The 114,467-nt window shown below is 56.4% G+C and carries 106 protein-coding genes, 1 tRNA gene and 2 pseudogenes (2 of these 109 cut by a window edge); 57 read left to right on the top strand and 52 right to left on the bottom strand.

What is annotated here, in order from left to right:
- Both PK28_RS12370 and PK28_RS12365 read right to left on the bottom strand, forming a co-directional pair.
- On the bottom strand, positions 1–230 hold the beginning of the coding sequence (locus PK28_RS12370; protein ID WP_044514265.1) for an ion transporter. It extends 601 nt beyond the left edge of the window; the window shows 230 of its 831 coding nt (coding positions 1–230); it begins with the start codon at positions 228–230; the stop codon falls past the left edge of the window.
- 206 nt (positions 231–436) lie between these two features.
- Positions 437–1,153, bottom strand: a complete 717-nt coding sequence (locus PK28_RS12365; protein ID WP_044514263.1) for a 3-ketoacyl-ACP reductase — start codon at positions 1,151–1,153, stop codon at positions 437–439.
- 250 nt (positions 1,154–1,403) lie between these two features.
- Between PK28_RS12365 and PK28_RS12360 the strand changes: the two genes are divergently transcribed.
- The 7 genes from PK28_RS12360 to PK28_RS12330 all read left to right on the top strand — a co-directional run bounded on the left by PK28_RS12360 (position 1,404) and on the right by PK28_RS12330 (position 6,597).
- Positions 1,404–1,832, top strand: coding sequence for a hypothetical protein (locus PK28_RS12360; protein ID WP_044514261.1), 429 nt, complete (start codon positions 1,404–1,406; stop codon positions 1,830–1,832).
- Between the two features lie 204 nt (positions 1,833–2,036).
- Positions 2,037–2,465, top strand: a complete 429-nt coding sequence (locus PK28_RS12355; RefSeq protein ID WP_048825968.1) for a BLUF domain-containing protein — start codon at positions 2,037–2,039, stop codon at positions 2,463–2,465.
- 403 nt (positions 2,466–2,868) lie between these two features.
- Positions 2,869–3,060, top strand: coding sequence for a cold-shock protein (locus PK28_RS12350; RefSeq protein ID WP_044514260.1), 192 nt, complete (start codon positions 2,869–2,871; stop codon positions 3,058–3,060).
- Between the two features lie 183 nt (positions 3,061–3,243).
- The gene (locus PK28_RS12345; RefSeq protein WP_044514259.1) at positions 3,244–4,077 is read left to right on the top strand and encodes a phosphatase PAP2 family protein; all 834 of its coding nucleotides are present in this window, start codon (positions 3,244–3,246) and stop codon (positions 4,075–4,077) included.
- A 78-nt stretch (positions 4,078–4,155) separates the two neighbouring features.
- The gene (gene ctlX, locus PK28_RS12340) at positions 4,156–5,091 is read left to right on the top strand and encodes a citrulline utilization hydrolase CtlX (RefSeq protein WP_044514258.1); all 936 of its coding nucleotides are present in this window, start codon (positions 4,156–4,158) and stop codon (positions 5,089–5,091) included.
- A 182-nt stretch (positions 5,092–5,273) separates the two neighbouring features.
- Positions 5,274–5,936: a dienelactone hydrolase family protein gene (locus PK28_RS12335; protein WP_044514257.1), complete on the top strand. Its 663-nt coding sequence runs from the start codon at positions 5,274–5,276 to the stop codon at positions 5,934–5,936.
- Between the two features lie 10 nt (positions 5,937–5,946).
- On the top strand, positions 5,947–6,597 hold the full coding sequence (locus PK28_RS12330; protein WP_044514255.1) for a phosphoribosyltransferase: 651 nt from the start codon (positions 5,947–5,949) through the stop codon (positions 6,595–6,597).
- A gap of 24 nt (positions 6,598–6,621) precedes the next feature.
- Here PK28_RS12330 and PK28_RS12325 read toward each other — a convergent pair whose 3' ends face one another.
- The 3 genes from PK28_RS12325 to pncA all read right to left on the bottom strand — a co-directional run bounded on the left by PK28_RS12325 (position 6,622) and on the right by pncA (position 9,397).
- Positions 6,622–8,142 (bottom strand): malate:quinone oxidoreductase, encoded by a 1,521-nt coding sequence (locus PK28_RS12325; protein WP_044514253.1) that lies wholly within the window; start codon positions 8,140–8,142, stop codon positions 6,622–6,624.
- Positions 8,143–8,232: 90 nt separating this feature from the next.
- Positions 8,233–8,769, bottom strand: coding sequence for a 2'-5' RNA ligase family protein (locus tag PK28_RS12320; RefSeq protein WP_044514251.1), 537 nt, complete (start codon positions 8,767–8,769; stop codon positions 8,233–8,235).
- A 1-nt stretch (position 8,770) separates the two neighbouring features.
- Positions 8,771–9,397: a bifunctional nicotinamidase/pyrazinamidase gene (gene pncA / locus PK28_RS12315; RefSeq protein WP_044514250.1), complete on the bottom strand. Its 627-nt coding sequence runs from the start codon at positions 9,395–9,397 to the stop codon at positions 8,771–8,773.
- Positions 9,398–9,687: 290 nt separating this feature from the next.
- Here pncA and PK28_RS12310 point away from each other — a divergent pair, with 290 nt between their 5' ends.
- Both PK28_RS12310 and PK28_RS12305 read left to right on the top strand, forming a co-directional pair.
- Positions 9,688–10,230, top strand: coding sequence for a cupin domain-containing protein (locus tag PK28_RS12310; protein WP_044514248.1), 543 nt, complete (start codon positions 9,688–9,690; stop codon positions 10,228–10,230).
- A 97-nt stretch (positions 10,231–10,327) separates the two neighbouring features.
- Entirely contained in the window at positions 10,328–10,726 is a 399-nt protein-coding gene (locus tag PK28_RS12305) for a YkvA family protein (RefSeq protein ID WP_044514247.1), read from the top strand.
- Here PK28_RS12305 and PK28_RS12300 read toward each other — a convergent pair.
- Positions 10,723–12,252, bottom strand: coding sequence for a T9SS type A sorting domain-containing protein (locus tag PK28_RS12300; RefSeq protein WP_044514245.1), 1,530 nt, complete (start codon positions 12,250–12,252; stop codon positions 10,723–10,725). The genes PK28_RS12305 and PK28_RS12300 overlap by 4 nt on opposite strands.
- 162 nt (positions 12,253–12,414) lie before the next feature.
- On the opposite strand from PK28_RS12300, the gene hutI reads away from it, so the two are divergent.
- Entirely contained in the window at positions 12,415–13,677 is a 1,263-nt protein-coding gene (gene hutI / locus PK28_RS12295) for an imidazolonepropionase (protein ID WP_044514242.1), read from the top strand.
- Between the two features lie 9 nt (positions 13,678–13,686).
- On the opposite strand, the gene PK28_RS12290 is transcribed toward hutI, so the two are convergent.
- From PK28_RS12290 to PK28_RS12270, 5 genes are all read right to left on the bottom strand, one after another.
- Positions 13,687–14,064, bottom strand: coding sequence for a DUF423 domain-containing protein (locus PK28_RS12290; protein WP_044514240.1), 378 nt, complete (start codon positions 14,062–14,064; stop codon positions 13,687–13,689).
- 94 nt (positions 14,065–14,158) lie between these two features.
- Positions 14,159–14,827, bottom strand: coding sequence for a YggS family pyridoxal phosphate-dependent enzyme (locus PK28_RS12285; protein ID WP_044514238.1), 669 nt, complete (start codon positions 14,825–14,827; stop codon positions 14,159–14,161).
- Positions 14,828–14,915: 88 nt separating this feature from the next.
- Positions 14,916–15,941: a vWA domain-containing protein gene (locus PK28_RS12280; RefSeq protein ID WP_044514235.1), complete on the bottom strand. Its 1,026-nt coding sequence runs from the start codon at positions 15,939–15,941 to the stop codon at positions 14,916–14,918.
- A gap of 123 nt (positions 15,942–16,064) precedes the next feature.
- Positions 16,065–16,940 carry a hypothetical protein gene (locus tag PK28_RS12275; protein WP_044514232.1) on the bottom strand — a complete coding sequence of 292 codons (876 nt, stop codon included), beginning with the start codon at positions 16,938–16,940 and terminating at the stop codon, positions 16,065–16,067.
- A gap of 25 nt (positions 16,941–16,965) precedes the next feature.
- On the bottom strand, positions 16,966–17,868 hold the full coding sequence (locus PK28_RS12270) for a DUF58 domain-containing protein (protein WP_044514230.1): 903 nt from the start codon (positions 17,866–17,868) through the stop codon (positions 16,966–16,968).
- Positions 17,869–17,904: 36 nt separating this feature from the next.
- Here PK28_RS12270 and PK28_RS12265 point away from each other — a divergent pair, with 36 nt between their 5' ends.
- Positions 17,905–18,306, top strand: coding sequence for a DUF4296 domain-containing protein (locus tag PK28_RS12265; RefSeq protein WP_082017091.1), 402 nt, complete (start codon positions 17,905–17,907; stop codon positions 18,304–18,306).
- Here PK28_RS12265 and PK28_RS12260 read toward each other — a convergent pair.
- From PK28_RS12260 to egtB, 6 genes are all read right to left on the bottom strand, one after another.
- Positions 18,263–18,610: a tRNA-binding protein gene (locus PK28_RS12260; RefSeq protein WP_044514225.1), complete on the bottom strand. Its 348-nt coding sequence runs from the start codon at positions 18,608–18,610 to the stop codon at positions 18,263–18,265. The two genes, PK28_RS12265 and PK28_RS12260, sit on opposite strands and share 44 nt — an antisense overlap.
- Before the next feature lie 104 nt (positions 18,611–18,714).
- The gene (locus tag PK28_RS12255) at positions 18,715–19,248 is read right to left on the bottom strand and encodes a DUF922 domain-containing protein (protein WP_197070411.1); all 534 of its coding nucleotides are present in this window, start codon (positions 19,246–19,248) and stop codon (positions 18,715–18,717) included.
- A gap of 47 nt (positions 19,249–19,295) precedes the next feature.
- Entirely contained in the window at positions 19,296–20,660 is a 1,365-nt protein-coding gene (locus PK28_RS12250) for an MATE family efflux transporter (RefSeq protein ID WP_044514222.1), read from the bottom strand.
- A 71-nt stretch (positions 20,661–20,731) separates the two neighbouring features.
- Positions 20,732–21,829, bottom strand: coding sequence for a pyridoxal phosphate-dependent aminotransferase (locus PK28_RS12245; protein WP_044514219.1), 1,098 nt, complete (start codon positions 21,827–21,829; stop codon positions 20,732–20,734).
- A gap of 12 nt (positions 21,830–21,841) precedes the next feature.
- On the bottom strand, positions 21,842–22,831 hold the full coding sequence (egtD, locus tag PK28_RS12240; protein WP_044514217.1) for an L-histidine N(alpha)-methyltransferase: 990 nt from the start codon (positions 22,829–22,831) through the stop codon (positions 21,842–21,844).
- Between the two features lie 45 nt (positions 22,832–22,876).
- Positions 22,877–24,169, bottom strand: coding sequence for an ergothioneine biosynthesis protein EgtB (egtB, locus tag PK28_RS12235; RefSeq protein ID WP_044514214.1), 1,293 nt, complete (start codon positions 24,167–24,169; stop codon positions 22,877–22,879).
- Positions 24,170–24,356: 187 nt separating this feature from the next.
- Between egtB and PK28_RS12230 the strand changes: the two genes are divergently transcribed.
- From PK28_RS12230 to PK28_RS12200, 7 genes are all read left to right on the top strand, one after another.
- Positions 24,357–25,430 (top strand): o-succinylbenzoate synthase, encoded by a 1,074-nt coding sequence (locus tag PK28_RS12230; RefSeq protein ID WP_044514212.1) that lies wholly within the window; start codon positions 24,357–24,359, stop codon positions 25,428–25,430.
- A gap of 66 nt (positions 25,431–25,496) precedes the next feature.
- Entirely contained in the window at positions 25,497–26,780 is a 1,284-nt protein-coding gene (locus tag PK28_RS12225; protein WP_048825964.1) for an aspartyl protease family protein, read from the top strand.
- A 59-nt stretch (positions 26,781–26,839) separates the two neighbouring features.
- Complete coding sequence (locus tag PK28_RS12220) at positions 26,840–27,994, top strand: lysophospholipid acyltransferase family protein (protein ID WP_044514210.1); 1,155 nt, start codon at positions 26,840–26,842, stop codon at positions 27,992–27,994.
- A gap of 153 nt (positions 27,995–28,147) precedes the next feature.
- Positions 28,148–29,140 carry an alpha/beta hydrolase gene (locus PK28_RS12215; RefSeq protein WP_082017090.1) on the top strand — a complete coding sequence of 331 codons (993 nt, stop codon included), beginning with the start codon at positions 28,148–28,150 and terminating at the stop codon, positions 29,138–29,140.
- Between the two features lie 187 nt (positions 29,141–29,327).
- On the top strand, positions 29,328–29,837 hold the full coding sequence (locus PK28_RS19095; protein WP_048825960.1) for a phasin family protein: 510 nt from the start codon (positions 29,328–29,330) through the stop codon (positions 29,835–29,837).
- 90 nt (positions 29,838–29,927) lie between these two features.
- On the top strand, positions 29,928–31,655 hold the full coding sequence (locus PK28_RS12205) for an ABC1 kinase family protein (protein WP_231576149.1): 1,728 nt from the start codon (positions 29,928–29,930) through the stop codon (positions 31,653–31,655).
- A 164-nt stretch (positions 31,656–31,819) separates the two neighbouring features.
- Complete coding sequence (locus PK28_RS12200; protein WP_044514209.1) at positions 31,820–32,047, top strand: hypothetical protein; 228 nt, start codon at positions 31,820–31,822, stop codon at positions 32,045–32,047.
- 83 nt (positions 32,048–32,130) lie between these two features.
- Here the strand turns inward: PK28_RS12200 and PK28_RS12195 are convergent, their stop codons facing one another.
- Both PK28_RS12195 and hppD read right to left on the bottom strand, forming a co-directional pair.
- On the bottom strand, positions 32,131–33,867 hold the full coding sequence (locus PK28_RS12195; protein ID WP_044514206.1) for a phospho-sugar mutase: 1,737 nt from the start codon (positions 33,865–33,867) through the stop codon (positions 32,131–32,133).
- 161 nt (positions 33,868–34,028) lie between these two features.
- Positions 34,029–35,162, bottom strand: coding sequence for a 4-hydroxyphenylpyruvate dioxygenase (gene hppD / locus PK28_RS12190; RefSeq protein ID WP_082017089.1), 1,134 nt, complete (start codon positions 35,160–35,162; stop codon positions 34,029–34,031).
- 187 nt (positions 35,163–35,349) lie between these two features.
- Between hppD and PK28_RS12185 the strand changes: the two genes are divergently transcribed.
- Both PK28_RS12185 and PK28_RS12180 read left to right on the top strand, forming a co-directional pair.
- Positions 35,350–35,748, top strand: a complete 399-nt coding sequence (locus tag PK28_RS12185) for a hypothetical protein (RefSeq protein ID WP_044516997.1) — start codon at positions 35,350–35,352, stop codon at positions 35,746–35,748.
- A gap of 5 nt (positions 35,749–35,753) precedes the next feature.
- On the top strand, positions 35,754–36,107 hold the full coding sequence (locus PK28_RS12180; protein ID WP_044514204.1) for a DUF952 domain-containing protein: 354 nt from the start codon (positions 35,754–35,756) through the stop codon (positions 36,105–36,107).
- Between the two features lie 215 nt (positions 36,108–36,322).
- On the opposite strand, the gene PK28_RS12175 is transcribed toward PK28_RS12180, so the two are convergent.
- Entirely contained in the window at positions 36,323–38,227 is a 1,905-nt protein-coding gene (locus PK28_RS12175) for an ATP-binding cassette domain-containing protein (RefSeq protein ID WP_044514202.1), read from the bottom strand.
- A gap of 123 nt (positions 38,228–38,350) precedes the next feature.
- Entirely contained in the window at positions 38,351–38,584 is a 234-nt protein-coding gene (locus PK28_RS12170; protein ID WP_044514200.1) for a hypothetical protein, read from the bottom strand.
- Positions 38,585–38,699: 115 nt separating this feature from the next.
- Between PK28_RS12170 and murI the strand changes: the two genes are divergently transcribed.
- Positions 38,700–39,530, top strand: coding sequence for a glutamate racemase (murI, locus tag PK28_RS12165; protein WP_044514198.1), 831 nt, complete (start codon positions 38,700–38,702; stop codon positions 39,528–39,530).
- 88 nt (positions 39,531–39,618) lie between these two features.
- Here murI and PK28_RS12160 read toward each other — a convergent pair whose 3' ends face one another.
- Positions 39,619–40,872: a hypothetical protein gene (locus PK28_RS12160; RefSeq protein ID WP_156126370.1), complete on the bottom strand. Its 1,254-nt coding sequence runs from the start codon at positions 40,870–40,872 to the stop codon at positions 39,619–39,621.
- A 643-nt stretch (positions 40,873–41,515) separates the two neighbouring features.
- Between PK28_RS12160 and PK28_RS12155 the strand changes: the two genes are divergently transcribed.
- From PK28_RS12155 to PK28_RS21335, 10 genes and pseudogenes are all read left to right on the top strand, one after another.
- Entirely contained in the window at positions 41,516–42,064 is a 549-nt protein-coding gene (locus PK28_RS12155) for a CsgE family curli-type amyloid fiber assembly protein (RefSeq protein WP_082017088.1), read from the top strand.
- A gap of 33 nt (positions 42,065–42,097) precedes the next feature.
- Positions 42,098–42,529 (top strand): curli production assembly/transport component CsgF, encoded by a 432-nt coding sequence (locus PK28_RS12150; RefSeq protein ID WP_044514193.1) that lies wholly within the window; start codon positions 42,098–42,100, stop codon positions 42,527–42,529.
- A 22-nt stretch (positions 42,530–42,551) separates the two neighbouring features.
- Positions 42,552–43,991 carry a CsgG/HfaB family protein gene (locus PK28_RS12145; protein WP_156126369.1) on the top strand — a complete coding sequence of 480 codons (1,440 nt, stop codon included), beginning with the start codon at positions 42,552–42,554 and terminating at the stop codon, positions 43,989–43,991.
- 148 nt (positions 43,992–44,139) lie between these two features.
- Positions 44,140–44,274: pseudogene (locus PK28_RS21340) on the top strand (hypothetical protein); the annotation flags it as partial.
- A gap of 108 nt (positions 44,275–44,382) precedes the next feature.
- Positions 44,383–45,030 carry a hypothetical protein gene (locus PK28_RS12140; protein WP_048825956.1) on the top strand — a complete coding sequence of 216 codons (648 nt, stop codon included), beginning with the start codon at positions 44,383–44,385 and terminating at the stop codon, positions 45,028–45,030.
- A 557-nt stretch (positions 45,031–45,587) separates the two neighbouring features.
- Positions 45,588–46,163 carry a hypothetical protein gene (locus PK28_RS19085; protein WP_156126368.1) on the top strand — a complete coding sequence of 192 codons (576 nt, stop codon included), beginning with the start codon at positions 45,588–45,590 and terminating at the stop codon, positions 46,161–46,163.
- An 84-nt stretch (positions 46,164–46,247) separates the two neighbouring features.
- The gene (gene csgH / locus PK28_RS12125) at positions 46,248–46,664 is read left to right on the top strand and encodes a curli-like amyloid fiber formation chaperone CsgH (protein ID WP_156126367.1); all 417 of its coding nucleotides are present in this window, start codon (positions 46,248–46,250) and stop codon (positions 46,662–46,664) included.
- A gap of 54 nt (positions 46,665–46,718) precedes the next feature.
- Positions 46,719–48,224: a carboxypeptidase-like regulatory domain-containing protein gene (locus tag PK28_RS12120; protein ID WP_197070409.1), complete on the top strand. Its 1,506-nt coding sequence runs from the start codon at positions 46,719–46,721 to the stop codon at positions 48,222–48,224.
- Positions 48,225–48,862: 638 nt separating this feature from the next.
- Positions 48,863–51,751, top strand: a complete 2,889-nt coding sequence (locus PK28_RS20150; RefSeq protein WP_082017086.1) for a T9SS type A sorting domain-containing protein — start codon at positions 48,863–48,865, stop codon at positions 51,749–51,751.
- Positions 51,752–51,922: 171 nt separating this feature from the next.
- Positions 51,923–52,354: pseudogene (locus PK28_RS21335) on the top strand (lamin tail domain-containing protein); the annotation flags it as partial.
- Here PK28_RS21335 and PK28_RS20965 read toward each other — a convergent pair.
- The gene (locus PK28_RS20965; protein ID WP_231576148.1) at positions 52,249–52,596 is read right to left on the bottom strand and encodes a hypothetical protein; all 348 of its coding nucleotides are present in this window, start codon (positions 52,594–52,596) and stop codon (positions 52,249–52,251) included. The pseudogene PK28_RS21335 and the gene PK28_RS20965 overlap by 106 nt on opposite strands.
- Before the next feature lie 607 nt (positions 52,597–53,203).
- Here PK28_RS20965 and PK28_RS19075 point away from each other — a divergent pair.
- Positions 53,204–55,900 carry a T9SS type A sorting domain-containing protein gene (locus tag PK28_RS19075; RefSeq protein WP_048825950.1) on the top strand — a complete coding sequence of 899 codons (2,697 nt, stop codon included), beginning with the start codon at positions 53,204–53,206 and terminating at the stop codon, positions 55,898–55,900.
- Between the two features lie 193 nt (positions 55,901–56,093).
- A complete protein-coding gene (locus PK28_RS12100; protein ID WP_044516984.1) occupies positions 56,094–57,698 on the top strand; it encodes a protein adenylyltransferase SelO in 1,605 nt (534 codons plus the stop codon).
- Positions 57,699–57,735: 37 nt separating this feature from the next.
- Here PK28_RS12100 and PK28_RS12095 read toward each other — a convergent pair whose 3' ends face one another.
- From PK28_RS12095 to PK28_RS12075, 5 genes are all read right to left on the bottom strand, one after another.
- On the bottom strand, positions 57,736–58,554 hold the full coding sequence (locus PK28_RS12095; protein WP_316931936.1) for an oxygenase MpaB family protein: 819 nt from the start codon (positions 58,552–58,554) through the stop codon (positions 57,736–57,738).
- 199 nt (positions 58,555–58,753) lie between these two features.
- Positions 58,754–59,080 carry a HesB/IscA family protein gene (locus tag PK28_RS12090; RefSeq protein ID WP_044514182.1) on the bottom strand — a complete coding sequence of 109 codons (327 nt, stop codon included), beginning with the start codon at positions 59,078–59,080 and terminating at the stop codon, positions 58,754–58,756.
- 98 nt (positions 59,081–59,178) lie between these two features.
- Positions 59,179–59,586, bottom strand: a complete 408-nt coding sequence (locus PK28_RS12085) for a hypothetical protein (RefSeq protein WP_044514180.1) — start codon at positions 59,584–59,586, stop codon at positions 59,179–59,181.
- A 101-nt stretch (positions 59,587–59,687) separates the two neighbouring features.
- Positions 59,688–60,104: a Fe-S cluster assembly scaffold IscU gene (gene iscU, locus PK28_RS12080; protein WP_044514179.1), complete on the bottom strand. Its 417-nt coding sequence runs from the start codon at positions 60,102–60,104 to the stop codon at positions 59,688–59,690.
- A 112-nt stretch (positions 60,105–60,216) separates the two neighbouring features.
- Entirely contained in the window at positions 60,217–61,431 is a 1,215-nt protein-coding gene (locus PK28_RS12075) for an IscS subfamily cysteine desulfurase (protein ID WP_044514177.1), read from the bottom strand.
- 133 nt (positions 61,432–61,564) lie between these two features.
- Between PK28_RS12075 and mce the strand changes: the two genes are divergently transcribed.
- The 3 genes from mce (at position 61,565) to PK28_RS12060 (ending at position 64,139) form a co-directional block, all read left to right on the top strand.
- A complete protein-coding gene (gene mce, locus PK28_RS12070) occupies positions 61,565–61,987 on the top strand; it encodes a methylmalonyl-CoA epimerase (RefSeq protein ID WP_044514176.1) in 423 nt (140 codons plus the stop codon).
- A 67-nt stretch (positions 61,988–62,054) separates the two neighbouring features.
- Positions 62,055–62,633 (top strand): L-threonylcarbamoyladenylate synthase, encoded by a 579-nt coding sequence (locus tag PK28_RS12065; RefSeq protein ID WP_044514175.1) that lies wholly within the window; start codon positions 62,055–62,057, stop codon positions 62,631–62,633.
- Positions 62,634–62,708: 75 nt separating this feature from the next.
- Positions 62,709–64,139: a CCA tRNA nucleotidyltransferase gene (locus PK28_RS12060; protein WP_044514174.1), complete on the top strand. Its 1,431-nt coding sequence runs from the start codon at positions 62,709–62,711 to the stop codon at positions 64,137–64,139.
- Between the two features lie 163 nt (positions 64,140–64,302).
- Here PK28_RS12060 and PK28_RS12055 read toward each other — a convergent pair whose 3' ends face one another.
- A complete protein-coding gene (locus PK28_RS12055) occupies positions 64,303–66,876 on the bottom strand; it encodes a PspC domain-containing protein (protein ID WP_044514173.1) in 2,574 nt (857 codons plus the stop codon).
- A gap of 43 nt (positions 66,877–66,919) precedes the next feature.
- Entirely contained in the window at positions 66,920–67,267 is a 348-nt protein-coding gene (locus PK28_RS12050; protein ID WP_044514172.1) for a PadR family transcriptional regulator, read from the bottom strand.
- Positions 67,268–67,601: 334 nt separating this feature from the next.
- Here PK28_RS12050 and PK28_RS12045 point away from each other — a divergent pair, with 334 nt between their 5' ends.
- The 3 genes from PK28_RS12045 to PK28_RS12030 are packed head-to-tail and all read left to right on the top strand — an operon-like array spanning position 67,602 to position 73,841.
- On the top strand, positions 67,602–68,708 hold the full coding sequence (locus PK28_RS12045) for a putative type IX sorting system protein PorV2 (protein WP_082017084.1): 1,107 nt from the start codon (positions 67,602–67,604) through the stop codon (positions 68,706–68,708).
- Positions 68,709–68,763: 55 nt separating this feature from the next.
- Positions 68,764–72,066, top strand: coding sequence for a putative type IX secretion system sortase PorU2 (gene porU2 / locus PK28_RS20145; protein WP_082017083.1), 3,303 nt, complete (start codon positions 68,764–68,766; stop codon positions 72,064–72,066).
- Positions 71,994–73,841, top strand: a complete 1,848-nt coding sequence (locus tag PK28_RS12030) for an interleukin-like EMT inducer domain-containing protein (protein ID WP_082017082.1) — start codon at positions 71,994–71,996, stop codon at positions 73,839–73,841. Before porU2 ends, PK28_RS12030 begins: the two co-directional genes overlap by 73 nt.
- Positions 73,842–73,995: 154 nt before the next feature.
- Here PK28_RS12030 and PK28_RS12025 read toward each other — a convergent pair whose 3' ends face one another.
- Genes PK28_RS12025 through PK28_RS12015 form a run of 3 tightly spaced genes read right to left on the bottom strand, consistent with a single transcriptional unit; the run spans position 73,996 to position 76,754 of the window.
- Complete coding sequence (locus PK28_RS12025; protein ID WP_044514165.1) at positions 73,996–74,481, bottom strand: dihydrofolate reductase; 486 nt, start codon at positions 74,479–74,481, stop codon at positions 73,996–73,998.
- A complete protein-coding gene (fmt, locus tag PK28_RS12020; protein ID WP_044514163.1) occupies positions 74,478–75,449 on the bottom strand; it encodes a methionyl-tRNA formyltransferase in 972 nt (323 codons plus the stop codon). The genes PK28_RS12025 and fmt overlap by 4 nt, the downstream gene beginning before the upstream one ends.
- 57 nt (positions 75,450–75,506) lie before the next feature.
- Positions 75,507–76,754, bottom strand: a complete 1,248-nt coding sequence (locus PK28_RS12015) for an exo-beta-N-acetylmuramidase NamZ family protein (protein WP_082017081.1) — start codon at positions 76,752–76,754, stop codon at positions 75,507–75,509.
- A 116-nt stretch (positions 76,755–76,870) separates the two neighbouring features.
- On the opposite strand from PK28_RS12015, the gene PK28_RS12010 reads away from it, so the two are divergent.
- Positions 76,871–78,019: an ABC transporter permease gene (locus PK28_RS12010; RefSeq protein WP_231576147.1), complete on the top strand. Its 1,149-nt coding sequence runs from the start codon at positions 76,871–76,873 to the stop codon at positions 78,017–78,019.
- 100 nt (positions 78,020–78,119) lie between these two features.
- Here the strand turns inward: PK28_RS12010 and PK28_RS12005 are convergent, their stop codons facing one another.
- On the bottom strand, positions 78,120–78,809 hold the full coding sequence (locus PK28_RS12005) for a peptidoglycan DD-metalloendopeptidase family protein (protein WP_044514159.1): 690 nt from the start codon (positions 78,807–78,809) through the stop codon (positions 78,120–78,122).
- Positions 78,810–78,983: 174 nt separating this feature from the next.
- Between PK28_RS12005 and PK28_RS12000 the strand changes: the two genes are divergently transcribed.
- Positions 78,984–80,093, top strand: a complete 1,110-nt coding sequence (locus tag PK28_RS12000) for a ferredoxin--NADP reductase (protein WP_044514157.1) — start codon at positions 78,984–78,986, stop codon at positions 80,091–80,093.
- Between the two features lie 39 nt (positions 80,094–80,132).
- Complete coding sequence (locus PK28_RS11995) at positions 80,133–81,869, top strand: M3 family oligoendopeptidase (RefSeq protein ID WP_044514155.1); 1,737 nt, start codon at positions 80,133–80,135, stop codon at positions 81,867–81,869.
- An 81-nt stretch (positions 81,870–81,950) separates the two neighbouring features.
- On the opposite strand, the gene PK28_RS11990 is transcribed toward PK28_RS11995, so the two are convergent.
- The 7 genes from PK28_RS11990 to PK28_RS11960 all read right to left on the bottom strand — a co-directional run bounded on the left by PK28_RS11990 (position 81,951) and on the right by PK28_RS11960 (position 86,948).
- Positions 81,951–82,280, bottom strand: a complete 330-nt coding sequence (locus PK28_RS11990; RefSeq protein ID WP_044514153.1) for a hypothetical protein — start codon at positions 82,278–82,280, stop codon at positions 81,951–81,953.
- Positions 82,281–82,407: 127 nt separating this feature from the next.
- Complete coding sequence (locus tag PK28_RS11985) at positions 82,408–82,995, bottom strand: hypothetical protein (protein WP_044514151.1); 588 nt, start codon at positions 82,993–82,995, stop codon at positions 82,408–82,410.
- Between the two features lie 51 nt (positions 82,996–83,046).
- On the bottom strand, positions 83,047–83,526 hold the full coding sequence (paaD, locus tag PK28_RS11980; RefSeq protein ID WP_044514149.1) for a 1,2-phenylacetyl-CoA epoxidase subunit PaaD: 480 nt from the start codon (positions 83,524–83,526) through the stop codon (positions 83,047–83,049).
- Positions 83,527–83,779: 253 nt separating this feature from the next.
- Entirely contained in the window at positions 83,780–84,535 is a 756-nt protein-coding gene (gene paaC, locus PK28_RS11975) for a 1,2-phenylacetyl-CoA epoxidase subunit PaaC (RefSeq protein WP_044514147.1), read from the bottom strand.
- Positions 84,536–84,540: 5 nt separating this feature from the next.
- Entirely contained in the window at positions 84,541–85,224 is a 684-nt protein-coding gene (locus tag PK28_RS11970; RefSeq protein WP_044514145.1) for a phenylacetic acid degradation b, read from the bottom strand.
- 113 nt (positions 85,225–85,337) lie between these two features.
- Entirely contained in the window at positions 85,338–86,327 is a 990-nt protein-coding gene (paaA, locus tag PK28_RS11965) for a 1,2-phenylacetyl-CoA epoxidase subunit PaaA (protein WP_044514143.1), read from the bottom strand.
- Positions 86,328–86,357: 30 nt separating this feature from the next.
- Complete coding sequence (locus tag PK28_RS11960) at positions 86,358–86,948, bottom strand: TetR/AcrR family transcriptional regulator (RefSeq protein ID WP_044514142.1); 591 nt, start codon at positions 86,946–86,948, stop codon at positions 86,358–86,360.
- A gap of 393 nt (positions 86,949–87,341) precedes the next feature.
- Here PK28_RS11960 and thiL point away from each other — a divergent pair, with 393 nt between their 5' ends.
- Positions 87,342–88,370: a thiamine-phosphate kinase gene (gene thiL / locus PK28_RS11955; protein ID WP_044516968.1), complete on the top strand. Its 1,029-nt coding sequence runs from the start codon at positions 87,342–87,344 to the stop codon at positions 88,368–88,370.
- A gap of 173 nt (positions 88,371–88,543) precedes the next feature.
- Here thiL and PK28_RS11950 read toward each other — a convergent pair whose 3' ends face one another.
- From PK28_RS11950 to rlmD, 3 genes are read right to left on the bottom strand one after another with little or no spacing between them, the layout of a single operon-like run.
- Positions 88,544–88,948, bottom strand: coding sequence for a hypothetical protein (locus tag PK28_RS11950; RefSeq protein WP_410471228.1), 405 nt, complete (start codon positions 88,946–88,948; stop codon positions 88,544–88,546).
- Positions 88,930–89,295 carry a hypothetical protein gene (locus PK28_RS11945; protein WP_044514139.1) on the bottom strand — a complete coding sequence of 122 codons (366 nt, stop codon included), beginning with the start codon at positions 89,293–89,295 and terminating at the stop codon, positions 88,930–88,932. Before PK28_RS11945 ends, PK28_RS11950 begins: the two co-directional genes overlap by 19 nt.
- A gap of 7 nt (positions 89,296–89,302) precedes the next feature.
- On the bottom strand, positions 89,303–90,712 hold the full coding sequence (gene rlmD / locus PK28_RS11940) for a 23S rRNA (uracil(1939)-C(5))-methyltransferase RlmD (protein WP_044516965.1): 1,410 nt from the start codon (positions 90,710–90,712) through the stop codon (positions 89,303–89,305).
- Positions 90,713–90,857: 145 nt separating this feature from the next.
- Here rlmD and PK28_RS11935 point away from each other — a divergent pair, with 145 nt between their 5' ends.
- Positions 90,858–91,664, top strand: a complete 807-nt coding sequence (locus PK28_RS11935) for an SDR family oxidoreductase (RefSeq protein WP_044514137.1) — start codon at positions 90,858–90,860, stop codon at positions 91,662–91,664.
- A gap of 169 nt (positions 91,665–91,833) precedes the next feature.
- On the opposite strand, the gene PK28_RS11930 is transcribed toward PK28_RS11935, so the two are convergent.
- A complete protein-coding gene (locus PK28_RS11930; protein ID WP_044514135.1) occupies positions 91,834–92,559 on the bottom strand; it encodes a hypothetical protein in 726 nt (241 codons plus the stop codon).
- A 78-nt stretch (positions 92,560–92,637) separates the two neighbouring features.
- On the opposite strand from PK28_RS11930, the gene PK28_RS11925 reads away from it, so the two are divergent.
- A tRNA-Lys gene (locus PK28_RS11925) sits at positions 92,638–92,710 on the top strand.
- 452 nt (positions 92,711–93,162) lie between these two features.
- Positions 93,163–93,486: a hypothetical protein gene (locus PK28_RS11915; protein ID WP_044514131.1), complete on the top strand. Its 324-nt coding sequence runs from the start codon at positions 93,163–93,165 to the stop codon at positions 93,484–93,486.
- A 10-nt stretch (positions 93,487–93,496) separates the two neighbouring features.
- Here PK28_RS11915 and carB read toward each other — a convergent pair whose 3' ends face one another.
- The 6 genes from carB to PK28_RS11885 form a co-directional block, all read right to left on the bottom strand.
- Complete coding sequence (carB, locus tag PK28_RS11910) at positions 93,497–96,733, bottom strand: carbamoyl-phosphate synthase (glutamine-hydrolyzing) large subunit (protein WP_044514128.1); 3,237 nt, start codon at positions 96,731–96,733, stop codon at positions 93,497–93,499.
- A 115-nt stretch (positions 96,734–96,848) separates the two neighbouring features.
- Positions 96,849–97,931: a glutamine-hydrolyzing carbamoyl-phosphate synthase small subunit gene (gene carA, locus PK28_RS11905; protein WP_044514127.1), complete on the bottom strand. Its 1,083-nt coding sequence runs from the start codon at positions 97,929–97,931 to the stop codon at positions 96,849–96,851.
- Positions 97,932–98,033: 102 nt separating this feature from the next.
- On the bottom strand, positions 98,034–99,284 hold the full coding sequence (locus PK28_RS11900) for a 5-(carboxyamino)imidazole ribonucleotide synthase (RefSeq protein WP_082017080.1): 1,251 nt from the start codon (positions 99,282–99,284) through the stop codon (positions 98,034–98,036).
- Complete coding sequence (gene purE / locus PK28_RS11895; RefSeq protein ID WP_044514124.1) at positions 99,281–99,811, bottom strand: 5-(carboxyamino)imidazole ribonucleotide mutase; 531 nt, start codon at positions 99,809–99,811, stop codon at positions 99,281–99,283. Before purE ends, PK28_RS11900 begins: the two co-directional genes overlap by 4 nt.
- An 88-nt stretch (positions 99,812–99,899) precedes the next feature.
- On the bottom strand, positions 99,900–101,177 hold the full coding sequence (locus PK28_RS11890; protein WP_044514122.1) for a dihydroorotase: 1,278 nt from the start codon (positions 101,175–101,177) through the stop codon (positions 99,900–99,902).
- 97 nt (positions 101,178–101,274) lie between these two features.
- On the bottom strand, positions 101,275–102,255 hold the full coding sequence (locus PK28_RS11885) for an aspartate carbamoyltransferase catalytic subunit (RefSeq protein ID WP_044514120.1): 981 nt from the start codon (positions 102,253–102,255) through the stop codon (positions 101,275–101,277).
- A 1,146-nt stretch (positions 102,256–103,401) separates the two neighbouring features.
- On the opposite strand from PK28_RS11885, the gene PK28_RS11875 reads away from it, so the two are divergent.
- From PK28_RS11875 to PK28_RS11855, 5 genes are all read left to right on the top strand, one after another.
- Positions 103,402–104,055: a hypothetical protein gene (locus tag PK28_RS11875; protein WP_044514116.1), complete on the top strand. Its 654-nt coding sequence runs from the start codon at positions 103,402–103,404 to the stop codon at positions 104,053–104,055.
- On the top strand, positions 104,052–104,351 hold the full coding sequence (locus PK28_RS11870) for a winged helix-turn-helix domain-containing protein (protein ID WP_044514114.1): 300 nt from the start codon (positions 104,052–104,054) through the stop codon (positions 104,349–104,351). The genes PK28_RS11875 and PK28_RS11870 overlap by 4 nt, the downstream gene beginning before the upstream one ends.
- A 67-nt stretch (positions 104,352–104,418) precedes the next feature.
- Complete coding sequence (locus PK28_RS11865; RefSeq protein ID WP_197070408.1) at positions 104,419–106,077, top strand: DUF4153 domain-containing protein; 1,659 nt, start codon at positions 104,419–104,421, stop codon at positions 106,075–106,077.
- Entirely contained in the window at positions 106,055–106,294 is a 240-nt protein-coding gene (locus tag PK28_RS11860; RefSeq protein ID WP_044514111.1) for a hypothetical protein, read from the top strand. The genes PK28_RS11865 and PK28_RS11860 overlap by 23 nt, the downstream gene beginning before the upstream one ends.
- A gap of 7 nt (positions 106,295–106,301) precedes the next feature.
- The gene (locus PK28_RS11855) at positions 106,302–106,673 is read left to right on the top strand and encodes a hypothetical protein (RefSeq protein ID WP_044514109.1); all 372 of its coding nucleotides are present in this window, start codon (positions 106,302–106,304) and stop codon (positions 106,671–106,673) included.
- 10 nt (positions 106,674–106,683) lie between these two features.
- Here PK28_RS11855 and PK28_RS19565 read toward each other — a convergent pair whose 3' ends face one another.
- The gene (locus PK28_RS19565) at positions 106,684–108,651 is read right to left on the bottom strand and encodes an OmpA family protein (RefSeq protein WP_082017078.1); all 1,968 of its coding nucleotides are present in this window, start codon (positions 108,649–108,651) and stop codon (positions 106,684–106,686) included.
- Positions 108,652–108,820: 169 nt separating this feature from the next.
- Here PK28_RS19565 and PK28_RS11845 point away from each other — a divergent pair, with 169 nt between their 5' ends.
- The 6 genes from PK28_RS11845 to PK28_RS11820 all read left to right on the top strand — a co-directional run.
- On the top strand, positions 108,821–109,429 hold the full coding sequence (locus tag PK28_RS11845) for a TMEM175 family protein (RefSeq protein ID WP_044514108.1): 609 nt from the start codon (positions 108,821–108,823) through the stop codon (positions 109,427–109,429).
- A gap of 130 nt (positions 109,430–109,559) precedes the next feature.
- Positions 109,560–112,106, top strand: a complete 2,547-nt coding sequence (gene uvrA / locus PK28_RS11840; RefSeq protein ID WP_044514106.1) for an excinuclease ABC subunit UvrA — start codon at positions 109,560–109,562, stop codon at positions 112,104–112,106.
- 107 nt (positions 112,107–112,213) lie between these two features.
- Positions 112,214–112,783: a class I SAM-dependent methyltransferase gene (locus tag PK28_RS11835; RefSeq protein ID WP_044514104.1), complete on the top strand. Its 570-nt coding sequence runs from the start codon at positions 112,214–112,216 to the stop codon at positions 112,781–112,783.
- A 54-nt stretch (positions 112,784–112,837) separates the two neighbouring features.
- Positions 112,838–113,824 (top strand): ABC transporter ATP-binding protein, encoded by a 987-nt coding sequence (locus tag PK28_RS11830; protein WP_044514103.1) that lies wholly within the window; start codon positions 112,838–112,840, stop codon positions 113,822–113,824.
- Between the two features lie 250 nt (positions 113,825–114,074).
- Positions 114,075–114,344, top strand: a complete 270-nt coding sequence (locus PK28_RS11825) for a hypothetical protein (protein WP_044514101.1) — start codon at positions 114,075–114,077, stop codon at positions 114,342–114,344.
- An 18-nt stretch (positions 114,345–114,362) separates the two neighbouring features.
- Positions 114,363–114,467: the start of a hypothetical protein gene (locus PK28_RS11820; RefSeq protein WP_044514100.1), read on the top strand. Its footprint extends 237 nt past the window's final position; 105 of the gene's 342 nt are visible here — the first part of the coding sequence; it begins with the start codon at positions 114,363–114,365; its stop codon lies beyond the right edge, outside the window.

Here is a 114,467-nt window from a genome sequence, read left to right as displayed (position 1 = left end):
TACTCTACGAGAAACAGCGCCGTAAAAAACCACTCCACGGCCTGCAGATAACCTCCGTAGCGGGCGGCAATGCTCGCTACGCTTTCCAGCATCACGGCCAGCACACTCAGCACAATGGCCAGCAGCAGGATAATATCGAAAGTTCGGCCAGCCGTTGTATCCGATTCAAAGATGACGTGGAAAGCGTTTTGCTGCCACTTAGCGGCTTTTTCGCGCGGGCGGATGTCCATAACAGTGCAGGAGTGTGCTACGCAATGCCGTAGCTATTCAGGAGTCCTAACTTACACAACAAGCTTGTTTCGCGGCGTAGCCTTTCGCGGCCGTACTCTTTTATCAGGAGCGGTGCCCAGGTCAATAAAGCCCCCTTGAAACACAAAAGCCGGCCCCCGTCACGCAGACAGGGGCCGGCTTTTGCAGCATAGGTTTCTACGGGTTTCTACGGATTGGTAGACCACATGCCGGCTTCTTTAATAAAGATGCGCCGGTTGAGCTTTAGCTGGGCAATCATGAATTCAGCCAGGTCTTCGGGCTGCATTACTTTCTCAGGGTTGCCATCGGTAAGCTTGTTGCTGATGGCCAGCTCCGTAGCCACGGTGCTGGGCGTGAGGGCCGATACCCTGATGTTCTGCTTGCGCACTTCCTGCATCAGGGACTCCGTGAGGCCCAGAATGGCAAATTTGGAGGCACTGTAGGCGCTGGTAGTGGCTGCCCCGCGCTGCCCGGCCGTGGAGGCTATATTAATGATGTCGCCGGTTTCGCGGGCTATCATATCCGGCAGCACGGCGCGGGTGGCGTAGTAGGTGCCCATCAGGTTTACCTGCACAATATGCTCCCACTCGGCGGGCGGCATATCTACCAGCCTGGCAAACGTGCCAATGCCGGCATTATTGATGAGAATATCAATGGGCCCCAGCTGGGCTTTCACCTGCGCTACTGCGGCTTCCACGGCCTCGCGGTTAGCTACGTCGGCGGTTACCACGGCCGTTTTCACGCCCAGGGCCTCTATTTCCTTGGCTACTTCTCTGAGTTGGCTTTCGGTGCGGGCCAGCAGGCCCACGTGTACGCCTTCCTGCGCCAGCGCCAGGGCCACGGCCCGGCCAATGCCTTTGCCCGCGCCCGTAACCAGGGCTACTTTCCCTTTAAGTGATTCCATGTAGTGTGGCGATAAATGAATGTTAGAAGTGTATAACCAGGGCCGGCCGCCAGGGTTGCTTCCGGCGCCGGTTTCTTTGCCCGGGGCCGCGCCGTGGCCTACGGTTAGTTGAAAATCAGGCAGAAAAAAGCGCCGGCAGAATAAGCTGCGGCAAACCGGTAAATGGCGTCTGTATGCTTACTTTGAGCCCGCGCCTGCCGGCTGCCCCCTGCATTGCTGGCTGATTCGCGCATTACCTGGCTAACCCCACATGAAAAAGCTGCTCTCTGAGCGTGCCGCTACCTTCTGCTTGTTGCTTATTCTGGCCCTGCTGGTGGTAATGCATCTGCTGATACTGGCCGGTATTATTCCCTTTGCCCTGGTGTGGGGCGGCCGGCTGCAGAACCAAGCGCAGATGCTGCGTTTCGAAACCGTATCGGTGCTGGTGAATATGCTCCTGCTGGCCGTAGTAGCGCTGCGGGCGGGGCTGCTACGGGTACGTTTGCATCCCATAGCCGGCCGAATTCTGCTGGGGCTGATGGCCGGGCTTTTCCTGCTGAACACCGTAGGAAACCTGCTATCCGCCCACCCTTTTGAGCAAATGGTTTTCACGCCCTTAACGCTGGTGCTTTTTCTATTAAGCCTGCGGCTGGCATGGTATGCCCCCGGAAATAATTCGTTCCCGGCAAACCCATTGTAAGCTTGTTAGTTATACCGAAAAAATGGCAGAGTTTGTTGGGGATTGAAACCGCCGGGAAGATAGAACGGCCTGGAAGGGTTGAAGCAGTTTCTCTAGGTTTTTCGCCGTTGGGTTGATATCTTATAAGAGGCAACCCGGCTGACTAATGAGGTTCGGAAACCACGCCGGCTGCCTGCTGCACCACCCAGGAAAAGGTAAAGGATTATGCACCACATTGTTTATAACAGTTGCGCCGTGGGGCAGCAAACCACCGCCGACCTCACCTTTCTGCTGCAGCAGGCCCGTACCAACAACGCCCAGCTGGGCATTACGGGGTTGCTGCTGTATGGCAATGGCAGCTTTGTGCAGGTGCTGGAAGGGGAGGAGGCCGCCGTGCGGCACATATACGGCGTTATTCAGGAGGACTACCGGCATACCCGCGTGCTCACGCTTTCCGACGGGCCTATTCAGAGGCGCACTTTCCAGAACTGGACCATGGGGTTTCAGCCGCTCTCAGGAGAAAACTTTGAGCGTATCTCCGGCTACATCAATCCCTACCGCTCCAATTTTCTGGACGCCCACCTGCCCGTGATTGATGAGGGCATGCTGGAGCTGCTCAAATCCTTTGTGGAGGATGAAAGTAGCCAGATATAAACCAGCCGCCCTGCGTTGCCGGCTTTATTAACCGGCACTGCCCAAAGTATTTAGTCCAGGCGTCGCGCTGTCTGAGCTAAGTAATTGCGAAGCCTTCAGGCTTACAACGGGATGCATATAATATATTAATAATCAGAAAGATATAATGAAAGCCATGCCCGGCTCGGTAGGTAATTATGCTATATATTATCGGTAATATGAACCTATTGGCGGCCTTGCCCGTTACCCCCATGTCATTCGACGCTGGCTTCCAAAGCTGCCTTTTAAACCGGGCAGAACAAAAAAAAGCGTACGTTTACATTGTTAAAGGCAAAATGCCTCGTGTCACTACCATTCCTTCCGTGTTGAAAAATAGTAGAGTTCCGTTGCCAGTTGCTTCATTTTCACCACTTTCCTAAGCATCATGTCAACAGGAACCGTAAAATTCTTCAATGAAACCAAAGGCTTTGGTTTCATCAACGACGCCGCTACCGGCCAAGACGTATTTGTCCACGTAACGGGCCTCATCGACGAAATTCGTGACAACGATAAAGTTGAATTCGAAGTGGAAGAAGGCCGTAAAGGTCTGAGCGCTGTTAAAGTGCGTCGCGCTTAATTACCGCGAACTTCCTATGAAGTTAAGAAGCATGTCCTTGGGCATGCTTCTTTTTTTGTGCCCCGCCGGCGCGCAAAAGCCCATTGGCGATGAGGAATATGCAGTTGGTACTTGCTTGATAGTGAGCGTGTCAACCCCGCCGGATGCTTCCCCGTTTTAACTTCAGCGCTAATTCCTACAGCTATGAAGTTACTCGCTACGCTCTTCCTCTGCGGCTCCTTGCAGCTGGCGGTGAGTCCCTCCGTCATTGCCCAGCAGGCCCCGTCTCCGTATCATACCCGCTTTGCGGTAGATGCACCCATCACGGCAGGTCTGGGCGCGGTAAGTGGCCTGGGGCTCTATCTGATTTCCCAAAAGCATGGCCCCTCCGATGAGGAGCTGGCCGGCTTAGACAGGAACGCTTTGCCCCGAATGGACCGGTTTGCCGCCGGTAAATACAGCGAGGATGCTATCCTGGTAAGTAATATCCTGTGCTACGGCTCCTTAGCCATGGCGCCGGGCTTGCTGGCCCTAAACTCCGACATGCGGGGCCGTTACGGGCAGGTGGCGGGATTATATCTGGAATCAATGAGTGCCACGGCGGCGTTGTTTACCATGTCGGCCGGCACGGTATACCGCAACCGCCCGTTCCTGTACGGAACCGAGGGACCGGCCAATAAGCGCAAGAGCCGCATTGCCACCAATTCCTTTTTTGCCGGCCACACGGCCCATGCGGCCACCGCCACCTTTTTTGCCGCCAAAGTATTTCATGATTTCCACCCCGACTCCCCGGTCGAGCCATTTGTATGGGGTGCTGCGGCTATCATTCCCGCGGCGGTAGGCTACGCCCGTATCGAAGCCGGCAAGCACTTCCTGACGGATAATCTGGTGGGCTATGCCGTGGGGGCCACCATGGGCATTGTAGTGCCGCAGCTGCACAAAACTGCCGGCCGCACCGGCCTTTCTGTTATGCCTATTCAGGGGCTGAATGCGAATGGCTATTCCTACGGGGGCCTGCTACTAACCCAACGGCTATAATGCAGGCGCGAAGCGAGTAGACGGGTTTTGTGCGGGAAGCTACTTTCTTTGTGACCTAACATCTGGCCAAGCTCCCCCATGCAGTCTGCCCGCACCGTTTTCCTTGTTCGGCCCACCCGTTTTGCCTTCAACCCGGAAACGGCCGCCTCCAACTACTTCCAGCAGACCATGGCGGGCCTGAGTGCCGGGGAAATACAGGAAAAGGCCTTTGCTGAGTTCGATGCTATGGTGGCCGCCTTGCGCGCCCACGGCATGCAGGTACTGGTGTTTGAGGATACCGCCGAGCCGCACAAGCCCGATGCCGTATTTCCCAACAACTGGCTTACCCTGCACCCCGATGGCCGCGTGCTACTCTACCCCATGTGCGCCCCCAACCGCCGCCTGGAGCGCCGCCCCGATATCCTGGAAGCCTTAGGCCAGCAGTTTGCCATCCAGGAAATTATCGACTTCTCAGCCCACGAGCAGGAGGGCCGTTTCCTGGAAGGTACCGGCAGCATCATTTTCGACCATGTGCACCGCCGGGCCTACGCCTGCCTCTCGCCCCGCACCCATGCCGGCTTGCTGCAGGAAGTATGCGCCCGCCTGGGGTACCAGCCGGTGGCCTTTCATGCCTATGATGCGCAGCAGCAGGAAATCTACCACACCAACGTAATGATGTGCATTGGCGCCAGGTTTGCCGTGGTGTGTCTGGAAAGTATTGCCGATATCCAGGAGCGCGCGTCAGTCGTTGATTCTCTTACCGAAACCGGCCATGAAGTGGTGCCTATTTCGCTGGCGCAGGTAGCCAGCTTTGCCGGCAACATGCTTACGCTGCAGCCGGCGGCCGGCCCGGAGCTGCTGGCTATGTCGCAGCGGGCTTTTGATGCGCTCCTGCCCGCCCAGCGGCAGGCCCTGAGCCAGTATTGCCAGCTGCTGCCGCTACCCATTCCTACCATTGAAACCATAGGGGGCGGCAGTGCCCGGTGCATGCTGGCCGAAGTATATCTGCCCGCTTTGCCGGCTCCTGTAGCCTAGCCTGATTTCTTCTTGGCCGGTTAAATTAGAAAAGCAGTTACCCCTGAGCAGGGGCGCTGGCTTATGATACGGCTATCCTTTTAGGTGTCAGGAGTTTTCGGTAACTTATATACGGTGCGGCACGCAAACAGGCAGGGAAGAAGGAGCCGCCAATTCCGGATATACGCAGGCCAAAAACGGACATGACGTACGATTTTCATAAGCTGGTGGAAGTGCCGGTAAACGGGCCCTGGCTGACAGGGGAGCTGATTCTGCCAACCAATGCCCGGGCCCTGGTGATATTCTCTCATGGCAGTGGCAGCAGCCGGCTGAGCTCGCGCAATAACTTTGTGGCCACCGTATTGCACCAGCGCGGCATCGGCACCTTCCTCTTCGATTTGCTCACCAAAATTGAAGACACGATTTATGCTAACCGGTTTGATATTCCGCTGCTGACCCAACGGCTGGTAGCTGCTACCGAATTTCTGGATACGCTGCCATCGGCCGCTGGCCTGCCCTTTGGCTATTTTGGGGCCAGCACCGGCGCGGCTTCCGCGCTGGGCGCGGCGGCACTGCTGCCCAACCGCATCAGCGCGGTAGTCTCACGCGGCGGCCGCCCCGATATTACCGGCCCCGGCCTGGCCCATGTGCAGGCTGCCACCCTCCTCATTGTGGGCAGCCTGGATGCGGAGGTGCTGGCCCTGAATGAAGAAGCCCTGGCCGTGCTACCCGGTACCAAGCGGCTGGCCATTATTCCCAGCGCCACGCACCTGTTTGAGGAACCCGGCGCTCTGAACCAGGTGGCGGAGCTGGCCGCCGACTGGTTCAGCACCTACCTGCTCGCCGTGCCCCAACTCACCAATTAACCTACCTGCCATGTTCCTGAACCGCCAAGATGCTGCCATTCAGCTGGCTGCACAGCTCACCAAGTACCGCGGGCAGGATGGCATTGTGCTGGCTATTCCCCGCGGTGGTGTGCCCCTGGGCTATATTATTGCGCAACGGTTGGGCTTTCCGCTGGAGGTAGCGCTTTCCAAAAAAATAGGCCACCCCAGCAACCCGGAATACGCCATTGGCTCCGTTACCCTGGATAGCGCCGTCGTGAATGAAAATGCAGCCGGGGTGCCGATGCGCTATATTGAGGAAGAAACGGCCCGCCTCCAGGCTAAGCTGCGCGAGAATTTCCGGCTGTTTATGGGCGGCCATACACCCACCAATCTCAAAGGCAAAACAGTGATTGTGGTAGATGATGGCATTGCCACCGGGCACACCATGGTCAGCATGGTGCAGGCAATTCGCAAAAGTCAGCCCGGGAAGCTGGTGGTAGCCGTGCCGGTGGCGCCGCCGCATGCTGCCCACCAGCTCCGGCCGCTGGTAGATGAGTATGTCTGTCTGTCGCAGCCGGAGGGGTTTATGGCGGTAGGGCAGTTTTACGTCGATTTTGAACAGGTGAGCGACGAAGAAGTCATAGCACTATTACACCAAAATGCCGCCTCGGCAACCAACCGGGGCGGCATTGTGCTGTAGCAACGCGCCGAAGCCGGCTGACGCTTACTGCACCGCGGCAGGCATTTGGTTCAGGCCCAGCACGGCGCTGGTATGCGCCCGTAACTCTTCTACCAGCTGAGGGTTGTCGTTCAGCTCCTGCCCGAAAGAAGGAATCATCTCGCGCATTTTAGCCTGCCATTCCGGCGTGGCGGCCTGTTGCGGAAAGCACCGCTGCGTAAGGTTTATCATGATGCTGACGGCCGTAGAGGCCCCCGGCGAAGCACCCAGCAAAGCCGCAATGGAGCCATCGGAGGCGGCTACCACTTCGGTGCCGAATTCCAGTACACCGCCTTCTTTCGCGTCTTTCTTAATAACCTGCACGCGCTGGCCGGCTATTTCTAGCTCCCAGTCGGGGCCCTGGGCGGTGGGCATGTACTCCTGCAGCGCTTCCAGCCGGTCTTCCGGCGACTGACGCACCTGGTCAATCAGGTACTTGGTCAGCGACATATTCTTGAGGCCCGCAATAATCATGGGCCGCATATTACTGAGCTTCACTGAAAGGGGTAAATCCAGATAGGAGCCCTGCTTCAGGAACTTGGTGCTGAAGCCCGCATAGGGGCCAAACAGCAGCTCCTGCTTGCCATTAATAACGCGCGTGTCCAGGTGCGGCACCGACATCGGCGGCGAGCCCACGGACGCTTTACCATATACTTTGGCGTGGTGGCGGGCTATTACCTCGGGGTTCACGCACTTCAGCCACTGCCCGCTTACCGGAAAACCGCCAAAGCCTGCCCCTTCCGGAATGCCCGATTTGATAAGCAGCGGCAAGGAACCGCCCCCGGCCCCAATAAACACAAACGGTGCCCTGATTTTCACTTCGGCATCAGAAGCCAGGTTCTTGGCTTTGATGCGCCAGAGGCCGTCTTCCTTCTGCTTCAGCTTTTCCACCTCGTGGTGGAAGAAGAAGGATACGCCTGGCTTGGCCTGCAGCAGCGTAAACATGCCCCGCGTGAGGGAGCCAAAGTTTACGTCGGTACCCAGGTCCATGCGGGTGGCAGCTACGGGCTGCTGCGGATCGCGGCCTTCCATAATCAGCGGCATCCACTGCATCAGCTCGTCGCGGTTTTCCGAGTACAGCATGCCCTGAAATAGCGGCGACTGTACCAGCGCTGCGTGGCGCTTGCGCAGGAAATCCACGTTTTTATCGCCCCACACAAAGCTCATGTGCGGAATGTGGTTGATAAAGCGGGTGAGCTCTTTTACCTGATATTTCTCGGCCAGGTAGGCCCAGAATTGCTTGGACTGCTCAAACTGCTCGGCAATTTTTATGGCTTTGGATATATCAATGCTGCCATCGGCCTTCTCCGGGGTGTAGTTCAGCTCGCAAAAGGCGGAGTGGCCGGTGCCGGCATTGTTCCAGGCATCGGAGCTTTCGGCGGCGGCCACATCCAGACGCTCAAAAATGGCAATGGTCAGCTCAGGGCGCAATTCCTTGAGCATCATGCCCAAAGTAGCGCTCATAATGCCCGCCCCAATCAATACAATATCGGCGGTGAGCGGTGCGGAGGTGTCTGTAGTACTCATAAGGAAATATCGATGCGTACAGGTTACGGCGAAAGCCGGCAAAGGGGTTGCGGTTATTTAGGCATATACTGCTGCCTGCCCCGGCCGGGCTCAATGGGCTGCAGTAGCATCTGCTTGAAAATCAAAAGAATGTAGCAGTTCCCAGGGCCCGCCCCGGTAGGCCCACAAACGCAGCCCGGTGCCGGTGGCTTCAAAAGGAGTAAACTGACTTTGCAGCTGCTCAAACAGGGCGCGGGCGGTGGCGGGTACCACTTTATTCTGAATGGTAACGTGCGGGCGGCGCCGCTGCATATCCTGCGCCGTGAGGGAGCCTTGCCAATGCTGCTGCAGGCGGCGGTGCAGGGCATCAACCACCGGACTTTCCAGTGCATACGCCACGCCCTGCCCCAGAAACCGCACCCCGGTTACCTCTAGTGGAATGGGCTGTAGCCTGGCACTTTCTGCAGCCAGATGGCTGATAATGTGAGGCAGGTCGGCGCCCGGCAAATGGTGGAACAGGGTGAGGTGAGCGGCAAGGTAATTCCGCTCGGGCGGGAAATGCTGCTGGCGAAGCTGGTTGAAAAAGGTGGTAGCAGCGGCATCCAGCTCCAGCGTAAGAATCAGGGGAGCATCCGGGGCGGCCTGCATGCTACGCTGGCTGCCCAATGGCCAGGGCTTCGGCACTGGTTAAAACCTGCCCGCCCCGCTGGATGATATCGGCCGTGGCCTGGGCAAACCCTTCCTCGGAAATAGCCCGGGTAGCATCGGCCAGCACCACCGTTGCAAAGCCTTCGGCCAGGGCATCCTTGGCCGTGAAATACACGCAATAATCGGCGGCCAGGCCGGCAATGTAAACCTGCGTTACGCCTTTGCCGCGCAGGTAGTGCGCCAGCCCCGTCGACTTCAGGTGCCCGTTATCATAAAAGCCGCTGTAGCTGTCAATTTCGGGGTTCATGCCCTTGCGGAAGATGGCCTCTATGCGGCGGGTATCCAGGGCGGGGTGCAGCTCGGTGCCCGGGGTATCCTGCACACAGTGGTCGGGCCACAGCACCTGGGGCTGGCCGTGCAGCTCAATGGTAGAAAACACAGCCTGCCCGGCATGCGCCGAGGCAAAGCTCTTGTGCCCGCCGGGGTGCCAGTCCTGGGTGGCTACCACCAGCTCAAACTGCGGCTGCAGGGTATTTACCAGCGGAATTATAGCGTCGCCCTCGGGCACGGCCAGCGCCCCGCCGGGCACAAAATCGTTTTGAATATCTATCAGCAGCAAAGCCTTCATAGCAGGAAATCCGGAGTGAGAAGAAGATGGGAATGACGCCAAAAACAATACAAACAGGCCCGAAAGCACATTGTCACTGGCAAAAATAAGCCAACGTGCAAAGGCCGGTTATGTAGAAAGTCTATCAAGTATTAAAAATTGTATATATATTGCTGAACCACATGTATATGTGATAGTTAGAAGATAAACACCAGGCTACCTTTGTACCCTTATTTACCAGTTAATACAAGCCTAAGGGATACTGTGTTTAGATTAGATAGGTTGACTTTTTAGCAGCTGCATACGCATTCATGATTTATAAGGGAAAGGTTATCGAAAACCCGGTGACGGGGCAGAGTATTCGCTTTGTAGAAACGGCGAAAGACTCAGGAGGTGAAAAAGTGGAGGTGGAGGTGATATATCGAAAAAACACCATCCAGTCGTTGCTTTACTACCACCCGCTGCAGCAAATAAGTCTGGAAGTAGCGCAGGGCGAATTGCACCTGCAGCTAAATGATACCGAGCAGGTACTGAAAAAAGGGGCGAAGCTACTGATACCGGCGGGCCAGCCCCACACCCTATGGAATGCCGCCGACCTGCCCACCATTCTGCGCTGGACCGCTACGCCCGCCCTGCGCAGTGAGGAATTCCTGACCTCGGTGTTTCAGCTGGCCCAGGATGGACAGGTTTCCGCCGCCGGCAACCCTACGCTGCTGCAGTCGGCGTTGCTGGTGCACGAGTTCCGGCAGGAGTTTAAGCTGGCGGCACCTGCCCGCTGGCTGTGGTGGACGCTTTTTGCCGTGCTGCGGCCCATTGCGCGGCTTACCGGCCTGCAGGAGGTGCGTCCCCGCTAGCCCTGGTATCTTTGGCGGATTAGCGTACGTAGAGGAGCGTCAAACGTAAACCTGTACCGTGCAGGACTTGCCAACCCGGCCCCGCGCCTGATATTCTATGTTCGCTCAGCTAAAAGCGCAGGCCAGGGCCCTCAAGGCCGAACTGTACGCCCTGTATTATGCCGCCCAGGATGCCCGCACGCCCTGGTACGCCAAGGCCCTGATGGGCTTTACCATTGCCTACGCCATGAGCCCCATTGACCTCATTCCGGACTTTATCCCGGTGCTGGGCTATCTGGATGATCTGCTGATTGTGCCAGCCGGCATTGCTTTAAGCATAAGGCTGATACCGGCCGAGGTAATGGTGCAGGCACGCCGGCGCGCCCAAGAGCAGGCGCTGGAGAAAAAGCCCAATTGGGTAGCCGGCGGTATTATTCTAGCCTTGTGGATAGTAGTGTTGGGCCTGGCAGGGCACTATGCCTACGAATGGTATGTGCACCGGACGCAGAGCCGCTAACGCACCTCAATCTTCTCAGAAATGGCCCGGCCGGCCCTATCCCGGGCAGTGATATAATACAAGCCGGCAGGCAGCCCGGCCGTAGCTATGCGCAGCGGCGTGTGCGGTGCGGGCGCCGGGAGCCGCCGCACTACCTGCCCCAGGCCGTTGAGCAGTAGTACTTCTCCGGCGCCGCCCGTGCCTTCTACCAGTAAAAAATCGTGGGCCGGGTTGGGGTAAGCCGCCCAGGCCGCCGATGCCTGATAAGTGACAGTTTCTACCGGGGAATAGGCCCGTGTACCATCCAGGTCCTCCATGGCCAGCCGGTAAAACAGCTGGCCGGTAGGCGGCGCCATGTCCCGGGCCTGGTAGCGGGCGCCGTGCGCGGAATTAGTGGCCGCAACGGTGGCCACTGCCATCCAGGCCAACCCATCCTGGCTGCGCTGCACGGTAAACTGCCGGGTATTGTCTTCGGAAGCAGTTTCCCATTGCAGCGCTACCTGCCCGGGGGCGGGCCGGGCCGAAAAGCTGATGAGTTCCACCGGCAGCGGCAGTGCCCCGGCAAAGCTGACGGCATCACCGCGGGAGCACCCAAACGCGCCAGGATACGACAGGGCTGTATAGTAGCCGGTGGTGCGGTCTACCCGGAAAATGGTGCCGCTATTGGCCGTTACCACGTAAACGTTACCCACTTTATCTGTGAACATAGAGCCGATGTCCTGGGCACTGGGGGTGGGTATGCGGTTGGCGGCAGGAATCAGGGTGGTGGTAGCTACGGGAGCAGTACCCGGGTTCTTAATGGTCAGATATTTAAACTCCTGCCCCAGGTAGCTGACCAGATTGCCCGAAAAAGGGTCGTACACCCAATCCTGAATTCCGCCTTCCGGCGTGGGCCCACTGCCCCCGGAGCTAATAAATGCCTGCACCTGCAGGCGGAAGTTCTCCACTACCGCCGCCGTGTTTGGCTCGCTGATATCCAGCACCCGCCAGGTAGCTGTTGCGCTGGGCACTGGCAGCAGGGGCACCGTGCCCACGTAAAGTTTTACCATGTCTACCCGCCCGGTGAATATGCTGTAGCGGAACGTGGCTGCCCCCACATAGTACGTAGAAGTGGGGCTACCATCGCCCACAAAATTCAGTGTCTGGCTTAGATAAAAGGAGAATAAGCTTGACGGGGGAACCGGTGGGGGCGCAATGGCGCCAATTTTGGTAGCCTGCGCCGTAGCCAGGTTGATCTTGTATAAGTTAGGGGGCGTCTGAAAGTTATTAATAGTAATGGGCTGCACCACCTGCATGCCGTAAGCCGCCCGCTGGCTGGCATCGGGATTATTGTCATAGCCCAGCGCATTCAGAATAAGCGGCGTAGAGCCCTCCTGAATGGTGCCCACGGTAGTCAGGGTGCCATTGGTGTTTATCTTTTTCAGGATGGATGGGTTGCCGGCACTGGCCGGACACAGAGAGGTAATGGCAAAGCTGTTGGTAGGAAGCTGGGCGAGTAGCTCGCTGCCGGAAAATGCCAAAGCCAGGGTAAGTAATAATTTTTTCATTTTGCGCTCCGCTTACAATTCCACTTACTTCAGCTCCGTCCTGCCACCCGGTTCACTCAACCGTTTCTCATGCCTGCTATACTCATCCTTTAGAGCTAAATATAGGACTTTAATATCATTTTATATAACAATAAAATTCAGATCAGTTTCCTCACTCTTCTCATGCCCTATTCTCTACTCATCCAAAACTGCCGCCAGCTCCTGACTATGGCCAGCGAAACCGGTACCAATCTGCAACCTTTGAGCAGAGAGGAGCTAACAGATTGGGTGCTAATTCCTGATGCCTATATCGGCTGTGAGGGAGATACTATTGTGGCGCTGGGCCCCATGGCTGAGCTGGATTTAGGGCAGATTACGCCAGCTACCACCGTAATAGACGCCGCCGGGTGCGTGGTGATGCCCGGGCTGGTAGAGTGCCACACCCACCTGGTGTTTGCCGGCAACCGGGCCCACGAGTTTCAGCGCAAGCTCCGCGGCGAGTCCTACCTGGATATTCTGGCCTCCGGGGGCGGCATTCTGAGCACCGTGCGGGCCACCCGGGCCGCCTCGGAAGAAGAGCTGCTAACCCAGGCGCTGCACCATCTGGAAGGCTTTCGGCGCTATGGAGTAACCACCATTGAAGCCAAGAGCGGCTACGGCCTGGATAAGGAAACCGAATTGCGCCTGGTGCGCGTGGCCCGCGAAGCCGGCCGCCAGCAGCCGGCCCAGGTGGTTTGCACGTTTCTGGGCGCCCACGTAGTGCCGCCGGAGTTTAAGGGGCAGCCTAAGGCTTACTTAGATTATCTGGTAGCGGAGGTATTGCCGGAACTGCGGGGCGAGGCCGAGTTTGTGGATATTTTCTGTGAAGAAGGCGCCTTCAGTCTGGCCGATGCGGAGGTGTACCTGGCGCAGGCCCGGCAACTGGGCTTCCAGTTGAAAATTCATGCTGAGCAGCTGCATAACCTGGGCGGCTGCGCCATGGCCGCCGCGCTGGGTGCCACCAGCGTAGACCACTGCGACTATCTTTCCGGGGAGGATGCGGCTCAGGTGGCGGCCAACGGCCGTACGGTGGCGGTGCTGTTGCCGCTGGTGCCGCTGTTTCTGCGCCAGCAGCAGTACGCGCCGGGCCGGGAGCTAATCCGGCAGGGAGTGCCCGTGGCCATCAGCACCGATTTCAATCCCGGTTCCTGCCCCAGCAAAAACCTGTGGCTGGCGCTATCGGTGGCCTGCCTGAACATGGGGCTCACCCCCCGCGAGGCCCTGGCCGGCGTTACCCTGAACGCTGCCTGGGCCATAAATCGGCAGGAAAGCATCGGTAGCCTGGAGCCTGGCAAACGCGCCGATATCCTGGTGCTGGACGTAGCCGACTACGAAGAAATACCCTACTGGCTGGGCGAAAACCCGGTGCACAGTGTCATTATTGGGGGGGTGCTCCAGCCACGCTAGCGGAAAGGGCTACAGCTGGCGGGCCGCCACCAGCAGGCTGATCCAGCCCGCAATAAACAGCAGGCCGCCAATGGGCGCTACGGCACCCAGCTTGGTGTAGCCCGTAAAGCACAGCGCGAACAGAGAGCCGCAGAAAAGCACCATGCCGCCCAGCCACAGGCCGGCCGTGAGGCCCAGGCCGCGCAGCTCAGGGCGCGCGGCCAGCAGCACGCCCACGGCAGCCAGGGCCAGCGTATGGTAAAACTGGTAGCGCACGGCCGTTTCAAACGTATCGAAGCGGCCGGCGGCCTCCAGCATGGGCCGGAGCCCGTGGGCACCAAAAGCGCCAATACCCACGCCCAGCGCACCCAGGAAAGCAGCAAGTTGCAGGATCAGACGAGCGGACATAAGCAAGGAATAGAGGGTTCGTATTTAAATTTAATCAGCGGGTGCCAGCCGGTAGAGGGCGCCCATTCAAGCGGCCACTACGCCCAACAAAAAGCTACCCGCGGGCCCCAAAAATAGCGCTGCCCACCCGAATGAGCGTACTTCCTTCGGCAATAGCCAGCCGATAATCGGAGCTCATGCCCATGGATATTTCCCGAAAAGCGGGTTGATCAACGAAATAGCGGCTTTTCAGCAGGTCAAAATAGCCTTTCAGCTCCTGAAACTCCCGCCGCAGCTGGTTTTCGTCCTTCGTGAAAGTGGCCACGCCCATTACCCCGGTCAGCTGCACGTGGCGCATGGCTTTATACTCCGCCGATTGCAGAATGGCCTCGGCCTCCGCCAGTGAAAGGCCCGTTTTGGCTTCTTCTTCCGCAATATGAAACTGCAGCAAGCCCTGAATGACGCGGTTGTGCCGGGCGGCCTGCTTTTCCAGCTCAACCAGTAGCTTCAGGCTGTCGATGCTTTCTACTGTGTGCACAAACGGGGCAATGTACTTCACCTTGTTGGTCTGCAGATGCCCAATCAGGTGCCACTCAATATCTGCGGGTAGCTCTGGCTGTTTGGCTACCATTTCCTGCACCCGATTTTCGCCAAACAGACGGCTGCCGGCCGTATAGGCTTCGCGCAGAAGTTCTACGGGGTGGGTTTTGGTTACCACAACCAGCCGGCAGTTGGTACCGGCCAGCTCCTGCTCAAACTGCTGAATATTTTCGGCTATGCTCATGTAATGGTATGGAGGAAGGCTGAGTGGGTGAGGAGGTCGACCGGAATGGGTTGGTCCCGGTTTGTCACCTCCACAACCGGAAACGGGGTTAGTCTTCCATGGAATTGGTGAGAAAAGTATTTTTCAGGCCCAGCCAGAGCATCCACAGCCCCACGCACCAGTACAGGTAATACCGGTAGTAGTCGCGGGTATTGCGGAAGCGGGTCTGGCGGATTTCGGACTTTTCCAGGCGGTCGATCTGTCGGAAAATCTGCCGCAGGGCTTTGGTATCGGTGGCCCGGAAAAATTGCCCGCCACCGGCCGTGGCCAGCTGGCGCATAGTGCTTTCATCCAGGCGGGTTTCTACGTAGCGGGGGCGGCCAAACTCATCGGTGCCGAAGGGAATGGTGCCATCCTGCCCCAGCCCAATGGTATACAGGCGCAGGCCGTAAGCGTGTGCCAGCTGGGCAGCCAGCAGCGGGTCGAGGTTGCCGGCCGTGTTTTCACCATCCGAAAGCAGAATGCACACTTTGGTGCTGCTCGGCGAATCGCGCATGCGGTTGGTGGCTACGCCCAGGGCGGTGCCAATGGCGGTGCCATCGTTGGCAATCATACCCAGGCGCAGCTCATTCAGGTTCTCGCGCAGCAGGTCATAGTCGGTGGTGAGCGGGGCCAGGGAGTACGCATCGCCGGCAAAGGCCACCAGCCCGATTCGGTCGCCGGTGCGGCCATCCACAAATTCCCGGGCCACGCGTTTGGCGGCTTCCAGGCGGTTGGGCTGCAGGTCCTGCAGCTCCATGGAGCCCGACACATCCAGGACTAGCAGAATATCAATACCCTCTCCGGTCTGGGCTACCCGCTCATCGGTGCGCTGGGGACGGGCCAGGGCCAGCAGGCCAAACATGAGGCTGAGGGCCAGCACAACATCGGGCAGAAACCGTAGCACCGCGCTCCAGTCGGTGCGGAGCCGGCCCGCCACAAAGGCCACGCCCAGTCGGCGGCGGTTACGGTACGCCAGCAACCACCGAACACCAAACAGCAGGGGCACCAGCGGCAGCAAGAGCAGCACACGCGGCCACTCCCAGGTATACCCCGTGAGCGTGCTGTACCGAAGCCCTTCCAGAAAGGTCATCATGCAAGGCGGGCCGAAAAGAGAAAAGGCATCATGGCGTTCAAGCGTGCAATATGGCCCAAACCGGGCGCAAAAACCACTTTGCCAGCCGGCCCCGTTGGGCGCAGGCTGCTGTGGAGGGCCATATCAGGAACGCCCCCGATAATCGGCCAGTTGGTATCGCTCTTCCGCAAACTGCCGCAGCAATTCAAACGCGCGGTTAATTTCCTGGGTATCCTCGGTCAGCATATGGCCATAAATCACCTGATCCACGATGCGCAGCGCCGTACTCACGGACGGGGCGTGGTTGTAATGCGCTTCAATTTCGCGGGTGGTCAGGGTGTTGAGGTTATTGTTCTCCAGCAGGGTAAGGTAGTTTTTCCAGAGCGTGATGGCCCGCTCCATATTGGTAGTGGAGCGCGACAGCTCAAAACGTTCTATGTGGCGCGCATACTGCGCCAGGAAGTAGGCGTGGTTTTTCCGCAGCTTGTAGCGCTGGTACCGGCGGCGCAGCGCCCGGCGGAAGGCTAGTACCAAACCGCCGCTCAAAAGCAGCAAGCCCGCCAGGCCCGCCAGCCAGTAGGGGTAGTTAAACAGCGGCGAAACCGGCGCCAGGGTAGTGGTTTGGCGCAGGGCCGGCAGCTGGTCGGGCACGTCCTGCGGGGCCGTATACTGCAGCCGGACCACGGCGGGCTCGGAGAGCAGCGTCAGCGTATCACGGCCGCGCAGCACCGTTACGGGCAGGCGCAGCTGCTGCACGGAGTCCAAGGAAAAAGTACGCAGCCGGTATATGGTTCTATCCAGGCTGCGGCCCTGGCGGGTGCGGGTAGGATAGTAGCGCTGCCCCAGGTATTCAAACGGGCTGAAATCGGCCGCGGAGTCCGGGAAAATAACTTCCAGGCTGGGCGTGTGCGTGAGGCGGAGCTCATACTCCACTATTTCTCCCACGCGGGTGCCGGACCGCAGAAAACGCCCTTGGGGCAGCGCATCGGGCTGCGCCAGCACTGGTAGGGCCAGCAGCATCCATCCTAAAAGCAAGCCAAACACTTTACCCACGGTTGCCACGCTGGTTGCGCCGCCGAAACAGATTGACTAGCTGGGGAAGGTAGTCGGCGTCGGTGGTGATGGATAAAAACTCGGTGCGGTGGCGGCGGCAGATCTGGCTGATCTGCTCGCGGTTTTGCTCGTAGGTGGCCCGGTAGCGCGCCCGGAACGTGGCGGAGGAGGTATTTACCCACACCGTGCGGTTGGTTTCTTGGTCGTGCAGAGGCACAATGCCCAGGGGCGGGAACTCCCGCTCCCGGCGGTCCAGCAGCTGCACCACCACCAGGTCGTGTTTGCGGGCCAGCATGGTCAGCTCCCGCTCATAGGCCGTATCAATAAAATCGGAAATCAGCACCACTACCGTGCGCCGCTTGAGCAGGCCCAGTGCCTGCTTTATGCCGGCGGCCACAGCCGTGCTGGGCGAGCGGGGCTCCAGATCAAACAGGGATTTAATGAGGGCGTAGGCGTGCCGGATGCCTTTTCCCGGCGGCATATACAGCTCTTTCTGATTGGAAAAGGCCAGAATACCCAACTGCGCCGACTGCCGTGCGGCCGTGAGGGCCAGAATCCCGCAGATTTCGCGGCCCACATCCAGCTTGCGCCGGCCTTCGGCGCCCACCCGCTGGGAGGCGCTGACATCCAGCAAAAGCAGCACCTGCTGCTCCCGCTCTTCTTTATAGGTTTTAACGAAGGTGCCGTGGCCTTTGCTGGATACGGCCCAGTCAATGGCGCGCACCTCGTCGCCGTACTGATACAGGCGCACATCGTCGAACTCCAGCCCCGTGCCTTTGAATACGGAATGGAAGTCGCCCTGTAATTGCGCGTCCACGGCCTGACGAATCCGGATTTCGAATTGCCGTAGTTTGCGCAGTAGCTGTTGTAGTGGCGTGGCCTGAGGCGTATTCATTCCGGCTAAACTAACGCATCTTCCTAACTTTACAGCGTGAAAAGTCTCTCCATCCGGGCGCTACTGGCCCTAAGTGTGTTACTGGCTGCCTGCCAACGGCCTGAAGAGCCCGTGCCGCCGCAAAAGCTGCTGTCCAAACCGGACTTTGCGCGCCTGCTGATAGAACTGCATCTGATGGAAAGCCGTGTGGATGCTGCCCGCCTCTCGCGCGACTCCTCGGTGGCCCTGTTTGAACAGGTGAAAGACAGCCTATTGCGGAGCCACCAGACCACGGATTCAGCCTTTCAGCAAACGTACCGCTACTACAGCATCCATGGGAAAGACCTGCAGGAGGTATATGATGTGGTGATTGACTCGCTGAACCTGCGGGGTGTGCGGCTGCAGGGGAAGTCGCCTAAGCCAGCCGCGCCCCGTTCGGCACCGGAGCATCTACTGTAGTTAACACAATGTCACCGAGCTCATCGGCCACGCCTGTTACCAGTATCTCGGAACTGAAGGGGCCAATGCGGCGCGGCGGGAAATTGACCACGCACAGCACCTGCCGGCCAACTAAATCCTGGGGCTGATATCGGCGCGTAATCTGGGCGCTGGAACGCTTCAGGCCAATTTCCGGGCCCATGTCTACCAGCAATTGATAAGCGGGTTTACGGGCCTCGGGAAATTCCCGGGCCTCCAGAATGGTGCCGATGCGGAGGTCCACGCGGGCAAAATCGTCCCAGGTAATAACAGTTGCAGAGTCCATAGAAAGCTTTTGCCGGCAAGCTAGCAAAAGCCGGCCGCTGCTTACAAAAAACGGGTGACCGGCTCATGGCCAGTCACCCGAAAAATGAGGAATAAAGGACAGACTTAGTTTGCTGCCGCAAACGCTGAAAGTTCCTGCAGGCGCTGCTGTACATCCTGTTCCCAGGCCAGCTGCTTAGCCGCATTCAGGCCATGGTTGGTTTCCATGTCGTACTTGGCTTCTTCGCGGCGCCAGTCGTTGAACGCTATACGGGTGAAGTTATTGAGAGCGGGCTGGAGACGGTCGCAATTGAACTTTGCCAAGGTAATCTTCTGTCTTACACGGCGGGCGTGCAATTCGGTTAGGTCAAAATGAATCTGCTCATGCCGCAGTAGTTCAGGTTTGGCCTTGGAAGCATTGCGTACCCACGACTCGCTGGGCGTGAAAACGGCCCGTACGGTTGTCGTAACCTGATAGTTAACGCAGTTCACGCGCACGTCCAGATTAGCAGAAGTAAGGGCCGCCAGCTCAGCCGGCAGGGTAGGCCGGGCCTGAAAATCAGTCCAGGTCAGGGGGCGGTTAGGCTGCCACTCCAGCGTAGCTGGCGCCGAAGTGGTTTGCTGGGAGGCCGGCAGCAGGGCTGACAACCAAACCAGCATAGGGAAGAGCGTAAAGTTTGTCATAACCAAAAATAGGACTTTTTTGGTTAACGCGCTACAGCTATTTGTTGGTTCACAGCAAAGGCACTAAGTCGACGAAAACGCCACAGGAGTACCCCGGCCACCAGGGAAAGACCTGTGAGCAGGCCAATCCAAACGCCGGTAGCCCCCATTTTCAATCCAAAGCCCAGCCCGTAGCCCAACGGCAGAGCAATGGCCCAGTAAGCCAGCAGCGCCACCACGGAGGGTACTTTTACATCTTCCAAACCCCGGAGCGCCCCCAGGCCTACCACCTGCAGACCATCGGAAACCTGAAACAGGGCGGCTACCAAGAGCAGCGTGGCCGCCTGGGCCAGCACGGCGGGGTCGTGGTTATAAAGGGTAGGTACAAAGTGGCGCCCCATAATCAGCAGCAAACCCATGGTGCTCATAAACAGGAAAGCCAGCAAATAAGCCGTGAGGCCCGCCTGCCGGGTATTGTGGGCGCTGCCCAGGCCGCGCTGGTTACCCACCCGAATGGTGGCTGCCGCCGCAATGCCGCTGGCCGCCATATAGGTAACCGAGGCCACGTTAATGGCAATCTGATGCGCAGCCAGCGCCGTGGCGCCCAGCCAGCCAATCATGATGGCCGAGAAGCTGAAGGCGCCCATTTCAAACATCATCTGCACGCCAATGGGCATGCCCAGGCCCAGGAGCCGGCGCATGGTACCGCTGGAAACCGTGAGCCAGCTGCCGGCGGCTTCGCGGTAAGGTTTCAGGCGGCCAGCCCGCAAAACGTACACTGCCATGAGGGCAGCCATCAGCACCCGGGCAATGAGCGTGGCCCAGGCGGCGCCCATCATGCCCATGCGCGGGGCGCCCCAATGCCCAAATATCAGGGCGTAGCACAGCAGGGCATTTACCACGTTGGCCATAATAGACAGGAACATGGCTTGCCGGGTGAGGCCCAGGCCTTCGGCAAACTGCTTGAATCCCTGAAAAATCATTAGCGGAATCATGGAAGCGAACAGCACGCGCACCCACGGGGCTGCCAGGCGCACCACCTCCGCCGGCTGATTCAGGTAGCGGAGCAAATCGGGGACAATAAGCCCAAAAGCGGCCAGCACCAGGCCGGCTACCGTGCAAAGCGCTACTCCATTGGTCAGTAGCTGGCCAATGCGTGGAATGTCGCGCTGCCCATCGGCGGTAGCTACCAGCGGGGTAATGCTCATGGAAAGGCCCAGCCCGAACACCATGACTACGGTACTCACGCTCACGCCCAATGATACGGCCGCAAGGGGCACGGTACCCGTTTGGCCTACCATGATACTATCACAAACGCTCACCATAATGTGGCCCAGCTGGCTTAGCACCACCGGATAGGCCAGCAATAAGGTGGGTTTGATGTGCGGGCGGATAGCGGTAAGAGGCATGGCAGCAGAAGAAACGAATCAACCGCAAAGGTACAACCCTGCCGCGGGCCTGTCATCGGAAATCTCACGCATTACCGCGCCAGTAGGGCATCTCGCAGGCGGGCCAGGCCCGTGCGCAGCTCCGGCTCCGGCACGGCGCAGGAGAGGCGGGCAAACCCGGGCGCATGACAGCTGGCCCCATCTACCACCTCCACGCCCGCGGCCCGCAGCCGGCTGGTAAGGGCCTGTGAGGCTGCCTCGGGAGGAAGGTCTGGGTTAAGAAACGCGCGGAAATCAGGGAAGGTATAATAGGTGCCTTCGGTAGGAGTCAGACCAACCCCGGGAATATCCTGCAGCAAGCTGAGCATGAGCTGGCGCAAAGGCTGCAGCTGCGCTACCAGATCGGTAGCAATAGTACTGGCGTTGCGCGCGGCAGCCAACCCGGCCAACTGATTCAGGCTGGCCACGGCCCCGCTGGTAGCATGCTGCCAGCGCGTGCACTCCTGGGCCAGCGGCTGCGGCGCTACCAGATACCCCAGCCCCCAGTTGATAAGCGCCAGCGACTTGGAAAAGCCATTTACCACTATGTGCTGCTGCTGCGGATCGGGGAAATCGAGCAGGGAAGGCACCGGTGGACCAAAGGAAACCAGGTTGTAGATTTCGTCGCTGATGACCAGTAGGCGCGGATGCTGGCCGGTAATGTGCAGCAGCGCTTCTAATTCCTGGTGGCTGTAAATGCGCCCTGTGGGGTTGCAGGGATTGGAAAACAGGAAAACCCGGGTGCGGGGCGTGAGGGCTGCTCCCAGCGCGGCTGGCGAGAGAGAGTAATTATCGTCGGGGGAAAGAGGCAGCTGCTTTAGAATGCCTCCCGCTTCGGCTACCAGCGCATCAAACCCAAACCAATTGGGAGTAGGCAGCAGCACTTCGTCGCCGGGGCGTATTACTGCCCTTAGCACAGCATATAAGGCTGATTTAGCCCCGGCAGTTACCACCACCTGGTCGGGGCTTACCTGGCCGGCCGCATACTGCCGCGCCAGGACCTGCCGCAGCTCGGGCAGGCCGGCAGCCGGGCTATCTGGAAGTTTAGAGCCCTGCAGGTAGGGCTGGAGCTGCTCCAGCACCAGCGGCGGGGTAGGAAAATAAGAATAGCCCGAGGCCAGACTAATTACATCAGAAGCAGAAGCAGACATAGCGGCGCGCCGTTAAGCCGATGGAACCGGGGCCAGCACCACATCGGCAAAATATTGCCGCTCATCGGTGAAGAAATCCACTACCTGCAGGTCGGCGGCGGCGGCCAGCTCTTCAATCTGAGGGCGGGTAAATTTGTAGGAGTTTTCAGTGTGAATAATTTCCCAGGCAGCGAAGGGTACATGCAGGTTCAGGTCCGCGAAATGCACAGTTTGGGCACGGCGGCTAACCAGGAAAGAGCGCACGGCACCATCCAGCGGGTCATAATCGGTGTAGTGGGCCCAGTGCTGCAGGTCAAAATCGGCGCCCAGCTCCCGGTTCAGGCGGGCGAGCAGGTTCAGGTTGAAAGCGGCCGTTACACCCTGCCTGTCGTCGTAGGCCGCCCGAATCAGGCGGGGGTCTTTCTGCAGGTCAAAGCCAATGAGTAGCCGGTCGTCGGGGCCGAGGTAGCCGGAAAGCTGCTGCAGAAACTTCTGGCGGTCATCGGGCAAAAAGTTGCCGATGTTGGAGCCTAGAAACAGCACGGCTTTGGGGACGTCATCCTGCCGTACCTGAGCCAGGGCAGAGAAATAATCGGCCTCAATGGGCTCTACCTGCAGCTGGGGCAGCTCCTTTTGCAGGCTGGCCGCCAGCCCGCTCAGGGCGCCACTGGAAATATCAACGGGCTCATAGGTGAAGCGCGCTTTCTCCTCCAGCAAATGCCGGAGCAGCACTTTGGTTTTCAGACCGTCGCCGGCGCCCAGCTCCAGCAGCCGGAAGGGCTGGTTGCCCGCTGGGCGCAGGGCCTTGGAAATGGCGGCCTGCTGCGTCGTAAAAATACCCAGCTCGGTGCGCGTGGGGTAGTATTCCGGCAGCTGCATAATCTGCTGAAACAGCCGGCTGCCCTCATCATCGTAGAAGTACATCGATGACAATGTTTTGGGGGTACGGCTCAGGCCCTGGCGTACGTGTTGGGCCAGGTCGGTATCAATAGCAGAAGCAGGCGCAGAGGAAGGTGCAGGCATAAGAGAAGCAGAAGTGAGAAATGCGGAATAAAGCCGACGGCCGGACTAGCGCGCCAACCGGATACCGGTAAACTGCCAGCGCTTATCGGCGTGGAAGAAGTTGCGGTAGCTCAGCCGGATATGGCTGGCGGGCGTTGCGCAGGAGCCCCCGCGCAGCACCAGTTGATTGATCATAAACTTGCCGTTGTACTCGCCCAGCGCGCCGGCTGCTTTGTGGTAGCCGGGGTAGGGGTGGTAGGCGGAATAAGTCCATTCCCAAACGTCGCCCCAAAGCTGATGACATTCTGTAGGGGAAGCATGGGGCGGCAGAGGGCGGGGATGAAACAGGCCGCTTTCCTGAAAGTTGCCGGTGGGTGCAGCAGAGGCAAACTGGCGGGCCGCAATTTCCCATTCTGCCTCGGTGGGCAGGCGGGCCCCAGCCCAGTTGGCGTAAGCATCGGCCTCATAAAAGCTTACGTGCGTAACGGGGGCGGCCAGCTGCAGCGGCTGCAGGCCGCGCATGGTAAACTGGAACCACCCTTCCGGCCGCTTCACCCAGTAAAGTGGAGCCTGCCAGGTGTGCTGCTGCACCAGGTCCCAGCCTTCGCCCAGCCAGAAGCGAAAGTCCTGGTAGCCCCCGGCCTCCATAAACGCCAGGTAATCTGCATTAGTCACCAGCCGGTTTTGCAGGCTGAAGTCGGCAACGTAGGTAGGGTGACTGGGTAGCTCATTGTCAAAGCAAAAGCCCGCCTCCTGCTGGCCAATAGTATATACGCCGCCCGCCACGGGTAGCCAGGCAGCTGGTGGGGGCAGCGGGGCTTCGGTGGGGTTTTGGGGTGCCGCGCGGTAAGCTGGGGCCAGTGGACTGGTGCTCAGAATGTATTTTATATCTGTGAGCAGCAATTCCTGGTGCTGCTGCTCGTGCTGCAGGCCCAGCTCAAACAGCTCATAAAATACATCGGGCAGCTCCGCGGCGTGGGTGTCCAGCAAACGACGGATGGCTACATCAACAGCAGCGCGGTAGGCATACACATCGGCCAGGGCCGGCCGGGAAATGGTGCCCCGGTCGGCGCGGTTTACGCGGCTGCCCAGGGAGTTATAGTAGGAGTTGAACAGGTAAGCGTACTCCGGGTGGAACACGGTATAGCCGGGCAGGTACTCGCGCAGCAGGAAGGTTTCAAAAAACCAGGTGGTATGCGCCAGGTGCCATTTGGGCGGGCTCACGTCCAGCATGGGCTGCACCACGGTATCCTCGGGCAGCAGCGGCTGGCAAATGGCCTCCGTCTGGGCCCGTACCAGGGCGTAGCGCGCCCGCAGGGCTTCGCTGGTGCGGGCGGGAGGATTCAGTACTTCAGGCATGGCGAGGGAGGGTTGAGCGGGAAAGGTAAGTAAATCGATAACTCAGGAAGCCCGTATCGGGTTTTCTGCCCAGGCCGGGCACCCGGCCATTATAGGCAAATACGTAAGCCATAGCCCAGTTGATGAGGGATATGGCGTATCCCGGCTTTATTTGTCTTTTACACTCGCTTTTCCCTATTAGCAATACATGGCTTTACATCTGCGCTACACCCGCCGTGCTCTGCAGTTTAACTTCCCGGCCCGCACCTCTCGCGGCGCCCTCTCCGAGCACGTGGCCTGGTACCTGCACCTGACGGATGAGCACCAGCCCCAGCGGCAGGGAATAGGGGAGGCCGCCCCGCTGGCCGGCCTCAGCCCCGACTACCGCCCGGATATGGAAACGTATCTGGCGGAGCTGTGCCGCCGCTTTAATGCCGCCGGGTACCAGGTATTTTCTCCAGCAGACGTACCCACCCTGATAGGGCCGGAATGGCCGGCCGTGCGCTTTGCCCTGGAAACCGCCGCTTTGGACTGGCAGCAAGGCGGCCGCCGGATTCTTTTCGATACCGCTTTTAGCCGCGGAGAAGCCGGGCTGCCCATCAATGGTCTTATCTGGATGGGTGACGCCGCCTTTATGCGGGAGCAGATTCGCCGCAAGCTCGCGGAAGGCTATTCCTGCCTGAAGCTGAAAATAGGCAGCCTTGATTTTGCCACGGAGCTGGAGTTGCTAACCGAAATTCGCGCCGTAGCCAGCCCCGCCGAGCTCACCTTGCGGGTAGATGCCAACGGCGCTTTCACGCCCGAAAATGCCGCCCAGCGCCTGGAGCAGCTGGCCCGGTTCAGCCTCCACTCCATTGAGCAGCCCGTGCAGCCGGGGCAGCCGGCCCTCATGGCCACCCTGTGCCAGACCTCGCCCGTGTCTATTGCCCTGGACGAGGAGCTGATTGGCATCACAGATCCTCAGGCGCAGGCCCAACTCTTGGATACCCTGCAACCTGCTTATATTATTCTAAAGCCCACGCTCTTGGGTGGTATAGCCGCCACCCGCCGTTGGGTTTCTTTGGCCCGGGAGCGAGGCATTGGCTGGTGGCTGACTTCGGCCTTGGAATCAAATATTGGGTTGAATGCCGTGAGCCAGCTAACGGCCGAGCTGCAGGTAGGTGATTTCCCGCAGGGCCTGGGCACAGGGCTGCTGTACCATAATAACGTAGCCAGTCCGCTGTATATCCGGCACGGGTACCTTCATTACCCTGCCGGCGGTACCTGGGAAACGCCGGGCTAAGACCCTGAAAAGGACTGGATTCAGGAGTGCATTTTTCTTATATTACACGATATCTATGTCGCCCTGATGTTTGCCTCTCTGCCCACCTATTCTTGCGCTTCCCGCCTGCTGCTGTACTGGCGCCGTGCGCTGTTGGGCTTTTTGCTGCTTTTGCTGCCCGCATCAGGGTTTAGCCAGCCGGCCCCGTTTCAGTTCATCAAAGCCCGCAAGCATCGGGTAGAGGTGCCTTTTGACCTCCAGCGCAACCTCATTATTGTCAGTACGAAGCTCAACGGCAGAGGCCCGTACAATTTCATGCTGGATACCGGGGTAGGCACCTCCCTCATCACCGATCCGCAACTGCAGCAGGAGCTGCAACTGCCCCGGGGGCAGCGGTTTCAGGTGGCGGGCGTGGGCGAAGAGTCGGCGCTGGAGGCTTTCCTGACGGAAGGCGTGCGGGTGGAGCTGCCGGGCGTGGTGGCGCCCGCCCTCAACATGCTGGTTTTTTCCGATGATGTGCTGGACCTTTCCAGCTACGTGGGCATACCCGTACACGGTATTCTGGGGCGCGACGTCTTCCGGAGCTTTGTGGTGGAGATAGATCCTAGCGGCGGGCATCTGATTTTGTATAATCCGACTAAATACAAGCACCCTCTGGGCCGCCGCTGGACTACTTTGCCCCTGGAAATGGAGGGAGACAAAGCCTACATCACCGCCAAAGTAACCCTGAATGATTCCCTGACGCTCCCGCTCAAATTAATTCTGGATACCGGTGCCGGGCACGCTCTTTCCCTGGAAACCGGCTCGGATAAACGCCTCACCCTGCCCCCTAAAGTATTGCGCACCCAGCTGGGCCGCGGGCTCAGTGGCTACATAAACGGGTATATAGGGCGGGTGACTTCCCTGCAGCTGGGGCGCTACAAACTCAAAAACCTGCTCACCTCTTTCCCCGATGATTCTGATGTGCACCTGCGCATGGAAACCTTCCGCAACGGCAACATTGGCCTGGAGCTGTTGAAGCGGTTTTCGCTGGTAATAGACTACCCGCACAATCGGCTGTTGCTGCGGCCTAACCTTCTCTTCCACGACCCCTTTGAGCACGATATGTGCGGCCTCGACCTGGTAGCCACCGGGCCCGATTTACGCTCGTATGTAGTGGTGAAAATTCAGCCGGGCTCCCCGGCCGCGGAGGCCGCCCTGCAACCCGGCGACGAGCTGGTGACGGTTAATCTGGTGCCGGCCAACTTCTACACCCTCACCGTGCTTAGCCGCCTGCTGCACTCCACGGACGGGCGCAGCGTATTATTTGTGGTGCGCCGTTCCGATGGGGAGCTGCACACGGCCATGGTGAAGCTCCGGCGGCAGATTTAAGCAGGGTTAGGCGAAAAAGCATACCTTACCAACCCGTCATTTCTGCCCGTTACTCCCCAATGCCCACGGCTACTTCGTCTGCGCTGCCCCAGCCGCCACCCGCCATTCGGGACAACCAGCATATTTATTCCGATTATTTTGACGAGGAGTTTGCTCGGGAGCTGGACGAGAACATCCTGCAATTGCTTGACCGGGTGTGGTTTCGCTCCAGGCTGGTAGGCTTCGAGGATTTTCCGCAGCGTAATAACCCGGACCGGCCGCTGATATTTGCCTCCAACCACTCGGGTATGGCCTTTCCCTGGGATGCCATGGTGGCCCTGGCCCACCTCATGCGCAGCCTGCCCAAGCCCGATGATCTGCCCCGCCCGTTGTCGGCCCCGCTGCTGTCCAAGTCCACGCTCATGAACCCGTTTCTGGTGCGTAACTTCTGGAAAAAGTGCGGCTGCGTAGATGCCACCACGCTCAATTTTGAGACCATGATGTACTATCAGGAGCACAACCTGATGCTGTACCCCGAGGGCGTGCCGGGCATTGGGAAAGGCTTCAACCGCAAATACCAGCTGCAGCGCCTGGCCACCAGCATGCTGCGCCTGGGCATTCAGCACCGCACCGATATTGTCCCGTTTTACACCATCAACGGCGAGTACCTGAACCCCTATGCCTATAGCTGGGACTGGATAAACCGCCTGACCAAAAAAATAGGCATCCCCTTTCTGCCCCTGGGCCCCATTCTGCTGCTGGTGCTGCTGCAGCCCTGGTGTTTTTATATGGCCTTTCCCGCCAATCTCACCTTTGTGCTTGGCAAGCGCATCAAACCCTATGAGCTTACCTCCAAAGCGCACGACGAGCTAAGCCGGGACGAGTACTTGGACCTGAGCGAGCAGGTACGCCAGCTCATGCAAACGGAAATGAATGCCGCCGTTCAGCAACACGGCCAGCAGCCCTACCGCTGGCCCGAGCTTTGGCAGCGCATGAAGGAAAACCGCCGGTATTTCCCCTTCTTCCTACCCTTTGCCTGGCCGGCTTTATTCACGGAGTTTGAGCGGCAGTTTGTGAAAGAAGGCCGCCGTGGCATTAAGCTCAACCTCACCAGCCCCGGGGCGTGGCTGCGTATGATCTGGCGCAACCCCTTCACCATCAGCTTTTTCATTCCCATTCTGGGCTGGCTTCCCATTGCCATTCGGGGATACCGGGGCAATACCATTAGAAAGTAAGTTTCTGATTCTTTTCTCCGTATTGCTTTTCCGGGTAATCACCCTTTCTAACTGACTTGCGTGAGTTATTTATCTTGTAAATCAGGTTTTTAGATAACATTCCGGCGCTGCTTCTGCGTATAGCTGCTAAAGGGTTTTCTACCGTTTTCGACCATGCCTTCATCCCAACATTTGCTGCTGAAGCAGTTCCTCACCGCTGCTACTGGTCCGCTGGCCCGGCGCCGGCCCTCCTTGGGTAAACTGCGGCTGGCGTGCGAGTTGGGGGCGCTGTTTCAGTTTATGCCCTGGAATGTGTTTCTCGAAGAAACATCCATTGAAGGCATGGAAGCCGAATGGCTGCGACCCCAGGGAGCACCGGCGCATCGGGTATTACTTTACTTACATGGTGGTGGCTATGTGCTGGGCTCGCCCAACACCCACCGCAGCCTGATTGGCGCCCTGGCCCAACGCTGCCAGATGCCGGCGCTCAGCATTAACTACCGTAAAGCGCCGGAGTATCCTTTCCCGGCCGCCCTGCAGGATGCGCTCATGGCTTACCGTTGGCTACTGCAGGAAGGGTTTCAACCCAACAACATCATAATAGCCGGCGACTCTGCCGGGGGCGGCCTGGCCCTGGCCCTGCTGCTGGCCCTGCGCGACGGGGGCGAGGCCCTACCCGCCGCGGCTATCGGCCTTTCTCCCTGGACGGACCTGGCGTTGCCCGTGAGTACCCTGCATCGGTTGGCAGAAGAAGAAACCCAGGTGCTGGAAGCGCTGGAAATCCGGAACTGGGGTGCTATGTATGCGGCCGGTACCGCGCCGGAAAACCCGCTGCTCTCCCCCTCCAAAGCCGCTTTGCACGATCTGCCGCCGCTGCTGATTCAGCTTTCTGATGCCGAAGTGCTTTGTGAAGATGGGCTAGGCTTTGTGCAGAAAGCCCGGGCCGCGGGCGTAGCCATTACGCTGCAGCAGTTTGAGGGGCTGGTGCACTGGTGGCACCTGTTCTGGCGCTTTCTGCCGGAAGGCCGCCAGGCTCTGAATCAGGTATCCACGTTTGTGCACGGCATTTGGGAAGCCCAGGCCGAAGCGGCCCGTTTGGTGCAGGCGGCTCGTAAAAAGGTAAAAACTCCCGCCGCCAGCGCAGTTCGGCTTAGGAAATGGGCCTAGCTAATGGCTGAATTGATATCCAATGAAATAAATCATGGAAAAGTCTGTAAAAAATCTTTATCCTCATATTCAACTATATAGTGCGCTTTTCGTAGGTTTGCGCTAGGTAGTCGGCTTGCATACTACTTTTTCCCGGCGGGCGGATTGCGCCGCTGTTTTCATCCACATTTTTCTACCTCTACCGTTTATGGAAGATCTGTTTAAGAAGTTCATCAACGCCGGTGTCGGCTTCGTGTCGCTCACCAGTGACCGGGTTCAGAGCACCATCGATATGCTGGTGAAAGAGAGCAAACTGTCGGAGAAGGAGGGGGAAAAGATTATGGAGGAGCTGCGCAAAAACACCGACACCAAGCGCAAGGAGCTGGAGAAGCAGTTTAACAGCATTACCTCTCGCATGATGAAGACCGTAGGTCTGGCCTCCAGCAGCGAAGTAGAAGAGCTGAAGCGCACGGTGAAAGGCGGCTCCAAGTCTTCGGCGGGCGGTAGCAAATCGGGCGCGGCAGCCAAGCCAGCTGCTAAAGCAGCCGGTAGCAGCAAAACGGCTGGTGCTGCCAAGAGCTCTGCTGCTAAGTCAGGTAGCTCATCGGCCAGCAAAGCGGCGCCTAAGGCTTCAGCCTCCAAAGCGGGCGGTGCGGCCAAATCGGCCTCCAAAAGCACCTCTAAGTCTTCTGATTCTACCGGCTCTTCGGCTTCCTAGTCGTTTACTGACCAGTATCTGAGAAAAAGCCAGTTCCCCGCGAGGCGAGGACACTGGCTTTTTCCTTGTTAGTGGCATTCAGTCGCTATTTTGCAGTTTCCCTTTGCTTACACCGGCTCCTGGCGCATGTTTAAAAATACCATTTCAAATCTGGGCCGCATTCGGCAGGTAGCGGAGGTGCTGGTGCGCTACGGGTTTGCCGATGTGGTAACCACGACACCGTTGCGCCGCCTGGTGCCGCAGAAGCAGCGTATTTCCTGGCGTAACTCTGAGCAGGCCGTATTTGAAACCACGCGCTGGGAGCGGATCCGGATGATTATTGAAGAGCTGGGCCCCACCTTCATTAAGCTGGCCCAGGCCCTGAGCAACCGCGCCGACCTGCTCCCGCAGGGGCTGATTGATGAGTTTGAAAAGCTGCAGAGCAATGTGCCCCCGTTTGATGTGCGCATTGCCCGGCAGATTATTGAGCAGGAGTTGGGCAAGCCGGTAGAAGAGCTGTTTAGTGAGTTTGAGGAAATTACGCTGGGCTCGGCCAGCATTGGGCAGGTGCACCGCGCCCGTCTGCATACCGGCGAGGAAGTGGTGGTGAAGGTGCAGCGCCCCAACGTACAGGAAAAAGTGCGCACCGACCTGAGCCTGCTCCATGAGCTGGTGCGCCTTCTCGGTGGTTTCCTGCGCAAGCACGGCCTCTCTAACCCGCAGGATATTGTGGATGCCTTTGAGCGGAGCATGATGAAGGAGATGGACTACACCTCCGAGGCCCGCAGCATGGACCAGTTCCGCAAGCTCTACGCCGACTACGAGACGTTCTACATCCCCAAGCCCTTCCGGGAGCTCAGCACCGCCCGCGTGCTCGTCATTGAATACGTGAGCGGCTGCAAAATCACGGATAAAGCGCAGCTGAAAGCCTGGAACCTCAGTCCTGAAAAGGTGGCCGAAACCGGCATGGATATCTACCTCACCCAGATATTCGAGTTTGGCCGCTTCCACGCTGACCCGCACCCCGGCAACGTGCTGGTGCGCCCCGATGGTACCCTGGTGCTCATTGACTTTGGCATGGTGGGCAAGCTCACCAAGCAGCAGAAATATGCCTTTGCGGGCGTGTTCATCAGCATGGCCCAGCAGGACCCGCGCGCCATGGCCCTGAGCTTCCGCCGCCTCTCCATCACCAGTGACATTCCCGACATGCGCGCCTTCGAGGCCGACCTCAACGACTTGATTGAGGACTTCGCTACGCTGGATGTGAAGGAGATGAGTATGAGTGATTTGGCCGACTGCCTGCAGGGCATTATCTACAAATACAAGCTGCAGGTGCCCGGCGCCGTGTTTCTCATTTTGCGGGCTTTGGTTATTCTGGAAGGCATTGGCAAAGTGCTGCACCCGTCCTTCAACACCTTTGAGTTTGTGCGGCCCTACGGTGCGCGCATCATGGCCGAGCAGTATTCGCCGGAAAACATCCTCAGCGAAGCCCAATATACCGGCACCCAGCTGCTGGCGCTCATCCAGACCCTGCCCGCCGACCTCCGCCAGATTGTGCGCAAAATTTCCCGCGGCGACCTGCGCGTGCGCGTGGAACTCAGCGGCTACCAGCTGCTCCTGCGCAAAGCCGACCAGCTGGTTTCCCGCACCATCATTGCCCTGATTGCGGTGGCGTTTCTACTGTTTTCCGGGCTGAGCCTGCTGGGGCATTATTCCCCGGAAATGCGCTACGTGAATGGTATTCCCGTGCTCACGTGGTGGAGCCTGGGCATCACCGGGTTTCTGTTTCTGGTGTTGCTGATTTTAGGGACGAAGCGGGAGAAGCGTAGAGAGCGGTGAGGCCATTGAGTATCTGACCAGATAGACCAAAAAATCAACTTTTTTTGATCTATCTGGTCAGTAGCCCGTATGAAATAGAGACCCTACAGGGCAAAACGTAGTATTAACAGGCAGGAGAAATACTCCCGTTCTGTGCCCTGCATCACCTTTATATCTCTACGCTCATGAAAGACGCTCAGAATAACCCGAAGCAACAAGACGAAAAAACATATTCCACCAAAACCGGTAGCACCGCCAGCCCCATTACGGGCGCGGTGGAGCGCTACAGCACGGACCCTGAAGGTGATGCCGCAGTTACTACCAGCAAAATTGCAGATCAGGTAGACCAAGAGAAAATCAAGAAAGATTCTACTTCTACTACTACTGAGAATAAAGCGGGTAATAAAGCGTAAGCAGCATTTGCTGTTTCTGATACCCTCCGAAAACAAAAAGCCCACCCTTTGTGCAAGGGTGGGCTTTTTGTTTTCGGCAACAACTATTTCAGCTGCATATCCTGAATAATAGCCGTGATTTTCTCATCGGCCAGCTTTTCGGCCAGTTTGTAATCCACCACTGATTTCAGAGGCTGTTTTACGCTGAAATAGAACTTGATTTTGGGCTCGGTGCCGGAAGGACGGGCGGAGATTTTACTGCCGTCTGCCAGAATGAATTGCAGCACGTTGGAGCTTTCCAGACCGGTGGTGGTTTCCTGGTTGGTTTGCAGGTTCCGGATTACGCCGGTTTTATAGTCGCGCAGCTCTACTACGGGCAAGCCGGCAATGGTGCGGGGCGGGTTGGCGCGCAGGTCGCGCATCATTTCCTGAATTTCCTCGGCGCCGCGCTGGCCTTTTTTGGTGAGGGAAATGAGGTGCTCTTTGTAGAAGCCGTAGGTGGCGTACATCTGCATCATTTCCTGGTACAGGGTGTGGCCGTTGTCCTTGGCTACGGCGGCCATTTCGGCCAGCAGAGCGCAGGCGGAAATGGCATCTTTATCCCGCACAAAGTCGCCAATCATGTAGCCGTAGCTTTCTTCGCCGCCACCAATGTAATTGGCCTCGCCTTCCAGGTCGCGGATGATGCCGGCAATGTACTTGAAGCCAGTCAGCGTCTGGTAGGCTTTCACGTCGTAGGCGCGGGCCACGTCGCCCAGCACGTCGCTGGTGACGATGGTATAGACGATGAAGTCCTTATCTGTCATTTTGCCGGCCTTGTGGCGGGCTGAGAGCAGGTAGTGCGTGAGCAGGGCCGCCGTCTGGTTGCCGTTTACCAGCACCCATTCGCCGTCGGTGTTTTTTACGGCAATGCCTACGCGGTCTGCATCGGGGTCGGTGGCCAGCACCAGGTCGGCACCCAGGGACTTGGCTTGGTCCAGGGCCAGCTGCATGGCTACTTTCTCCTCTGGGTTGGGGGAGAGTACCGTGGGGAAGTTGCCGTCGGGCGTGGCCTGGGCCTCTACAACATGCACGTTGGTAAAGCCCAGCTGTGCCAGGGCTTTGGGCACCATGGTAATACCCGTGCCGTGCAGGGGCGTGTACACGATTTTTAAATCGTGCTGGCGCTGAATGGCTGCGGGGTTGATGCTGAGCTCCTTTACTTTAGCCAGATACGCGGCATCCAGCTCGGCCCCAATCAGATGAATGCGCGACTCATCGGCCTGGAATTTTACTTCATCCACGCTCTGAATGGCATTCACTTCGGTAATGATGTTGGCATCGTGGGGGGCTACTACCTGGGCGCCATCGTTCCAGTATACTTTATAGCCGTTGTACTCCTTGGGGTTGTGCGAGGCTGTAATCACGCAGCCGCTCTGGCAGCCCAGGTGCCGGATGGCGAAGGAAAGCTCGGGCGTGGGGCGCAGGTCTTCAAACAGATACACCGTAATGCCATTGGCCGAGAAAATACCGGCAGCTATGCGCGCAAACTCCCGGCTGTTGTTGCGGGAGTCGTGAGCCAGGGCCACCTTAATTTCCTGGATTGGGAAGGAGCGGAGCAGGTAGTTGCACAAGCCCTGGGTGGCCATGCCCAGCGTGTAGCGGTTCATGCGGTTGGAGCCCGTACCCATGATGCCGCGCAGGCCGCCGGTGCCAAACTCCAGGTCCCGGTAAAAGGCGTCGTTCAGCGCCTCTTCCTGATCGTTGGAAAGAAGCTCCTGGATGTTGGCTTTGGTTTCGGCATCGTAGCTGCCATTGAGCCACGTGTGTATTTTTTGCTGAACGTCGGGGGAGAGAGCCATAGAAGAAAGAATAGGAGGGATTTTCAGGTCAGAGAAGTGCAAACGTCAGAAAAAAACTGTCATCCTGCGTCCCGCGAAGAACTTGCCCCGTCAAAACTTCATATGACGGGGCAAGTTCTTCGCGGGACGCAGGATGACAGACGTACTTTTTAAGTCTGGTGTTACAAATTGCCCCGCAGCGCCTGCTCGCGCTCAATGGCTTCAAACAGGGCCTTAAAGTTGCCTTTGCCGAAGCTCTTGGCGCCTTTGCGCTGAATGATTTCATAGAACACGGTAGGGCGGTCTTCTACGGGTTTGGTGAAGATCTGCAGGAGGTATCCTTCCTCGTCGCGGTCTACCAGCAGGTTCAGCTCCTTCACCGATTCCATGTCTTCATCGATGTGGCCGATGCGCTCCAGCAGGTCGTCGTAGTAAGCGGCCGGCACCGTGAGGAACTCTACGCCGCGGCGGCGCAGCTCGCTCACCGTGGCGCGAATGTCATTGGTGGCAATGGCAATGTGCTGCACGCCGGGCGAGTGATAGTAGTCGAGGTATTCCTCAATCTGCGACTTTTTCTTGCCTTCGGCCGGCTCATTGATGGGGAACTTCACGTAGCCGTTGCCATTGCTGACCACCTTGGACATCAGGGCCGAATACTCCGTGCTGATGTCTTCGTCGTCGAAGGTGAGCAGCAGCTTAAAGCCCATTACGTCTTCGTAAAACTTCACCCACTGGTTCATCTCGCCCCAGCCTACGTTTCCTACGCAATGATCTACGTGCAGCAGGCCCACGGGCGCACCCTGGGGTACCAGGCCTTTCCTGGCTACAAAGCCGGGCATGAAGGCGCCCTGGTACTTGCTGCGCTCTACAAAGGTGTGAATCGTTTCGCCGTAGGTATAAATGCCGGCCAGCGTTACTTCGCCGTGCTCGTCGGAAATGGTATAGGGCTCGAAAGCGGGTTTGGCACCGCGCTTGGTAGTTTCCTCAAAGGATTTGCGGGCATCATCTACCCACAGGGCCATTACTTTCACGCCGTCGCCGTGCTGGCGTACGTGGTTGGAGATGTCGGAATCGGGGAGCAGAGAAGTGGTCAGCACCAGGCGGATTTTGCCCTGCTGCAACACGTAGCTGGCCCGGTCACGAAGGCCGGTTTCGGGGCCGGCATAAGCCACCAGCTCATAGCCGAAAGCAGCCTGATAGTAGTAGGCCGACTGCTTGGCGTTGCCCACGTAAAATTCTACGTAGTCGGTACCGTTGAGGGGGAGGAAGTCCTGGGCTGGGTGGGCCTGTACTTCCGGCGAGGTCATGGTTTGCATGGCAGTATACGCTAGGGTGGGTTCGGGTGGAGTATTTCAGTTGTTGGGGTAAAAATACAGGTTTACCCTAAATCGTTCCGAGAAAAGTCCAGACCTTATCCGGCCGTCCTACGTTTTGGGCTTACTTGTGCGGCAGAATTGCCGAAACCTACGCACCTTTGCAGTGAACCCAACTATGTCTGAGGCCATGAATAAAGAGGAACTCAACCGCGCCCTTATCACCCTGATCGAGAAGAAGCAGGCGCTGCATAAGCTCTCCTACGACAACCCGCGCTACGATGATATTGAGGAGGAGCTGCACGACCTCGAAGACGACTTCAACGACGAATACGGCCCCTACCTGGAGGAAGTACTGGAGAAAGTGCACGAGAAGCTGTGCCCCGATACCGACGTGCTGCTGCCCACCGCCTATCTGCCCAACGACATTGGCGGCGACACGGACTACCTGCCTTCGCACAAAGAAGGCGTTTGGGTTGACTCGGATGAATTCCCTAACAAAGAAGCCCGCCTGGTGCTGGTGCCCAACCCCACGCGCATTATTCTATCAGTAGGCGCTAAGGTGCGCAAAGAAGTCTGGAAGGCATAAGCCCCATGCTATACCGCATAGCGGAATCCGCTGACTGGGAGCAGGCCCGGGAAACCGGCTTTTTCGCCAGCCCGGATCTGGACATGGATGGTTTTATCCATGCCTCGGAGCGCCACCAGATTCTGGAAACCGCGCGCCGCTATTACCAAGGACACGAGGGATTAATGCTGCTGGAAATAGAGGAAGCCGCCTTGGCTGCCGCTGGCCTGCGGGTGGAGCGGGAGTGGGCCGAAAGCCGCCAGGAGTATTTCCCGCACGTTTTTGCGCCGGTGCCATTGGAAGCCATCCGCCGGACGTGGCCTTTCAAGGCTACTGCCGCAGGTGAATTCCAGCTTCCGGAAGAGTTGGAAGGTATTTAAAAGAAGGTATAAAGCTGTTTAGAGAGTCAGTTCGCTGATGTAGAGACGCAATATTTTGCGTCTCGTCGTTGAACGAATGGTTTTGCGCAGTTATAACAACATCAGCAACGATGAGACGCAAAATATTGCGTCTTTACCCCGTTTGGACTGCTTTCTTAACACAAAAGGCCGCTGCATCCGCAGCGGCCTTTTGTGTTTCAGTAGCTGAGCTAGACTTACAGCAGATCGGCTAATTCCAACCACCGTTCGCCTTTGGCATCCAGCTCCGCATCGGTGCGCTTTAGTTGGGCCGCCCAATCGGCTAGCTCCTGGTGGGAGCCGGCGCCGGAGTTCAGCTTTTCAATGAGCTGCTGCTTTTGCGTTTCCAACTGGCCCAATTCTTTTTCCAGGGTATCGTACTCTTTTTTCTCAGTGAAAGTGGCTTTGCGCTTAGCCGGAGCTGCTTCTACGGTAGCTACAGCTACCGGCTTGGGCGCGGGGGCAGCCACGGCTTTCTGGGGTTTCTGGGCTTCCCGGGCCTCATCAGCCTCCTTTTCGGCCAGCCACTCGCGGTAGTCGGTGTAGTTGCCGGGGAAGTTCAGAACCGCTCCGCCGGGCTCCAGCACAAACAGGTGCTCGGCCAGGTGGTCGAGGAAGTACCGGTCGTGACTCACGATGAGCAGGCAGCCGGTGAAGTGCAGCAGGAAGTCTTCCAGAATGTTGAGGGTGGCCAGGTCCAGGTCGTTGGTTGGCTCGTCAAGAATCAGGAAGTTGGGGTTTTTGATGAGCACCCGCAGCAGCTGCAAACGGCGCTTTTCGCCCCCGCTCAGCTTGCTGACCAGCGTGTACTGCTGGGCCGGCGGGAACAGGAACAGGTTCAGGAACTGACTGGCCGTGAGTACGTCGCCGTTGGCAAGCTCCACCACCTCGGCCACTTCCTTTACAATATCAATCACGCGCTGCTCGGGGTCGAACTCCAGCTCTGTTTGCGTGTAGTAGCCAAACACTGTGGTCTGCCCCACGTCAATAGTGCCGGAGTCGGGCTGCAGCTTGCCCGTGAGCATGTTCAGGAGCGTAGATTTGCCGGCGCCGTTGGGCCCTACCAGGCCAATGCGGTCCTTCTTTTTGAACACGTAGCTGAAATCATCCAGTACCACATTATCCCCAAACTTCTTGTTCAGGTGGCTGGCTTCGATGATTTTGCCGCCCTGGCGGGTGGTTTTCACGCTCAGCTCAATCTGCTGCTTGCTCAGGTTGGTGCTGGCCTTTTCCTTGGTTACGTAGAAGGCGTCGATGCGGGCTTTTTGCTTGGTGCCACGGGCCTGGGGCATGCGGCGCATCCAGTCCAGCTCCTTTTTAAACAGCTGCCGGGCCTTTTCCACTTCGGTGGCTTCGCGCATTTCGCGGTCAGCCTTTTTCTCCACGAAGTAGGCGTAGTTGCCCTGGTAGCGGTACATGTTGCCTTTGTCCAGCTCCACAATTTCGTTGGCCACCTTGTCCAGGAAATACCGGTCGTGGGTCACCATCAGCAGGGTGAGGGTGGGGGAGGACAGGCGGTTTTCCAGCCACTCAATGGTGGCCAGGTCCAGATGGTTGGTGGGTTCGTCCAGCAGTAGTACGTCGGGCTCCTCAATGAGCACGCGGGCCAGGGCCACGCGCTTGCGCTGCCCGCCCGAAAGCTGGCTGACGTTGCGCGTGAGCAACTCGCCCAGAATACCCAGCCGGGCCAGAATTTGCTGCACCTGCGCCTCGTAATCCCAGGCGTTGAGGGAATCCATGCGCTCCAGCACGCGCTGAAGGTCGTCGGATTTATGGTCAGGGTCGTTTACGACGTGCTCGTATTCCTGAATGGCCTTCAGTGTGTCGTTCTGGCTGGCGAAGATGGTTTCTTCTACGGTCAGGGATTCATCAAACACAGGCTGCTGGCCCAGGTACGTTACCCGGATGCCTTTGCGGGTGCTTACCAGGCCGGTATCAGGCGCTTCCAGGCCCGCCAGAATGCGCATCAGCGTGGTTTTGCCGGTGCCATTGATGCCCACGAAGGCCACCCGCTGGCCCTGTTGCAGGCCAAAGTTTAAGTCTTTAAACAGCCACCGGTCGGCGTAATTTTTGGAGAGGTTCTCAGCAGAAAGCAGATTCATGCTGCAAAGGTACGCGAGGTGAAATTGTGAAATGGTGAAATGGTGAGTTTTGGCGTTCTGATTGCGCAGTTAGCAACATTCGAAAACCCTACTCACCATTTCATCACTTCACCATTTCACCATTTAAATCACCTGCACCCGGTCCATATTCAGCTCGTCCCGCAGAATCTCCAGGCCCTTGTAGGCCAAAGGGCGGCCGGTGTTGGTGGTCAGCTCGCCACCGTCCCGGTGCAGGTAAGCCACATCAAGTACAAGCTGTGTGTATTTCCGCTCGCCCAGCTCAATAGCAATGGGGCGCCCAAGATTGGAATCGAAGGCGGCCATGGCGCGGTCAATTTCTTCCAGGATGGTACTCATGTACAGAATTTCGAATGGAATGGTGGGCTAAGATAGTATTTTGCTAAAAATACCAGCATTGTGCCGGCAGTTTTAGATGAGCCCCACCCACTGAAAAGCGCTACCTTGCGCCCCTATGGCATCATCTGCTCCCGACCTCAGCACCCGTCCCATCGGGATTTTTGACAGCGGAATTGGCGGGCTCACCGTGGCCCGGGCAGTAAACCGGGTATTGCCGCACGAGCGGCTGGTATACTTCGGCGACACGGCCCACCTGCCCTACGGCGACAAAAGCACGGCCGCCATTCAGGCCTACTCTGTCAAAATCTGTGACTTGCTGCTGAAGCAGCATTGCAAAGTCATTCTGATAGCCTGCAACTCGGCCTCGGCGGCGGCTTATGAACTGGTGCGGGAATATGTGGGCAGCAAAGCCCGCGTCCTGAACGTAATAGACCCCATAGTAGCCCACGTAGCGGCCACGTATGCCGGCTGCAGCGTAGGACTCATTGGCACCAAGCAAACGGTGAACAGCAACGTTTACCGCAAAAAGCTAGACGACCTGGACGCTGGCGTTGAGCTACATTCGTTAGCCACGCCGCTGCTGGCACCCATGATTGAGGAAGGATTCTTTAACAATACCATTTCCGATAACATCATCCGCACGTATCTCACCAACCCCGTGCTGGAAAATGTAGAGGCCCTGGTGCTGGCCTGCACCCATTACCCGCTGATTAAGGAGCAGATAGCCGAATTCTATCAGGGAAAAGTAGACGTGCTGGATGCTTCTGATGTGGTAGCGGAGCACGTGCGGCACTACCTGAAGGAAAACCACCTGGCTGCCAAAGCCGGGACGGGAATTCCGGCCCATCATTTCTATGTCTCGGACTTCACCAGCTCCTTTGAACAGAGCACCCGGATTTTCTTTGGGCAGGAGGTGCAGCTGGAGCATTATCCGCTGTGGGAGTAAAACCTTTATACAGTAGGAACACGCCTTACTCCAAACAAAACGACCCGCCAGAGCGGGTCGTTTTGTTTGGAGTAAGGTGAGGAAGAGGTTACAGATTCTCTATAGCTTCCTGTGAAAGCTCACCGTTCATAATGCTCTTAAGCTCCTGCTCGTGCTTGAGTACATTTCCATATACAGCTTTCAGCTGGGCATCCTTCAGGCTGGCAAATGCAGTAGAGCTGTCAATCTTGTTTTCGAGGATATTATTGAGCGCCGTGATAAACAGGGTGTGCACCTGGTTTGCTGACAGGATGTGGCCCATTGGCTTGGTTTCCTGAGCAATGATCCAGCCCAGGCGAGACGCCGCCAGCCGCTGGTTTGGAGTACCGTGATGGCCGGTAGAAATAAAGCTGCAGTCGCCGATATTATAAAACAACTCGAAGAATTCTGCGGCGCTTTTCCAGTTATAGGTAGCACCCCGTTTGTGGGTAAGGTAGTAGCTGGAGAATACGTCGGCTTCCAGCTCCGTCTTCCGAGTTTGCTCAGACGTATTTACGCGCTTGCCATACCACGCAGTGTAGTTGTTAAACTGCACCTGGTGGGCCCACTCATGGCCGAGAATACCCGCAAAAGTGACGTTTCTATCGACCCCGGCATCGTTCATTACCTGCACAATACCATCGCCAATAACAATCATGTTATCCGTAGTGGCAAAGCCGTCGAAAGAAAGCAGCGGAGTGGCCTGGAAGGCAGCGCTGGGCTTAATTACGTTTTCGATAAGGTAATCCGCGTTTTCATACGCCTCCGCTTTAGTGAGGGTAGTGGCATTGATATACACGGTAGCTATGGCATCCCGGTTTTGCAGGGTGCTGGTGTGCTGCCCCTTCACCGTTACTTCATCGGGCATATTCCAGAAAGACTCCAGATTCCGCTGGTGCTTCGCCGCAAAATTTGTCAGGCTACCATCTGCCCCAAAGTATTGGGCAGAGGTATCAAAGTACATATAATACTGGCTTAGCGTCGCCATCAAATCATACCACTCCCATTCCAGGTCGCCAAATTCCCGAACATACGGGTTTATGGCATAGTTGAAAGGGGTTGGGCCGCAGGGGCTTGCCGCTACATTGGCCGGGGCAAGTACGGGGTTACCAAAGGCGCCAAAGGAACAATCAAACTTAGATTCGGCCAGGGTGCCTTTATCCAGCTTCAGGTTACCAGCGCCAATCAGCATCTGGCTGGAAGCGCCAGCTTTCAGGCCTGCTTGTGGGGTGGGTGTTGCCGCCACATCTTCTTTATCACAGGAAACGGTTGCAAAACCGAGGCCGCCACAGAGTAGCGCAAGAGTAAGTGATTTTAACTTCATACTACTAGAATGAATTGGGGAAAAATGGGTGGAAACAAGTGGATGACTAAAGCTACAAATTTTATTAAACTTATTATAATAAATAGAATAAATGATATATAAAAAGGAGTGATTTAATAACCTTGCATCAACACTGGTATGAGGAAGCTTGGATTGGGATTTCGATTAACCAAATACGTTTGTACTATAGGGCTTTGGCATTGGACAAACTGCACGTTGAAGTAGTTCCTTACCTCAACTCTTACTTCAAAGCAAAGGCGCTATTGCTTTTATCTTCTTTAAAGCCATTCGAAGAGAATATAACTTGCTTAGAATATTATCATAGTGATGTATAATGTAATAAAAACTTTATACATATCAATTTTAACAGATTATCTGATAAGATAGAAATATCAACGTTATCAATAAATAACTTATTTATTGCATTTTATTAATGGAAGGTTGACCTAATTCACTGTTATCAAGACATTAGTTGTATTAATATAATAATACCAAAATTAATTTGTAATATTATCATAAATAAGTAGGTTTAAGGGCTGAAGAGGTTGGCTGAGTAAGCTACTTGCCTCTGTTGAAGTAGTTGAATTTATTGCTTTTGCTCCATTACGGGCAGAAGGGTTTTTTGCATATATCACTACTACCTATGGCCAGATCTACTACTAAAGTTACCAAGCCAATACTCCCACCTCTCTGGTGGCGCCCCTGGACCATGGCCCTGGGCTGCCTGGCGGGGTTGCTGTGCCTCCAACTCCCGGTGCTGGCGCAGGAAAAGCTGCCCGCTACGCCCAAAGAATCCCCGGCCACCAGGCGGGAGCAGCATTTGCCTGCCGATAGCACCAACGCCAAACGCATGGCCGGTCTGGAAGTAGGCAGCATGGTAGTCGATCAGACCATCAGCAAAATTGGCCACGATTTCTACGACGTTTTCTATGCGCAGTGGGAGGCGCCGGCGGGGGCCAATGATTTTATGGTGGTGATTCGGGAGAAACCTTCCCGAGGCCTGGGGGCCATGATATCAGTACAGATTAATGATACCGATATCATGGAAATGCCCATTCAGCCTAAGTTCGACCAGATAGAGGCCAGTGCCTTTAGTGCCGTAGCTGTGGCGCAGGAGTTTCTAATCAATCAGTTGCTGACCCAAAGCCAGCTGGAAGAGCACGCCGACCAGGTGGGCAACGGCATTTACTAAGGGAATTCTTTCTGACACTATAACTTCTATCGTATGAAAACCTTCTTTACGTGGCGCTTATGGCTGGTGGGTGCAGTGCTTTTTCTGGGTTGCCAACAGTTGGCGCAGGCGCAGGATTTGGTTTATGAACCCAAGAACCCCGCCTTTGGGGGCGGCAATACTTTTAACTATTCCTGGCTGCTGAGCTCGGCCCAGTCGCAGAACAAGCTGGAAGACAAGGACCTGAAAAAGGGCTTTGAGCGCGACCCGCTCAAGGACTTCGAGGAAAACCTGAACCAGCAGATTCTCAGCAACCTGGCGCGCAAGCTGGTGGCCTCCCAGTTTGGCGAGTCGGAGCTACAGGAAGGCACTTACATTATTGGGGTGTATGAAATTGTGGTAGCCCCCAGCTCCGATGGTGTTTCGGTGCAGGTAACCGACACGGGCACCGGCGACCAGACCACGGTGGTTATTCCTTTCTATTAAACCCTATCCTTTCTCCTTTTATATGGCTTCTCTAATGCAGTGGCTGCGCGCTGGCCTGATGGTCGGGGTGGGCTTGCTGGCGAGCTGTGCGCCTTATTTTCATCAGCCCTTTGCCTCTACGCCGGCCCGGCTGGGGGCCGAGCTGCGTGCCAACAGTGATTTTAAATCCCTGCCTGCTGCCCAGCAGCGGGTGGTAGTGGCCGTGTATAAGTTTCGGGACCAGACGGGGCAGTATAAGCCCTCGGCCAACGGCTCCAGCTTTTCTACGGCCTTAACGCAGGGGGCCACCTCAATTCTGCTGCGCGCGCTGGAAGAGTCGCAGTGGTTTGATCCTATTGAGCGGGAAAACCTGGGCAACCTGCTCAACGAGCGGAAGATCATCCGCTCCAGCCGGGCGGAATACTCCGACCAGGGCGGTGGCAAACAGCAACAGCCACTACTGCCGCCCCTGCTGTTTGCGGGCGTGCTGCTGGAAGGCGGCATTATATCCTATGATGCCAATGTGATAACCGGTGGGGCCGGCCTGCGCTACTTTGGGGCCGGCGCCTCCGGGCAGTACCGCCAGGACCGGGTAACAGTGTATCTGCGCGCTATTTCTACCAGCAATGGGAAGATTCTGAAAACGGTGTACACCACTAAAACCATTCTCTCGCAGCAGGTAGATGCCAGCTTGTTCCGGTTTGTTAAGTTTAAGCGCCTGCTGGAAACCGAAACCGGCTTTACGTACAATGAGCCCACCGAAATGGCGGTGAAAGATGCCATTGAGAAGTCCGTACAATCTCTGATTCTGGAAGGCATTCATGAAGGCCTCTGGACCACGCGCAACCCCGAAGACCAGAATGGCCCGGCCCTGAAGGCCTACCTGAACGAGAAAAAGGAAAATCTGAACATCGACTTTCTGGACCGTACCCTCTCTGACCGGCGCGGCCACCTGGGTGTGGGGCTGCTGGCCGGTGGGCAGCACTACGCCGGCGACTATAAAGGTGCGGTTACCCGCCCCGGCGCTGAAGTAACCCTGCGCTACACTGGCCCTCTGGATAACAAGTTCTCCCTAGCCGTCAACATTGGCCTAAGCCAGCTGGCCGCCGCCAACTATTACCAGCAAACCTTTTACCACGCCGAGCTATGTGGCTTATACCGCTTGCTCCCGCGCGACAAATACACGCCTTACCTGCTGGCCGGCGGCGGATTTATTGTGAAAGAAGGCCTGGAGAGACGCACCATTAGCAAAGGATCTGACTATTTGCCGCATCTGGTGGCCGGCGTGGGCATGGAATATATGCTCACGAATAGGATAGGTCTGAGTGCTGTGCTTAACTCCCACTACGTACTGTCTGATAATCTGGATGATACCAAACAGGGAAAGTATAATGACTACTACTGGGGAGCCATGGGGGGCGTCACTTTCTATATCGGCGGAACCTTAAATCGGGTAAAAAGTCAAGCAAATCAGAAGAAGTAAAACATTGTTATGATAAAACAAATAAAAAATAATATTAAAAAAGTAAATGCTGCTTGTATAATAACTTTAACAATATATATTTGGACTATTCCTCCGGAGGGAATAGTCCTTTTCTTTCTATCTGAGTCTACCCAAAACAAAACAAACGATGAAAAAGCTAAATCTAATTGTTGCTTTAGTATTTACGGCCGGAGGAGCCTTTGCCCAGCAGAATATGAGTGCTGTTGAGCAGGTTGGTGATATGAACGAGGCCACCGTCGATCAGGCAGGTTATCGAAATGAAGCATTTATAGGCCAGGGAGGAGATGATAACAAAGCTTCCCAGGCACAATATGGTCGTCATAATGAAGCGTACATTGTTCAACTCGGCGAAGAAAACGAGGCATCTCAAATGCAGGAAGGCCGGCGCAACAGTGCTGCCATTCTGCAGGTTGGGGTAGCCAACACGGCGTATCAGGACCAGATTGGCCGGCGTAACGAGGCCGAAGCTACTCAGCTGGGCTTAGGTAACTATTCTGAGCAAAATCAGGAGGGGCACCGCAACGAAGCATCAGTAGAGCAGGTAGGTCTGCTAAATAGTGCTTATCAGGAGCAATCTGGCGGCCATAATGAGGCTTCCTCTACGCAGTACGGCCTGCTGAATAGCTCGGAGCAGTATCAGTACGGATACCGCAACGAGGCTACGGTAGAGCAGTCGGGTGGGGGCAACTATGCCGTTCAGTACCAGGAAGGCAACCGCAACTCAGCTTCAATTGCTCAGAGTGGTGATTTGAACTGGGCCGTACAGCTGCAGAGTGGCAACCGGAACTCGGCAAAAATTGACCAGGAAGGGGATGAGAACTTTGCTGCTCAGGTGCAAGCCGGTGATGATAACTATGCCAACATTGATCAGGATGATGATGGCTCCCACTATGCTACCCAGATGCAGCTGGGTGATGGCAACAGCGCCATTACCAAGCAGGGCTCTTATGGCCAGATAAGCACCGTGCTGCAGGTAGGCAACGGCAACTCGGCCATAGTACATCAGGACCACCCTTAGGCGGCCCTGCTTCTGAGTATGGTATAACAGGTGGGTAACGGCAAGCCCGCCGGGGTTACCCCAGCCCACCGGTAGTACCCTGGATTTTTTCCAAACTCAAGCGTGAAAAGACTATCCTGCCGCACTTACTTGTGTGCGGCAGGATAGTCTTTTTATGACCCATGTCCTCCATTATTATAATAAACATAACCAGGCTCCTCTTTATAAAGACAGAAGTGGGAGCATTGCCAGTCAGAACCACTTAAGTAAGCGTAGCAGCTTAATTACAGACAAGGATCTGTGGAACACGCTAAGGGCTGCAACAAAGCAATAACTACGCAGCTAAAGTGAGTCAGACCTACCTATAAGCATAGCCTTTCCAATCTGCTTCTGTTGATGCTGGAACGCATATTTATACCGCCTATTTATAATTAATTCATTAATAATTTGGTTTTATAAGAGGATAATTGTAAACTCAACTCAGTAAACGAATCAATATGAATTTGATAAAAGCAACATAATCTTGTTATATTTTACTTAAAAGCACCAGCCTCAGGCTCGTTTCGCGCTTCTACGCTATGAAAATCTCTGTTAGAGTACTCCTTTTTATGCTGGGGCTTATCCTACCGGCTTTCTTTCTCACAGCCAGGGCGCAGGATGCTGCTAGGATGGAGCAGCGGCTGGCCCAGGATATAACTACTATATCGGTAGGGCCTACGCTGCCAGCATCCGCTCAGGACCAGGCAATTATCCTGCAACGTGGTGCTTCTAATCAGGCAAGCGCCATGCAGCTCCAGGGTACTGGTGGTGCCTCTAATCTGGTGATGATTGAGCAGGCAGGTGCTGCCAATATTACCCAGGTAAGTCAGCAGGGTAATGGGTTGCGCACTACCGTGCAGCAGCGCGGTACGGGAAACATAGCAGAATCTGCGCTGCGCGGCGAAAACCTGGAAAGCCTGATTCAGCAGAACGGCGAAGATAATCTGGTGCAGCAGCAGGTGCAGGGCAACGACCAGCGCTATGTAATTCAGCAGGATGGCGTTGGCAATGAGCTGCGCCAGGTAGAAACCTCCAATACCACCCGGGGCTACGAGGTGCACCAACGCGGCAATGGCATCCGCATGACCATTGTGCAGGGACAGGCCGCGCCCTGATGACTCTACCCTCAGGATGACGCTTTGCCGGGCCTGAGTACCCGTATGATTTTCTGAATTCTGTATTTACTACTTCTATTAACTATGAGACTTTCTGTTTTACCACTGGCAGCATTCGGAGTTCTTTTTCAGCCAATACTGGGTACGCCAATACCGCGCCGCAACGGCAATTCAAATCCTGCTTCCTGCGAAGCAAAAGTTGAAATGCGTAAGGAAGGCAAGTTTCTGGTTATTCTGGGCCATTGCCACAATGCCAGCCCGGTGCCGGTGTGGGTGCGCTACGAGCTGCGCACCGACCGGCGGGGTTCTGCCGGCTCTTCTCACAATGCCCAGGCCGGGCGCATGCTGGTGCCAGCTGAGCAGGATATTATCCTTTCCAAAACCACTATTATGGCCGGCCCCCAGGATGCCTACCAGGTGTGGCTGCGCCTGCTCGATGACCAGGGAGCACCCCTCTCCGATGATTCGCTTCGCTATTCTCCCGCCTCCGCCGGGCGCTAAGGCCTGATCAACGGCCTTTGCCTGCTTCCTCCTCCCACCGTCCGCCCTATGTTCATGCTTCGTTTTCTCCCTGGCCGGCAACCCTGGCTATGGCTCCTGCTTGTTGTATTGTTGCTATCGGGCTGCAAGGAAGACACGGTTACTCCTATATTATATGGCTCAGTTGAGGGCGTGGTATTAGATGCGAACGACAATTCGCCGCTGGCCAATGTTATTATTACCACCAATCCCGCCACCACTTCTTTTGCCACCGATGAGGAAGGCCGCTTTTCGCTGCCCAATATTGCGGCCGGCAAGTATTCCATTTCAGCCCACAAAGTGGGGTACAAGGGAGAAACCAGTAGCATCACGGTAGGAGAGGAGCAGCTTACAGATGTCACTCTGGCGCTGGAGCATTCTGTATCTAACCAGGGCCCTAATGCGCCCTTTAATCCCTCGCCAGCTTCCGGTGCCGTTGATCAGCCGGTTTCGCTCACGCTCCGCTGGCAGGGCAAAGACCCCGACAAAGGCGACAGTCTGCGCTATGATGTGTTGTTGTACGAAGGCAATTCCACCGACCGTAATATCCTCGCATCCTCTATCCGCGACACGTTTTATACCGTCAAGAATCTCAAGTATAATACCGCTTACTTCTGGCAGATTACGGCCCGTGACCAGGACGGCCTGACGGCCCGCAGCGAGGTCTGGTCGTTCCGAACGGCTTCTTTCCCGCTAAACCGCTACGTCTTTGCCCGAACAGTAGATGGCAACACCGATATATACTCCGCCAACGCCGATGGTAGCACTTTGCAGCGCCTGACTACCGCCGCTTTCACCGAAACCGCCCCCCAGATTAGTCCCACCCGCGACAAAATAGCCTACACCTCCAACGAAACCGGCCAGTACCAGCTCTACACCATGAACCGGGATGGTTCCGGGCAACGCCGCATTACCATGCTCTCAGTAGAAGGCTACCAGAACAGCGGCATCGGCTATTGCTGGTCGCCGGATGGGGCCCAACTGCTCTATAGTCACTACGACCAACTGTACCGCATCAACCGCGACGGTACCGGCCTCACGCTACTGGCAACGGCCCCCGCCGGCCGCCACTTCCGCCAGTGCGACTGGACCGTGCAGGGCAATCAGCTACTGGTGCAAACTATTGGCGCCAAGCCTTATGATTCGGAGATATACCTTTATAATGCCGATGGAACTAACCCCCGTCTCGTGGTCAAAAACCTGGCCGGCCGCGTCGATTCGCCTTCCTTCAGTATCGACGGGACGGAAATGCTATACACCCATGATGTAGCCGGGTTTGAATCCAACGCGGGCAGGCAGTTGAATGCCCATATTTATAAGATGAAGCTGAACGGCACCGGCTTAGTGGACCTCTCCGGCGGCAAGCAAGCAGGCACCAACGACATAGAGCCGCGCTTCTCGCCTGATGGCGCCTCCATTATTTTCGTGAACCAGGCCAATGATGGCCAGACCCCACCCGAAGTATGGACTGTAGGCAGTGAAGAAGAAGGTTCCGGCCGCACCAAGCTCTTCGATAATGCTGACCATCCGGATTGGAAGTAACATAGAACAGTAGGGGTACAATAAAGCACTCCATCCCGAAGCGAAAAGCCAGCTTAGCTTTTTGCTTCGGGATGGAGTGCTTTGTTAGGTACTGTGAGGGTAGCTTAGAGGCTCATCAACTCGCATTTCTCCTTTAGAAAGCCAAACCAAAAAGAAAAATTTTGCGTAAAATATTTGATTATAAATAGGTTATATAAACATGGCTACAAAAAACAGCAGGTAATATATTGGATGAAATATATAGCATACAGAATGAGTGCAAATAAGAGAATTCGGAGGGCTATAGATAAACTATGTTAAATGCAATTATTTGAATATTTGGAGTAGCAGGAACTTTTGCGGCTTCTTCACTGTCTGCAAGCCAAAGTGTGTCTCACGCATACCGTAGCCTTTAAAAGTTTAGATTCCTTGCATTTTTTTGCTTCAGATTCAGGTTATTGGCATGAAATATGCGAAATTGCGTCCAATTCTTAAACGAATTGTTGGACTTGGGGTTGGTTGAAATATTTATAAAATATGTATAAAAAATCAAACAACGAGAAGTTGGTTTGCCCGTAAATTCACCTGTTGGCTCGAGCGGTAGAAGTCAATAATCCATTGATACTAAAAACCTTTCATTCTGCACTTTCCTTTTTTATATGAAACACACATACATGCGTACCCAAAAGCCAGTCCAATGGGCTGCTTTGTGGATGTTCTTCCTGACCTTATTTGCGTTGCCTTCTCTGGTGCAGGCGCAGAAGCTTAATACTTCTGGTATTACTAGCACAGGGCCCTTTGCCACAACCCAGATTGGGCAAACAACAACACTGGATGTAAATGGGGATGATATTATTGTTACTGTAAAGGGTTCAAGTTTAACTCAGGACGTTACAGTAACTGTGCCCGATGGCTTTCAAGTAAGCTTAGATGGCACAACTTTCGTAACTACTCTAACAGTACCGGTTGCTAATACTTCTGGTGGCGGTCAGGATGTTATTGTTCGATTTGCGCCAACTGTAGCTAAAACTTATAGTGGTAGCTTAGTTCTTACTTCTGGTACAGCCAGCAAATCTTTTGCTCTTTCTGGTACGGGCCTTGCCCCGGCACCACTTTTAAGCATCAATCCTAGTGCTTTTACTTTCGCTGATACCCGCGTAGGGGAGGTTTCCAGCGACAAGACTTTTGATGTGGCGGGCCAGAACCTGACGGGTGCCATCACGGTTACCTCTAATTCTACGGAGTTCCAGATCCTCAATCCTTCTACGGGCGTGTATGGATCTACCCTCACTTTGAACAGCGCGAATAGCGCTACTGTAAATACTACTATCTCGGTTCGCTTCAAACCAACTGTTTCTAGTCCGAATGATCGGAATGGGGTATTAACGATTTCTTCCAGCGGCGCACAAAGCCAGAGTTCTGCCCTCAATGGTAAAGCGCTGCCGAATAACCAGCCTTACCTGTCTGTTTCGCCCACTACACTGGATTTTGGCACTGTTTCGGGCACCGGCTCGGCACAGTCACTGTTCTTCACCGTTGGTGGTGGCAATCTGACCGCAACTGACTCTATTAAACTGGTGCGGGATAATAGCAGCATCCAGTTTCGTATAAAGGACAGCAATACTCTCTTTACTGGTAAGCTGACTATTGCTCCTGTAAATGGCCAGGTTCCTGAAACCACCATCGAAGTTCGCCTGCGCGCAGTTCCAGCAGGAGTCTTCAATCATAACATTACGGTTACCGTGAATAATACTGCTTTGGTGCAGTTGGTGAATATTCGGGCGAACAACCCCTTCGCAAACGGTACTTCAGCTCAATCGTCGGTTACAGCTTTGGGTGCCAGCAAGCTCCCAATCTTCTCTACTGTACCTGGCCAGGCTTCCGAGTCACGCTCTTATAAGGTGACGGGTGAATTCCTAGTGCGCCCGATTCTTATTACAGCTCCAAACAACTTCCAGATTGCACTTGATTCGCTCTTCACGCAGGATGTTGCTTCAAATGGCTTCAAGTCCTTCTCATTGACGCCTAACGCAGCAGGAGCAGTTGCCCCTACTCGCGTATATGTGCGTTACCTGCCAACAGTTGCTGACTTGGAAAGCCGGGATATTAGCCATGTAAGTCAGCCTGCTACCACTGTAAACGTAACAGTAGTTGGTAATAGCCGCCCTTTCCTGAGCATAACTCCTGCTTCACTTCTCGAGTTTAAAACTCCAATCGTCATTAATCAGAAATCGGAAATTCGGGAATTGACACTGACGGCCTTGCGGGCACGTGAAATCATCCGTATTTCAGTTTCTCCGGATGAAGATCCTGCTAATTATAATACTACAAACAAGCAGCAGTTTGAAATTTCACTAACGGGTGCTGAGGATGACTTCCATACCTTCATTGATGTACAGCCAAGCGCTACTACCTACTCTGTAGATAGAAAAATATACGTTCGCTTCGTACCTACCCGAGTTGGTTTGCCAGTAGCTGAAATACGTTATAAGAGTACAGAACTGTACACCACGGATTCAAATGGTAACCAGATCTACAAAGTGCTGGACGACCGTTTGAAAGGCTCGGCTTTGGCCATTGAGCCTACCAAGCAAACAGAGTACAGCGCTGTACGCAGCACTGATTTCACCGGCGCCACTGTAACATACATTCCCGCTTACGATGGCGACTCTTACGAAGCAAATGGTTTTGGCCGATTCCGCTTGGTAGTAGTTAGCGAAAAATCAACGTTGCTTCCTCCCCAGGATAACCCTAAAGATGGTATTGCCTATAACCCAGGCGCCAATGGTTACCAGACAGGCGACCAAATTAGCCCAGGCTTCTATGTTGTAGCAAGCGGCTCAGGAACTGTTGCTACGTTCACAGGTTTGGATGCAGCCAAAACTTACTACGTGTATGTGTTTGACTACAATGCCAACAACCCCGGTCAGAATGCCATTAACGGTGTTGCATATAACTTCAAAACGCCTACAGACTTCTCGCCAATTCCTGGCAAGATAATTCCCGGCAACCCAGTAATTCTGCCTGTTCAATTGGCCAGCTTCACCGCTAAACTGAACAACAAGCGGGTGGATCTGAACTGGGCTACGGCTTCGGAGAAGAACAGCAAAGCGTTTGAAGTCGAGCGTTCCGCAGATGGTGTCAGCTTCCAGAAGCTGCAGTCGGTAGCTGGCCAGGGTAATACTACTACCCGCCATGAGTATGCTGCTATTGATGCACAGCCTTTGGTTGGTACTTCATACTACCGCCTGAAGCAGGTTGATACGGATGGTAAATTCGCTTATTCGGGCGTTGCTACCGTTAACAACACCGGCAATGGCGTAGTGGCCATGTATCCTAACCCGGTGCGCGACCAGCTGACAATTCAGCTGCCCGGCAACGTGAAAGGTGCCGTGGTTACGGTAGCTGACCTGACCGGCCGCGTTCAATTCACCAAGACGCTTTCCACGGAAGGCCGTCTGGATATGAACAGCCTGAAGCCCGGCATCTATGTGGTAACAGTGGTGAACGGTGGTCAGCGCTTTACTCAGAAGATTGTAAAGCAATAAAGATTCGTAGTTCATAAAAAAAGGCTGCCTGGGAAACTAGGTGGCCTTTTTTTATGGAAATAAATGTACGCTGGAATTTTCTTAGGTGTTGAAGGGTATAGTCCTGTAGTTCAACTCTATCTTTGTAATCCAAGTACTGCGCACCTCTCTTAACTTCTCATACACCCCCTTATGCAAACAACTTCTACTTCATTCTCTTTTGTGCCCCCGCCACCTGTCAGGGGCTTTTTTTTGACACTTTGGTTGCTTTTGCTGCCTATGTTGGGGTGGAGTGTTGGGTCGTCTACAGTTGTCATCAGCCAGGTGTATGGTGGGGGTGGTAATTCTGGTGCACCTTATACTAATGACTTTGTAGAGTTGTACAATCTCAGTTCATCAGATGTAAACCTATCTGGCTACACAATACAATATGCTACTGCTGCCGGTGCTTTTGGCACTATAGGTGTGGCTTCTTCAGCTTCAGTTTCATTATCGGGAATTATTAAGCCTGGTAAGTATTATCTTATACAATTAGCTGGTGGGGCAAATGGAACTGCACTCCCAACGCCTGATGCAACAGGTGCATTTGGGATGAGTGCTACCGAGGGTAAAATTGCCCTAGTAAATGGAATAACTTCTATTTCAGGCAAATCTGATACAAGGGTTATTGATTTCATAGGATATGGTAGTGCGGCTTCTGAATATGAAGGCACGGGCCCAGCACCAGCGCCCAGTGCAACGAAATCAGATATCCGTATCAATAATGGCGCAACAGATACAGATGAAAACAATTCTGATTTTGCGTCAACTCCATCAACTGTTACGCCTAGAAACTCAACCTCTTCAAATATTTCTCCATCTATCACTTCCAACTCAGCTACTTTCGTTCGCTATACAAGTGCAACCTTGAGTGGTACGGTTACTGCAGATGGAGGAAGCCCGGTGACGGAACGAGGGTTCGTATATAATACCACTACTAATCCTCGTATGGCTGATGGATCATCCATCAATGTTCCGGTAGGTTCAGGCACTGGCGCGTTTACGTCAAGCATCTCTGGCCTTACGGCAAATACCACATACTATTTCGCAGCATATGCTACGAACAGTAGGGGTACTACCTATACTACCTCTAAGCAGTTTACAACTGCGGGTGTTCCGTCCTTTACTGTTACGCCAACCTCCTTACCGGAATCAGGCAAAGTCTTCACGGCTACGGATTCAAGACCTTCCGCTTATCACTGGTATAGCTTCAATGGAAATAACCTGCAATCCATCGACAACGTTACCATCACGGCATCAAGTGGTTATGAAATAACACTTGACACGGTAAATACCACGCCTCAAGCTTCTATTTCACAACCCGGGGTAAACCTGAATACTGCCAAGCGGATATTTGTACGCCTAAAAGCAGGGGCAGTAGCCAATCCGGTTAATGGTACTATTACCAACAGCTATCCGGGACTTAGCGACCAGATGGTATCGCTCACGGGTAAGCGCATAGCTTCTCCCACGCTGACCGCTACGCCCGCTACCCTCACATTTTCTGCTACCGCGCCGGCTGCTTCAGCCGAGCAGTCCTACCATCTGGTAGGAGCCAACCTGACCCAGAGCGTAAGCACTACCACAGCCGTTGGCTATGAAATTTCAGCTACCAGCGGTGGCCCTTACACAACCAAGTTAAGCCTGACAGCCAGTGCTGCCGGCGACCTGGACCGATACGTTTATGTGCGCCTGAAAGGTAATCAGGGTGCAGGAACGGTGAATGGAACGATTGAAAACTTCTCGGGTGCTTTGGGCGCGCCGGTAACAGTGAATGGTACGGTTGCTCCTAACCCGTCGCTTGTTGCTGAGCCAAAAACCCAGGGCCTCTTTACTTTTGGAACAGTATCCGGCAGCACTATTCAGGTAAACCTAGTAGCGGGTAGCGGTACGCGCCGGCTGCTGGTAGTTCGGGAGGCATCAGCCGTGAATGGTGATCCGCAGGATGGAGTAGCCTATAAGGCCAGCGCCCGTTTTGGCGCCGGAGATGTTACGCAGCCCGGTAATTATGTAGTGTATAGCGGCAATAGCGCGTCCATCACGGTCACCAATCTGACTGCTGGCACGGCCTATTACTTTGCCTTATATGAATATAATGGCAGCGGCAACACGGTCAACTTCCTTACTCCGGGCTTTACCGGCAATACCAGTACCACCACGGTGCTCCCAACTGGTGGCCCGGGCGAGCTGGTTATGGAGGAAAGTTTCAACTATGGCCCCAGTGCCAAACTCACGGACAACGGCTGGGTTGTAATTTCCGGCTCTACCAATTCTATTGTGACCAGCGCGGCCAGCCTCAGCTATGCCGAGTATGGCGCGCTACCCAGCGGTAGCTATGCCGCCAATGTTTCCAACTCCGGCGAAGATGCCCTGAAGCTGATAGGGCGCAGCTTTACTACTGGTGACATGTATACCTCGTTGCTGGTGCAGGTGAATAATGTGGGGGTAAACAACGAATACTTTTTTGCGCTTAGCCCGTCTTCCCTCTACACGAGCTATACCGGCCGAATTCACCTTAAAAATGGTTCGGTACCCAATACTTTCAATGTGGGTATCAGCTTTAATGGCACAGTGGTAAATAGCGCACAAATAGTATATGCTACCAATGCAAACAATGAGGTTGTTAACTACACGGCCGGCAGCAGCTACCTGCTGGTAGTGAAGTATACCAAGAAGCCGGGCACTCTTGATGATGTGATTAAGCTGTTTGTGTTCGATGCCGGCGTACCGACTACCGAGCCCATCAGCTCCGCCAACACAGCTACCGTTACGGCTGATTTTACCGGCAGTGGTGGAACGGCCTTTACCACGGAGCAAAACCCAGCGGGTATAGCCCTGCGTCAGTACAATGCCAGTCAGAGCATTACGGTAGATGGCTTGCGCGTTGGCACGGGTTGGGGCGCTACCGTAGGCCGGCCTGTATTTACGAATGATACCTACAACCTGCTGGCCGGCAACTACTATGATGTGACGCTGACTGGTGCCACTACCAATATCCAGGCGGTAGGCAAGTCATATATTCAGAGCCAACTCAACCTGCTAAACGGCCGCCTGCTTACTTCCTCTGCCAACCTAGTTACGGTTGGAAGTAGTGCCCAAACGAATAAGGGAAATGCCAACAGCTTTGTGGAAGGCCCTCTGGCCCGCGTATTTCAAGCAGGTGGCGCTACTTTAACCTTTGGCATCGGCCGGGACGGAATTTACCGGCCCTTTACCCTGGGCCTGCTTAATACGGTTTCTGCTACGGTGCTTAGTGCTGAAATGGTGAACGAAGCCACTCCCAATGGTTCCTCGTTCGCTACCGGCTCCGAGCTGAACCGTACTTCCCGGGTGCGGTACTTCCGGGTGACGCGTCTCAGCGGCCCTGATGCCAGCGCTGCCCAGGCTACCCTGAGCTATGGCAATGATGATGATGTAGTGGAGCCCGCCACCCTGCGGGTAGCGAAATCGGCAAATAATAGTGCTAATGCCTACGCCAACATCGGGCCTGTCACGGGTGGTACGGCTACTCCGGCCGGTTCTATTACTTCCGATCTGTTTTCCGAAAGCTTTGCCACCCCGGTCATCTTCGCCCTGGCTAATAAGATAGGGGGTTTCAACCCCCTGCCGGTAGAGCTGACAGCCTTTACCGCCGAGCGCCAGGGAGCTGCCGTGCAAGTTAAATGGAGCACCGCCTCAGAGCGAAACAGCGCCTCCTTCCTAATCGAGCGTTCTGCTGATGGGCTTACCTTCCAGGCTATTAGTAAGGTAGCAGCCCAGGGCAACGCCACTTCCCTCACCAGCTACCAGTTTGTAGATATCAAGCCGCTCAGCGGCCTGGGCTATTACCGTCTTCGCCAGTTGGATCAGGATGGTTCTGCGCACCTCTCCGTGGTACGTACGGTGCAGGGCCGCCAGCTGCAAGCAGGTATTTACCCCAACCCCGTGCAGCAGGTGCTGCATGTGGAGGTGCCAGCCACCAACGGCGTAGTGCAGGCCATCATCACGGACCTGGTAGGCCGCGAGGTGTACCGCACCATTGTGCCTGCTTCCCGTGAGCTGGATCTGAGTCAGCTGCCGCAAGGTAGCTACTTGCTGGTGCTGGATGGCCAGTTGCTGCACTCCACGCACAAGCTGGTAAAATCAAACTAAGCTTTCCCATTTCGTTAAAAAGCCCTTCTGTATCTGCAGAAGGGCTTTTTTATAATGAAGAGCAAGACAATGGGTAAATACCAGCCAGGTAAAGAGTGAAATACACATTGCACCCGGAAGGGCCGGAATCAAAAGCACCAAAACCGGAGTTTAACCTGTAGAATGTGTTTTTTAAGTTTGTTTATTCTTGATTATGCCTCAGAGTGATGCTCAGTTTGATCAGGTCCTGTTTCAAAACTCCTTTGTGGAGGAGCTTTCCGGTGAAATATCCGCTGATACCAAACCCCGACAAGTACCCGGGTACTGCTATTCACAAGTGAAGCCCACGCCGGTGTGTGAACCGCGGCTACTAGCGTGGTCGGAGGAACTGGCCGCCTTTTTAGGATTAAGCCGCCCGCCCGAGCAGGGTCCGGCAGTAGATGCACTAGCCGGCAACCTGGTAACCGACAGCATGAAACCCTTCGCGGCGCGCTATGGGGGGCATCAGTTTGGCAACTGGGCCGGGCAGCTCGGCGACGGCCGGGCTATATCCTTGGGTGAAATCACGGCCGGGGATGGTGCTACCTGGGAAATCCAGTTGAAGGGCGCCGGCCCCACACCATACTCGCGCCGGGCCGATGGCCGGGCCGTGTTGCGCTCCTCCGTACGGGAGTTCCTGTGCAGCGAGGCCATGCACGCGCTGGGCGTGCCCACCACGCGGGCGCTCAGCCTGGTCAGCACCGGCGACCTGGTAGTGCGGGACATGTTTTACAACGGCAACCCCCAGCCCGAGCCGGGCGCTATTGTAGCCCGGGTGGCGCCTACGTTCGTGCGGTTCGGCAATTTTCAGATGATGACGGCCGCTAATGAGCTGGACAATCTGCGGGCACTGGCTGACTACATCATTCGCCATTTCTACCCAGAGTTGGGACAGCCATCGGCAACGGTATATGTGCAGTGGTTTGAGGAAGTGTGCCGCCGCACCGCTGTTATGGTGGCGCACTGGATGTCGGTAGGGTTTGTCCATGGCGTCATGAACACGGATAACATGTCCATTCTGGGGCTTACCATTGACTATGGCCCTTACGGCTGGCTGGAACCCTATGACCCCACCTGGACGCCTAACACTACCGACTTCAGCCACCACCGCTACGCTTTTGCCCAGCAGCCTCAGGTGGCCCTGTGGAACCTGGTACAGCTGGGTCGGGCTTTAACGCCATTGGTGCCCGATATAGCAAAGTTGAATCAGGCGCTGGAGCATTACCGGGCCACTTTCACGGCTACGCAACAGGAAATGATGCGCCGCAAGCTGGGGCTTACTTCCGTGACCCAACCAGAGGATGATGCTCTGCTAGAAGATATGCACCAGGCGCTGACCACCTCAGAAATGGATATGACGTTGTTCTTTCGTCAGCTTTCCCATTTGGCCCCCGCCTTGCACGCCAGTGCGTTGGATGAAGAACCGCTTTTCCGGGAGCTGATTGAAAAGGCCTCCTATATCCCAGAACCCACGGCCATTCATGAAGCCATGATGGCTTGGCTGCGCCGCTATACACAACGGCTGCGGCAGGAAACTGCCTCCGGAGAAACTATTCAGAAAGGAATGCTGGCCGCAAACCCCAAGTACGTACTGCGCAACTACCTGGCGCAGGAAGCTATAGAGGCGGCCGAGTCAGGGGATTTATCGAAGCTCAAACGGCTAATGGAGGTCCTGAAAAACCCTTTCGCAGAGCAGCCTGAGCACAACGACCTGGCAGCCAAGCGGCCGGAGTGGGCCCGATTCAAACCTGGTAGCGCTACACTTTCCTGTAGTTCCTAGCATAAAAAGCTTTGCCCGGCAATGAAAATAGTCGGGCTTATCTTTTGGCCGTTTCCGCTTCGGCGGGTGAGTGAAAGTGCGCTGGCTCATTATCCAGGGCCAGAATTCTGGCTTTATAGGCTGGGGGCAGTAAGGCTGCTTTTGCCCACCGGCCCACGCGTAGGTGTTGCGTCTGGCGGTACAAAGGCAGTAGTGGAGTTATCCAGGAGCGAGGGCTGAGGTGAAGCAATTGGATTACCGTAGCGGGCACCACCAAGCGTTGCGCCTGCAGCAGGAGCCAATACCGCAAGGGCCCCAGATGCCTCCGGTATTGCTGATACAGGTCCATCGTAAAGCCGCTGTTTTCCAGGTCCGAAGCCAGGTGCTGCTGCCGGGCTATTAGCCAATCAGTGTAAGCAGTTGGCAGGCCCTGGATACCCATACGCTGGCCTACCCGGGTGAACACGTCAAAGACGTCCTCCTTCTCAGCGGTTGTCAGCGGGCGTTCCAGCACTTCAAACGAGCGGATGGAATAATCAATCAGCATGAACAGTACGTCTCGGTAGGCCCAGTCGGGTATGGCCATGCCGCGTCTGGCTTCCACGGCACTATGTATGGCGGCAATGGTATCTATAGCCCGTTCTGCGCCAGCGCGCTCGGCAAACACAATCTGCCGGGCGTATGCCACGGTAGAAAACAAGCGGGCCAATGGGTCGGCGGGCAGGCGCCCGGTAAAGTACAGCCAGTCTACGGCCTTATTCAGGGCAAACTCTGCCGCCGCGCCCGCAAAGATAAACAGCACCGTATCGGCCTTGCCCCAGATGGCGCGCACTACCGACTGCTGAGGCACAAAGTATTCCATAGGGGCAATAACCATGAACCAAGGCAAAAAACTCCTGCGCAGGCCACCAGCCTCGTCAAATAAGCAGGGGTTTGCTGTTTTCTTTAGCCAGCTTGCACTTCCTCTGATTGCGGCAAGTGCAAGGACCCGGAAACGTAAAGTGAGTCAACTTTCAACAAGAAAGGCTACCCCGAGGAGTAGCCTTTCTTGTTAGATAACTTGCCAGTCAGCAGTATTATACCGAGAAACTTTCGCCGCAACCACAGGTGCGGGAAGCATTGGGGTTATCAAAGTAAAAGCCTTTTCCGTTCAAGCCGTCGGAGAAGTTCAACTCCGTGCCGGCCAGGTACAGAAAGCTTTTCATATCTACTACCACGCGCACACCTTTGTCCTCAAACTCCTGGTCCATGGGCTTTACTTCATTATCGAAGTCAAGCTTATAGGAGAGGCCAGAGCAGCCGCCGCCAGCCACCGAAGCGCGCAGGCGGTAGGTAGGGTCCAGGTGAGCATCGGCAATCAGGTGCTCAATTTTTTCCTTGGCTTTATCTGAAACGGTAATCATGGCTTATGGAAGAATCTAGAAGTTAGGAGCTGGGAGTGAGGAGGGGAGCTTAATAAGAGAACAAAAGTTTTCCCGATATAGCTCCCGGCTGCCAATTCCTAGCTGCTGGGGTTTAACACCACGCTGAACACGGTAATGGTGTTCAGGTCGCGTCCGTAGTAGAGCTTGTCCAGGGCTTCGTAGGTGTTATGCGCCCGGAAGTAGGAGGTTTGCAACTCTTTGTCGCCGCGGGCGCGCCACTGAATGGTGTAGGAGCTTTCGGTGTCGCGGAAGCGCTGTACGTAGGCCAGCATTTTCCGCAGCGCATCCAGCTTATCGTAGCCTACCTCGTAACGAAACAAGAAGCTTTGCTGGTGGCGCGGATTCACGGTTATCAAATCCAGGCGTACCTGCCCATCCAACTGCCGGAACTCAAACAATAAATTGCCCGGCCCCATGCCCAGATGCTCTTCTATCTGGCGCTGAATGCGGGCGCTTTCTACGTGGACGTCGGTGGAAACCTCCATTGGTTAGGTCTTAGTGTTTTAGGGATTAGGGCTTAGGCTTTAGCGCGGCAAGAACATATCTATACTGCCCTAAAACCTAAGCCCTAAGTTCCTAAGTCCTATTAATGGTGCGACTTAGCTACTTCCAGCTCGGGCAAGCCATTCTTCACGCGGTAGTCGTTGATGGCCGACTTGATGGCGTCTTCGGCCAGTACCGAGCAGTGAATTTTTACGGGTGGCAGCGCCAGCTCTTCCACAATTTCCATGTTGTCGATGGCCAGGGCCTCGTCTACGGTCTTGCCTTTCAGCCATTCCGTAGCCAGGGAGGAAGAGGCAATTGCCGAACCACAGCCGAACGTCTTGAATTTAGCGTCGGTGATGGTGTTGGTGTTTTCGTCTACCTCAATCTGCAGGCGCATAACGTCGCCGCACTCAGGGGCGCCCACCAGGCCGGTGCCTACGTTCTTTTTGCTTTTGTCCAGCGTGCCTACGTTACGTGGGTTGCTGTAATGGTCGATAACTTTATCGGAGTAAGCCATGATTTTTGAATTCTGAAAGTTGAATTATGAATTATGAATTATGTGCTGAATGTTTATGAACGGCTAGTAACCCAATTAAAAATTCAGCATTCATAATTCAGAATTGCGAAGCCTAGTGTTCAGCCCACTCAATTTTGTCGAGGTCGATGCCTTCCTTGAACATCTCCCACAGGGGAGACATTTCGCGGAGCTTGGTTACCGCTTCGCGGGTGTGGCTGATGGCGTAATCTACCTGCTCATCAGTAGTAAAGCGGCTCAAACCGAAGCGCAACGAGGAGTGAGCCAGGTCGTCGCTCAGGCCCTGGGCCTTCAGCACGTAGCTGGGCTCCAGGGAGGCCGACGTACAGGCCGAACCCGACGAAACCGCCAGATCCTTCACACCCATCATCAGGCCTTCGCCTTCCACGTATTTAAAGCTGATGTTAGTGGTGTGCGGCAGGCGATGCTCGCGCGAACCATTCACGTAGCTTTCTTCCAGCGTGAGCAGCTCTTTTTCCAGCCGGTCGCGCATGGTGGAAATACGGGCATTGTCGCTCTCCATGTCCAGGCGGCACAGCTCGGCGGCTTTGCCCAGGCCTACAATACCGGGGACGTTAAGGGTGCCGGAACGCATGCCGCGCTCGTGGCCGCCACCGTCCATCTGGGCGGTAACTTTCACGCGTGGGTTTTTGCGGCGCACATACAACGCACCTACGCCCTTGGGGCCGTACATTTTGTGGGCTGAGAAGGCCATCAGGTCAATACCATCAGCAATGACATCAACCGGAATTTTGCCTACAGCCTGAGTGCCGTCCGTCATGAACAGGGCACCGTGTTTATGGGCAATGGCGGCAATTTCGCGCAGAGGCTGAATGGTGCCGGTTTCGTTGTTAGCGTACATAATGCACACCAGAATGGTCTGGGGCGTCATGGCGGCTTCCAGCTCCTCCAGGCTGATGAGGCCCTCCGAGTTAACAGGCAGATACGTTACGCGGGCGCCCTGCTTTTCCAGGTGCTTGCACGTATCCAGCACGGCTTTGTGCTCGGTAGTAGCGGTAATGATATGGTTGCCGCGCTGGGCATACATCTCATATACCCCTTTGATACCCAGGTTGTCCGACTCAGTAGCGCCCGAGGTGAAGATAATTTCCTTGGGGTCGCAGTTGATCAGCTTGGCAATTTGCTCCCGGGAATAATCTACTGCCTCCTCTGCCTGCCAGCCGAATGCGTGGTTGCGGGAGGCCGCGTTGCCGAACATTTCAGTCATGTAGGGCAACATAGCCTCCAACACCCGCGGATCCATGGGAGTAGTGGCGTTATTATCGAGGTAAATGGGTAATTTAAGCATGGCCTAAATAGGTTGTCAGCGGAGAATGATTCGCCGGTAGAACACGGAAACCGGCAAACAGGTTTTACTTTGCAGCACAAAAGTAGACATATTCCAAACAAGCTGTACCCGCTTCTCCCACACAATTACTAGTATGTTCACTAACCTGGAACACCTGGGCCTGGCCGTGCAGGACCTGACCGCTGCCACTTCCTTATATACTAGCCTGCTGGGCACGCCCCCCTATAAGCAGGAGCACGTGGCCAGCGAAGGAGTAGACACTGTTTTCTTCCAGGTGGGCGGCTCTAAAATTGAGCTGCTGGCCGGCACTACCCCGGAAAGCGCCATTACCAAATACCTCAGCAAGAAAGGGGAGGGCATTCACCACGTAGCCTTTGAGGTGCAGGATATTTACGCCGAAATGGTGCGGCTACGCGCGGAGGGCTTCACCCTCCTGAACGAAGAACCCAAGCGGGGGGCCGATAATAAGCTCGTATGTTTTGTGCACCCGAAAAGCGCCGCCGGCGTATTGGTAGAGTTGTGTCAGGAAATCAGGGGTGAAGCGCCGCGCTCGTAACCTCTGGCTCCGCTGTCCATATATATAGTGTTGGTACGCTTCGGTGTGCGCTCTTAATTTCCCTGCCATGAGCAAGTTTTTTATTCAGGAAGTAGAATCTGCGGTAGATGCCCTGCTGCTGCAACAGGTAATTCTGTACCCCACCGATACCGTATGGGGCCTGGGCTGCGATGCCGAAGTGCCCCCGGCCGTAGATAAGCTCTACGCTTTAAAGCAGCGCGACGCGGATAAGCCCTGCATTGTACTGGTAGCCGATGAGCAGATGTTTGCGCGCTACGCGGCCGTGGTGCCGCCTAACCTCTCCGAGCTTCTTGAGAAGCAGGAAAAACCTACCACCTACGTGGTGCCGGCCAGCCCGGCCATAGCCAAAAACCTGGTAGGCCCCGACGGCACCATTGGGCTGCGCATCGTGAAGGATGACGAGTTTAGCCATAAAATTGTGCGCCGGCTGGGCCACGGCGTGGTTTCCACCTCGGCTAACATCAGTGGCAAGCTTACGCCGGCCACCTTCGCCGAAATAGAGCAGGAGCTGATTAAAGGAGTCGATTATGTAGTAAACTGGCGGCAGGACGATGCCACCGCAGCCGCTCCTTCCCGGGTGGTGCGTGTGCAGGCCGATGGCTCGCTGGAAGTACTGCGCGACTAACCGGCTGTAGAAAGCACAAATGGCCCGGCCGGGAGTTGTTACCTTTGTAGCTTCTCCGCGTTCCGCTGCTGCCCCATGAAAACTCCCCAGCTTCCTGATCTTCCTTTATTCCAGACTATAGCCGAAGCCGCCGGCGAGTTAGGCTACCCGGCCTACGTCATCGGGGGCTTTGTGCGCGACCTTGCGCTGGAGCGTCCCAGCAAGGACGTAGATGTAGTGTGCGTGGGTGACGGTATCCGGCTGGCGCAGGAAGTAGGCCGCCGCCTGCCTTCGCAGCCCCGCGTAACGGTGTTTCGCAACTTCGGCACGGCCATGCTGCCCACGCCGGAGGTGGAAATTGAGTTTGTGGGGGCGCGCCGCGAAAGCTACCGTTCAGAATCTAGGAAGCCAGAAGTGGAAGCGGGCACGCTGGAAGAGGACCTAGCCCGCCGCGACTTCACCATCAATGCCCTGGGTCTGAGCCTGAACCCCCAGGACTTTGGCACTCTGATAGACCGCTACGACGGGATGGGCGACCTGAAGCGGAAAATCATCCGCACGCCCCTCGACCCGGATATTACCTTTTCCGATGACCCGCTGCGCATGATGCGCGCGGTGCGCTTTGCTACTCAGCTCGATTTCGATATAGAGCCCGAAACCTTTGATGCCATTGCGCGCAACAAGGAGCGCATCCGCATTGTGTCGCAGGAGCGGATTACGGACGAGCTCAACAAGATTATCATGACGCCCAAGCCCAGCTATGGGTTTAAGCTGCTGTTTCATAGCGGGCTGCTGCCGCTGATATTCCCCCGCATGGCGCAGCTGCACGGGGTGGAAAAAGTAGGCCAGCACGCGCACAAGGATAATTTTTACCACACCCTGCAGGTGCTGGACAACGTGGTGGCCACCGGCAGCGACCTGTGGCTGCGCTGGGCTGCCATTCTGCACGATATTGCCAAGCCTGCCACCAAGCGCTACGATCCCAAAGTAGGCTGGACGTTCCATGGTCACGAAGACAAAGGCGCCCGCTGGGTGCCGCATATCTTCACGGAACTTAAGCTGCCGTTAGGCGAGGAAATGCGCCAGGTGCAAAAGCTAGTGCGCCTGCATCTGCGGCCTATTGCCCTGGTCAAGGAAACTGTAACGGACTCAGCTGTGCGCCGCCTGCTGTTTGAAACCGGCGACGATATTGACCGCCTGATGCAGCTGTGCAAGGCCGATATAACCAGCAAAGACCACCAGCGCGTGGCGCGTTATCTGCGCAACTTTGAGCGGGTGGAGGAGAAGCTGAAGGAAGTGGAGGAGAAGGACCATCTGCGCAATTTCAAGCCGGTTATCACGGGCGAAATCATTATGCAGACCTTTAATCTGAAGCCTTCCCGCGCCGTGGGCGAATTAAAGGAGGCCGTACTGGAAGCTATTCTGGAGGGCCAGATCCGGAATGAGTTTGAGGAAGCCTTCGCCTTCCTGTTGCAGCTCGGTAAGGCGAAGGGGCTTCCTCAGGGTCATCATTCACTCACCAAATAGACCCTTTCTCAATCTCATCCTGCCAAAAGAGGCCGGTCGGGGCCCGAGGGTTGCCCGACCGGTCTTTTATATTTTTGGACAGTAGTAAAATCGTATAAAAGTGCCGCAAAGGTGCGGCCATTTTTAAGTACTTCGAGAAAACGTGTGTTAAGGTTTCAATAAGTTATTCCGCTCGCGACTTATTGAAAGGGCGTACGTGAGAGTCGCCGGATTCATCCTTCTCTACGCTGCTTGGGTTGCCAGCATAATATACGTAGCTGGAGCCAGTAACCTCAGCCTGAAGGCGTTCTGCCACGCGCACCCGGGCCTTGCTGGCACCGGATAGGTCCAGTTTAGCGCGGTTGGTCCGTAGATTCAGGGCCTCTACGTTGCACAGGCCGGATTCTTCCACTTTCAGCTCCCGGGCCTCGCCGCGCACGGCGGTTTTGCAGGCGCCGCTCAGCTCTAGTTCCAGGCGGGGCACATTCACGTTCAGCTTGGCCGCGCTGGCGCCGCTTTGCTCCACTTGCAGGGGCTCGCCGGAGAAACCGGCAATATCACCCAGGCTGGCGCCGCTTAACTCAATATGGCGCAACGTGGGCAGCTGGATACGAATCAGAATTGGGTCCTTCATATTGGAAAGCCCAAAGAGGCCGCCGCGGCGGGAGAAGATGGCGACCCGGTCGCCGGTGGTTTCTACCCGCAGGTTGCGCAGGTCGCGCTCATTGCCGGCGGCTTCAATCTGATAGGTGTCGCCGCGGCGCACATACACGCGGTAAGCACCACTTACTTCTATCTGGCTGAAATCCTTATTGCTGAAAGTGCGGCGGCCACCTTCGTAGGCGTCGAGGTTGGTGGGGAAGTTCAGGTTGCCCAGCTCAAAGTTCACGCTACCGTCTTCGTCGTCGGAGTTTACGCTTACATTGAAATCATCCTCATCGTTGTTATCCTCATCGGCATCAAAATTTTCCAGGGCGCTGGCGGGGCAGTTAATGCACTCCAGCAGGTTGCCGTTCATGCGGAAAGTATAACGCTCGATGTCGGAAGGGATGGTGGAGTTCACGAAGAACTCGCTGCCTAACCAGTCGGCGAATTCGCGCGTCATGCGGTACTGGCGGCCCCGGGGCAGGCGGATCGTGAGCATCAGATGCTGGTCGCGCATGCGGGCACCGGGGGCGTACCGGAAATGGTTATCGAAAATGAGGGTAGAATCGTTGGCGGCGCGCATGCGGTAGGTCACGCTGCTGGTGGCCATGCGGTTGGCCTCGGCTTCGGTAGGACCTTTGGCGGTTACTTCCTGCAGCACGCTAATGGCCTGCCCGCTGTCGGCGGCTACCAGCTCAGAGCCCGCAAACTGCCCCTGACTGAGGTAGTGCAGATCCAGCTTCACCGGGTTTTTGGTGAGGGCTGGAAACTTCACTTCCTGGGTATGCTCGCCATCCTCCTGGTAATTGCTGCTGATTTTGATACCGCCCATAATGGAGCCTACCACACCCAGCATCCAGAGACCCAGCAGGGTGAGGGCAGCTGAGCGGCGCAGAATCGTACGGCGCAACAGCAAACCTACTCCTGTGAGCAGCATGGCCAGTGCCGGAATAAAGGCGGCCAGGAAAGCACTCAGTAAAAACCAACCGGGCAGATCACCCACAAGGGTATACACGGGCACGCCATCCAGATGAATATTATCAGATGTAAGAATGCCGAGGGCTGCACCTAATCCGGTGAGTGTGCCAATCAGCAGACTAAGGCCAAAGATGATCAGCATAATGGCAACAAACACCCGGATAATGGAGCCAACCAGGCTTAGTAAGGGGCGCAGGTTACGGAAGAGCTCTTCCAGAAAGGTGCCTACCGGGCGGTTAGTGCCCGGGGTAGCGCCCGCCTCAAAGGCTTGGTTGCGCAGGTTGCTGTCGATGCCGGAAAGCGTCACGGCGTCGCCCCGCATCCGGAGTCTGTCGGAGGCCGTTTTGGCCTCCGGCAGAAGAATCCAGAGAATGATATAGAGCGGAATACCGAACCCGATGAAGATGCCCAGCACAAACAGCAGGCGGAACACTACTACATCATACTTGAAGTAAGCGGCCAGACCAGCCGAAACCCCGCCTATTTTGCCATTATCGGTGTCCCGATACAGCTTTTTGAAGGTAGGATCCTCGTCGGTGGGGGTAATATCGTACCGCTTGGGCAGCGCAATCCAGAGAATGATGTAGGCCAGAATGCTAATGCCCGGCAGGTCCAGGTTGCCGTCCCCATCCCAGAAGCGGTGGAACAGAATATTGGGCAGAAAAAGCAGAGCCAGAAAGCCCAGGCGTACCCACAACGGATTGATGACAAAGTAGCGGGCAATACCAGCGGCTACCCCGGCAATTTTGCGGTTGGCCATGTCGCGGTATAAGCGGCGGGGCTCCTCGGCAGTGGCCGAAGCAGCGGCGCTGGCTTCGGGCATGCGGCCATTGGCTACGGCATCCTGCAGCTCATCCTCATCCAGCTCCTCAGCCGATTGGAACTCACTGACGCGGCCCATTTTGGCGGTCATTTCTTCTACATCCCCCAGCGTAATTACCTGCTTGGTGGAGGAAAGGCGGGCGGCGAAGAGCTCGGCAATGCGCCCCTCAATGTCGGACACAATTTCATCGTGCCCGGGGTAGCCCGAGAAGTGCGCTCGTACTTCGGCCAGATAGCGGCCAAGTACTTCGTAGCCATCTTCCTCTATGTGGAAGATCAGGCCCTGCAGGTTAATACTGATGTTCTTTTTCATCTGGTGCTGCGGTTCAGAAATACTGGTCAGAAACTGCCGGCCGTTACCCGGCGGCGGAGGTGGAGGGATGCGTGCGGATAATCTGGATAGACTCCTCGATTTCCTCCCACGTCAGGCGCAGTTGGTGCAGGAAGTCCTGCCCGGTAGGCGTGAGCGTGTAATACTTGCGAGGCGGACCGGAAGTGGATTCTTTCCAGGTATAGTCCAGCAAACCGGCATTTTTCAGGCGAGTGAGCAGTGGGTAGAGGGTGCCCTCTACCACAATCATGCGGGCCGCCGTCAGCTCTTCGAGCATGTCGGAAGCGTAAACCTCGCCCCGGGCAATGATTTCCAGGATGCAGAACTCCAGAATTCCCTTCCGCATCTGCACTTGGGTGTTCTCTACTTTCATAGGGCTGACGCGTGGTAGTGGATGAAGAATGAGTCAAAGATAGTAAAAGGTACTATGCAACGCAAGGTACCTGTTGAAATATTTTTCAGAAATAATGTTTTTCGATAATTTTTGTTGGAATAAGTCCAGTTTCTCCTATATTAGTACCATGCACAAATCTTATTTTCTTGTGTTTTTATCGGCATTTCTGGCTTTTCACAGTCTTTGCTTGTGACCCTGAAACCTCAGGCATCAGGCACTTTTTAGCCCGTTTTATTTCTGATAGTTTACTCGCACTATTCGCCGGATATTTGCGTTGTGCAACGAATTCTACCTCTCTGCCTTTCCATCCTCTATGCCGCACTTTTCCAGTCTTGCCCGGTTTCTGATTTTTAGTGGCCTTGGATGGGCCTCATTATCAACGGCTTTGGCGCAGAGCGAAGACCGCACGCCCAAGTATGCCAATGAGTTTTTGAACATTGGGGTAGGGGGGCGGGCCCTTTCCATGGGCAATACACAGGTAAGCCTGGCTCAGGATGCTACGGCCGGCTATTGGAACCCGGCCGGCCTGCTGACTCAGAAGACTAAGTACGATGCCGTGCTGATGCACTCGGAGCTTTTCTCCGGCATTGTAAAAAACGACTATGCCGCCTTCTCTATGCCGCTGGATGAGCGCAGCGCCATTGGTGCCAGCATCATTCGGCTGGGGGTAGATGATATTGCGGACACCCGCGCGCTGGTAAATGAGTACGGCCAGATAGACTACAACCGGATTAATTACTTCTCCGTGGCCGATTATGCCCTGCTGCTCTCCTATGCCCGCAAGCTGGACATGGTAGAGGGCCTGCAGATTGGCGCCAATGGTAAAATCATTTACCGCAATGTGGGCAGCTTTGCCACGGCCTGGGGCTTTGGCGTAGACGCCGGTGCGCAGCTACGGCGCGGCGACTGGCAGTTTGGCCTCATGGCCCGGGATATTACCACCACCGTAACGGCCTGGTCTATTAACAGCGAGAAGTTTCAGAGCAGCACCCAGGATACCCTAGCCATCCCCAAAAGCAGTGCTGAGGTTACGCTGCCCCGCTTTGTGCTGGGTGCTGCGCGCACTATCAAACTACCGGGCCAATTCACGGCCCTGCTTGCCACGGATCTGGAGCTAACTACCGATGGTAAGCGCAACACCCCGGTTTCTACCAGCTTTGTCAGCATCGACCCCCATGTGGGCCTGGAAGTGGGTTACCACAATGTGGCCTTTTTGCGCGGTGGGGTCAGCAATTTCCAAAAGGTAAAAGCGGTGGGCACGGGCAAGGAAGAGTGGCGCGCCCAGCCCAGCCTGGGGGTTGGCTTTACCACCAGCGGCCTGCGCCTGGATGTTGCTTTGTCGCGCCTGGCAGTAGAAAAGGTAGGGCAACGCTCCCAGACCAACTCCATCATTGTTTCGCTGGGCTACGGATTTCAATAAACCCGCTGCCTGATTCGCATTAACACCTTTTGCCGAGCATTTCATCTCTTGCTATATGAATCACCGATACATATTAACTAAATGGCGTAACGGCTTGCAGTGGTGCGCCCTGCTGGTTTTGTTATTGTCTGGCTTACCGCTTGCTGCCCAGTCGGGGCCTTATGGCAATGAGTGGATTGTAGCCGGCCAGCCCTACTATAAGATAAAAGTGGTGCGCGATGGTATCTACCATCTGGACTATCAGTACCTGACCAAAGCCGGAATTACGGGCGTCAATCCGCAGGATTTTCAGCTGATCCGGCGCGGCAAAGAAGTGCCAATCTATGTGGGTGGCAATGCTTCTTCCCTGGATCAGACTACCTATCTGGAGTTTTACGGCCAGCGTAATGATGGCCAGCTGGACCGGGATATGTACAAGAATGCCAAAGACCAGCCGCATCAGCTCTACAGCCTTTTTTCAGATACCGCAGCCTACTTTCTGACCTGGAAAACCGGTACCGCCGGCAAGCGTATGGCAGAGTCAAATCAGGTGGGCTCTAATCCGCATGCCTATTGGTGGCAAAGCCGTTGGCGAATTCCTACTAATAGTTATTTGTCTGGCGATAATGGACTTCTAGCTTTTGCTCCATGGGGCGAAGCCGGTGAGGCATATTTATCTGGGGAAATAAACAAGGAGGATCCGGGGATTGGGTTTGACTTAGATAGTATTTTCAATTTTGTACGAACCGGGCCCGCCCCTAAACTGACCTTCGCGCTGGTAGGAGGTACAAATGTGGCACACACAGCTGATGTTAGATTCTTTCCTCAAGGAAGTACTACACCCAGCCTATTGACATCAATTAAGTTTAAGGGCTTTGAAACTTCAACTCAAACCCTTGGAGTAAGGGCTTCCGACATAGGTACTAACGGTAAGTTTAAGTCAACCTATTCAGTACACAATCTGACTACAGATCCTAGCGACAGGTATAGATGGGGATTCTTCCGTTTGCGTTACCCGCAGTTGCCGCGTTTGACAAATTCCCGTTCAATTACATTTGAAAATGATTCTACTTTAGCTGGGCCGGCCTATTATGTTCTGGATAGTATTCCTGCTACAACACGTGGCTATGATATTACGAATCCATACGCTATTGAACGCATTGAAGGGGAAGCACTAGGGAGTAATAAGAGAGGATTTGTATTTCCTGCAGCTGCAGGACAAACACGAGCCTTGTTGATAGCAGATGCTGCGAAAGCATTTGTGCCTTCACCGGCTCGAAAAGTTGAGTTTAGAGTTATTGATCCAACCAAAGTTGGGTTCCTTATTATTAGCCATCCTTTCTTAATGCAGCCATCTGGTGACGTAAGTAACCCAGTAAGGGCATATGCAGAGTATCGCGCATCTGCAGTTGGGGGCAAGTACGATACCTTGGTAATCACGAGCCAACAACTCTTCGATCAATATCACTATGGGGAAACATCCCCGCTGGCAATACGCCATTTTGCCAAATGGCTTATTGCTGGGGCTCCCAACACTTCACGTTATATGTTTTTGCTGGGCCGGGGCATGATATCTGGAGAAAAAGGTCCGGGTGGTACTTTTTACCGGCAGAATGCAGCTAACCTTCCGGAAAAAGATTTGGTGCCTACTACAACGCGAGCAGCATCAGATAACTTTTTTTCAGCAGATTGGGAAACAGGCTCTTACTTAGCGAACATTCCAACGGGACGGTTAGCCGCCCGTAGCTCAACGGATGTGCTCAATTACCTCAATAAGATAAAAGAGCACGAGGCTTTGGGTAATGAGGCCTGGCGCAAAAATGCCCTCCACATGGCGGGCGGCGAGGATAAAGCCCAGCAGGCGCAGTTTCAGGCTTATATGCATAAGTATAAGAAGCGTCTGGAAGCTCCTTTATTTGGTGGTAAAGTGGTTCGTACCATTACCCGCACCCTGGAGGGGGATTATCAGCGCTACCCGGTGTACGTTAACATTGCACCGGAGCTGAATGCAGGTTTATCATTGATAACCTATTTTGGACATGGCGCACCTACCGTCTTCGATCTGAACCTGGGCAACCCCAATGACCCCGTCAATAACTATAATAATAAAGGCAAGTACCCGGTTTTCATTATCAACGGCTGCGCAGCCGGGCAGGCCTTTTCCGCTTCGCCTACCTCAGTAGGTGAAATATGGACGCTGGCGCCTGAACGAGGGGCTATTGGCTTTCTGGCTGATTCCGACTTCGGATATGAGCATCAGTTAGATTTTTACTGCGACAACCTGTACAAAGCCCTTTTCAATGACCCAGCGTGGTATGGTAAGCCCATTCCGGTGGTGTTTCGGGAGGTAGCCCGCCAGGTGCTGGAGCAATTCCCCGGCGACCCGCACGCTATTTCCCTGGCCATGAATACCATTTGGCAGGGTGACCCTACTTTGTCGCTCTACGCACCTGATAAGCCTGACTATGCCACGGATGATACCCGTTTAGAAGTAGCGCCCGTAGCCGGACAAACCAAAGTACAGGCGACCTCTCCCGCGTTTCTACTGAAAATCGGCGCTAGTAATCTGGGAAAGCTCACCCGCGACTCGCTTCATATCTCTATTACCCGCGAATATCCTTCCGCCAACGGCCGGGCGAATGATGTCATCACGCGTGTGTTCCCCCCACTGAGCCGCGACTCGGTTCTGACCGTTGAAATTGCCAATACCGGCAACGTATTTGGGCAGAGCCGTTTCACCGTTCAGCTGGATTATGCGGGTAAGGTGGATGAGCTGAATGAAAGCAACAATCAGGCATCCCTCACCTACAACTTCCTACAGGGTGGAGTAACCATACTTTCTCCGGTTGAGTTTGCTATTGTACCTTCCAACTCGGTGCATTTGGTAGCGCAGAACAATGACCCGTTGGCCGCACCCCGTGCTTTCGAGTTTGAACTGGACACGGTTCCTACCTTTAACAGCCCGGCCGTGCAGCGTACCAGCGTTACGGCCAGCGTAGCGCCGGATTGGCGTCCCACTCTCTCCGGTGCTGCCAAAGACAGCGTGGTATACTACTGGCGTTTGCGCTTTAAAGATCCGCAGGCAGATGAAATCCAGGAGTGGGCCGCCAGCTCTTTCCGGGTAATTGAGAATAGCCCCCAGGGCTGGTCGCAGAGCCATTATGGGCAGTTTGCGCGCAATGAGGCCCAAGGTCTGCGTGTAACAACTCCGGCTTCAGAATGGAAATTTGAAGAGATTAAAAAGACTCTCGCCCTGCGAGCCGGCGGGGGGGGAGCCCTACCGGTAATGGAATTACGTTTAACTCCATGTTTGGAATTCAGGTGGAGGATGAGCCTACCTATAATGCTAACTGTGGTACAAGCAAGGCAAATATTCTGATTGCCGTATTTAATCCTACTACACTGGAGCGAGTTATGAATATATCCGGGGGGCCCTACCAGCAATGTGGTGAGTCATCTGCAACGTATTACCACTTCCCTGATATATTTACAAGTTCTCGCCAAGCACAACTTACAACCTTCTTAAATAATGTTCCGGAAGGATACTATGTGGCGGCTGTGAGCCTCAACCGGGTGAGGTTCTCTACCTTCCCTACTACGCTGAAGGCCGCATTAACTTCGATAGGCTCGTCGCTGATTAACAACCTGCAGGATAGTGACCCATTTGTAATTCTGGGCCAGAAAGGCTTAGCGGCAGGTAAGGCGCAGGAAATGACGGCTGACTTAACCAGCGCTACTCCCCGCTATGACCAGGTAATCACGCTGAACGCATCTATGAAAACGCTGGGCACAAGTGGCGTCCTGATATCCACCCGCATTGGTCCGGCCCAGAATTGGGGTACCCTGTTTCACGATATTAAGGCCAGCGCTACGGGAACCTACACGCTGAAAGTGCTTGGTATTAATGCCGAAGGCGCCAGCCAGGTACTGTTTGATAAAGTGCAGAGCGAGCAGTTTAGCCTGAGCGAAGTATCGGCCAAGGATTATCCTTATCTGCAGCTGGAACTGCAGGCAAAGGACGAACAGAGCCGGAAAGCGCCGCAGCTCAAGCAGTGGCTGGTCACCTATCAGGGCTTCCCAGAAGGCCTGGTTCGGCGTGACCTGGCCACGGCGGGCAGCTATGATGCCACTACCCTGGAGAAACAGGCGGCAAGCGGTACTATTACAGTGCCGGTAGTGTTCCAGAACGTTTCTACTATTGATTTCTCGGATAAAGTGAAGGCTGTGGCTACGGTGCGCAACGGCAATACCGTTAGCCCGGAAATCACGCTCACCTCGCCCCGCATTCTCAAGGCAGACTCTACCGTTACGTATTTGTACAAGCTGGATGTGGCAGGCTTAACGGGGGCTACCTCCGTGCATGTTGATGTAAACCCCAAGCTGCTGCCGGAGCTTTATTACTTCAACAACCAGCTGGATCTGAACTTTAACGCCGCCGATAAAAACCTGCCTCCCACCCTGGATGTCGCTTTCGATGGTCAGCACATCCTGAACGGAGACATCGTGTCGCCCTCGCCCATTATTACGGCGGTGCTTCATGATGAGGACAAGGTGCGGGCCATAAAAGACCCCAGCAACTTCCAGTTGCTGCTCACCCGCCCGGGCGGCACCGTGGCCGAAAGAATTGACATGAACAGCCCCGCCGTAACGTTCCGGACCGACGCTGCCAAAGGCACCGCGCAGGTAGAATACCGCCCGGAGAAGCTGGCCGATGGCGTGTATAAGCTGCAGGTGCAGGGCACCGACGTCAACGGGACACAGGCGGCGGTAGAGCGGTATGAGGTATCGTTTGAAGTAATAAATGCTTCTACCATCACCAACGTTTATCCTTACCCCAACCCGGTAACCAGCAAAACCCGCTTTGTTTTCACCATGACGGGCGCCGAACTGCCCCGCGACATGAAAATTCAGATTATGACGCTGACGGGCAAAGTAGTGCGCGAGATTATGATGGCTGAGCTGGGTCCCTTGCACATCGGCAATAACATCAGCCAGTTTGCCTGGGATGGCACCGACGAGTTTGGTGACCGACTGGCCAATGGCACCTACCTATACCGTGTTATCATGGACCAGTCCGGCCAGTTCGAGCGCCGCCGTACCGCCGGTGATAAAGCCTTTAAAAAGGACTGGGGTAAGCTGGTGCTGCTGCGTTAAAAACCAATTCAGGTAGATATAACTCCATAAAAAAGCCGCCTCATGGGCGGCTTTTTTATTTCTGATAACCATGGCAGGGCACAACAGGTAGCCACGCTGTCCAACAGTCATGTTGTTGCGTAGCCGGGTGATAGATTGCCGTTTAAGGGGTTTTCTAGCGGCGGCGGAGCGTCACAAAGCTGTAGGAGAAAGCATGCTTTTCGTCCGGCTCGTGCCGCTCCCGGGTTTCTTCCTGCCACACCGCAAGGTCCAGCTCCGGGAAGCGAACCTCTCCTTCAAAGTTATGATGCACTTCCGTCAGGTAGATAATATCCACTGCCGGCAGGGCCTCCTTATACACTTCGCCGCCCCCAATGATAAAAACCTCTTCGTCCAGCTTGCCCGCAACTTCCAAGGCTTCCGGAACTGAGTAAGCGGTAGTGCAGCCGGGCGCTTGCCAGTCGGTTTGGCGGGTTACTACAACGTTGGTGCGGCCCGGCAGTGGCCGGCCAATGCTTTCAAACGTGCGGCGCCCCATAATAATAGGGTGCCCCAGAGTAAGCTGTTTAAAATGCTTCAGGTCATTGGGCAGGTGCCAGATCAGTTGGTTGTTATGGCCGATGACGTTGTTTTCGGCTACGGCAACGATAAGGGCTATCATACAGCAGAGGGGTTGAGCGCAGCAGTATTGAAACCACGCAGAAAATCAGTAATCAGCATCCGCTTTTTGCCTTCCAACTGCACATCCAGCAGATCCAGGAGGCCATTGGCGGTTTGAATGCGCAGGTAGGTGCGGCCATCGGTGAGCCAGGTGCCGGGCACGGCCTCGGGATGCGGTCCGCTGGCATCCTCATCGGCCAGGGCTTCGGCCCGAAATACCTTCAGTGTGCGCCCATCGGGGAGTTGTGTGAAAGCCGTGGGGATAGGCGAGAGGCCGCGCACCCAGTTGGCCAGATCCGGAGCAGCGCGCAGGAAATTGAGGCGGCCGGTTTCTTTCTGAATTTTGGGAGCAGTCCGTAACGCTGATGACCCCTGCTGCGGAATGCTGGGCGCCGTGCCCGAGGCAATAGCCCGGACTGTGCGTAGCGCCAGCGCCGCGCCGGCTTCTTTCAGCTTTTCATACAAAGAGCCAAAATCATCAGTAGGCGCAATGTCCACCGCATCCTGAAAAATCAGGTTGCCGGTGTCTATTTCGTGTTGCAGAAAGAAGGAAGTCACGCCCGTTTGCGTATCGCCGTGCATGAGGGCCCAGTTAATGGGGGCGGCGCCGCGGTATTGCGGCAGCAGGGAAGCGTGAATATTAATGGAACCCAGGCGCGGCATATTCCATACGGCTTCGGGCAGCATTCGGAAAGCCACCACCACTTGCAGATCAGCGGCAAATGCGCGCAGCTCCGCCTGAAACTCCGGGGCCTTGAGGTTGGTAGGCTGCAACACGGGCAAGCCATGCCGCACAGCCGCTTGTTTCACCGCCGACTCGGCTAGCTGCCGTCCGCGCCCGGCGGCTTTGTCCGGGGCCGTAACCACGGCCACCACCTGGCAGCCCGGCCAGCTGAGCAAAGCTTCCAGCGTGGGCACCGCAAATTCCGGCGTGCCCATAAAAATCAGACGGAGAGGACTTTCTGTCATATAATGAAAACTGGCAAAGACAGCTTCTAGAAGCAGTTTGGAGCAGGAGGGGAAAGGTTATTTAAAATCTGGATAGAGCAGATATTGCTTACGCATTAGCTTATACTGGCCCAGCGCCGGCTCCCAGGACTGCCGGATTTCGGCTTCTGATTTACCGGCTATAATCTGTTGGCGTAAGCTCAGCGTGCCGGTCAGCTGCTCGAAATACTTGCCGAAGAACTTGTCTTTGGCGGTGCTCTGGTGGTAAAAATCCAGCAGGTATTTTAGCGTGAAGCCGGTGGAGTCGTCGGCGGTGGGCTGGTGCAGATTGAGGCCGTAGCAAAGCTTGCCGTTCTGCGGGGGCGTGGGCGAGCCGGTATTAGGGCGCGGCCTAAACTGGTAAGGGCGCGAGGCGGGCTGCGTGGGGCTGCCAATAACTTCAAACGGCATATCCGTACCGCGACCTACGCTTACCTCGGTGCCTTCAAACAGGCAGATAGACGGATACAGCTGCACGGCCCGGGCGGTGGGCAGATTGGGCGAAGGGCGCACGGGCAGCACATACCGGGTGGCATGGGTATAGTGTGCCACCGGCACTACCGTGAGGCGGGCCTGCCGGCCCCCGGCCAGCCATTTCTGCCCGTTTATCATGCGGGCCAGCTCGCCCACCGTGAGGCCGTGTACAATGGGGATGGGGTGCATGCCCACGAAAGACTTATAAGCAGGCTCCAGCACGGGGCCATCCACGTAATACCCGTTAGGGTTGGGGCGGTCTAGTACCACTACCTCCTTGCCCTGCTCGGCGGCGGCTTCCATTACATAGTGCAGGGTACTGATAAAGGTGTAGAAGCGTGCGCCTACGTCCTGAATATCAAATACCAGTACATCCAAGTCCTGCAGCATTTCTGGCGTAGGCTTTTTGGTGGCACCGTATAAAGAGCGCACGGGCAGGCCGCTGCGGGTATCGCGCCCATCCTTAATGGTAGCTCCATCGGCGGCCTCGCCACGGAAACCGTGCTCCGGCGCAAAAATGCTGCGTACCTGTACGCCTTGGGCCAGCAGGGTATCTACCAAATGGGAGCCGCCCACGCGGGAAGTTTGGTTGACTACCAGGCCCACCCGCTTGCCGCGCAGCTGGGGTAGATATTTGGCAAACTGCGCGGCTCCCACCTGCAACGGGGCAGCAGCCGGGGGAGCAGCAATTCCGGGCGAAGCGGGCGTGGGGGCGCTGGCCGTTGGGAGCGTGCTGGCAACGGGCGTGGTGGCACAACCGGAAATAAACAGCGAGGAAAGGCTACAAAGGCCGGAAAGGAGGAGGGAGTGCATCCGAAAAATGACAACTGGAAAACTGGTGACAGACACGTAGCTTTACGGCAGTGAATGTTGCGCGGTACATATCCCACAAAATAGACGGCGCCGATTCGGGGTCTTTCACCTCGACGGTGACAAAAATAGCAATCATCAGCATTGCCCTTGGGGTGGCGGTGATGATTGTGTCGTTTGCTATTCTGGAAGGGTTCCGAAACGAAATTCAAAGCAAGATATTCTCGTTTGGGGCGCACCTTACCATCAGCAAGTACGACAATAATAACTCGCTGGAGGTAGAGCCTATTGGTAACGGGCAACTGCAGAATGACTTACGGCATTTTCCGCAGATAAAATCCACGCAGCCCTTCGCCCGGAAAACGGCCATTATCAAAACCAAGGAAGAGGTTCTGGGCGTGGTATTGAAGGGCATTGATGAGCGGAAAAGCCCCTCGCTCATGCGCCAGAATCTGGTGGCCGGCCGCTTCATTACCTTCCCCGATACGGCTGCATCCGAGGAAGTCCTGCTTTCCCGCAAAGTAGCTGATAAGCTACGCCTGAAAGTGGGCGACGATGCCCTGTTCTACTTTATCCAGAATCCGCCCCGCATCCGGCGCTTTACCGTGAGCGGCATCTACCAAACCGGCCTGGATGAGTTTGATGAAGTCTACGTCATCGGCGACATTCGCCAGATCCGGGACCTCAATGCCTGGCCCGACTCACTGGTAGGCGGCATGGAAGTGGTCCTCAAGGACTTCAATCAGCTGGACCCCGTAGCCGATGAGCTGTACGAAAACCTGCGCTACGACCTGAAGCTGGATAAAATCACGGAGGAATATGCGCAGCTCTTCGACTGGCTGCAGCTACTGAACCGCAACGTGGTAATCTTCCTGCTGCTGATTGTGTTTGTGGCGACCTTTAACATGGTGGCTACCATCTTCATCATGATTCTGGAGCGCACCAACATGATTGGGGTGCTAAAGGCCATTGGTGCCACCGATAACCAGATCCGGAGCATGTTCTTTTTCCGGGGGCTGAATCTGACCATCAAAGGCATTTTGTACGGCAACCTCATTGGCCTGGGCTTCTGCGCCATTCAGTACTTTTTCCACATCATCCCCCTCGACCCCGAGAACTACTACATGGATCGGGTGCCGATTCACTGGGACCCGCTCATCATTGTGCTGCTGAACGTGGCTACTTTCGGAATGTCCCTGCTGGCCGTACTCATTCCCACCTTCCTGATTTCCCGCATCAAGCCGGTTGTCGCTATTAAGTTTGATTAATCCAGGTAACTAATCCGTATTCAAAAGCACCAGCAAAAGCCCGGCTCTCAGTGGAATGAGAGCCGGGCTTTTGCTGGTGCTTCATAAATAGAAGGTTCGGTTAGAGCCACTGGCTCTGGAGAATCAGGTTAGGGTCGGGGCAGAGCTCCGCCCACTTTTCCCGCTCTTCCGGTAGTGCTACGCCGGGGTAGTCGCCTACGTAGTCCTGCATATCCGCAATAATCTGAAAGTGCAGGTGAGGGGGCCAGTCGCCATTTTCGGGCGCGGGGCCCACTTCCGTGAAGGCTACGCCCTTTTCCACCGTCATGCCGGGGCGTAGCAGGGCGGTTTCGCGGCGGGTCAGGTGGCCGTAGAGGGTGTAGAAGGTAGTGTCTTCCAGCTGATGCTGTAGAATAACAGTAGGGCCGTAATTGCCAAAACCTTCGTTGTCTTCCACGCTATGTATCACGGCATCCAGCGGTGCCAGCACGGGGGTGCCGGCCCGCAGCCAGATATCTACGCCCAGGTGCAGGGAGCGGGGCCGGGCCGCGTCGCCGAACAACTCCGGGCTCCGGCGGTATATAACCCGGTTCTCCAGGTAGCCGCCCACGCCAATAGCCGCTTCTTTATCAGCTAAAAGCTGTTGTACCAACGCTTCAAAAGCAGCCGTGTCGCGCAGGTCAGCCCGCGCTACCACCGAATTGGCGGCGGTAAAATCCAGGCGGGTAACTTCGGGAGCATTCAGATCAACGGGCAGAACCGGACCAAATTCGTGCTGATGGCGTTCCAGCAGCTGGGCAAGTGCAGACATAAATGGGAGAAAGTAAGGCCGAAGCCCGGCAGATGTAAAATTTGGAGATGTACCAGTGTAAAATGCGGGCACCAAGCTAAAACGAACGGTGCAGAATCCCGTACTTTGCAGCCCGCTTAAAATCCGTGGGCCTTCCGTCTACGTAAACCTTTTTTTAGTCAGTTCACCACCCGAATGAGCTCTCCTTACCTTACCCTTAACGTCGTTGAACTCACCCAGGAAACCCCCGACGCCGTTACCATCCACCTAGAGCATCCTGAGCGCCAACCTATTGCCTGTCAGCCTGGTCAGTTTCTGACCTTGATTTTACCCTGTGGTGCCGGAGGAAAGAAAGAACGCCGCTCGTATTCGCTTAGCAGCACGCCTAACGAAGCGCCGCGGCTCTCGGTTACGGTAAAGCGGGTGCCCGGGGGCCTGGTCAGCAACTATCTGCTGGATACGGTGAAGGTAGGCCAGCAAATGGAGGTAATGGCTCCGTTGGGCAATTTTACGCTCAAAACCGGCGCTAAAACAGCCCGCTCGTTGGTGTTGGTAGGGGCCGGCAGCGGTATTACGCCCCTCATGAGCATGCTGAAAGCCGTGCTGCAGGAGGAGCCCGAGAGCCACGTGCTGCTGGTGTACGGCAACCGCAATGAAGAATCTGTTATTTTCCGGCAGCAGCTGGCGCAGCTGGAAGCCCGCTATGCCGGCCGCCTACAGGTAGAGCATATTTACACCCAGCCCAAGCAGCCCGTAGCGGCGCACCAGCATACCGGGCGCCTCAACCGCACCATGCTGCTGCGTATTCTGGAGCAGCGCCACCAGTTCCCGGCCGAGCAGGCCGAGTATTTCCTTTGCGGCCCCGATGGCATGATGGCCGAAGCCAAAGCGGCTTTGGAACTGCTGGGTGTGCCGGCCGCCAACATTCACCGTGAAAGCTTCATGGCCGCCGCCGACTCCAGTGAAGTGGCTGCCAACCAGCCCAATGGCCACGGAGATGTTTCAGTAGCGGCGGAAGATGATGCCAATCAGCCCCGGACCGTTACCATTCAGTATGAAGGATCGGAGTATTCCGTAGCCGTAGCGGCCAACCAGACTATTCTAGAAGCCGCTCTGGATCAGGATATTGACTTGCCGTATTCCTGCCAGGCCGGTTTATGTACAGCCTGCCGTGGGAAATGCCTGTCCGGCAAAGTACATTTGGATGAGCGCGAAGGATTATCCGACGCCGAAATGAAGCAAGGTTATGTGCTGGTATGCGTGGGCCACCCCCTCACCAGTGACGTTGTTATCGAAATCGGTTAAATTATCCTTAGGGTATTCTTCCGCGAAAACTCTTTTGCAATGGTACACTCCCCCGAAACCGCCCTGGCTACCGATACCCAGCGCCCACCCCGTCATTACTTGCCCGAGAGTTTTCTGGTAAGTGACTGGGCTACTCTCGAGCCTTATTTTATTGAGCTGCGAGAACGGGACCTGCACTCGGCCGCCGAGCTGGAACGGTGGCTATTGGACCGCAGTGAGCTGGAAAGTGTGCTTAGCGAGGACATGGCCTGGCGCTATATTCGCATGACCTGCGACACGCAGGATGCCGGTCGGGCGGAGGCGTTTCAATACTTTGTAAGTGAGATTGAGCCCAAAGTAGCCCCCTACGACCACGCTCTCAACGAAAAGATGATGGCCTCGGAGTACCTGGGGCAGCTGGATCCGCAGCGCTACCGCGTGTTTATTCGCTCGGTGCGCCAGGCCCTGGAAATCTACCGCGAAGCGAATATTCCGCTCAAAACCGAAATCAGCACCAAGCAGCAGCAATATGCCGCTACCGTGGGCGCCATGACGGTAACGCTGGATGGCGAGGAAATAACCCTGCCCCGCGCCGCCGACCGGCTGAAAAACCCCAAACGCTCCGTGCGCGAAGAAGCCTACCGGGCCGTGCAGGAGCGCCGTCTGCAGGATGCCGTGCCCCTGGATAAGCTCTTCACTGAGCTGGTGCAGCTACGCCACCAGATGGCCCTGAACGCCGACTTCCCCAACTTCCGCGACTATATGTTCGCGGCCCTCGGCCGCTTCGACTACACCCCGCAGGACTGTAAGCATTTCCACCAGGCTATCCGGGAAACCGTAGTGCCGCTCATTGACGACTTAGACCTGGCCCGCCGCCAGGATCTGGCCCTGCCCGAGCTGCGCCCCTGGGACCTGGATGTGGACGTGAGTGGCAAAGCGCCCCTGCACCCTTTTGAAACCGGCGAGGAACTACTGGAAAAAACTATTACCGTATTCGAGCGCCTCGACCCTTTTCTGAGCGACTGTCTGCGCACTATGCGCCAAATGGGTAATCTGGATCTGGAGTCGCGCAAGGGGAAAGCTCCGGGCGGCTACAACTACCCACTGGATGAAACCGGCGTGCCGTTCATTTTCATGAATGCCACCTCTTCGCTGCGCGATGTAGTAACCATGCTGCACGAAGGCGGCCACGCTGTACATAGCTTCCTCACACGCCGCCTGCCACTTTCCGCCGATAAGCATCCGCCATCCGAAGTAGCTGAGCTGGCCTCCATGAGCATGGAGCTAATGAGTATGGACCATTGGGATGTGTTTTTCTCTGACCCAGAGGAACTGCGCCGCGCCAAGAAAACCCACCTGGAAAGCGTATTGGAAACCTTCCCGTGGGTAGCTACCATTGATAAGTTTCAGCACTGGGTCTACGAGAATCCGCAGCATACGGAGCAGGAACGGCACCAAAGCTGGATGACTATCTTCAACGAGTTCAACCAGCGCACCGTGAGCTGGCAGGGACTGGAGAAGTATAAGCCTTACCTCTGGCAAAAGCAGCTGCACCTCTATGAAGTGCCGTTCTATTACATAGAATACGCCATGGCCCAGCTGGGAGCCATTGCGGTTTGGCGCAACTTCCGTCAGAATCCGCAGCAAGGCCTGGCGGCTTACAAACGCGCCCTGGCGTTGGGCTACACGGCACCCATCGGCGAGATATACGCCGCTGCGGGCATCCGCTTTGATTTTAGCACCGAGTACCTGCGCACGCTGGCCGATTTCGTGCACGATGAAATGGCTAAACTGTAGGGTATTTTCTTCCGCACAAAAAAAGCCTCTGTGTAGCACAGAGGCTTTTTTTATGTGAAAAGTGGGCTCAGTAAACCAACGTTAATTTTGCGGCGAGGAGGTAGATGCGGGTTGAATGCAGGTTATTCGCACCGTTTCTCCCACCATACAAATACTGACCATGGAGTCATATTCATACGCCACATATAGTTGTTCCCCATCGTGCGGGGTATAGGCCTGCCAGGCAGAACCGTGGGGCTCCAGGCGCTGGCCGTCCTCTAGCTCCAGCACCATGCGGCAGCCGTCGAGGCCGGTTAAATCACGCACGGTTACCAAAGTAGCACAAGCCGGGGCAGCTTCCTCGTGGGCGCAGCCACTCAGCAGGCCGGCGGATAGCAATAGAAAAAGCGAAAGGCGGGATAGAGTGCGCATAATATTGAGTAGTAGATAAGGTGTGTATAGAGCAGATTCTATGTTCGGCCGTAAGGTTGCACAGCAACGCCCGACCAACTGGAAATTTTCTAGCCGGTCGGGCGTTGTCGTTTAAAGCGTACAGAAGTTACTGCTGAATGGTAAACAGCGGCAGCGGCTTTAGCTTGGCATATTTGCCACCCAGCTCAGATAGTTCGGCTTGATGGAGCTGTAGGTAGTCGTTGAAGCGTTGGGCGGCTTTATCGTAGCGCACCCGGAAGGCCACCACCTCGGCATCCGACTGCTGAATTCCTTCGGTAAGGTTACGCACCAGCTCACTTTTCTGGCCGGCCTCGGGTAGCGCCACGGTATATACAGCCCGCAGTACGGAATCCTGGGCGGCATCATAAGCATCAATCCGGGCAGATTCCTGCATGGTTTGCTGATTGTAGCGCAAGCCCTTCAGACGGTTGTTGGCTTTCAGCAGCTGCTGAAGCTGCGTGCGGTCGGTGCCGGGCTGGTCCTGCAGTTCCCGGATGATTTGCCGGGTAGCGCTATGTTTGGCGTTGTCGCTGGTTATCATTTCCGTCCAGCGGGCTTCCACAGTGTCTTGCAGCACGCTGATCTGGGCTTTTGCTGCTGCCGGCGAGGCCGGATCAATGGGTGCGGGAGTGCGGTTACAGGCATCGAGGCCGGCCATAAGTAAGAAAAGGGCCAGCGGCAGGATTTTTTTCATGACAGCAATAACGCCGCAAAAAGCGAAATAGTGAGATAAGGCCGAATAAAATTACACGGGCTTGAACTGCTCAAACATCTGCCGGCAATTATGGCAGTAGTGCATGGAGCGGCATAGTGTAGCGCCAAAAGGTGTGCGCATTTCTGTATTCTGGCTGTTGCAGTAAGGGCAGGTGGCGTACTCCAGAATATCCAGATCCAGCACCTGGTTATACATGGGCGGCGGGGCTAGTCCAAAGTTCTTCAACGCCAGGCGTCCCTTCTCGCTCACCATGTTGGTGTTCCAGGGCTCCTCAAAGCTCATTTCAATCTGCACGTTCTCTACGCCGTGGGCATGCAGTACCCGCTCCACGTCGCGCTGCATGTAATCCATGGCCGGGCAGCCGGAAAAGGTAGGGGTCATTTTTACCAGCACACCACCGTCTTCCTGCAGCACCACGTCCCGGATAACGCCCAGATCAACCAGGGAAAGCACCGGTATTTCGGGGTCCTTCACTTCTTCCAGCCAGGTTAGTATCGTGGGCTTATCCATGTGCGTTGCGCGTTAATTAAATAGACCGTCATGCTGAGCAGAGCCGAAGCATCTCGCGTGCTGAGGTTGCCAAAGTAACTGTCATGTTGAGCCTAGGGAAGGACCTTCTCACGGCGGCACGATAATTTGAACAAAACGACTCGTGCTAGCGGGATAAGGTCCTTCCTTCGTCAGGATGACAGGCGAAGTAGGCGAGATGTGTCGGTCCCTGGCTTGATGCGCACCTTTTCGGTATGACAGAAGATTAGGCTGATTACCAGTCAGCCGTGGGGTCGAGGCGGAATACTTCGGCCATTTCGTCCAGCAGGGGCTGCAGGTACTCGGTGTGCTCTCCGGTACGGCCGCCGTACACGGGCGTAAGGGTCCGCAGGTCGGGCAGTTGTAAGGCCGTCTGGCTCAGCACAGTCCGGATGCTTTCTTCCCAACGACCCTTCAGGGCATCTTCACCGATGAAAATACCTTCGGCTATAATGGCTTCTTCCTGATCTGTTTTCTCAAACAAGCCCAGCGCATAGGGCAGCGCGTAGTTCAGAGACTGTTGCAGGCGCTCAATGGCTTCCTCGGTGCTGGAGCCCAGGCGCTTTACCCAGGTATTGGCGTGCAGTACGTGGTACTTCAGTTCGCCTTTCAGTTTGCGGGCTACCTGAGCCAGCGGCTCATAGCTGCTCTGGCCCAGAGCTTCAAAGCGCAGCAGCTCGGCATGATCGTAGAGGAAGTGGCGGATCAAACTGAAATCATACTCGCCAATGGGCAACTCCACCAGCTGGCTGCAGTGAAACTGGGGCGCGTTGCGGGTGAAGGCTACCGTATCCGGCTCAGCTTCGCCCAGCTGGTTCAGCAGCAAATACAGCTGCAGGCTGTGGCCCAGCTTGTCCTGCGCCATGGAGGAAAAGGCAATATCTTCCTCCAGAATGGGGCCCAGGCCATTCCATTCAGAATTGCGGTGACCCAGAATCAGCTGGTCGTCGGCGAGGCGGTACAGGAGGTCTTTGAGAGCTGCTTGATTCACGACGTTCAGGCTTGGGGGGCGTTTTGGTGTTGTTCTTGTTTGAAGCGCTCAATGCGGTCCTGCACGCGGTAGGCCAGGGCTTCGCGGTACTTTTTCTCCGGGTTAGTGGCCCAAATATCCTTGTCGTCCTCCTCGGAGCGCAGCACATCCGCCGAGCGCACCACCCATGCATTCACCACAGGGCGCTGCTCACCGAAAACGGCTTTGGCTACCTGCAGCGCCTGGCCGGGCGTAGCGGCCTGCACTTTGCCTACGTGTGTGTGCGCTTTGCCACGTTTTTTCAGATGGAAGATGTCGTAGTCTTCTTCCCCTTCCCCGGCCGCGTATGTGGCAGCCGCCTGGGTTTCCTCGGTAGGTTCCGTTGCCGGTACTTCGCCGCGGTCGGCGGGCAGCGTGTCATATACTGATTCCGTGTCGCCTACGTATCCCGTCAGCTGAATGCTGGTGGTGGGCACTACCCACATGCCCGTGCAGGGGAAGCGGCGGCTGTACTGCTCTTTGGCAAAGAGAAACGCCACATCAGCTGAAGGCGCGTGCACGGGGCCTACATACACGTAGGCGGCGCCTTCTTTTTTCTGATGAAAGACTTCGTAGGTCTCGAACTGATCCAGCTGAGATTTATCGGGTGGAGGCGGAGGAGTATCCGGCAAACCTAAACGGTTAATGCGCGGGTCGAGGGAGTGGAGCACAGGTGGGAAAATTATGAAATATGAATTCTGAATGCCGAGGGGTGGGGCGGGGTGGGACGCTTGCTCTACAACTCAGAACCCATATTTCAATGCTTGAATAGCTGACTGGCTTACTAGGCCAGCGGCTTTACATATTTGGCCTGGGGCGAAAGCAGGGCGCGGCGTACCCAGGCACCGTTTTCTTCGGCAGCGCGGCGCACAGCCAGGCGCTCCTTGTTGCAGGGGCCGTCGCCGTTAATCACGCGCTTGAAGTCTTCCCAGTCGGGCTCGGTGAACTCCCACTGGCCGGTTTCTTCGTTTTTGTGCAGGTTGGGGTCGGGCAGAGTGAGGCCCAGCTCCCAGATTTTGGGCACGTACATATCCAGAAACTGCTGACGGCAGTCGTCGTTGGTGGCCATCTTCACCTTCCAACGCATCAGGATTTCCGTGTGCGTGCTCATCTTGTCGGCGGGACCGAAGAAAGTCATGATGGCGGGCCACCAGCGGTTCAGGGCCTCCTGCATCATGCGGCGCTGGGTGGGCGTGCCGGTTGCCATGTGCGTTACGGCATCGTGGCCGTACTTCAGGTGGAAGGCTTCCTCGGCGCAAATCCGGTCCAGAGCCCGGCAGTAGGGGCCATAGCTGCCCTTGGCGTTGGCCAGCTGGTTTACAATGGCGCCGGCATCAATCAGCCAGGAAATAACGTTGGAGTCGGCCCAGGTGGGGGTGGGGTAGTTGAAGACGTTGCTGTACTTCGACTTGCCGTTGATGAGGTCAGACAGCATCTGCTCCCGGGTTTTACCCAGCGTTTCAGCGGCCGAGTACAGCAGTTGCGCGTGGCCTACTTCGTCCTGCACTTTGGCCATCTGGGCCATTTTGCGGCGGAAGCCGGGCGCGCGGGTAATCCAGGTACCTTCGGGCAGGGAGCCAATAATTTCCGAGTGCGCATGCTGCTCAATCATACGGATGAGCTGCTTGCGGTACAGGGCCGGCATCCAGTCTGAGGGCTCAATTTTCTCGCCCCGGGCAATGCGTGCCTCAAACTCGGCCAACAGAATCGGGTCTTCGTTTTCTAAGCCATCGGCCTTAACCGGTGCTTCAAAAGTGTTTCCTCCGCCGTACATAATGCGCTGGGGTAAATGGTGGGAAGTAAATTATTGGGTGGGGCCGGCCAGTCCGCGCAACAGTTGCTCCGCCAGGCGGTGTGCTATGTCATCGGGGCTGAGTTTGCCGTTGGGTTTGTACCAGGTAGGCAGCCAGTTCAGGCTGGCCAGAAGCGTAAGCGTGGCAAAGCCGGCATCGGGAGCATGAAGCTCACCGGTAGTCAGGCCCTGCTGAATCAATTCGCGAAAACCAGCTTCATACTGCTCGCGCAGTGTAAGAAACTCCGTGCGGGCCGGCTCCGAGAGATGGCGCCACTCGTGCAGAAATACCGCCGAAGCGGCCACGTCCTGGGTAAGCACGCGCACATGGCTTTCAATGGCCCGGCGCAGCTGCTCTGCAATCGTTTGCGCTTTATCGTAAGTCGATGCTTCAAATCCGGCAAAAAAAGCATCTGCCAGTCGGAAGCAAATACGGTTCAGAATCTCCTCTTTGCTCCGAATGTGCGAGTAAATGCTGCCCGCTTCAATACCTAAAGCTGACGCCAACTCCCGCATGCTGGTAGCCGCAAAGCCCCGCGACCGAAACAGCGCCGTAGCAGTCTGGTCAATCTGTGCTTTGCGGGAGAGAGTAGCCGGTTCCATATGGGTTCAACAAAGATATGATTCCTAACGTTCGTTAGCAAACGATTGTTGCGACCTGAAGTTGTTTGGGATGAGGTTATGAAAGAATGGCCATAACGAGTACATGGCGCCTAGAGCAAAGTCCAGTCAGCTGACGAATGATTGTAGCGCGAAGCTCCGGCTTCGCGTACTCGCGAAGCGAGTGGGCGGAAACGCGCCGTTTGAGTAAACGCGTAGGAACTCGCTTTACTCGTACGCGAAGCCGGAACTTCGCGCTACTCTCCTCACATCAGCCCGCAAGCTACTGCGCTCCTAGCGCCACATTCAAGTTGTATAAGTATAGGCTAACTTCTGTCTGTATTTCACGCAGCCCGTAGAGTATTGTACTTTTGCACCCTCATTTAATTGAATTCCATGAGCGACATCACGCCACTCGATAAAGTAGGGGAGTTCGGTCTTATCCACCGCATTCAGAATACCATCACGCTCCATCAACCCAGCACCGTTTTAGGAATTGGCGACGATGCCGCCATCATAGCTCCGGCCGCCAACCACGACGTAGTGGTGAGCACAGATATGCTGGTGGAAGGCATCCACTTCGACCTCACGTTCTGCCCGCTCAAGCATGTGGGCTACAAAGCAGTAGCCGTGAATGTGTCGGACATTGCCGCAATGAATGCCACGCCCACGCAAATTGTGGTGTCGATTTCTATTGGTGCCCGGTTTTCAGTGGAGGCTATTGAGGAACTGTACGAAGGCATGCGCCTGGCCTGTGAAGCCTATAATGTGGATTTGGTGGGCGGAGACACGACGGCCAGCCGGGGTGGACTTACTATCAACATCACGGCTTTAGGGCAGGTAGAACACGGTAAAGCGGTGCGCCGTAGCGGGGCCGGCTCCAACGACCTGCTGTGCGTAACCGGCGACCTGGGCGGTGCTTTTCTGGGTCTGCAGGTGCTGGAGCGCGAAAAGCAGGCCTGGCAGGCCGACCCCGAAACGCAGCCCGAGCTCAGCAAATACCCCTACGTGCTGCAGCGCCAGCTCCGCCCCGAAGCCCGCATGGACATCATCCACGAGCTGCGCGACCTGGGCGTGGTGCCCACCAGCATGATTGATATTTCCGACGGGCTGGCTTCCGAAACCCTCCACCTCTGCCAGGCCAGCGGCACCGGCGCGCGCATCTTCTCCGAAAACCTGCCCATTGCCAATCCCACGCTGGAAGTAGCCGAGGAATTTAACCTCGACCCCATCATGTGCATGCTCAACGGCGGCGAGGACTACGAGCTGCTCTTTACCGTGCCGCTCTCCGACCACGACAAGCTCAAAAACCACCCCGATATCACCATCATCGGCCACATGGTAGACAAGAGCGAAGGCGCCAACCTGATTACCAAAGCCGGTCAGCCGGTGCCCCTGCGCGCCCAGGGCTGGCAGCACTTTTAAAAATTGTCATTGCGAGGAGGCACGACGAAGCAATCCGTCCTCTACACAGCCGACACTTCCTTTTACCAGAAAGCCCTTGGCGCGTAGTGCACACGTCAAGGGCTTTCTGATTTATTTGGGCTCAGTACATTGCAGAGGACGGATTGCTTCGTCGTGCCTCCTCGCAATGACAGTTAATCTTCCGGGTAAGGGATGTATACGAAGTTGGTGAACTCCTCATCCAGCACGAACAGGCAGCAGTACTCATTGGGGTCACGGTAGGTATTCTGAAAGGCTTCAATTCCCTCCTGACTCACAATGCCCTGCTGCACAAACAGCTCCAGGTAGCTGGCGAAAACGTGCCATTCCAGGTTCAGCTCGTCTGCATTGATGAGCAGACCACCCAGTGGCACCTCCTGTCGGGCAAACACAAAAATCGGGTACTTCGAAATATCCCGCTTCCGAATCTGGGAGGAGGCCTCCATCAGTGTATCAGAAACGGTAGCAAAATCCTTGGTGATGGTGCCGAGGTACTTGCCGTTCAGTTCGGGGTCGTTGGTGTAGTCCATGGTGTAGATTTTTATTCGAGTACCATCCATGCTTCACTAGCATCTGTATAGATGCCAATTTCTGCTACTATATCCGGGTTATTAGGATTGAGAGATAAGCGAATTTGATTACCGTCTACAAAATGAATTTCAAGGCTTTGTCGCTCTTTGTAGACAACGTGCTTTACAACTTGTGTGATTAAAGCGCACAGCTTATTCCTGTATTGCTCACCAGAAAAGTGAAATACTTTTTCTTCAATTATTACTTCAGGCCAGATATACATGGTATACCTGTTGCCGTCAAAATCCAGTTGAAGATAATCCATCACAAAAACGACGGAGCTAAGTTTTTCGCCAGCTAATTCATTTAACCAATCAGTAATATTTATATCATTCATATAGGTATCACCGCAACTCCAGTAACACCACATTTTCCACGTGGTGCGTATGGGGGAACATATCCACGGGCTGCACTTTAGTAACCTTATACGCCTCATCCAGCAGCTCCAAATCCCGGGCCTGGGTGCCGGGGTTGCAGCTAACGTACACGATACGAGGGGCGCGCATTTCCAGCAGACGGGCCACTACGTCGGGGTGCATGCCGGCGCGGGGCGGGTCGGTGATGATGACATCGGGGCGGCCGTGCTTGGCGATGAATTCGGAGTTGAGTACATCCTTCATGTCGCCGGCGTAAAACTCGGTGTTGGTAGTGCCGTTGATTTCAGAGTTGATGTACGCGTCCTTCACCGCTGATTCTACATACTCTACGCCTACTACGTGCCGGGCTTGGCGGGCCACAAAGTTGGCAATGGTGCCGGCGCCGGTGTAGAGGTCATACACCAGCTCTGAGCCGGTGAGCTGGGCGAAGTCGCGGGTGACTTTGTAGAGGTTGTAGGCGCCTTCGGAATTGGTCTGGTAGAAAGATTTTGGTCCTACGCGGAAGCGCAGGCCTTCCATTTCCTCGTGAATGTACGGCTCTCCCTTGTAGCACACCACGTCCAGGTCGTGGAAGGTTTCGTTGCCTTTGTCGTTGAGGACGTAGTTGAGGGAGGTGATTTGCGGGAACCGCTCGTAGATGTAGTCCAGCAGCGGGAACAGCGCATCGTGGGCATAATAGCACTGCAGAATTACCATCAGGTCGCCGGAGTTAGCCGTGCGGATGATGAGGTTGCGCAGGAAGCCTTCCTGCGTAACCAGGTTGTTGAAGGGCAGGTCATGCTCGTGGGCGTAGTCACGCACGGCCAGCCGGATCTGGTTGCTGGGGTCGGGCTGTAGCCAGCAGTGGTTCACGTCCAGAATCTTATCGAAGCGGGCGGGCGTGTGGAAGCCCAGCACGCGCCGGTCGTAGTTGTGGCCGCTGGCAATCTGCTCGTTCGTGAGCCAGCCATTGTGGCTGAAGGTGTATTCCAGCTTGTTGCGGTAATACGTCTGGGCCGGAGAGGGGAGAATGGGCTGTATTTCGGGCAGCGCTACTTTGCCAATGCGCTGCAGGGTATCGGCCACCTGCTGGTGCTTGAATTTAAGCTGGGTTTCGTAACCCAGGTGCTGCCACTTGCAGCCGCCACAGGTGCCAAAATGCTCGCAGAAAGGCTGCACGCGCAGCTCGGAGTATTTATGGAAGTGCGTGGGTACGGCTTCCAAGAAGTTCTTTTTGGCTTTGGTTACGCGCAGGTCTACCACGTCGCCGGGGGCTACCTGGGTTACAAAAATGACCAGATTCTCGCGGCGCACCAGGCACTTGCCTTCGGCTACCATGTCGGTGATTTCGACTTCGCGAAGCAGCTCCGCGGGGATGTTTTTTACTGATTTCCTCACAAGCGCAAAGGTAACCACGGATTTGACCAGATTTATGAGGAGATGCGGATTTTGTAGAGGGTCCGCCGCTGTAGCTGCGCTCAGAAAAACCGTAGTTTTGCTTCTCCCGGCCTGCTGAGCCAGGGCTAAATTCTGCCAAGACTCTATGAAAGGAAAAGTAGTACTGATTACCGGGGGTACCTCGGGTATTGGCCGCGCCTGTGCCAAGGTGTTCGGCCAGGCCGGCGCCAGAGTAGTTATCACGGGCCGTAATGAAGCGCGCCTGCAGGAAACCAGCGCTGAGCTGCAGCGCCAGGGCATTGAGCACCGCACCGTGCGCGCCGATGTGGGCAACGAAGAAGACTCGCGCCGGGCAGTAGAGGAAGCCATTGCCGCTTTTGGCCGCCTGGACGTATTGTTGAACAACGCCGGCATTTCTATGCGGGCCCTGTTTCAGGATGCCGACCTGGACGTAATCCGGCAGCTGATGCAAACCAACTTCTTTGGAACGGTATACACCACCAAGTTTGCGCTGCCGCATATTGTGGCCACCAAAGGCTCTATTGTAGGCATCAGCAGCATTGCGGGCTACCGGGGCCTGCCGGGGCGCACGGGCTACTCGGCTTCCAAGTTTGCCATGCAGGGTTTCCTGGAAGCGCTCCGCACGGAGCTGCTGCCCCAAGGCGTGCACGTGCTGGTAGCCTGCCCCGGCTTCACTTCCTCCAATATCCGCAATGTGGCCCTGGCCGCCGATGGCTCCCAGCAGGGCGAGTCGCCGCTGGATGAAGGCAACATTATGAGCAGCGAAGAAGTGGCCCGGCATATCCTGAAAGCCGTGGAGCAGCGCCGCCGCGACATGGTGCTCACTAGTCAGGGTAAACTGACCGTTTTCCTGAACAAATGGCTGCCCGGCCTCACTGATAAGCTGGTGCTGAATCATTTTCGCAAGGAGAAAGACTCTCCTTTGCGCTAGAAGAGCCAGCCTACCTGGCAAGAATTTATAAGGAGAAACCCAACCAGCCCCACCTTAGCTTGCTACCGGGGCGAGTTGGGTTTCTGAAGTAAATGCACTTCTGGGTGCTGTAGAATGTCAGTCAGGTGAATAGCGCCGGCAGCAATATTGCTTCGCCCAAGCATTGGCATTACTCAACCACTAACAGGTTCTGGCGCCGGATGAAAGCAGTGCGCCCGTGCCATTTTACCTGATACCAGATATCCTGCACGCCTTCCACTTGCAGCCGGTCGCCGGCCGCGGCTACTGTCAGCCAATTGGCTCCGGCGGCCGGGCCACTCATCAGCGCCGCCCGGGACTGACACACCAGCCCCACTTTTTCCGGCCGCAACAGATTGAGCAACACCCCGGCCAGCAGCAAATACACACCATACAGCACCCACCATTCCCGAATGATACGGCGGCGCTTTAGCAAGCGAATTAACAAGACCGTGCCCGCTACTACGGCTACTATAAAGGCAGCTTGCAGCAGCTGATTGTAATAGCGCCGGAAGGGAATCAGTAAGCGCTGCGGCCACGAAGTAGTATAGCCGTCGAGGCGGTTGTTTTGGGCGAGCTCCACCATTTTATTCCAGGTAGCCTGCGAGGGAGCATGCGTTTGGAGCACATTCAGGTAATACAACGCCGCCGGATAATGGCCTATTTGCTCCTGAGTGTAGGCCATGCGCACCAGCAACCGGGCACTGTGCTGGTGCTCCTGGCGCAGGGTTTGGCGGTAGAGCTTGTAGGCCGGCAGCAAAGCGCCCGCCTCGAACAAGGAATCTGCTTTTACTAGGGCTTTGCTATCGTTTTGGGCCAGAACGGTTTGGCAGAAAAACAGGCCCAGAAATAAAAAAAAGTGAGTTTTTTTGAGCAAAACGTTTGCAGGATAAGGATCGGCCCTCTACTTTTGTGCCACAATCAGCGAATAACACACGCCGATTGCAAAGTAAAGGATTCTGTAGCTCAGCTGGTAGAGCAATACACTTTTAATGTATGGGTCCTGGGTTCGAATCCCAGCGGGATCACACAAACCCTCTTAGCATCACGCTGAGAGGGTTTTTATTTTAGGCTAACGGTCAAGTTTTGGAATTGCAACTTTGGAAACACAAAATGCTTCGGTGAGTAGGGAAGGCGGCCGAGAATACTTCCTGTTTGGAACTTGCTATCAGAAGCAACCATAACTTTAGGTTCATCCTTTGCGGAGACTTTATCTGAGAAAAAGGTCTTATCTATCCAGTAGTATAACTGTTCAGGTTGCTTAAGTTTGTTGACTAGCATCTTCCTATTGAAATAAGGTTGTATCGTTATCAACTAGATGATTACCCCCGAACAGAAAGCCCGGCAGATCATTGATCAACAGCTGCAAGCATCTGGCCGGGAAATCTAGGATGCCGACAAATTAAACCTTAGTGCCGGATAAGGTGTTGCCGTTCGCGAGTTTCAGACCAGCACTTGGCCGGCCGACTACGCCCTGTTTGTGGACCGCAAACTGGTGGCTGTGGTGGAAGTCAAGCCCAAGGGCACTTCCCTCACGGCCGTGGCCGAGCAGCTGGCGCGCTACCTGACCAGCTCCACCAAATTCGTGCAGCTGGCCGCCGACCACCTCAATCTGCAAAACAGCTCAAGGTGCCAGTGCAAAACAGCTATTTTCGGGCTACTCAAGCGGGACAAGTATTCAGCAGTCCTAAATTTTAACCGGCTCTTAGTGCTGCCTTTTGCAATCAGATATTCCTGGAGCTTCCGTTTCCAGCGCTCGGGCAAGTCGGCACTACGCATGATGGTGCAACGATACGCGAAGTAGAAGCTTTGCCTTACATAGCCTTATACTCGTTCCAGCTCTTGATCTTCAGATCCTTCATCTCCAGCGTGCAGAAGGCCTGAATGAAGGCTTTGGCCAGCCGCGCGTTGGTCAGCAGCGGAATGCCGAAGTCCACGGCCGTGCGGCGGATGGTGTAGTCGTTGTCCAGCTCACCCTTGCTCAGGTTCTTGGGGATGTTGAGCACCAGGTCAATCTTCTTCTCCTTCAGATACGTCAGCACGTTGGGCTCCTGCCGCTCGTCGGGCCAGAAGACCAGCGTGCTGGGCACCTGGTGCTCGGCCAGGAAGCGGTGCGTGCCCGCTGTGGCGTAGAGCGCGAAGCCGTGCTGCACCAGCAGGCGGGCCGAGTCCAGCAGCGCCACCTTCGAGAGCAGCGGGCCGCTGGAGAGCAGCACCGTTTTCTGCGGAATCTTATAGCCCACCGAGAGCATGGCCTTGAGCAGCGCTTCCTCGGCCGTGTCGCCCAGGCAGCCCACCTCGCCGGTGGAGGTCATGTCCACGCGCAGCACCGGGTCGGCGCCGGGCAGGCGGGTGAAGGAGAACTGCGGGGCCTTTACCCCCACGAAGGGCAGATCGTAGACCAGCTCGCTGGCGTCGCGCGTCACTTTCTTCCCCAGCAGTACCTGGGTGGCCTTCTGGATCAGGTTGTGGCCCGAGACCTTGCTCACGAAGGGGAAGGAGCGGGAGGCGCGGATGTTGCACTCAATCACCCGGATTTCGCGGTTTTTCTCCAGAAACTGGATGTTGAAGGGCCCGCTGATTTCAAAGCGCTTGGCAATCTTCTCGGCAATGATCTTGAGCTTGCGCACCGTGCCCACGTACACGCGCTGGGGCGGGTAGTACATGGTCGCGTCGCCGGAGTGCACGCCGGCAAACTCCACGTGCTCGGAAATGGCGTAGCTCACGATTTCGCCCCGGTCGGCCACGGCGTCCAGCTCAATTTCCTTGGCCTCCTGGATGAACTCGGAGACCACCACCGGGTATTCGGCACTGACTTCCTTCGCAGCTTTGAGGAATTCTTCCAGCTCGAAGGCATTGGACACCACGTTCATGGCCGCCCCCGACAGCACGTAGCTGGGCCGGATCAGCACGGGGTAGCCCACCTCATTTACGAAGTCGAACATGGCTTCCAGCGAGGTGAGCTCCTGCCAGCGGGGCTGGGCAATGCCCAGCTCATCGAGGATAGAGGAGAACTTGTGGCGGTTTTCCGCCTGGTCAATCATGGCCGCCGAGGTGCCCAGGATGGGCGCCTTGGCCTCGGCCAGGCGGGTGGCCAGGTTGTTGGGAATCTGCCCGCCCGTGGAGAGAATCACCCCGCCCGGCTGTTCAAAGTCCAGAATGTCCAGCACCCGCTCGAAGCTCAGCTCCTCGAAGTAGAGCCGGTCCGAGACGTCGTAGTCGGTGGAGACGGTTTCGGGGTTGTAGTTGATGATAATCGTCTTGTAACCCTCGGCCGCGGCCGTCTGCACGGCCTGCACGCCGCACCAGTCAAACTCCACGGAGGAGCCGATGCGGTACACGCCCGAGCCCAGCACCATGACGGACTTATCAGTTTCCGGCGCTAAATCATGTTCCGTGCCGTGGTAGGTGGTGTAGAGGTAGTTGGTCTGGGCCGGGAACTCGGCCGCCAGCGTGTCAATCTGCTTGATGACGGGCAGCACGCCCAGGGCTTTGCGGCGGGCGCGTACCCGCAGCTCGTCGGCCTTCACGTCGCCTTCCCCCAGCAGCTGCACGGCAATCTGCTGGTCGGAAAAGCCAGCTTTTTTGACGTCGCGCAATAGCGCGGTGTCCAGCCCGTCGAGGCCGCCGTTGGTACGGCCTTCGGCAAGCTTTTGGCCTAACTGGAAAATGGTATATAAGCGCTGCAGAAACCACAAGTCGATTTTGGTCAGCTCATGGACCTGCTGGATGCTGTAGCCGGCCTCAAAGGCCAGATTGATAGCGAAGATGCGCTCCTCGTTGGGCTCGCGCAGCAGCTGGTCGATGGCGGCGTTATCCAGCTCGTCCTCGGCCCGGTTGGCCACAAAGCCGCGCTTGCCCGTGTCGAGCATGCGCAGGCCCTTCTGAATGGCTTCCTCAAAGCTTTTGCCGATGGCCATCACCTCGCCCACGCTCTTCATGGCCGAGCCGATCTGCCGGTTCACGCCCGCGAACTTGCCCAGATCCCAGCGCGGCAGCTTGACCACCACGTAGTCCAGGGCCGGCTCAAAGAAGGCCGAGGTGGTCTGCGTCACGCTGTTTTTCAGCTCGGCCAGTGAGTAGCCCAGACTCAGCTTGGCGGCCACGAAGGCCAAGGGGTAGCCCGTGGCCTTGGAGGCCAGGGCCGAGGAGCGCGAGAGGCGCGCATTCACTTCAATGACGCGGTAGTCCTCGGATTTCGGGTCCAGCGCATACTGAATGTTGCACTCGCCCACGATGCCCAGGTGGCGGATGGTCTGAATGCCGAGGCGGCGCAGCTTGTGGTACTCCCGGTTGCTCAGCGTCTGCGACGGCGCTACTACGATGCTCTCCCCGGTGTGGATGCCGATGGGGTCGAAGTTCTCCATGTTGCAGACCGTGATGCAGTTGTCGTAGGCATCGCGCACCACTTCGTACTCCACTTCCTTCCAGCCCTTCAGCGACTCCTCCACCAGAATCTGGTCCGAGGTGGTGAAGGCCTTCTGGGCCAGGGCCCGCAGCTCGTCGAAGTTGTTGGCAAAGCCGCTGCCCAGCCCGCCCAGCGCAAAGGCGGCCCGCACGATGATGGGAAAGCCGATTTTTTCGGCGGCGGCCAGCGCGTCGTCCAGCGTGGTGACGGCCACGCTGCGGGCCGAGAGCACACCAATCTGCCCGAGCTTCTCCTTGAAGATATCCCGGTCCTCCGTGTCGATGATGCTCTGCACGGGCGTGCCCAGCACCTGCACGTTATACTTGTCGAACACGCCGGCGCGGTACAGGGCCACGGCGCAGTTCAGGGCCGTCTGCCCGCCGAAGGCCACCAGAATGCCGTCGGGCTGCTCCTTTTTGATGACTTCCTCCACGAAGTAGGGCGTCACGGGCAGAAAGTACACGTCGTCGGCCAGGCCCTCGGAGGTCTGCACGGTGGCAATGTTGGGGTTGATCAGGATGGTGCGGATGCCTTCCTCTTTCAGGGCCTTGAGCGCCTGGGAGCCGGAGTAGTCGAACTCGCCGGCCTCGCCGATTTTCAGCGCGCCGGAACCGAGGATAAGAACTTTCGTGGGTTTTTCCATGGGGTGGAAAAGCGGGATGTAGAGACGCCTAGTGGCGTCTCAATCGTTGCGGATGTTGTTTTAAGCCGGACGGACCGGCAGCATTCGTTTGAATGGGCGAGGCAAGTAGGCGTCGCTATACCTTCGCGGCTTTATAGGCTGCCACTGCCGTCAAAAAGTCATCAAACAGAAACTCCGTGTCCTGGGGGCCACCGGCGGCTTCGGGGTGGAACTGGGTGGAGAAGAACGGCTTGGTCTGGTGCTTAATGCCTTCGCAGGTGCCGTCGTTCAGGTTCTCAAACAGCACGCGCCACTCGGCCGGCAGCGTGGCCGGGTCGACGGCGAAGCCGTGGTTCTGGCTGGTGATGTAGCAGTGCTGCGTGCCGGTGAGCTTGACGGGCTGGTTGTGGCTGCGGTGACCGTATTTCAGCTTGAAGGTGTCGCCGCCCGCGGCCAGGCCCATGAGCTGGCTGCCCAGGCAGATGCCGAAGATGGGCTTGTCCTGCTGCAGGGCTTTTTGCAGGTGGGTGATAGTAGCCTCACACATTTTCGGGTCGCCGGGGCCGTTGCTGAGGAACAGGCCGTCGTAGTCTAGGGTGGTGAAGTCGTAGTCCCAGGGCACGCGGATGAGCTCCACGTCGCGCTCGAGAAAGCAGCGAATGATGTTGGTCTTGGTGCCGCAGTCCACCAGCACGATTTTGTGCTGGCCGTGGCCGTAGCGGGTGACCTGGGTCGGGCTCACCTGGGCCACCAGGTTGTCCAGGTTCGGGTCGTGGAAGGGCACATCTTCCTCCGCTACGATTTTGCCCAGCATCGCGCCTTTCTCGCGCAGCTTCTTGGTGAGCATCCGCGTGTCCACACCAAAGATGCCGGGGATGTTATACTCTTTGAGCCAGTCGCCCAGGCTTTTGGCCGCGTTCCAGTGGCTGTGTTCTTCGGAATAATAATTGACTACCAGGCCGGCAATGTGCACCTTATCCGACTCGAAAATCCGGGAAATCGACTCGTAGAGCTCCTCGCCAGGCACGCCGTAGTTGCCCACCAGCGGGTAGGTGAGCACCAGGATCTGGCCGGCAAAGGAGGGGTCCGTCAGGTTTTCCGGGTAGCCGGTCATGGCCGTGCTGAACACGACCTCGCCGGCCGCGGAGGTAAAGGCCCCGAAGGATTGGCCCTCGAGTTCGGTGCCGTCTTCCAGAATGAGTTTTACTGTTTGGGTCATGTTCTGTTGGTTCGCCTTAGCCCAGGCCCCCTTCCCCCGCATGATGCGCGACATGGTGAAGAAGGGAGCCAGGGCGGCACGACTGGAAATGATTAATAGCCTCTAGATGTCGTCCAGCCCCGGCAAGCCGAGCAGGCCAGCAGCGCGCCGTGCCACGGTTTTGACACTGGCGACATTCGGGCCGGTGATGGTCAGGTGACCCATCTTGCGGCCTGCGCGCGCGTGCAGCTTGCCGTACAGGTGCAGGTGCGTTCCCGGCAGGCTCAGAACGGCGGTCCAGTCCGGCTCCCGTCGTTGCCCGCGGGCGTCAAACCACACCTCGCCCAGCAGGTTGAGCATGATAGCCGGGGAATGCTGGCGCGGCGGCGGCAAGGGCAAACCCGCCATGGCATGGACCTGCAGGTCAAACTGCGAGGCGTCACAGGCATCCAAGGTGTAATGGCCGCTGTTGTGCGGGCGCGGGGCCATTTCATTGACCACCAGGCCGCCGTGCGCACTGCCGTCGTCCACCACAAAAAACTCGACGCACAGCACCCCGACATAGCCAAGATGATGCGCGATGGAAACGGCCGCCTCGCGAGCCCTGGTTGCCAGGGCGGGCGGCATATTTCCTTCGTACGCATGGGTCACGGCCAGAATGCCATCGACGTGTACGTTGCGCTGGGGGGCGAAACTGACGACCTGCCCGTCCCAACCGCGCGCCACCAGCACCGAACACTCGGCGGTTAGCGGCAGCATCTTTTCCAGCACGCAGGCGACGCTGCCTAACTCCGCCCAGGCGGCTGTCAGCTCAACGGCGGTCCTGACGCGGACCTGACCCTTGCCATCGTAGCCCATGCGCGCGGTTTTCAGGATGCCGGGCAGCAAATCCGCCCGGTCGGCCTGGATGGCCTGCAGCTGGGCCAGCGTTTCAATCACCGCATAAGGTGCGCAACTCACCCCCGACAGATCAGCGCAGGCCGCGAAGTGGGCTTTTTCCTCGATGCGGTTTTGAGCAATGCCTACTACGGCCGCGCCCGGCGCCACGGGTCGGGTCTGGGCCAGCACGTGCAGGGCCTGGGCCGGCACGTTTTCAAACTCGGTGGTGATGGCCTGGCACAGCTGGGCCAGCTGCGAGAGCCCCGCCGGGTCGTTGTAGTCGGTCTGGATGTGGTAGTGACTCACCCGCCCGGCCGGGCTTTGCGCGTCCGGATCCAGCACGGCGGTGAAGTAACCCAGGCGCTGAGCGGCATGCACAAACATGCGGCCCAGCTGGCCGCCCCCCATCACCCCCAGGGTGGCCAGCTGGCCCGCGGCGTCTTCACTGCCCGGGAAAACCGGGGTCATGGCTGCAACTTGAATACCTTCCTTCATACGGGCAGCGTCATGGCGCGAGCAGCTTCGGTTTGTTCGGCGCGAAACGCCTGCAGCCTGGTCGCCAGGGCCGGATCGTGCAAGGCCAGCAGGCTGACGGCGAACAGCGCGGCATTGGCCGCTCCGGCGTCGCCAATAGCAAACGTGGCAACGGGCACCCCTTTAGGCATTTGCACGATGCTGTGCAGGGAGTCTACCCCCTGCAAATGGCGGCTGGCCACCGGCACCCCCAGCACGGGCAGCGTGGTTTTGGCGGCCAGCATGCCTGGCAGGTGGGCGGCGCCACCCGCGCCGGCGATAATGACTTGCAAGCCGCGCGGGCCGGCTTGTTCAGCGTAGGCAAACAAGTCGTCGGGCATGCGGTGGGCCGACACCACACGCGCTTCGTGCGCCACGCCAAAGTGCGTGAGCATCTGCACGGTATGCTGCATGGTGGTCCAGTCGCTGCTGGAGCCCATCACAACGCCAACCAAGGGCTTGCCCGGGGCGGTGCTAGTGGGGGTGTCGGAGGTGGTAAGGGTACTCATGGTGGGCCTTGTAGAGGGGGCTGGGCAGCCCCGGGTGGTCGAAAAAACGTGATTTGGGGCGGAGTCGCGGGCTGGGACCCACGTTCTGTCAGCGCTCCAGCAGGATTTCCGTACCTAAAATCACCAGGTCTACCCGGCCTTTCAGCGTCTGGTTGATGAAGGGGGTGTTCTGGGATTTGGATTTCATGAATTCCTTCGTGAAGGTCGTTTCGGCTTCGGTGTCGAACAAAACGCAGTTGGCTTCCTGGCCGACTTCGATGGCAGCTACTGGCAGGCCCATCAAGCGACGGGGCTCGGCCGAATAGCGCTTCACCACCAGGTCCCACCCGAATTTTCCGGGCTCAACGAAGAAGTGGTGGAGCGAGACCAGGGCCGTATCCAGGCCGGTGATGCCGTTGGGCGCGCTAATGAAATCCTGGGCTTTTTCGAACGGCGTGTGCGGCGCGTGGTCCGTGGCAATGATGTCGAAGACGCCTTCCTTGAGCCCTTCCAGCAGCGCATCACAATCGACCTGCGTTCGCAGCGGCGGGTTCATCTTGTAGTTCGTGTCGTAGTCCCCGATGTGCTCGTCGGTGAACAGCAGGTGGTGCGGCATCACTTCCGCCGTCACCTTTACATCGCCTCGGGATTTCCACCAGCGGATGGTTTCCATGCCGAGCTTGCTGGACACGTGCTGGATGTGCACGTGCGCGCCCGCCGCCCGGGCCAGGCGAATGTCGCGGTCGATGATGATTTCCTCCGCGCACGCCGGCGAGCCCTTGATACCGAGCCGGTAGCTCATCACTCCTTCGTTCAGGGCACGCGGCCCGGCCAGTTCCGGCACCTCGCAGTGGCTGGCGAAAAACATCCCAAACTCGGTGGCGTACTGCATGGCCCGCAACAGCACCGCCGGGTCGGCGGTGGTGTCGCCGTCGTCGGTGAGCATGGTCACGCCGAGTCTGTGCATGCCCTCGATTTCGGCCAACTCCTTGCCTTCGCGGTTTTTGGTAACGCAGCCGGAAGTATACACTGGAATGCGGGACCGGTCCTTGGCATTTTCCAGGACGGTGGCTATGGCAGTCGCCGAGTCGAGGGCCGGGCGGGTATTCGGCATCATGACCACGCCGGTAATGCCGCCGTTGATGGCCGCTTCGCTCCCCGTGGTGATGGTTTCCTTGTTCTCGAAGCCGGGGGCACGGAAATGAACGTGGGCATCAAACATGCCGGGCATAAGCACCCGACCTCGCGCGTCGATGACCCGGCTACCTTCAGGAATGGCCAGGCTTTTGCCGATGTCCTGAATTATTCCTTCGACAATCAGAACATCACTCTCGATAAGCACGGGTGAATTTTCGGAGGCGATGCGGGCGTTTTGAAGGAGGAGCATGAATTTATGAGTGCTGTAAACTGGGAAAGAGTGAGGAGATATTCGGGCTGTTGGAGATGAAAAACACACGGGTGGAACCAGCCGCCGCGTCCGGCGTTTAGGGCGTACTCACCGTTGAGGCAGCTCGCTGCCGTGCGACATACGATTCCTGCTTCGGGAAATCCCCGCCCGGCGTGAGCCAGTCGAGCACGGCCATGCGGATGGAGATGCCGTTTTCGACCTGATTGGTGATAAGGCTGCGCTCATAGTCCATGACGGCGTCGCACAGCTCAACCCCCCGGTTCACGGGGCCGGGGTGCATGATGTATAGGCCCCGGTCGCGAATTTCCGCGAGCCGGTCGTTGGTGATGCCGTAAACCCGGTGGTATTCGCGGACGCTAGGGAAAAACTGCACGTCCTGGCGCTCCATCTGCACGCGGAGCAGGTATACCACATCGGGCGCCCAGGCCATGGCCGCTTCATAGTCGGTGAAGCGGCGGATGCTTTCCGGGACATACTTGGGCACCAGTGAGCCCGGCCCCAGGTAAGCAACCTCAATGCCCAGCTTTTGCAGCAGGGTGCTGGTAGAGCGCGCGACGCGGGAGTGAAGGATGTCGCCGATGATGAGGACTTTTTTGCCCCGGGGATCAGGAAATTTTTCCTTGATGGTGAAGGCGTCCAGCAGAGCCTGCGTGGGGTGCTCGTGCGCCCCGTCGCCGGCATTGATGACCGATGCCGTGGTTTGGCGGGCTATCATTCCGGGCAGACCGGGGTGGCCATGGCGGACGACGATGTAGTCGGTGCGCATGGCCTGGAGCGTCTCAATCGTCTCGCGCACCGACTCGCCCTTGGTGATGGAGGAGTGGGCGACGTCGAAGTTCGTCACCTCCGCCGAGAGGCGTTTGGCGGCAACCTCGAAGGAGGAGTGCGTTCGGGTGCTGGCCTCATAGAAAAGCATGAGCACGGACTTGCCCTCGAGGGCGGGGATTTTCTTCACCGAGCGGGTGAACAATTTTTTAAAGGACGTGGATTGGTCGAGCAAGAACTCGATTTCCTCGCGGTGAAGGGATGCAATGTCGAGCAGGTCTTTACGTGCCATACCGGAGTGGAGGAAAAGTGAGGTCGTCTAGCTAAAACAAACAGTGTAAAATCTTATCTGCCACTTCCCATAAGGGAGAAACTGGCTACCGGTCTGGGCTGAGGAGCTGGCGGCAGCCGCCACGGTTGGCGGTGAGAATGTTGGCGTCCATGGGAGGTACGAATGGACGGCGGGGCGGTAGCCGACGAACTCAATGGACATAAAAAAACCGTTTCGGAATCCGAAACGGCGGCGGGGCAATACCCAGAAAAAATAACAGAAATACCAGAGGCAAAATCGGGAAAACCGATGGAGGCGAAGACCTTCCGGTCCATTCGCGGTTCCCAGCCGAGCAGGGTTCCACGCTTCATCAACAAGTTTTTTGGTTGAAGCATGCTGCAAAGCTACGGCATTGTTACGGAACCTTTACGCAGGCCAGTCAAGAATTTCCGTTAGTCGACCTGTATTGCTAACAAACGAGTAAAGCACCTTCGATTTTTTGCGCTCTGCGGAAGCGTTTCGGGCCTGTTGGTGCCCTTAATTGCGGTTAAAGTTGGGTACTAGAGCCAAACGAGCGGCTTGGGTCAGGGCTCTTAGTGAAAAAGGTGGTCCAGCTAAGCCGGACACAATAGGACATGGTTTGGAGTTGGGCTTCGAAGTGGTTAGGCCTATCCCTAGATCTTTTCCATTTGAATCCGTTTCTCGGCATCAGCTACTTTTACATAGCGCATTAAGGTTTTTATATCCTTATGCCCGTGAACTTCATGAGGACGGCAGGTGGCATCCCTTGGAGTAGGCTCTGGATGACGAACGTGTGGCGCCCGGTATGGGAAGAGAGCAGTTCATACTTTGGTAACCACTGTTCTACCCGTTTACTTCCTTGATAGCGAACCACCTGAATGGGGGAGTCGATGCCACAGAATTTCCCGCTCTCTTTCACAAATGCAAGGACCAAAAAGCTACGGCATGGTCAACCAAATTCAGAAGAAAACCCTGTTTAGCCACATTTAGGTTTATAGCCGGCTATTAGTGAATCTCTCATGATAAGGCGCCATCCAGAAGTGCTTGCTTACAGCCAGTAATGCCATTCTTAAAGCACTTTCTACACAAATGCTTGCAAAGTGAAGAATATTACATTGCTTTGCATTACAAAGTGCTCTGAACGATATGAAGCCTGCTACTGATCCACTTGCCCAGCTCACAGAGATTCGTGCCATTATGGAGCGGTCTTCCCGTTTTCTCTCCCTTAGTGGCTTGTCCGGGGTAGGGGCGGGCTTGGTGGCGCTGGCCGGGGCAGCGGTGGGGCATTTCTATCTGCAGGCGCAGTATGGGCGGGAAGGCTTTCTGCGGCTGGTAGATGCCTCGGAGCCGGAGCGGCAGCAGGCACTGCCCTTTCTGCTGGGGCTGGCCGTGGCCATGATTGTGCTGGCCTTGGTAGTGGCTTGGTATTTCACCCGGCGGCGGGCAGCGCAGGACGGGCGCCCGCTGTGGGATGCGCCGGCCCGGCGTTTATTGCTGAGTCTGGCCGTGCCGCTGGTAGTAGGAGGGCTGTTTTGTCTGGTCCTGTACCTGCGCGGGGCAGCTTCCTTTGTGGTGCCGGGGATGCTGGTTTTCTACGGCCTTGCCTTGCTGAACGCCAGCAAATACACGCTGGATGAAATCCGGCTGTTGGGACTAACGCAACTGGCCCTGGGCCTGCTGGCTCTGGCACTGCCGGGCTGGGGGCTTCTCTTATTCGCGGTGGGGTTTGGCCTGGGGCATATTGGCTACGGGCTGCTCATGTACAACCGCTATGAACGCGCTTCACAACCGGCCCTGTGAAACACGTCATTCATACGCTGAACAAGGCTTTTGACAACCGGGTACGGCTGGGGGTTATGGCGGTGCTCCTGGCGAACGATGCTGTGAGCTTTAATGAGCTGAAAGAGGCCCTGGACCTTACTGACGGCAACCTGGCCAGTCATGTGTCGGCGCTGGAAAAGGCCGGCTATGTAGAGGTGTCCAAGCAGTTTATCGGGAAGAAGCCCAACACCACTTATACGGTATCCAAAGAAGGAAAAAAGGCCTTTCAGGAGCATCTGGATGCGCTGGAAAAATTGTTGCGCGGTCAGGCGTGACCTTTTTTTGTCTTTATACTTTGTAATTCAAAGTTCTTTTAAAAATAAAACTTCATTTCTCATCTTTATGAATACGCTGGCATCATCCGTTCCTATCCGGCCCCAGACAGCTGCGGCCCCACCGTTTCCGCTGACTCTGCTGCAGAAGCTGCTGCTGCCCGTAGGGGCCATTCTGTTTGATGTACTGTTCTGGCAGGAGCGTGCCGCCCTGAGCCTACTACTGTACACCGTTTTTGTGGTGGTGGCGGTGCTGGCGGGCACGCCCCGGCAGGCTGCCATGTGGCGCTCGGGCTATGGCTGGCTGTCGTTGCTGGGCACGTTGTTTAGCGCCCTAATGGTGGCGGTATATGGCTCCGGCGCCGCCCGGCTGGCATGTGTGGCTTCCTTGGCCATCTGGCTGGGATACCTGAACCAGCCCCATCTGAAACTGGTTTTATTTGCCCTGCTGACGGGCTTGTACAATCTTTTTCCGGCGGTGGAGCGCATGGGTCAGCTGCTGCGCCTACCCGCAAATATGGAGAGTAGCCTTACCCGATGGTGGTACTACGGCCGCCTGCTGTTGCTGCCCCTGCTTGCCCTGGCCATCTTCCACGTGCTGTTTGCGGTAGCCAACCCGCGCTACAGTACGCTTACCCACGACTTTTGGCTTGCCTTAGGCGACTTCCTGAGTGTTTTGTTTGAGCGCCTCTCCGTGCCGCACATGCTGTTCTTCCTGCTGGGCCTGGGGCTCTCGACCGGCTGCCTCTTTATCATCCCGGTACATTATCTATCCGACCGGGAGTCGCGCTTAGGGGAGTTTGTGCAGCGGCAGCGCAATAGGGTGGCCTCGTTTGCCGTGCGGCAGCCTGATTTCCGGGCCCGCACGTTTCGCCCGCTTGATTTGCGCAAGGAATACCTGATGGCTCTGGGGCTGCTGGCGCTGGTGAATCTGCTGCTGTTGGTGGTCAATGCCATTGACATCAACTGGATATGGTTTGGCTTTCACCCCGCGCCGGGGTTTGATCTGACGCAGTTTGTGCACGAAGGTACTTACGTGCTGATTCTGAGCATTCTGGTAGCCATGGGCATTGTACTATGGTTTTTTCGCCGTAACCTAAATTTTTACCAGCCGGGCCTGCAGGTGCTGCGCGTGGGAGCTACCATCTGGGTGCTGCAAAATGCGGTACTGGCCGTGTCGGTGGCCCTACGCAACTACTACTATATCCAGTACAGCGGGCTGGCTTACAAGCGCGTTGGCGTGTACGGTTTTTTGCTGCTGACTGTGTTTGGCCTGGCTACGGTTCTGCTGAAAATCTGGCAGCGGCGCTCAGCCTACAGTCTGGTACGCCTGAATGCCCTGGCCGCCTACGGCCTGCTGTTGCTGCTGGCAGCCGGCAACTGGGAAGTCTGGATGGTGCGCTTTAATCTGCAGCCGCGCTTCCGGCAGGTAGACTATGGTTTTCTGCTGGCTATGCCCGACCGGGTACTGCCGGAGCTGGCCCTGCGCGCCCACACGCTGGCCGGGCGCCAGCTAACCACGGAAGACGAATACGGTAAATGGCAACCCCTGGCCCAGGAAACGGCCCGGCAGTTGCTGGCCCGGCGCATCCAGGCGTTTCGGGCGCTGGAAGCCCGCCGCCACTGGCCCAGCCGCACCTGGGCCGACTGGCAGGCAGGCCGCTTTTTCGAACAACACGTCAACCTCACCCTTCAAGCCCAACGCCATGTTGCTGCAAGTGGCCTTTAGTTTTTTGGTGCTGCTGGCCTGCGTGGGCGGCATACTGCTCCTGGCTTTTGTGCTCACGTGGCAGGAGCGGGGCGCTTCTGCTCAGGAACGGCAGTGGCGCTTGCTCACCGGGGTGCTGCCCGTAGCGGGTGGCGTGGTTAGCATCCTGCTGGGGTTGTTTTTCCTGCTGATGGTGGTCTGGTCGCCGGATGGCGCGGAACTGCTGGCTCGTTTGTAGCGCAGCAATGGAACGACTGCTCAATTTTGCGGGGCTTGTAGTACGGCTGGTGCCCGCTCTGCTCTGGTGGGTAGTAGCGGTGGGAATAGGATGCTTTCTGAACCTCCTGCTACTGAACGAAGTGTGGCCCAATACGCCTAAGGCAGGACCAGTACTGGTAGGACTGATGGCAATTTGCGGGCTCCTGATGCTGTGGCTGGTGGCCCGAACGGCAAACCAGGTAGCTCAGTCGTTCCCTTATCAGGGAAGCATCTGGTGTTTGCTCTGGCGTCTTATTGCAATCGGCAGCTATACCGTGGCAATTGTCATATCGCTCTTTGCCGGAGTCTTTGTGCTGTTCGCCATAGGTGAAGTAGTCTTTTACATACTACAGCAATAGAAGCCGCCTGCTACATGCCCGTTACCCGGAACTCTACCCGGCGGTTGAGCTGGCGGGTGGCTTCCTGCTCATTGCTGGCGCGGGGCTCGGCGCCGCCCAGGCCGATGCCAGTGATGCGCCTGGCGGAAATGCCGTGCGCTACCAGGTAGCTCTTCACTACTTCTACCCGCTGCTCGCTTAGGATGACGTTTTTCTGCGGGTCGCCTACATTATCGGTGTGCCCGCGCAGCTCAATGGTCAGCTGGGGGTATTTGAGGAGCAGCGAAAGCAGGTATTCCAGATCGGGGTAGGAGGCGGGCAGCAGTACGGCCTGGCCCTGCTGAAACTTCACTTTATCCAGCCGCAGCGTGGTGCCTACTGCCATGGGTTGCAGCAGGATATCCTGCCCAAAAGGGCCAGAGCGCGGCGTGTAAGTGGAATCCGCCACCAGATAACCCGCCAGCTGGGCCTGAACTTTGTACGCTTTGCCGGGGCGGGCCGAAACCAGAAAAGCAGCCTCCGGGGTAAGCGGAACCGGCAGGGTAGTACTATCCTGCAGCAGCTGCAGCCGGGCCTGGGGCAGGGGCTGATACGTGACGGCATCGAGCACGCGGCCCCGCCAGGTGGTGACGGGAATGGCGGTAGCAGGCGCCGGCTGCACCGTGGTCCGGAACAGATTGCAACCGGCCAGATCGGTATACACTCCCCGGCGCACACGGGTGGTCTGGTGGTTGCTTTGGTCGGCCTGGTACAGGGCTTTGGGGCCGGCCAGATAGAACACCCGGTTGCCGTCCACATCGTACTGCAGCAGTACGTCGCTGTAGCCGCCTTGCTCCGGAAGCCCATCCAGGGGCTGTAGGTCGGGCGCGGGCTGTTTGGTAGCCAGATTCACTTTCAGCAGGGCGCCATCGGTGCTGTATACCTGATAGAGGGTCTGGGTGTCATCAATACAAAAATTGGCGTGCGTGCCCGCGCCCGCAAATGCAATGGCTGGATAGTAAGCCGCTTGGCGCACGGGGTCCTTTTCCCATACTATGGTTACCGTATCATCTGTGGGGCTTACTTTCACCAGCTTACTGGCGTCGGAGGTGATGAACAGCAGGTCGCCCCGCTCATTGGTGGCGGCGGAAATCCAGATGTTTTCGGGGCCCTGGGCCGGGAGCTGCCAGGCGGTGTAGTGGCCCAGCTCCGCCGCCGGGTCGTAGCGGTATACATACTCGGGCGCATTGGTGGGCGCCTTCGTTACGGAATACAGGCAGTTATCAAAGCCTTTGGCCAGGGCGTAGGACTGAAACGGCAACACCTGCCGATGCACTTTCGCCAGCTCGGAAGGGTCCTGCACGGAAAACTCGTGAATGGTGCGGCAGTCATCTTCCCACAGCCCGTCCTGCACGCGCAGGGCCGCAATGCCATACATTTTGTCGTCGCAGAGCTGCTCGGCGTAGCGCCGGCTGGGCAGCCCGGTGGGCAGCAGTTCAAAGGAATTGAGGAGCTGCTTTCCTACGGCGTAGTACCGGCGGGTATAGCTGGCCAGGGCCCGGTATTCCAGCCGAAACTCATACCCAACCCGCCATACCCGCCGCCCGATGACGCGGGTGCGCACCGTATCCGTGAGGGAAACCTTGTAGGAATAATCGTAGCGAATCTCCTGAAAGCTGCCGGCATCCCGCTGGTACAATTCAAAAAGCCGCACCTGCGGATAGCTCCGGATTATCAGCCAAAGGGAGTCCAGCTGGCCGTGAGTGAGCAGGTTGTAGTCCTTTTGCTGCTCCGGAACCGGCCGAATGCGCAGCTCTACCTGCACCGGGGCAGTGGGCCGGATGCCGGGTGTCACGAAATCCACGGTCAGCAGGTCTTCGCTGGAGCGCACCTGCCAGCCCGCCGGATAGGCCAGCCGGTACCCCGCATAGGGGCTCACGTATTCGCGCAGGGCCGCCGGATCCTGCGCGTGCAGCTTTACGCAGCAAAGTGCCAGAATCAGCGTCAGCAAAAACCTCATACTAACTGAAAGCAGAAACGCCGTTATCCTTCAAAATTAGGTAACCTTAGGCCATTCTCACTGTCTTCGGCTCAGGGATATTGAAGAAAAGAATGAGAATGCGCGCTTACTTGTGAAATGGCAAGGGTTTATTATCACTTTTTTTATTCCCTGCTAAAGCGGGCCGCATATGCATAAAGGACGCCTCGAGGCTTTCAGCGACGGAGTACTGGCCATTATCATCACCATTATGGTGCTGGAAATTAAGGTGCCGCATGGGCAGGACTTTGCCGCACTGCGGCCAATGCTCCCGGTTTTTCTGAGCTATGTGCTGAGCTTTATCTACGTGGGCATCTACTGGAATAATCATCACATGATGCTCACGGGAACCAGCAAAATCAGTGGCCGCACGTTGTGGGCCAATCTGCACCTGCTGTTCTGGCTTTCCCTTATTCCGTTTTCCACCGGCTGGGTGGGAGAAAATCATTTTGCCCAAGTGCCCATGGCCGCCTACGGCTTTGTGCTCCTGATGTCGGCCATTGCCTACTTTATCCTGCAGAACAGCATTATAAAATCAGAAGGGCCTAATTCCGTGCTGGCTTATGCCATTGGGCGCGACCTGAAAGGCAAGGCTACGGCAATACTCTATTGCCTTGGCATTGGCGCCAGCTTCTGGAATGCGTGGGCCGGAGGTTTCTTTTACGTGCTGGTAGCCTTCATCTGGCTGGTGCCTGATCAGCGCATCGAGCGTGCCCTGCATCAGCAGAAAAAGCAGGCGCAGGAACGCATAGCGGATTAGTGGGATAAGAAAAACAAGGCGCAGAAACAGACGGTTTTTACGGGCCATGCGGCTAATTTTTTGAAGCAGAATAGGCAGCGCGGAATGCAGTTACGTATGCTGGTGCATCCAACCTGAACTTCTGCTTTTCATGGCGACTTCTGCTGCTGACCTTCCGGACCACCCTTTCTCTGGCTTTGTGCGCGTGCGCGGGGCCCGGGAGCACAACCTCCGCAACATTGATGTAGACATTCCGCGCGATGCGCTGGTGGTGTTTACGGGCGTGTCGGGCTCCGGCAAATCCTCGCTGGCCTTTGGTACGCTTTACGCCGAGGCGCAGCGGCGCTATCTGGAGTCGGTGTCGCCGTATGCGCGGCGGCTGTTTCACCAGATGGCCGTGCCGGAAGTGGAATCCATTGACGGCCTGCCGCCGGCCGTGGCCCTGCAGCAGCAGCGCGGCACCCCCACCACGCGTTCCTCGGTAGGCTCGGTTACTACGCTTTCCAACCTAGTACGCATGCTGTACTCGCGGGCCGGCAACTACCCGGCGGGCCAGAGCATTGTATATGCCGAAGGGTTTTCGCCCAACACCCCGGAAGGTGCCTGCCCCACCTGCCACGGTCTGGGCCGCATCTATGAGGTAACGGAAGAAACCATGGTGCCCAACCCCACGCTCACCATCCGGGAGCGGGCCATTGCGGCCTGGCCCCAGGCCTGGGGCGGCCAGAACCAGCGCGACATCCTGGTAACGCTCGGCTACGACATCGACCGCCCCTGGCAGGAACTACCCCAGGCGCAGCGCGACTGGATTCTGTTCACCGAAGAGCAGCCCGTGGTGCCCGTGTACCCCGGCTACACGCCCGCCGAAACCCAGCGCGCCCTTAAGCGCCGGGAGCAGCCAAACTACATGGGTACCTTCACGGGCGTACGGCGGCACGTGCTGCACACCTTTGCCACCACGCAAAGCCCTCTCATGAAAAAGCGGGCCCTGCAGTACATGCTGAGCACCGCGTGCCCCACCTGCCACGGCAAGCGCCTGCGGCCGGAGTCGTTGGCCGTTACGTTTGCCGGGCTGGATATTGCGGATATGTCGGGGCTGCCGCTGAAGCGGATGGCTGCCCTGCTCAAGCCTTATGCCGATGGCTCTAACACCGGCAGCAAAAAGCACAACGCGGAGCACCCGGAGCAGGTGATTGTGGCGCAACGCATTGCTGAGGATCTGTGCGCCCGCCTGTCTGTGCTGCTGGATCTGGGGTTGGGGTATCTTTCCCTGGAGCGCAGCACGCCTACGTTGTCGCCGGGGGAGCTGCAGCGGCTGCGGCTGGCTACGCAGCTGTATTCCAACCTGTTTGGAGTAGTATATGTGCTCGATGAGCCCTCTGCGGGTCTGCATCCTTCCGATACCGCCGCCCTGCTGAAGGCGCTGGCCGGCTTGAAAAAGGCCGGCAATTCCCTGTTCGTGGTAGAGCATAACCTGGACGTAGTTCGGCAGGCCGATTGGCTGGTGGATGTAGGCCCCGCCGCCGGCGAGCTGGGCGGAGAAATCCTTTACAGCGGCCCGCCCGCTGGGCTGGCGGCCGTAGGTGCCTCGCAGACGCGCCGTTATTTATTTAATGAAGAAACCCGGCCGGAGAACCCGGCGCGCCAGCCTAACGGCTGGCTCCGCCTGCAGGGCGTAACGCGCAACAACCTGCAGGACCTGAATGTGGAATTTCCGCTGGGCGTGTTCACCACCGTCACGGGCGTGTCGGGCTCCGGCAAGTCCAGCCTGGTTAGCCAGGTGCTGGTAGAGCTGGTGGCCGAGCACCTCGGGCATCAACTGCCCACGGAAGAGGAGGAAGGCGACCCGCTGGAACGGGCCGCGCCCATTGCAACCGGCGGGCAGATTGCCGGGGGCATGGAGCACATTAAGCGCCTGGTGCGCGTAGACCAGAAGCCCATCGGGCGCACGCCGCGCTCCAATATGGCTACTTATACCGGCCTCTTCGACCACGTGCGGCGGCTGTTTGCGGCCACGCCCGCGGCCAAAAAGCGCCGCTACGATGCCGGCCGCTTTTCTTTTAACGTAGCTAAAGGCCGCTGCGAGAATTGCCAGGGTGAAGGCTTCGTAATGGTGGAGCTGCTGTTTCTGCCCAGCGTGTACGCGCCCTGCCCCGTGTGCCATGGCGCCCGCTACAACGCCAAAACCCTCGAAATAACCTATCAGGATAAGAACATTGCCGAGGTGCTGGGCCTCACGGTGGATGCCGCCTGGGAATTTTTCCGGGAAGAGCCTGCCGTGCACCGCGCCCTTACGGTGCTGCGCGAAGTGGGCCTGGGCTACCTGCGCCTGGGCCAGCCCGCCACCGAGCTTTCCGGCGGCGAGGCCCAGCGCATTAAGCTGGCCACGGAGCTGCAAAAGGCCCAGCGCGGCAACTCGCTCTACGTCCTCGATGAGCCCACCACTGGCCTGCACCCCTCCGATGTGGAGAAGCTGCTCACCCAGCTAAATGGGCTGGTAGACGCCGGCAATACCGTCATCGTAGTAGAGCACGACATGCGCGTGGTGGCCGGCAGCGACTGGGTGCTGGATATGGGACCCGGCGCCGGCGACGAAGGCGGGCAGGTAGTAGTGGCCGGCACGCCCGATAAGGTGGCGAAGGCAAAACAAAGCCGGACGGCGCCGTATCTGGACCAGTTTAGAGGCAACGCCTTTTAAGGCAGGCAACTCAACCGTAGCCGTTACCAGAAGCGGCAAGCGGCTGTAGTCAGCCGAATCAGATTTAAGTTATCCTGAGTTATTCGTTTCCCTTCCACCGCTATTTCATGCCCTCATTTCTGGAAGAGTTCTTCCGCAACCCGGCCACCGTGGGTTCTATGGTGCCCAGCTCCCGCGAGCTGACGGAGCAGGTAATGGAGCCGATAGATTTTACCCGTGCCCAGTGTATTGTGGAATACGGACCCGGCACGGGTGTTTTTACTGATGTGCTGATGCAGCGCCGCCAGCCCGATACGGCCATTGTGCTGATAGAAGTAAACCGCCGGTTCTGCCAGCTTCTCCAGAAACGCTACGCGGGCCACGCCCACGTGCACATCATCCACGGCTCAGCCGATAAAACCACCGAATATCTGCGGCAGCGAAACCTGCCACCCGCCGACTTTGTGGTGTGCGGCCTGCCCTTCACCTCCTTGCCCCGGCGCCTGGGCTGGCGTATTCTAGAGAATACCAGGCAAGCGTTGCAGCCCGCTGGCCGGCTCATTCTGTTCCAGTATTCATTGCGCAACAAAAAGCTGTTTGGGCGCTTCTTTCAGTTGCTCAGCAATGTCCATGTGCTGCTGAATATTCCACCGGCCTATGTGCTGGTGTATGGCCCGGCAGGCGTAAGGGCGGAGTAAGGCGCGTATCTTTACCCGTGGCCCGGGCCATTACCGGCCACTCCACCTGCACCTATGCATTTTTTAGAAGTTTCGGGAATCAGTTTGCAGGAGCGGGAAAATGCGGTGTTGCAAAACATCAGCTTCACGCAGCAGCAATTCCAGAAAATAGCCATTGCCGGCGAAACCGGCTCGGGCAAAAGCACGCTGCTGCAAACCATTGCCGGACTGGTGCAACCCACGGCCGGTGAGGTGTATTTTGAGGAAACGCGGGTAAAAGGACCCACAGAAAAGCTGGTGCCGGGTACGCCGGGCGTAGCGTATTTGTCGCAGCAGTTTGAGCTGCCCAAGTTTCTGCGGGTAGAGCAGGTGCTGCGCTACGCCAATAAGCTCTCGGCGGCTGAGCTGGACCGGCTCTATGCTATTTGCCGCATCCGGCACCTGGCACAGCGGCAAACCAACCAGCTTTCCGGCGGCGAGCGGCAGCGCATTGCCCTGGCCCGGCTGCTGCTCACTTCGCCCAAATTACTCCTGCTGGATGAGCCCTTTTCCAACCTGGACATGGGACACAAGCAAATCCTGAAATCGGTTATTCGGGATATCAGCGAAGAGTTGGGCATCACCTGCACCTTAATTTCCCACGACCCGCTGGATACCCTTTCCTGGGCCGATGAAATTCTGGTGATGCAGGCCGGGCAACTGATTCAGCGGGGCACGCCGGCTCAGATTTACCAGCAGCCGGTTTCCGCGTATGCCGCCGCTCTTTTCGGCGACTATAACCTGCTGACGGGGCCGCTACTAAAGGCCTTCGCCCAACAAACCGGCGCCAAACCCCGGAAAGGCAAGCAGCTGCTGGTGCGCCCCGAGGATATACAGCTGGCCGCTGATACCGGGAGCGGAGTAGCGGGCCTCGTAACGGCAGTAAAATACTTTGGCAGCTATTCCGAAATTAAAATAAGCCTGCTGGGCAGCAGTATTACGGTTAAAACCGGCAACCGCAGCCTTTCTGTGGGCCATTCCGTAGCCGTTTCCCTCCCGGCAGATAGAGTTTGGTATATTTGAGCTAATTGCTTTCAGCAACCATGGTAGCCGGGTAAAAAGCATTTCTTAAGCTGGTATGTTAACAGACTGAAAAGTAGCGCATCCGCTTCTTTCGGCCGGGCCCGGAATGAACTTAACCAGCCCGGTTACCCTTACCTGAAGTACCGGCCATAGCAGGGCTGCATAACTTCTTTTGCAGCGCTACTGCGCTGCGCCGCTTAGCGTACCGCACGGCCCACTGGCTCTGCGCCCCATTCACGGGCTTTTCCTTATGCCTTCCTACTATCAGCCATCTGCCGAGCTACTGCAGGCGTTTGGCTTTGCCCCCTACAGCGCTCCGCCCCGCCAGGCGCGCTACAGTCGTGCCAGTGCCTGCGGGCAGGAAACCATTGTACTGTATGATGATGCCGAGCTCACGCTTTTAGAAGTGGTGAATGGCCAGATGCTGTATAGCTTCCAGGGCCGCGTGGCTTCTGAGGCCGAATTCCGCATCCTGCTCCGGCAGGTAAACTGGTCTGCTGAGTTAATGCCTTCCCTCTGATTTCTTTTCCCCGTTCCCATGACCGATACCTATCTGCAAAGCCTTGGCTTTATGCCCATCGACCAAGGCCGCAGTGCCAGCCGCCCTGGTTTTAATCAGGCCTGGTGCTACCAGCACGACCAC

This window comes from Hymenobacter sp. DG25B (assembly GCF_000801315.1).
Classification (GTDB): Bacteria; Bacteroidota; Bacteroidia; order Cytophagales; family Hymenobacteraceae; genus Hymenobacter.
This window is presented reverse-complemented; position numbering and strand designations above follow the sequence as displayed.

Bases quoted from the DNA above. Each gene is read 5' to 3' on its own strand.
- PK28_RS12365 (WP_044514263.1), bottom strand. From the start codon at position 1,153: ATGGAATCACTTAAAGGGAAAGTAGCCCTGGTTACGGGCGCGGGCAAA.
- PK28_RS12360 (WP_044514261.1), top strand. From the start codon at position 1,404: ATGAAAAAGCTGCTCTCTGAGCGTGCCGCTACCTTCTGCTTGTTGCTT.
- PK28_RS12355 (WP_048825968.1), top strand. From the start codon at position 2,037: ATGCACCACATTGTTTATAACAGTTGCGCCGTGGGGCAGCAAACCACC.
- PK28_RS12350 (WP_044514260.1), top strand. From the start codon at position 2,869: ATGTCAACAGGAACCGTAAAATTCTTCAATGAAACCAAAGGCTTTGGT.
- PK28_RS12345 (WP_044514259.1), top strand. From the start codon at position 3,244: ATGAAGTTACTCGCTACGCTCTTCCTCTGCGGCTCCTTGCAGCTGGCG.
- ctlX (WP_044514258.1), top strand. From the start codon at position 4,156: ATGCAGTCTGCCCGCACCGTTTTCCTTGTTCGGCCCACCCGTTTTGCC.
- PK28_RS12335 (WP_044514257.1), top strand. From the start codon at position 5,274: ATGACGTACGATTTTCATAAGCTGGTGGAAGTGCCGGTAAACGGGCCC.
- PK28_RS12330 (WP_044514255.1), top strand. From the start codon at position 5,947: ATGTTCCTGAACCGCCAAGATGCTGCCATTCAGCTGGCTGCACAGCTC.
- PK28_RS12325 (WP_044514253.1), bottom strand. From the start codon at position 8,142: ATGAGTACTACAGACACCTCCGCACCGCTCACCGCCGATATTGTATTG.
- PK28_RS12320 (WP_044514251.1), bottom strand. From the start codon at position 8,769: ATGCAGGCCGCCCCGGATGCTCCCCTGATTCTTACGCTGGAGCTGGAT.
- pncA (WP_044514250.1), bottom strand. From the start codon at position 9,397: ATGAAGGCTTTGCTGCTGATAGATATTCAAAACGATTTTGTGCCCGGC.
- PK28_RS12310 (WP_044514248.1), top strand. From the start codon at position 9,688: ATGATTTATAAGGGAAAGGTTATCGAAAACCCGGTGACGGGGCAGAGT.
- PK28_RS12305 (WP_044514247.1), top strand. From the start codon at position 10,328: ATGTTCGCTCAGCTAAAAGCGCAGGCCAGGGCCCTCAAGGCCGAACTG.
- PK28_RS12300 (WP_044514245.1), bottom strand. From the start codon at position 12,252: ATGAAAAAATTATTACTTACCCTGGCTTTGGCATTTTCCGGCAGCGAG.
- hutI (WP_044514242.1), top strand. From the start codon at position 12,415: ATGCCCTATTCTCTACTCATCCAAAACTGCCGCCAGCTCCTGACTATG.
- PK28_RS12290 (WP_044514240.1), bottom strand. From the start codon at position 14,064: ATGTCCGCTCGTCTGATCCTGCAACTTGCTGCTTTCCTGGGTGCGCTG.
- PK28_RS12285 (WP_044514238.1), bottom strand. From the start codon at position 14,827: ATGAGCATAGCCGAAAATATTCAGCAGTTTGAGCAGGAGCTGGCCGGT.
- PK28_RS12280 (WP_044514235.1), bottom strand. From the start codon at position 15,941: ATGATGACCTTTCTGGAAGGGCTTCGGTACAGCACGCTCACGGGGTAT.
- PK28_RS12275 (WP_044514232.1), bottom strand. From the start codon at position 16,940: ATGCTGCTGGCCCTACCAGTGCTGGCGCAGCCCGATGCGCTGCCCCAA.
- PK28_RS12270 (WP_044514230.1), bottom strand. From the start codon at position 17,868: ATGAATACGCCTCAGGCCACGCCACTACAACAGCTACTGCGCAAACTA.
- PK28_RS12260 (WP_044514225.1), bottom strand. From the start codon at position 18,610: ATGGACTCTGCAACTGTTATTACCTGGGACGATTTTGCCCGCGTGGAC.
- PK28_RS12255 (WP_197070411.1), bottom strand. From the start codon at position 19,248: ATGCTGGTTTGGTTGTCAGCCCTGCTGCCGGCCTCCCAGCAAACCACT.
- PK28_RS12250 (WP_044514222.1), bottom strand. From the start codon at position 20,660: ATGCCTCTTACCGCTATCCGCCCGCACATCAAACCCACCTTATTGCTG.
- PK28_RS12245 (WP_044514219.1), bottom strand. From the start codon at position 21,829: ATGTCTGCTTCTGCTTCTGATGTAATTAGTCTGGCCTCGGGCTATTCT.
- egtD (WP_044514217.1), bottom strand. From the start codon at position 22,831: ATGCCTGCACCTTCCTCTGCGCCTGCTTCTGCTATTGATACCGACCTG.
- egtB (WP_044514214.1), bottom strand. From the start codon at position 24,169: ATGCCTGAAGTACTGAATCCTCCCGCCCGCACCAGCGAAGCCCTGCGG.
- PK28_RS12230 (WP_044514212.1), top strand. From the start codon at position 24,357: ATGGCTTTACATCTGCGCTACACCCGCCGTGCTCTGCAGTTTAACTTC.
- PK28_RS12225 (WP_048825964.1), top strand. From the start codon at position 25,497: ATGTTTGCCTCTCTGCCCACCTATTCTTGCGCTTCCCGCCTGCTGCTG.
- PK28_RS12220 (WP_044514210.1), top strand. From the start codon at position 26,840: ATGCCCACGGCTACTTCGTCTGCGCTGCCCCAGCCGCCACCCGCCATT.
- PK28_RS12215 (WP_082017090.1), top strand. From the start codon at position 28,148: ATGCCTTCATCCCAACATTTGCTGCTGAAGCAGTTCCTCACCGCTGCT.
- PK28_RS19095 (WP_048825960.1), top strand. From the start codon at position 29,328: ATGGAAGATCTGTTTAAGAAGTTCATCAACGCCGGTGTCGGCTTCGTG.
- PK28_RS12200 (WP_044514209.1), top strand. From the start codon at position 31,820: ATGAAAGACGCTCAGAATAACCCGAAGCAACAAGACGAAAAAACATAT.
- PK28_RS12195 (WP_044514206.1), bottom strand. From the start codon at position 33,867: ATGGCTCTCTCCCCCGACGTTCAGCAAAAAATACACACGTGGCTCAAT.
- hppD (WP_082017089.1), bottom strand. From the start codon at position 35,162: ATGCAAACCATGACCTCGCCGGAAGTACAGGCCCACCCAGCCCAGGAC.
- PK28_RS12185 (WP_044516997.1), top strand. From the start codon at position 35,350: ATGAATAAAGAGGAACTCAACCGCGCCCTTATCACCCTGATCGAGAAG.
- PK28_RS12180 (WP_044514204.1), top strand. From the start codon at position 35,754: ATGCTATACCGCATAGCGGAATCCGCTGACTGGGAGCAGGCCCGGGAA.
- PK28_RS12175 (WP_044514202.1), bottom strand. From the start codon at position 38,227: ATGAATCTGCTTTCTGCTGAGAACCTCTCCAAAAATTACGCCGACCGG.
- PK28_RS12170 (WP_044514200.1), bottom strand. From the start codon at position 38,584: ATGAGTACCATCCTGGAAGAAATTGACCGCGCCATGGCCGCCTTCGAT.
- murI (WP_044514198.1), top strand. From the start codon at position 38,700: ATGGCATCATCTGCTCCCGACCTCAGCACCCGTCCCATCGGGATTTTT.
- PK28_RS12160 (WP_156126370.1), bottom strand. From the start codon at position 40,872: ATGAAGTTAAAATCACTTACTCTTGCGCTACTCTGTGGCGGCCTCGGT.
- PK28_RS12155 (WP_082017088.1), top strand. From the start codon at position 41,516: ATGGCCAGATCTACTACTAAAGTTACCAAGCCAATACTCCCACCTCTC.
- PK28_RS12150 (WP_044514193.1), top strand. From the start codon at position 42,098: ATGAAAACCTTCTTTACGTGGCGCTTATGGCTGGTGGGTGCAGTGCTT.
- PK28_RS12145 (WP_156126369.1), top strand. From the start codon at position 42,552: ATGGCTTCTCTAATGCAGTGGCTGCGCGCTGGCCTGATGGTCGGGGTG.
- PK28_RS12140 (WP_048825956.1), top strand. From the start codon at position 44,383: ATGCAGGAAGGCCGGCGCAACAGTGCTGCCATTCTGCAGGTTGGGGTA.
- PK28_RS19085 (WP_156126368.1), top strand. From the start codon at position 45,588: ATGAAAATCTCTGTTAGAGTACTCCTTTTTATGCTGGGGCTTATCCTA.
- csgH (WP_156126367.1), top strand. From the start codon at position 46,248: ATGAGACTTTCTGTTTTACCACTGGCAGCATTCGGAGTTCTTTTTCAG.
- PK28_RS12120 (WP_197070409.1), top strand. From the start codon at position 46,719: ATGCTTCGTTTTCTCCCTGGCCGGCAACCCTGGCTATGGCTCCTGCTT.
- PK28_RS20150 (WP_082017086.1), top strand. From the start codon at position 48,863: ATGAAACACACATACATGCGTACCCAAAAGCCAGTCCAATGGGCTGCT.
- PK28_RS19075 (WP_048825950.1), top strand. From the start codon at position 53,204: ATGGTATCGCTCACGGGTAAGCGCATAGCTTCTCCCACGCTGACCGCT.
- PK28_RS12100 (WP_044516984.1), top strand. From the start codon at position 56,094: ATGCCTCAGAGTGATGCTCAGTTTGATCAGGTCCTGTTTCAAAACTCC.
- PK28_RS12095 (WP_316931936.1), bottom strand. From the start codon at position 58,554: ATGGTTATTGCCCCTATGGAATACTTTGTGCCTCAGCAGTCGGTAGTG.
- PK28_RS12090 (WP_044514182.1), bottom strand. From the start codon at position 59,080: ATGATTACCGTTTCAGATAAAGCCAAGGAAAAAATTGAGCACCTGATT.
- PK28_RS12085 (WP_044514180.1), bottom strand. From the start codon at position 59,586: ATGGAGGTTTCCACCGACGTCCACGTAGAAAGCGCCCGCATTCAGCGC.
- iscU (WP_044514179.1), bottom strand. From the start codon at position 60,104: ATGGCTTACTCCGATAAAGTTATCGACCATTACAGCAACCCACGTAAC.
- PK28_RS12075 (WP_044514177.1), bottom strand. From the start codon at position 61,431: ATGCTTAAATTACCCATTTACCTCGATAATAACGCCACTACTCCCATG.
- mce (WP_044514176.1), top strand. From the start codon at position 61,565: ATGTTCACTAACCTGGAACACCTGGGCCTGGCCGTGCAGGACCTGACC.
- PK28_RS12065 (WP_044514175.1), top strand. From the start codon at position 62,055: ATGAGCAAGTTTTTTATTCAGGAAGTAGAATCTGCGGTAGATGCCCTG.
- PK28_RS12060 (WP_044514174.1), top strand. From the start codon at position 62,709: ATGAAAACTCCCCAGCTTCCTGATCTTCCTTTATTCCAGACTATAGCC.
- PK28_RS12055 (WP_044514173.1), bottom strand. From the start codon at position 66,876: ATGAAAAAGAACATCAGTATTAACCTGCAGGGCCTGATCTTCCACATA.
- PK28_RS12050 (WP_044514172.1), bottom strand. From the start codon at position 67,267: ATGAAAGTAGAGAACACCCAAGTGCAGATGCGGAAGGGAATTCTGGAG.
- PK28_RS12045 (WP_082017084.1), top strand. From the start codon at position 67,602: ATGCCGCACTTTTCCAGTCTTGCCCGGTTTCTGATTTTTAGTGGCCTT.
- porU2 (WP_082017083.1), top strand. From the start codon at position 68,764: ATGAATCACCGATACATATTAACTAAATGGCGTAACGGCTTGCAGTGG.
- PK28_RS12030 (WP_082017082.1), top strand. From the start codon at position 71,994: ATGTTTGGAATTCAGGTGGAGGATGAGCCTACCTATAATGCTAACTGT.
- PK28_RS12025 (WP_044514165.1), bottom strand. From the start codon at position 74,481: ATGATAGCCCTTATCGTTGCCGTAGCCGAAAACAACGTCATCGGCCAT.
- fmt (WP_044514163.1), bottom strand. From the start codon at position 75,449: ATGACAGAAAGTCCTCTCCGTCTGATTTTTATGGGCACGCCGGAATTT.
- PK28_RS12015 (WP_082017081.1), bottom strand. From the start codon at position 76,754: ATGCACTCCCTCCTCCTTTCCGGCCTTTGTAGCCTTTCCTCGCTGTTT.
- PK28_RS12005 (WP_044514159.1), bottom strand. From the start codon at position 78,809: ATGTCTGCACTTGCCCAGCTGCTGGAACGCCATCAGCACGAATTTGGT.
- PK28_RS12000 (WP_044514157.1), top strand. From the start codon at position 78,984: ATGAGCTCTCCTTACCTTACCCTTAACGTCGTTGAACTCACCCAGGAA.
- PK28_RS11995 (WP_044514155.1), top strand. From the start codon at position 80,133: ATGGTACACTCCCCCGAAACCGCCCTGGCTACCGATACCCAGCGCCCA.
- PK28_RS11990 (WP_044514153.1), bottom strand. From the start codon at position 82,280: ATGCGCACTCTATCCCGCCTTTCGCTTTTTCTATTGCTATCCGCCGGC.
- PK28_RS11985 (WP_044514151.1), bottom strand. From the start codon at position 82,995: ATGAAAAAAATCCTGCCGCTGGCCCTTTTCTTACTTATGGCCGGCCTC.
- paaD (WP_044514149.1), bottom strand. From the start codon at position 83,526: ATGGATAAGCCCACGATACTAACCTGGCTGGAAGAAGTGAAGGACCCC.
- paaA (WP_044514143.1), bottom strand. From the start codon at position 86,327: ATGTACGGCGGAGGAAACACTTTTGAAGCACCGGTTAAGGCCGATGGC.
- PK28_RS11960 (WP_044514142.1), bottom strand. From the start codon at position 86,948: ATGGAACCGGCTACTCTCTCCCGCAAAGCACAGATTGACCAGACTGCT.
- thiL (WP_044516968.1), top strand. From the start codon at position 87,342: ATGAGCGACATCACGCCACTCGATAAAGTAGGGGAGTTCGGTCTTATC.
- PK28_RS11950 (WP_410471228.1), bottom strand. From the start codon at position 88,948: ATGGATGGTACTCGAATAAAAATCTACACCATGGACTACACCAACGAC.
- PK28_RS11945 (WP_044514139.1), bottom strand. From the start codon at position 89,295: ATGAATGATATAAATATTACTGATTGGTTAAATGAATTAGCTGGCGAA.
- PK28_RS11935 (WP_044514137.1), top strand. From the start codon at position 90,858: ATGAAAGGAAAAGTAGTACTGATTACCGGGGGTACCTCGGGTATTGGC.
- carB (WP_044514128.1), bottom strand. From the start codon at position 96,733: ATGGAAAAACCCACGAAAGTTCTTATCCTCGGTTCCGGCGCGCTGAAA.
- carA (WP_044514127.1), bottom strand. From the start codon at position 97,931: ATGACCCAAACAGTAAAACTCATTCTGGAAGACGGCACCGAACTCGAG.
- PK28_RS11900 (WP_082017080.1), bottom strand. From the start codon at position 99,284: ATGAAGGAAGGTATTCAAGTTGCAGCCATGACCCCGGTTTTCCCGGGC.
- purE (WP_044514124.1), bottom strand. From the start codon at position 99,811: ATGAGTACCCTTACCACCTCCGACACCCCCACTAGCACCGCCCCGGGC.
- PK28_RS11890 (WP_044514122.1), bottom strand. From the start codon at position 101,177: ATGCTCCTCCTTCAAAACGCCCGCATCGCCTCCGAAAATTCACCCGTG.
- PK28_RS11885 (WP_044514120.1), bottom strand. From the start codon at position 102,255: ATGGCACGTAAAGACCTGCTCGACATTGCATCCCTTCACCGCGAGGAA.
- PK28_RS11875 (WP_044514116.1), top strand. From the start codon at position 103,402: ATGAAGCCTGCTACTGATCCACTTGCCCAGCTCACAGAGATTCGTGCC.
- PK28_RS11865 (WP_197070408.1), top strand. From the start codon at position 104,419: ATGAATACGCTGGCATCATCCGTTCCTATCCGGCCCCAGACAGCTGCG.
- PK28_RS11860 (WP_044514111.1), top strand. From the start codon at position 106,055: ATGTTGCTGCAAGTGGCCTTTAGTTTTTTGGTGCTGCTGGCCTGCGTG.
- PK28_RS11855 (WP_044514109.1), top strand. From the start codon at position 106,302: ATGGAACGACTGCTCAATTTTGCGGGGCTTGTAGTACGGCTGGTGCCC.
- PK28_RS19565 (WP_082017078.1), bottom strand. From the start codon at position 108,651: ATGAGGTTTTTGCTGACGCTGATTCTGGCACTTTGCTGCGTAAAGCTG.
- PK28_RS11845 (WP_044514108.1), top strand. From the start codon at position 108,821: ATGCATAAAGGACGCCTCGAGGCTTTCAGCGACGGAGTACTGGCCATT.
- uvrA (WP_044514106.1), top strand. From the start codon at position 109,560: ATGGCGACTTCTGCTGCTGACCTTCCGGACCACCCTTTCTCTGGCTTT.
- PK28_RS11835 (WP_044514104.1), top strand. From the start codon at position 112,214: ATGCCCTCATTTCTGGAAGAGTTCTTCCGCAACCCGGCCACCGTGGGT.
- PK28_RS11830 (WP_044514103.1), top strand. From the start codon at position 112,838: ATGCATTTTTTAGAAGTTTCGGGAATCAGTTTGCAGGAGCGGGAAAAT.
- PK28_RS11825 (WP_044514101.1), top strand. From the start codon at position 114,075: ATGCCTTCCTACTATCAGCCATCTGCCGAGCTACTGCAGGCGTTTGGC.